The 115,343-nt window shown below is 43.8% G+C and carries 83 protein-coding genes and 4 tRNA genes (1 of these 87 running past the window's edge); 49 read left to right on the top strand and 38 right to left on the bottom strand.

Annotation, left to right across the window (positions count from 1 at the left end):
* Positions 1 to 436, top strand: the 3' portion of a protein-coding gene (locus tag BET10_RS00665; RefSeq protein ID WP_070982892.1) for a hypothetical protein. The gene continues 89 nt to the left of window position 1, outside the view; 436 of the gene's 525 nt are visible here — the last part of the coding sequence; its start codon lies off the left edge, out of view; its stop codon occupies positions 434 to 436.
* Between the two features lie 48 nt (positions 437 to 484).
* On the opposite strand, the gene BET10_RS00660 is transcribed toward BET10_RS00665, so the two are convergent.
* On the bottom strand, positions 485 to 1,756 hold the full coding sequence (locus BET10_RS00660; RefSeq protein ID WP_070982902.1) for a LysM peptidoglycan-binding domain-containing protein: 1,272 nt from the start codon (positions 1,754 to 1,756) through the stop codon (positions 485 to 487).
* 269 nt (positions 1,757 to 2,025) lie between these two features.
* Positions 2,026 to 3,312: a beta-ketoacyl-ACP synthase II gene (locus BET10_RS00655; protein ID WP_205987514.1), complete on the bottom strand. Its 1,287-nt coding sequence runs from the start codon at positions 3,310 to 3,312 to the stop codon at positions 2,026 to 2,028.
* A 180-nt stretch (positions 3,313 to 3,492) separates the two neighbouring features.
* Between BET10_RS00655 and BET10_RS00650 the strand changes: the two genes are divergently transcribed.
* The 15 genes from BET10_RS00650 to BET10_RS00580 all read left to right on the top strand — a co-directional run bounded on the left by BET10_RS00650 (position 3,493) and on the right by BET10_RS00580 (position 22,752).
* Positions 3,493 to 3,789: a DUF6482 family protein gene (locus BET10_RS00650; RefSeq protein ID WP_070982891.1), complete on the top strand. Its 297-nt coding sequence runs from the start codon at positions 3,493 to 3,495 to the stop codon at positions 3,787 to 3,789.
* 236 nt (positions 3,790 to 4,025) lie between these two features.
* Positions 4,026 to 4,793, top strand: a complete 768-nt coding sequence (locus BET10_RS00645) for a DeoR/GlpR family DNA-binding transcription regulator (RefSeq protein ID WP_070982890.1) — start codon at positions 4,026 to 4,028, stop codon at positions 4,791 to 4,793.
* Positions 4,794 to 4,873: 80 nt separating this feature from the next.
* Positions 4,874 to 6,694, top strand: coding sequence for a glutamine--fructose-6-phosphate transaminase (isomerizing) (gene glmS / locus BET10_RS00640; RefSeq protein WP_070982889.1), 1,821 nt, complete (start codon positions 4,874 to 4,876; stop codon positions 6,692 to 6,694).
* A 159-nt stretch (positions 6,695 to 6,853) separates the two neighbouring features.
* Positions 6,854 to 7,807: a hypothetical protein gene (locus BET10_RS00635; RefSeq protein WP_070982888.1), complete on the top strand. Its 954-nt coding sequence runs from the start codon at positions 6,854 to 6,856 to the stop codon at positions 7,805 to 7,807.
* Positions 7,808 to 7,910: 103 nt separating this feature from the next.
* Positions 7,911 to 8,909, top strand: coding sequence for a GAF domain-containing protein (locus tag BET10_RS00630; RefSeq protein ID WP_070982887.1), 999 nt, complete (start codon positions 7,911 to 7,913; stop codon positions 8,907 to 8,909).
* Complete coding sequence (locus BET10_RS00625) at positions 8,893 to 9,087, top strand: hypothetical protein (RefSeq protein WP_070982886.1); 195 nt, start codon at positions 8,893 to 8,895, stop codon at positions 9,085 to 9,087. Before BET10_RS00630 ends, BET10_RS00625 begins: the two co-directional genes overlap by 17 nt.
* Positions 9,088 to 9,160: 73 nt before the next feature.
* Positions 9,161 to 9,988: a heteromeric transposase endonuclease subunit TnsA gene (locus tag BET10_RS00620; RefSeq protein ID WP_070982885.1), complete on the top strand. Its 828-nt coding sequence runs from the start codon at positions 9,161 to 9,163 to the stop codon at positions 9,986 to 9,988.
* A complete protein-coding gene (locus BET10_RS00615) occupies positions 9,972 to 12,059 on the top strand; it encodes a Mu transposase C-terminal domain-containing protein (protein ID WP_070982884.1) in 2,088 nt (695 codons plus the stop codon). Before BET10_RS00620 ends, BET10_RS00615 begins: the two co-directional genes overlap by 17 nt.
* Positions 12,056 to 13,726, top strand: coding sequence for an AAA family ATPase (locus BET10_RS00610; RefSeq protein ID WP_070982883.1), 1,671 nt, complete (start codon positions 12,056 to 12,058; stop codon positions 13,724 to 13,726). Before BET10_RS00615 ends, BET10_RS00610 begins: the two co-directional genes overlap by 4 nt.
* A gap of 1 nt (position 13,727) precedes the next feature.
* On the top strand, positions 13,728 to 15,245 hold the full coding sequence (locus BET10_RS00605; protein ID WP_070982882.1) for a TnsD family Tn7-like transposition protein: 1,518 nt from the start codon (positions 13,728 to 13,730) through the stop codon (positions 15,243 to 15,245).
* A complete protein-coding gene (locus BET10_RS00600; RefSeq protein WP_070982881.1) occupies positions 15,232 to 16,848 on the top strand; it encodes a Tn7-like element transposition protein TnsE in 1,617 nt (538 codons plus the stop codon). Before BET10_RS00605 ends, BET10_RS00600 begins: the two co-directional genes overlap by 14 nt.
* Positions 16,849 to 16,907: 59 nt before the next feature.
* A complete protein-coding gene (locus tag BET10_RS00595) occupies positions 16,908 to 18,437 on the top strand; it encodes a ParB/RepB/Spo0J family partition protein (RefSeq protein ID WP_070982880.1) in 1,530 nt (509 codons plus the stop codon).
* Positions 18,437 to 19,330 carry a DNA adenine methylase gene (locus BET10_RS00590; protein WP_070982879.1) on the top strand — a complete coding sequence of 298 codons (894 nt, stop codon included), beginning with the start codon at positions 18,437 to 18,439 and terminating at the stop codon, positions 19,328 to 19,330. Before BET10_RS00595 ends, BET10_RS00590 begins: the two co-directional genes overlap by 1 nt.
* Before the next feature lie 63 nt (positions 19,331 to 19,393).
* Positions 19,394 to 20,962, top strand: coding sequence for an AAA family ATPase (locus BET10_RS00585; protein ID WP_070982878.1), 1,569 nt, complete (start codon positions 19,394 to 19,396; stop codon positions 20,960 to 20,962).
* 299 nt (positions 20,963 to 21,261) lie between these two features.
* Positions 21,262 to 22,752, top strand: a complete 1,491-nt coding sequence (locus tag BET10_RS00580; RefSeq protein ID WP_070982877.1) for a hypothetical protein — start codon at positions 21,262 to 21,264, stop codon at positions 22,750 to 22,752.
* 404 nt (positions 22,753 to 23,156) lie between these two features.
* On the opposite strand, the gene BET10_RS00575 is transcribed toward BET10_RS00580, so the two are convergent.
* The 4 genes from BET10_RS00575 to BET10_RS00560 all read right to left on the bottom strand — a co-directional run bounded on the left by BET10_RS00575 (position 23,157) and on the right by BET10_RS00560 (position 30,945).
* Positions 23,157 to 24,974 (bottom strand): hypothetical protein, encoded by a 1,818-nt coding sequence (locus tag BET10_RS00575; RefSeq protein ID WP_070982876.1) that lies wholly within the window; start codon positions 24,972 to 24,974, stop codon positions 23,157 to 23,159.
* A 633-nt stretch (positions 24,975 to 25,607) separates the two neighbouring features.
* Positions 25,608 to 26,315 (bottom strand): hypothetical protein, encoded by a 708-nt coding sequence (locus BET10_RS00570; protein ID WP_070982875.1) that lies wholly within the window; start codon positions 26,313 to 26,315, stop codon positions 25,608 to 25,610.
* Between the two features lie 148 nt (positions 26,316 to 26,463).
* Positions 26,464 to 27,819, bottom strand: coding sequence for a hypothetical protein (locus BET10_RS00565; protein ID WP_070982874.1), 1,356 nt, complete (start codon positions 27,817 to 27,819; stop codon positions 26,464 to 26,466).
* 927 nt (positions 27,820 to 28,746) lie between these two features.
* Complete coding sequence (locus BET10_RS00560; RefSeq protein ID WP_070982873.1) at positions 28,747 to 30,945, bottom strand: hypothetical protein; 2,199 nt, start codon at positions 30,943 to 30,945, stop codon at positions 28,747 to 28,749.
* 512 nt (positions 30,946 to 31,457) lie between these two features.
* Here BET10_RS00560 and BET10_RS00555 point away from each other — a divergent pair.
* On the top strand, positions 31,458 to 32,225 hold the full coding sequence (locus BET10_RS00555) for a hypothetical protein (protein ID WP_070982872.1): 768 nt from the start codon (positions 31,458 to 31,460) through the stop codon (positions 32,223 to 32,225).
* A 219-nt stretch (positions 32,226 to 32,444) separates the two neighbouring features.
* Here the strand turns inward: BET10_RS00555 and BET10_RS00550 are convergent, their stop codons facing one another.
* Positions 32,445 to 33,509 (bottom strand): hypothetical protein, encoded by a 1,065-nt coding sequence (locus BET10_RS00550; RefSeq protein ID WP_070982871.1) that lies wholly within the window; start codon positions 33,507 to 33,509, stop codon positions 32,445 to 32,447.
* Positions 33,510 to 33,758: 249 nt separating this feature from the next.
* Between BET10_RS00550 and BET10_RS00545 the strand changes: the two genes are divergently transcribed.
* The 3 genes from BET10_RS00545 (at position 33,759) to BET10_RS00535 (ending at position 38,593) form a co-directional block, all read left to right on the top strand.
* On the top strand, positions 33,759 to 34,748 hold the full coding sequence (locus BET10_RS00545) for a substrate-binding domain-containing protein (protein WP_070982870.1): 990 nt from the start codon (positions 33,759 to 33,761) through the stop codon (positions 34,746 to 34,748).
* A gap of 161 nt (positions 34,749 to 34,909) precedes the next feature.
* Positions 34,910 to 37,618, top strand: coding sequence for a CHASE domain-containing protein (locus tag BET10_RS00540; RefSeq protein ID WP_070982869.1), 2,709 nt, complete (start codon positions 34,910 to 34,912; stop codon positions 37,616 to 37,618).
* A 624-nt stretch (positions 37,619 to 38,242) separates the two neighbouring features.
* On the top strand, positions 38,243 to 38,593 hold the full coding sequence (locus BET10_RS00535; RefSeq protein WP_070982868.1) for a hypothetical protein: 351 nt from the start codon (positions 38,243 to 38,245) through the stop codon (positions 38,591 to 38,593).
* A gap of 24 nt (positions 38,594 to 38,617) precedes the next feature.
* Here BET10_RS00535 and BET10_RS00530 read toward each other — a convergent pair whose 3' ends face one another.
* A complete protein-coding gene (locus tag BET10_RS00530; RefSeq protein ID WP_070982867.1) occupies positions 38,618 to 40,120 on the bottom strand; it encodes a response regulator in 1,503 nt (500 codons plus the stop codon).
* A gap of 205 nt (positions 40,121 to 40,325) precedes the next feature.
* Here BET10_RS00530 and BET10_RS00525 point away from each other — a divergent pair, with 205 nt between their 5' ends.
* Positions 40,326 to 45,896 carry a two-component regulator propeller domain-containing protein gene (locus BET10_RS00525; protein WP_070982866.1) on the top strand — a complete coding sequence of 1,857 codons (5,571 nt, stop codon included), beginning with the start codon at positions 40,326 to 40,328 and terminating at the stop codon, positions 45,894 to 45,896.
* Between the two features lie 39 nt (positions 45,897 to 45,935).
* Here the strand turns inward: BET10_RS00525 and BET10_RS00520 are convergent, their stop codons facing one another.
* Complete coding sequence (locus BET10_RS00520; RefSeq protein WP_070982865.1) at positions 45,936 to 48,359, bottom strand: TonB-dependent receptor; 2,424 nt, start codon at positions 48,357 to 48,359, stop codon at positions 45,936 to 45,938.
* A 300-nt stretch (positions 48,360 to 48,659) separates the two neighbouring features.
* Between BET10_RS00520 and BET10_RS00515 the strand changes: the two genes are divergently transcribed.
* Both BET10_RS00515 and BET10_RS00510 read left to right on the top strand, forming a co-directional pair.
* The gene (locus BET10_RS00515; protein WP_070982864.1) at positions 48,660 to 49,481 is read left to right on the top strand and encodes a 3-deoxy-manno-octulosonate cytidylyltransferase family protein; all 822 of its coding nucleotides are present in this window, start codon (positions 48,660 to 48,662) and stop codon (positions 49,479 to 49,481) included.
* A 68-nt stretch (positions 49,482 to 49,549) separates the two neighbouring features.
* Positions 49,550 to 50,197 (top strand): histidine phosphatase family protein, encoded by a 648-nt coding sequence (locus tag BET10_RS00510; protein ID WP_070982863.1) that lies wholly within the window; start codon positions 49,550 to 49,552, stop codon positions 50,195 to 50,197.
* Positions 50,198 to 50,247: 50 nt separating this feature from the next.
* Here BET10_RS00510 and katG read toward each other — a convergent pair whose 3' ends face one another.
* From katG to BET10_RS00490, 4 genes are all read right to left on the bottom strand, one after another.
* Entirely contained in the window at positions 50,248 to 52,458 is a 2,211-nt protein-coding gene (gene katG, locus BET10_RS00505; protein ID WP_070982862.1) for a catalase/peroxidase HPI, read from the bottom strand.
* Positions 52,459 to 52,613: 155 nt separating this feature from the next.
* The gene (locus BET10_RS00500) at positions 52,614 to 52,994 is read right to left on the bottom strand and encodes a VOC family protein (RefSeq protein WP_070982861.1); all 381 of its coding nucleotides are present in this window, start codon (positions 52,992 to 52,994) and stop codon (positions 52,614 to 52,616) included.
* A 76-nt stretch (positions 52,995 to 53,070) separates the two neighbouring features.
* Complete coding sequence (locus tag BET10_RS00495) at positions 53,071 to 53,478, bottom strand: YbaN family protein (RefSeq protein ID WP_070982860.1); 408 nt, start codon at positions 53,476 to 53,478, stop codon at positions 53,071 to 53,073.
* 130 nt (positions 53,479 to 53,608) lie between these two features.
* On the bottom strand, positions 53,609 to 54,835 hold the full coding sequence (locus BET10_RS00490; RefSeq protein ID WP_070982859.1) for a porin: 1,227 nt from the start codon (positions 54,833 to 54,835) through the stop codon (positions 53,609 to 53,611).
* Between the two features lie 186 nt (positions 54,836 to 55,021).
* On the opposite strand from BET10_RS00490, the gene BET10_RS00485 reads away from it, so the two are divergent.
* The 3 genes from BET10_RS00485 to BET10_RS00475 all read left to right on the top strand — a co-directional run bounded on the left by BET10_RS00485 (position 55,022) and on the right by BET10_RS00475 (position 61,138).
* Positions 55,022 to 56,980, top strand: coding sequence for a methyl-accepting chemotaxis protein (locus BET10_RS00485; protein ID WP_070982858.1), 1,959 nt, complete (start codon positions 55,022 to 55,024; stop codon positions 56,978 to 56,980).
* Between the two features lie 124 nt (positions 56,981 to 57,104).
* Positions 57,105 to 57,956: a D-hexose-6-phosphate mutarotase gene (locus BET10_RS00480; RefSeq protein ID WP_070982857.1), complete on the top strand. Its 852-nt coding sequence runs from the start codon at positions 57,105 to 57,107 to the stop codon at positions 57,954 to 57,956.
* A 284-nt stretch (positions 57,957 to 58,240) separates the two neighbouring features.
* A complete protein-coding gene (locus tag BET10_RS00475) occupies positions 58,241 to 61,138 on the top strand; it encodes a TolB family protein (protein ID WP_240503610.1) in 2,898 nt (965 codons plus the stop codon).
* Between the two features lie 147 nt (positions 61,139 to 61,285).
* Here BET10_RS00475 and BET10_RS00470 read toward each other — a convergent pair whose 3' ends face one another.
* Both BET10_RS00470 and BET10_RS00465 read right to left on the bottom strand, forming a co-directional pair.
* On the bottom strand, positions 61,286 to 63,058 hold the full coding sequence (locus BET10_RS00470) for a PKD domain-containing protein (protein WP_070982856.1): 1,773 nt from the start codon (positions 63,056 to 63,058) through the stop codon (positions 61,286 to 61,288).
* Positions 63,059 to 63,165: 107 nt separating this feature from the next.
* Positions 63,166 to 64,350, bottom strand: a complete 1,185-nt coding sequence (locus tag BET10_RS00465) for a tetratricopeptide repeat protein (RefSeq protein ID WP_070982855.1) — start codon at positions 64,348 to 64,350, stop codon at positions 63,166 to 63,168.
* Positions 64,351 to 64,597: 247 nt separating this feature from the next.
* On the opposite strand from BET10_RS00465, the gene BET10_RS00460 reads away from it, so the two are divergent.
* From BET10_RS00460 to BET10_RS00445, 4 genes are all read left to right on the top strand, one after another.
* On the top strand, positions 64,598 to 65,761 hold the full coding sequence (locus tag BET10_RS00460) for an efflux RND transporter periplasmic adaptor subunit (RefSeq protein ID WP_070982854.1): 1,164 nt from the start codon (positions 64,598 to 64,600) through the stop codon (positions 65,759 to 65,761).
* Positions 65,762 to 65,776: 15 nt separating this feature from the next.
* Positions 65,777 to 68,920 carry an efflux RND transporter permease subunit gene (locus BET10_RS00455; RefSeq protein WP_070982853.1) on the top strand — a complete coding sequence of 1,048 codons (3,144 nt, stop codon included), beginning with the start codon at positions 65,777 to 65,779 and terminating at the stop codon, positions 68,918 to 68,920.
* Between the two features lie 131 nt (positions 68,921 to 69,051).
* Positions 69,052 to 71,097, top strand: coding sequence for a S9 family peptidase (locus BET10_RS00450; RefSeq protein ID WP_070982899.1), 2,046 nt, complete (start codon positions 69,052 to 69,054; stop codon positions 71,095 to 71,097).
* 29 nt (positions 71,098 to 71,126) lie between these two features.
* Positions 71,127 to 71,552 carry a hypothetical protein gene (locus BET10_RS00445; RefSeq protein ID WP_070982852.1) on the top strand — a complete coding sequence of 142 codons (426 nt, stop codon included), beginning with the start codon at positions 71,127 to 71,129 and terminating at the stop codon, positions 71,550 to 71,552.
* Here BET10_RS00445 and BET10_RS00440 read toward each other — a convergent pair.
* Entirely contained in the window at positions 71,520 to 71,993 is a 474-nt protein-coding gene (locus BET10_RS00440; protein WP_070982851.1) for a Dps family protein, read from the bottom strand. The genes BET10_RS00445 and BET10_RS00440 overlap by 33 nt on opposite strands.
* Before the next feature lie 371 nt (positions 71,994 to 72,364).
* Here BET10_RS00440 and BET10_RS00435 point away from each other — a divergent pair, with 371 nt between their 5' ends.
* Positions 72,365 to 72,574 carry a hypothetical protein gene (locus BET10_RS00435; RefSeq protein ID WP_070982850.1) on the top strand — a complete coding sequence of 70 codons (210 nt, stop codon included), beginning with the start codon at positions 72,365 to 72,367 and terminating at the stop codon, positions 72,572 to 72,574.
* Here the strand turns inward: BET10_RS00435 and BET10_RS00430 are convergent.
* Both BET10_RS00430 and BET10_RS00425 read right to left on the bottom strand, forming a co-directional pair.
* Positions 72,571 to 73,191, bottom strand: coding sequence for a PGAP1-like alpha/beta domain-containing protein (locus BET10_RS00430; RefSeq protein ID WP_070982849.1), 621 nt, complete (start codon positions 73,189 to 73,191; stop codon positions 72,571 to 72,573). The genes BET10_RS00435 and BET10_RS00430 overlap by 4 nt on opposite strands.
* Positions 73,192 to 73,199: 8 nt before the next feature.
* A complete protein-coding gene (locus BET10_RS00425) occupies positions 73,200 to 73,736 on the bottom strand; it encodes a YaeQ family protein (protein WP_070982848.1) in 537 nt (178 codons plus the stop codon).
* A gap of 159 nt (positions 73,737 to 73,895) precedes the next feature.
* On the opposite strand from BET10_RS00425, the gene ylqF reads away from it, so the two are divergent.
* A complete protein-coding gene (gene ylqF, locus BET10_RS00420; protein WP_070982847.1) occupies positions 73,896 to 74,840 on the top strand; it encodes a ribosome biogenesis GTPase YlqF in 945 nt (314 codons plus the stop codon).
* A 21-nt stretch (positions 74,841 to 74,861) separates the two neighbouring features.
* Here the strand turns inward: ylqF and BET10_RS00415 are convergent, their stop codons facing one another.
* Complete coding sequence (locus BET10_RS00415; RefSeq protein ID WP_070982846.1) at positions 74,862 to 76,277, bottom strand: sensor domain-containing diguanylate cyclase; 1,416 nt, start codon at positions 76,275 to 76,277, stop codon at positions 74,862 to 74,864.
* A gap of 844 nt (positions 76,278 to 77,121) precedes the next feature.
* Here BET10_RS00415 and BET10_RS00405 point away from each other — a divergent pair.
* From BET10_RS00405 to BET10_RS00395, 3 genes are all read left to right on the top strand, one after another.
* Complete coding sequence (locus BET10_RS00405; protein WP_070982844.1) at positions 77,122 to 78,423, top strand: GntP family permease; 1,302 nt, start codon at positions 77,122 to 77,124, stop codon at positions 78,421 to 78,423.
* 233 nt (positions 78,424 to 78,656) lie between these two features.
* Positions 78,657 to 80,744 carry an elongation factor G gene (gene fusA / locus BET10_RS00400; RefSeq protein WP_070982843.1) on the top strand — a complete coding sequence of 696 codons (2,088 nt, stop codon included), beginning with the start codon at positions 78,657 to 78,659 and terminating at the stop codon, positions 80,742 to 80,744.
* A gap of 177 nt (positions 80,745 to 80,921) precedes the next feature.
* Complete coding sequence (locus tag BET10_RS00395; protein WP_070982842.1) at positions 80,922 to 81,317, top strand: hypothetical protein; 396 nt, start codon at positions 80,922 to 80,924, stop codon at positions 81,315 to 81,317.
* Between the two features lie 51 nt (positions 81,318 to 81,368).
* Here BET10_RS00395 and hemB read toward each other — a convergent pair whose 3' ends face one another.
* The 10 genes from hemB to BET10_RS00345 form a co-directional block, all read right to left on the bottom strand.
* Positions 81,369 to 82,382: a porphobilinogen synthase gene (gene hemB / locus BET10_RS00390; protein ID WP_070982841.1), complete on the bottom strand. Its 1,014-nt coding sequence runs from the start codon at positions 82,380 to 82,382 to the stop codon at positions 81,369 to 81,371.
* Positions 82,383 to 82,396: 14 nt separating this feature from the next.
* Positions 82,397 to 84,229 (bottom strand): sensor domain-containing diguanylate cyclase, encoded by a 1,833-nt coding sequence (locus BET10_RS00385; protein ID WP_070982840.1) that lies wholly within the window; start codon positions 84,227 to 84,229, stop codon positions 82,397 to 82,399.
* Positions 84,226 to 85,017: a TatD family hydrolase gene (locus tag BET10_RS00380; protein ID WP_070982839.1), complete on the bottom strand. Its 792-nt coding sequence runs from the start codon at positions 85,015 to 85,017 to the stop codon at positions 84,226 to 84,228. The genes BET10_RS00385 and BET10_RS00380 overlap by 4 nt, the downstream gene beginning before the upstream one ends.
* 34 nt (positions 85,018 to 85,051) lie before the next feature.
* Complete coding sequence (gene tatC, locus BET10_RS00375) at positions 85,052 to 85,795, bottom strand: twin-arginine translocase subunit TatC (RefSeq protein ID WP_070982838.1); 744 nt, start codon at positions 85,793 to 85,795, stop codon at positions 85,052 to 85,054.
* 25 nt (positions 85,796 to 85,820) lie between these two features.
* Positions 85,821 to 86,135 (bottom strand): Sec-independent protein translocase protein TatB, encoded by a 315-nt coding sequence (gene tatB, locus BET10_RS00370; protein ID WP_070982837.1) that lies wholly within the window; start codon positions 86,133 to 86,135, stop codon positions 85,821 to 85,823.
* Positions 86,136 to 86,138: 3 nt separating this feature from the next.
* Entirely contained in the window at positions 86,139 to 86,366 is a 228-nt protein-coding gene (tatA, locus tag BET10_RS00365) for a Sec-independent protein translocase subunit TatA (protein ID WP_070982836.1), read from the bottom strand.
* 63 nt (positions 86,367 to 86,429) lie between these two features.
* Complete coding sequence (gene ubiB / locus BET10_RS00360; RefSeq protein ID WP_070982835.1) at positions 86,430 to 88,034, bottom strand: ubiquinone biosynthesis regulatory protein kinase UbiB; 1,605 nt, start codon at positions 88,032 to 88,034, stop codon at positions 86,430 to 86,432.
* Positions 88,035 to 88,044: 10 nt separating this feature from the next.
* On the bottom strand, positions 88,045 to 88,647 hold the full coding sequence (locus BET10_RS00355) for a ubiquinone biosynthesis accessory factor UbiJ (RefSeq protein WP_070982834.1): 603 nt from the start codon (positions 88,645 to 88,647) through the stop codon (positions 88,045 to 88,047).
* 8 nt (positions 88,648 to 88,655) lie between these two features.
* Positions 88,656 to 89,411, bottom strand: a complete 756-nt coding sequence (gene ubiE / locus BET10_RS00350) for a bifunctional demethylmenaquinone methyltransferase/2-methoxy-6-polyprenyl-1,4-benzoquinol methylase UbiE (protein WP_070982833.1) — start codon at positions 89,409 to 89,411, stop codon at positions 88,656 to 88,658.
* A gap of 126 nt (positions 89,412 to 89,537) precedes the next feature.
* Positions 89,538 to 90,539: a GGDEF domain-containing protein gene (locus BET10_RS00345; RefSeq protein ID WP_070982832.1), complete on the bottom strand. Its 1,002-nt coding sequence runs from the start codon at positions 90,537 to 90,539 to the stop codon at positions 89,538 to 89,540.
* A gap of 305 nt (positions 90,540 to 90,844) precedes the next feature.
* Here BET10_RS00345 and BET10_RS00340 point away from each other — a divergent pair, with 305 nt between their 5' ends.
* Complete coding sequence (locus BET10_RS00340; RefSeq protein ID WP_070982831.1) at positions 90,845 to 92,620, top strand: DUF885 domain-containing protein; 1,776 nt, start codon at positions 90,845 to 90,847, stop codon at positions 92,618 to 92,620.
* Positions 92,621 to 92,661: 41 nt separating this feature from the next.
* On the opposite strand, the gene mtnK is transcribed toward BET10_RS00340, so the two are convergent.
* The gene (gene mtnK, locus BET10_RS00335; RefSeq protein ID WP_070982830.1) at positions 92,662 to 93,864 is read right to left on the bottom strand and encodes an S-methyl-5-thioribose kinase; all 1,203 of its coding nucleotides are present in this window, start codon (positions 93,862 to 93,864) and stop codon (positions 92,662 to 92,664) included.
* Positions 93,865 to 93,983: 119 nt separating this feature from the next.
* On the opposite strand from mtnK, the gene mtnA reads away from it, so the two are divergent.
* Entirely contained in the window at positions 93,984 to 95,000 is a 1,017-nt protein-coding gene (gene mtnA, locus BET10_RS00330) for an S-methyl-5-thioribose-1-phosphate isomerase (protein WP_070982829.1), read from the top strand.
* Between the two features lie 42 nt (positions 95,001 to 95,042).
* A complete protein-coding gene (locus tag BET10_RS00325) occupies positions 95,043 to 97,001 on the top strand; it encodes a S9 family peptidase (RefSeq protein WP_070982828.1) in 1,959 nt (652 codons plus the stop codon).
* Between the two features lie 39 nt (positions 97,002 to 97,040).
* On the opposite strand, the gene BET10_RS00320 is transcribed toward BET10_RS00325, so the two are convergent.
* From BET10_RS00320 to BET10_RS00310, 3 genes are read right to left on the bottom strand one after another with little or no spacing between them, the layout of a single operon-like run.
* Positions 97,041 to 97,583, bottom strand: coding sequence for a 1,2-dihydroxy-3-keto-5-methylthiopentene dioxygenase (locus BET10_RS00320; RefSeq protein WP_070982827.1), 543 nt, complete (start codon positions 97,581 to 97,583; stop codon positions 97,041 to 97,043).
* Entirely contained in the window at positions 97,580 to 98,263 is a 684-nt protein-coding gene (gene mtnC, locus BET10_RS00315; protein ID WP_070982826.1) for an acireductone synthase, read from the bottom strand. Before mtnC ends, BET10_RS00320 begins: the two co-directional genes overlap by 4 nt.
* Positions 98,260 to 98,874 carry a methylthioribulose 1-phosphate dehydratase gene (locus tag BET10_RS00310; protein WP_070982825.1) on the bottom strand — a complete coding sequence of 205 codons (615 nt, stop codon included), beginning with the start codon at positions 98,872 to 98,874 and terminating at the stop codon, positions 98,260 to 98,262. Before BET10_RS00310 ends, mtnC begins: the two co-directional genes overlap by 4 nt.
* A gap of 114 nt (positions 98,875 to 98,988) precedes the next feature.
* On the opposite strand from BET10_RS00310, the gene BET10_RS00305 reads away from it, so the two are divergent.
* Together BET10_RS00305 and BET10_RS00300 are read left to right on the top strand one after the other, a co-directional pair.
* Positions 98,989 to 100,128 carry a methionine aminotransferase gene (locus BET10_RS00305; RefSeq protein WP_083330375.1) on the top strand — a complete coding sequence of 380 codons (1,140 nt, stop codon included), beginning with the start codon at positions 98,989 to 98,991 and terminating at the stop codon, positions 100,126 to 100,128.
* Positions 100,116 to 100,901 (top strand): amidohydrolase, encoded by a 786-nt coding sequence (locus tag BET10_RS00300; protein WP_070982824.1) that lies wholly within the window; start codon positions 100,116 to 100,118, stop codon positions 100,899 to 100,901. Before BET10_RS00305 ends, BET10_RS00300 begins: the two co-directional genes overlap by 13 nt.
* A 34-nt stretch (positions 100,902 to 100,935) precedes the next feature.
* Here BET10_RS00300 and BET10_RS00295 read toward each other — a convergent pair whose 3' ends face one another.
* From BET10_RS00295 to BET10_RS00280, 4 genes are all read right to left on the bottom strand, one after another.
* Entirely contained in the window at positions 100,936 to 104,226 is a 3,291-nt protein-coding gene (locus BET10_RS00295; RefSeq protein ID WP_070982823.1) for a methyl-accepting chemotaxis protein, read from the bottom strand.
* A 201-nt stretch (positions 104,227 to 104,427) separates the two neighbouring features.
* The gene (locus BET10_RS00290) at positions 104,428 to 106,587 is read right to left on the bottom strand and encodes an ATP-binding protein (RefSeq protein WP_070982822.1); all 2,160 of its coding nucleotides are present in this window, start codon (positions 106,585 to 106,587) and stop codon (positions 104,428 to 104,430) included.
* Between the two features lie 122 nt (positions 106,588 to 106,709).
* Entirely contained in the window at positions 106,710 to 107,366 is a 657-nt protein-coding gene (locus BET10_RS00285) for a helix-turn-helix transcriptional regulator (RefSeq protein WP_070982821.1), read from the bottom strand.
* Positions 107,367 to 107,594: 228 nt separating this feature from the next.
* Positions 107,595 to 107,966 (bottom strand): histidine triad nucleotide-binding protein, encoded by a 372-nt coding sequence (locus BET10_RS00280; protein ID WP_070982820.1) that lies wholly within the window; start codon positions 107,964 to 107,966, stop codon positions 107,595 to 107,597.
* Positions 107,967 to 108,112: 146 nt separating this feature from the next.
* On the opposite strand from BET10_RS00280, the gene BET10_RS00275 reads away from it, so the two are divergent.
* Positions 108,113 to 108,718 (top strand): DUF2057 domain-containing protein, encoded by a 606-nt coding sequence (locus BET10_RS00275; RefSeq protein WP_070982819.1) that lies wholly within the window; start codon positions 108,113 to 108,115, stop codon positions 108,716 to 108,718.
* 34 nt (positions 108,719 to 108,752) lie between these two features.
* Here the strand turns inward: BET10_RS00275 and BET10_RS00270 are convergent, their stop codons facing one another.
* Complete coding sequence (locus tag BET10_RS00270; protein ID WP_070982818.1) at positions 108,753 to 110,597, bottom strand: M1 family metallopeptidase; 1,845 nt, start codon at positions 110,595 to 110,597, stop codon at positions 108,753 to 108,755.
* A 131-nt stretch (positions 110,598 to 110,728) separates the two neighbouring features.
* Here BET10_RS00270 and murB point away from each other — a divergent pair, with 131 nt between their 5' ends.
* The 8 genes from murB (at position 110,729) to tuf (ending at position 115,275) form a co-directional block, all read left to right on the top strand.
* Entirely contained in the window at positions 110,729 to 111,742 is a 1,014-nt protein-coding gene (gene murB, locus BET10_RS00265; protein ID WP_070982817.1) for a UDP-N-acetylmuramate dehydrogenase, read from the top strand.
* Positions 111,735 to 112,724, top strand: coding sequence for a bifunctional biotin--[acetyl-CoA-carboxylase] ligase/biotin operon repressor BirA (gene birA / locus BET10_RS00260; protein WP_070982816.1), 990 nt, complete (start codon positions 111,735 to 111,737; stop codon positions 112,722 to 112,724). The genes murB and birA overlap by 8 nt, the downstream gene beginning before the upstream one ends.
* Positions 112,724 to 113,428, top strand: coding sequence for a type III pantothenate kinase (locus BET10_RS00255; RefSeq protein WP_070982815.1), 705 nt, complete (start codon positions 112,724 to 112,726; stop codon positions 113,426 to 113,428). The genes birA and BET10_RS00255 overlap by 1 nt, the downstream gene beginning before the upstream one ends.
* A 121-nt stretch (positions 113,429 to 113,549) precedes the next feature.
* Positions 113,550 to 113,625: transfer RNA gene (locus tag BET10_RS00250), tRNA-Thr, on the top strand.
* 46 nt (positions 113,626 to 113,671) lie between these two features.
* Positions 113,672 to 113,756, top strand: a tRNA-Tyr gene (locus BET10_RS00245).
* Positions 113,757 to 113,800: 44 nt separating this feature from the next.
* A tRNA-Gly gene (locus tag BET10_RS00240) sits at positions 113,801 to 113,875 on the top strand.
* A 12-nt stretch (positions 113,876 to 113,887) separates the two neighbouring features.
* Positions 113,888 to 113,963: transfer RNA gene (locus tag BET10_RS00235), tRNA-Thr, on the top strand.
* 127 nt (positions 113,964 to 114,090) lie between these two features.
* A complete protein-coding gene (tuf, locus tag BET10_RS00230) occupies positions 114,091 to 115,275 on the top strand; it encodes an elongation factor Tu (protein WP_070982779.1) in 1,185 nt (394 codons plus the stop codon).
* Positions 115,276 to 115,343: the final 68 nt, after the last annotated feature.

The following is a 115,343-nucleotide window of genomic DNA, read 5'->3' as shown; positions in this document are numbered from 1 at the left end:
AATATTCGAACCCTACCTAGGAACGTGGCAGGCTGATTTTCCTGTTGTGGGTGGCAAACCCGCTATGCAGGATGTTAGTCATTGGGAGCGAGCCTTAAATGGTACTGCCGTGCGTACGCTGCATTCTATTAATGAGGGCATGTACGGTGGTGAGTCACTGATTTTTTGGGATAAAACCAAGAAAAAGGTGGTGTTTTTTTATTTCACCACTGCAGGATTTTACACCCAAGGTACTATGGATGTGCTTGATGATGGCAGTTTTGTTGCCTATGAAGATGTTGCGGGCAATCAAGATGGCATTACAAAGGTTAAATCAACCAGCCGTTTTGTGGATGGTGAGATGGAAGTTTCTACGCAGTACTTAAAACACGGCATGTGGACAGAGCCAGAAAAGCGCCGTTATACACGATCAAACAAAGCTGTAAAATTTCATTGATAGCTAGCCGGTTAGCTCACGGCTAGCTTATTTAACCCGATAATATTATTAAGTTTTTGATAAATAAAGCTTGAGCGTATCACCCACTTGTAAAACATCCTTTGATAGCGCATTCCATTTTTTAATTTCATGGACACTGATGTTGAAGTGTTTAGCAATACGCCACAGGCTATCACCTGCACGTACTGTATAATCCATTTGTTTATCTGCCAAAATGGGCAGTAATAGCGTGTCACCAATTTTTATATTGTTACTTTTCAATTGGTTGAATGTTTTAAGTTGAGAGACCGTTAACGTATGGCGTTGCGCAATTACACTTAAACTGTCTCCTTTTTTAATCGTGTAATGTTGCCATTGATCACTGGGCATTGCTGGCAGTTTGGCCACATAGTCTTGCCATTGTTGTGCTTGTAAGGCGGGCACGACGATGTGGTCGGGTCCATCCAACAAAGCAGGAAATCGTGTATAGCCTGGATTGAGCGTTTGTAATTTACGCCAAGCTTTATCAGTGTTGAGGATCACTCCTTGCTCCAACGGTAAGACTGCAATGGCGGTATGATTAGGGATCTTGGGAAACTCCATTTGTTGTTTGCGTAACAGCTGTGCAGCGGCCAGTAACTTAGGCACGTAGTGACGGGTTTGTTTAGGTAGGGGCAAGTCAAAAAAGTGGGTTGATTTACCGCGTTGCTTATTGAATTTAATGGCTTGGGAAACACGTCCTTCGCCGGTGTTGTAAGCCGCAATGGCATGATACCAGTTGCCGTCAAAACGTTTATGTAAATAGCTTAAGAAATCCAATGCTGCATTGGTGGCATCGACAATATCTTGTCGGCCATCATACCAGGGCGTAATTTTTACGCCATAGTGTTTGGCGATAAGCGGCGTGAGTTGCCAAAGGCCTGATGCGTGTTTATGAGAATAGGCGGTGGTGTCAAAATCGCTTTCAATCAATGGCATTAACGCCAGTTCAATGGGGAGCCCTCGACGCTCTACCTGTTCTACCACATACAACAGAAACGGTGCAGCTCTTTCACTGATCACATGCATATAGTTGGGGTGTGACAAATACCAATCAACGCGAGCTTGTACGCTTTCGTGTGCAGATGGGGCAAAGGTTAGTTGCGAGCGAATGCGTTGCCATACATCTTCCGTTTGCTCATCGATGGATGGGCGGCGCTGTGTGGAGACGGTTTTGTCAGGGTTAGCTGTCACGATAGGTTCTGGTGTCTTTGCCTGCGTAGGTGTACTAGACGTTGGAGTTGTTTTGCAGGCGCTCAGCAGCAGCAGTGAGCATAAGAGAGTGAAGCGAAATAAATACATCATGAGATATTCTCTGCGTTGTTTGTACCGATTGTAAACAAGGGGGTCGGTGGCTGTAAAGTGTGCATAATTTAAAATGATGCGATTAATATGGTATGAACAATCTCTTTACTTGCAGTCTATGAATGGTAAGTGAATACTTACTCGCTGGGTTTTGTATGCGATGGTAAATATGTTCTAACGTCGTCGCGATATGCAATTGTAGATGGGCGCCATGCCCACTTAATCAATGAACCAAGGCGCTCTCAATGAGGTGTAAGACGAAGTTACTAGCCAAGCGTCTTAAATGCAATAGATGCGTTCGTTCCTCCAAAGCCAAATGAATTAGAAAGTGCTGCATTAACCTTCATCTTTTGAGGAGTGAGCATGATCAAATCAACACCCAGACAGCTGGGGTCAACATTCTCTGTGGTTAGATTAAGCGTATACGGTAAGGTTTGTTGTTGTAGCGCCAATACCGTAAATACCGCTTCAATGGCTGCTGCTGCACCGAGCAAGTGCCCTGTTTGTGACTTGGTACCAGACACGGCCAGTTTGTTGGCATGATCAGCAAAGGTATTTTTTATTGCCAATACTTCAATGCTATCGGCTGCGGTGCTGGTGCTATGGGTGTTAATGTACTGTACGTCTTGTGTGTTAAGGTTTGCCATATTAAGGGCATTTTGCATTGCTCGTTGCGCCCCAGAGCCTTGCGGATGCGGAGCGCTTAAAGCTTGCCCTGTGTAGCCGTCAGAGGTTCTGCCAAAACCGACAATTTCACAGTAGATTTTTGCACCGCGAGTAATGGCGTGATCGTACTCTTCCAATACCAAACAAGCAGCCCCTTCACCCATAACAAAACCATCTCTGTCTGTGGTAAAAGGGCGAGAAGCAGTCGCTAAATCATGGTTTCTGGTAGACAATGCATTTTGTGCGTTAAACGTGGCGATACCAACCGGCGTGACGGATGCTTCTGCACCCCCTGCGACGATAATTTCTGCTTCACCCCCTTTGATGGCGTTACAGGCGTCAATAATTGAATGAGCACTGGCAGCGCAAGCGGTACAGTGAGCGTTGTTTGGGCCCCCAAAATTCCAATGACTGGCAACATAGCCTGCGGCAAGATTGGGTAAAAACATTAAATTTCCAAATGGAGATTGCTTTTTCCCACTGACTGCTTTGGCCGCGCATACTTCCAAACTATTTAGTCCGCCCACACCCGTTGCGAGGTTGACGCCTATACGTAGCCTGAGTTGTTCATCATCTAGATTATCAAGACCTGCTTCTTGAATTGCTTCAGCGGCCGCTATCATGGCAAACATTTGGTGCCGGTCGATTTTTTTCAGTAGCTTAGTACGGGTGCTATCGTCCATATGTTTAAACGGCGCAAGCGTACTTGCGTCTAATTGTGAACTAACCTGAGCGGCAAATGTTGTTTTGCAAGCAAATTGTGCGGGATCAAAGTGCTCAATTGGACGTATGCCGTGCTTACCTTGTAGTAAGTTATCAAAGCTTGTGTGTGCACTTGTGCCTATTGGCGAGATGGCACCAATTCCTGTAACAACGACTCTTCTCATGTTTATCCTTTTCAATAAAGTTACGCAGCGCTTAAGGCGCGAATATTGCCCAGCAATACTAATCATGTGCCGTTGCAAAATCATGACACATTGATCAATGAATTTTTTATACCAAGGTGAACAAAAATACAACGCCATACGTTTAATTAAATCTATATCCAAAAAATGTGTGGGTGATTTATGTTAGAGAGCGAACTAAAAACTCAGTTAAGCCAGTTTAAATTAGATCCTGTGATTTTGAGCTATGCAGACGCAAACCACTATTTAGCGGGTGGTGTTGATATAAAGGGCAATTACCATTTACTGACAAACAAACATGGTGAGACACAGACGTTTAATTCTTTGCGTGAAGCCGAGGTGGCATTGGCCAGTTTAGGTGTCACGGCCGCCATCTTTGAAATGCAAAGTGCGTATGATGAAATGGTGGCATCGGACACGGCCAGCACCGTAAGAACTAAACTACACCTAGTACATTAAGCGACTGATAACATAGTGTATGTAGGGCATTGCTTAGTGTGATGTCCTACAGGGAGTGTAATCTTATTTGTATATACAACTAGGCTTGAGCTTAGATCCTGCTTTTACGTTGGCCTTGCGTTGCCCGCAGACGTGCGCCACACAAACAAAAGAAAGCATAATTTGTAGTTGTCATAGTTAATAAGTTTCGTTTAAACTACACCTAAATTACGAAACGAAACTTATCTGAACGGTTTATGACTAAACGAAACACACAACAGCGCCGCCATACGATCCTTAGTAGAGTAAATGAACAGGGTGAAGTGAGCGTTGACGCACTGGCCGTTGAATTTGAAACCTCAGAAGTTACGATTCGAAAGGATTTAACCGCGTTAGAAAAAAGCGGCTTGTTGCTACGCCGCTATGGTGGTGCTGTGGCATTGCCACAGGAGATCGTGGGCAGCGCCAATGATGAACAAGATTCACGCCGCAAAACCGCGATTGCTAAGGCTGCTGCCAAGCTGATAAAAGATCATAACCGCATCATCATAGACAGTGGCCGCACCACCGCAGCCATGATCCCTGAGTTATCTAACAAACAAGGGTTAGTGGTGATGACTAACGCCATGAATATTGCCAACCGTTTGCTGTCACTTGAGAACGAGCCAACATTATTGATGACCGGGGGAACATGGGACCCACACTCTGAGTCATTTCAGGGGCAGGTCGCAGAGCAAGTGCTACGCTCTTATGATTTTGATCAGTTATTTATCGGTGCAGATGGCATCGACGTAGCGCGTGGCACCACAACCTTTAATGAGCTGGTGGGCTTGAGCCAATTAATGGCACAGGCGGCCAGAGAAGTGATCGTCATGGTTGAGTCTGACAAGGTAGGCAGAAAAATTCCTAACCTTGAGCTGTCATGGCAGCAAGTAACGACCTTAATCACAGATGAGAATCTAGCCGCTGACAAACGTCAGGCCATTGAACAAAGTGGCGTGACGGTTATTTGCGCGGCTTTGTAAATACTTGCTTGTACAAGTACGACAACACCTTGTACAGCTAACACTAATATGACAACACCAACGTGCAAAATGGAGAAATTATGTGTGGGATTGTAGGGGCAGTTGCAGAGCGCCCAGTAAATAAGATTTTAGTTGAAGGCTTAAAGCGCCTTGAATACCGTGGTTATGACTCGGCGGGCGTGGCATTGAGCTTAGATAGCACGCTTAGCACGGTAAAAGCGGTAGGCAAGGTGGTTAACCTTGAGCAAGCACTTGAAAAAGCCAATGTTAAAGGCACCACAGGTATTGCGCACACACGCTGGGCGACCCACGGCGGTGTGACCGAAAGCAACGCACACCCACACGTTTCAAACAGTGAAATTGCACTGGTACACAACGGCATTATTGAAAACCATGCGCCGCTTCGTGACGCCTTAAAAGGTGATGGTTACGAATTCTTATCTGACACAGATACAGAAGTTATGGTGCATTTAATCCACCAGCTTCGCCAACAGCACAACAGCCTGCTAGATGCGGTAAAAGCGGCAGTTAAACAGCTTGAAGGTGCTTATGGTACGGTGGTATTCGATAAATCCAACGATCAAGAAATGATTGTGGCGCGCTCAGGAAGCCCATTGGTAATAGGCCTAGGGTTAGGTGAAAATTTCATCGCGTCGGATCAGCTTGCGTTATTACCTGTGACACGTAGTTTTATATTCTTAGAAGAAGGTGATGTGGCTCGTATTACTTGTGACAGTGTTGAAATTTTTGACAGCAATGGCGAAGCGGTTGAGCGTGAAGTTGTAGAGTCAAACATCACGCAAGACAATTCAGGTAAAGGTGAATACCGCCACTACATGCTTAAAGAGATTTATGAGCAGCCATTGGCGGTAAGAAATACACTTGAAGGCCGCTTAGACAATGATCGTGTATCGGTGGATGCCTTTGGCGACAGCGCACAGCAAATCTTTAAAGACGTAAAACATGTGCAGATCATCGCGTGTGGTACCTCTTACCACTCAGGCATGGTTGCCCGTTATTGGCTTGAGCAATTTGCTGGCGTAAGCTGTAATGTGGAAATTGCCTCAGAGTTCCGTTACCGTCAATCGTTTGTGCATGAAAACAGCCTGCTAGTAACGATTTCTCAATCTGGTGAAACCGCTGATACGCTCGCTGCACTGCGCCTAGCTAAAGAGCAAGGTTATATGGCATCAATGACCATTTGTAACGTGCCAGGCTCTTCATTGGTGCGTGAATCAGACTTGGCCTTTATGACCAAAGCCGGTGCTGAGATTGGTGTTGCTTCAACCAAAGCATTCACCACACAACTTGTAGGCTTATTGATGCTAACAGCGTCGATTGCGCAAGAAAAGGGCCTAGAACAAAGCGCCATTGTGAACGCCATTAAAACCTTGCCAAACAAACTTGAAGAAGCCCTGTCACTGGCGGGTAGCATTGAAGATTTGGCCGAAGAGTTTGCCGACAAGCACCATTCACTGTTTTTAGGTCGTGGCTCACAATACCCAATTGCAATGGAAGGCGCGTTGAAGTTGAAAGAAATTTCATACATTCACGCCGAAGCCTACGCTGCGGGTGAGTTAAAACACGGACCACTGGCGTTGATTGACGCAGATATGCCAATCATCGTGGTTGCACCAAACAACGAACTACTTGAAAAGCTAAAATCAAATGTTGAAGAAGTACGCGCCCGTGGCGGCATCATCTACGTATTCGCAGATAAAGACTCACACTTTGAGTCTGACGACACCATGCGTGTTATCAACGTAAACCACGTAGAAGACATCCTCGCACCAGTTGTATATACAATCCCGCTACAGCTGCTGTCATACTACGTTGCCGTGATAAAAGGCACCGACGTAGACCAACCAAGAAACTTGGCTAAATCAGTAACGGTTGAATAAGAAAAGGCGCGAAAGCGCTTTTTTTTGTGACTTAGGAATATAGTTTCATCCCAAGTATTAAAGTTTCATACTTAAAATCTCAAAGTTAGAAAAGGCTTTGAGATTTTTCTTTAGGTAGGTATTTTTATAAAACCAACAGAGTGACTTTAAGGAAAAGTATTGGACTCTAATTTTGTTGTCGGCAAACATCTATTAGTAGGAACTAACAGTCATAATCAACAAACTTTGAAACGAGATTTGTTGCTTTTCGATGGTTTTGTAGATTTAGAATATGGCTCCGAATATCCATCCCTATGCAAAGCAGTATTAGGGCAAATGGAATCTCAATTAGGTGAAATAAGAGATACTGTTAAGTACCCATTTTTGACTTCGATGCTTTCGTTCAGTGAACTTTGCTCAATTGGTTTAGTAAAAAGTTTTGAGGAGTTAGGGTTAGAATCCCAAGTATTAAATTTTGAAGCAGCGATCAATATAGCTGATAGACTACCTAGTAAAGGCATTAAAAAATTTAGTTTTTGCGAAGCTTTTGATATCAAAGCTCGTCCAGATAGGGAAGTTGAAAATGAAATGATCTATTTCGCATCTGAAAAATTAAGAGAACAAGGTTCTGTGGCAACACCTAGGCTGAGAGAAATGCCTTGTACAAGCATCAATCACAAATCACTAGTCACTCAAGTGGTTTTAGAAAAATTTCCCCTTCCTGATGAGGGGATTTCAATTAATCGTATTTTGGACTTTAAAGCAGATAATGACTCGGTGAGGAGGCTAGGTTCTTTAAATGTCCTCATCAACCGCCTGGTTAGAGAGCAAGCTAATCCATCTGATGTTCGTCAAGAGATTGAGCAGCTAATACTTGAAGCAAAATCTGTAATGCAGGCAAAGAAATTTGCGTATAAAGAGTCCAAGTTAACGAAGGCTGTTCGAGTCATAGAATCAGTTATTAAGGGCAATCTAGGTGAGCTTTTTAAAATTAGAGATCAAGAAAAGGCAGAGAATGCTATCGCTAAAGAGTTAAACGTAACACATGAGGAAATAGCATTAATGCAATTAGAAACAGCCTCTGAATGGAAGCATGTAGCGTACATATTACATGCTGAATCAATAGTAAAATAAGATTTCATTAAAGCGTTTAGGTCTTTGCTCTCGTGAAGGTTATGTCTTCAAATAGGAATAAATATTAGGGGCTTAATAAGTGAATCTAACTCTGAAAGAATTCATGAAAAAAGCAAAGAGCAATAACGAACAATCTGAAAAGTTGGTTAGCAGTATATTATTTTTTGCCAATGTCTGGACTACGTTGTTTGCTCCGGCGCTGATAGGTGTAGGGGTATCGTATTATTACGGCTTAAAAGAAGATGAACCCCTCTCTATAATATTTTGGGTAGCTTTGGTGATTGTGAGTATCATCCATCTAGCCGTTGCATATATCCAGCATATTAACAACCGCAAATATACTCTTTACTCTGAGGCTGTTTCAATTGAAACTGAGGTTGAAAAATTGAGACATGAATTGGCGACATATAAACATGGGTATAAGGAGTTTTCTTATCTCTGTTCAAATCAAATGACGACAATATTTTGTTTAGCCAATTATATTGATAGTGCTGTTGGAGAATTAAATCATTTTGAAGCAATGGGTCAGTCGTTATCAAAAGATCAATTCGACGCATTACTAAAAGGAAAGTTGGAAGCTATTATTCGATTGATATCTATAGAAAAAGAGGCATTGTTTAGCTATAGCTCAGATAGTCTCTACAATATCGCATTGTATAACTACGATTTTAATTCGAAAAAGCTAAAGGTTTTAGTTAGAGATTGTGATAACAGGTTACAAAAGCGTAATAGAGAGTGGTCTCCAGGGCACGGTCATGTGGGGCTCGCATTTCTGCATAAACGGATTAAAATATGCCCCGATATTACATTGAGTAATGAGTTGATGAATTACTCTGATTCAGACACTGATAACAGTAGATATCGGAGTTTTTTCTCAATCCCTATATTGCGCTGTGATGACGATGGAAAAGCTGAAAATGGTAAATTGCCTTTTGGTGTGTTAGTGTTAACTAGCGCTAAAGCTGAACAGTTTAGGGAAGATAGAGATTTACAATTTTTAAGTACAATAGTTAAATTTTTAGCTATATACTTAGCAGCGGCTGAAGCATTTAAGACACACAATCTAAATGATGTTGGAGAGAAAGATGAACAAGAGCAGTGATAAGGCTACGCCTGAAAGCGAAACACATTTTTCTGTAAAATCATTAAGCGCCTCTGAGGGGTATAAGATTGTTCAAGCTATATCGATAGACTCATATAACCCCCATAAAATAGAACAGCTGTACAAAGAGCAACGAAAAGCCTCACTGGCTTACGCAAAGGAACTCGTGTCAGGCTAAGATGAACAGAAGCGATTGATCGCCCTAAAATTTACCGCTATGCTGAAATTTCAATCAGTTATAGCGGTATATTATGTCTAGGAAGATTGGCCATACTGAGGCGCAATATCTTAAGTGGATTAAAGAGGGGCGCGGTACTGGCGAGTATCAGGATTACAAGCCGTGGTTAACGGTTTATGATGCGCCATCTGATGGTCGTGTACATCGAGTCTTTGGTTATAAGTCTAAGCGAACCCATCATTTATTATCCGATCTTGAACTATCCATGTTCTACTTGCTTGAGTGGCGGCAGGATGTGCTGCAAGTCAAAGAGCAGTTTCCGCTAGAGCGCGAGATAACATTAGAGCTAGCTGAATCTGCTGGCATCAAACACCCAAATGTTGGGGGCGTAGACCAATACCTATCAAGCGACTTTCTCGTTGAAACAACCTCACGAGATCTCCCCTATTTTGCGTTACAAGCCAAATATGTCAGCGCTTTGGAAGAGCAGCGCAAAATAGAGATACTTGAGCTCGAGAAACGCTTTTGGCATGAAAAGCAGATCCCTTGGCAAATAGTCACTGAGCAAGAGATCCCAAAAGTTGTTAAAGCGAATGTTGAGTGGATTTACCCATTGCAAGGTGAACATGAAGAAGCCTCAGACTCCGCCATTGAGCAAGCCAGATTCTATGCCGATTACTTTGCAAAACACCCAACCAAAACCCTCATAAACGTCTGCAAAGAGATAGATACCGCCTATGGGCTAGACTTAGGAGAGTCGTTGTTTGAGATAAGAGCTTTGCTGGCTGACCGTTACTTTACCTTTGATATTTTTACGCCAGTTCAAAAGCTACAAGTTGGTCATCTTAAACTAGGTAACGTTGAGCAAATTCAGGAGGTGTTTCGTGTTTCAAATCAATGAAGTATTGCAATACGAACAAACCTTGTATCGCATTTTAATGGTATTTGATTATTACGCACTTTGGATAAAAGTGCACGATGACAAAGCCTTTCCTGAACTTGTTGAAATAACTGAGTTAGAACAGGGTTTTCAAGATGAAGTGCTCAAACGTGCAGCCGACCCATATAGCGATATTGCTACTGTAATTCCAGAGCCAGGTTCTACCGCTCAGTTAAAACGTGATGAAAACTATGCCGCAATCAAGCCATTGGTAGAGCTTGAGAACTGCTATGAACCGAAAGCGCGTGGCAAAGTGGTTAATCAAATAATGACTGAGGCAGGTAAAACCAAACAGTCTATTTATCGTTTTGCCCGTAGATACTGGCAACGTGGCCAGATCCCCAACGCATTATTACCCGATTATAAAAACTCAGGTGCCAAAGGCCAAAAGCGCCGAGCTACAACAACAAAGTTAGGGCGACCTCGTAAGTATATGCCAGGCACTGGTGCGCTAATTGACGACTTTACTGAAAAGCTATTTCGCATAGCGATTGAGCGACACATATTAACCGACAAAGGTAAAACTTTTCGCTATGCACATAACCGTTTAAAAGATATCTATAGTCAGTACTTTCCAGATCTACCTGAAGAAGAGTTACCTACCTATTGGCAAATGGAGCATTTCTACAAACGTGAATATCGCCAAGTAGACAAAATTGAAGCGCAGGCGGGTGAAATAAAGCGAAAGAAAGATATTCGACCGCTTACAGGTACCGCCGCCGCAGATGTTTTGGGCCCAGGTATGCGGTATGAAATTGACGCTACAATCGCAGATATTTATTTAGTATCTGACTCTCAAAGAGGCAATATCGTCGGTCGCCCAGTGATTTACATGGTTATTGATGTATTTAGCCGCATGGTGGCTGGGTTTTATATTGGTTTTGAAAACCCTTCATATGCCGCTGCTATTCAGGCAATACATATGGCCACGACGGATAAATCAGACTACTGTCGTCAGTTTGGTTTTGACGTTACTCCACAGCAGTGGCCGTGTATTGGCTTACCTTCAGCATTGTTGGCTGACAGAGGCGAGTTAATGGGGCATCAAATTGAATGTCTTGAAAAGGGTTTTGGTGTTCGCGTTGAAAATACACCACCATTTAGAAGCGAGGCCAAAGGGGTTGTCGAACGAGCGTTTCTCGCCTTTCAACAAGCATTCAAACCGTTTGCACCTGGTGTGGTCACTGGTACCAAAATTAAAAAACAAGGCGATAGAGACTACCGCTTGGATGCTAAGCTTACGATCCAAGAGTTTACTCGAATCATCTTAGCTTCAGTACTTTATCACAATCAATATCACGTGATTGAAGACTACGATAAAGCTGCTGATATGCCAACAGACCTACCAAACAACCCACTGGCGATATGGAATTGGGGCTTGCAGCATCGTACTGGTCGGTTGAAAAAGTCAGCAACTGAGCATCTTCGCGTGGCATTGATGCCAAGAACTCGGGCAACAATATCTGATTCGGGTGCCTGTATATTTGGCGTGTATTACACCAGCTCAGAGCTTTTAAAGTTGGGCTGGATGCATCGAGGTAAGGAAGTGAAGCGCCCTAAAAGTGTGGAAGTTGCCTATGACTTAGCAACGGCAGACTACATCTACATTTATCACGGCCCTAACAGCAATGACTATTTTGTGTGCCAGTTAGCAACACGCTCAAGACAGTTTTCAGGTGCGAGTTTTTGGGATGTGTGGCAGCAAAATGATGAGTTAAAACAGACTCATGCTGATGCAAAACTAGTCGCTGATGAGCAAAAGCGTGCCTTGGAGCGACAAGTAATAGAAGTGGTTAATCAGGCTGAAAAGGCCGCGCCAAAACATATTGGCTTGTCAGATGCGGAGCGTATTCGCAATATTCGCGACAACCGCGCAGAAGAAAAAGCCAAAGAGCGTAAAGAGCGCGCCTACAAGCCTGTGGACATCGACACGAGTAAATCAGCGCAAGTACATTATCTCTCACAGCCAGATGACGATTTGGACTTTCCAGACTTTTCAGATCAGTTGTTTAAGGAGGATGACGACGCATGAGTTTACCCTCTAACATCTTTCGCGCGGTGTATCAGGAGTCTGAGATTGAGCGTTACAAAGGTAACCCGTTTATTGAAGCGCTACCAAGAGTAAGCAAAATAGAAGAGCTGAAAACTAAGCTAGAGGGCAAAGTAAAATACAACCCTGCGGCAGGTTATTTAGACGCAAGGCAGCGTGCTCACGAGTTGTGTGGCTTGCTTGATGACTTCTTCCAGCCGCTTTCGATGCATGTGGCGCTTGAGGAAAAAATAGCGCTGATGATACGTGGGGGCTATGTTGCCAGAAATATTGCAACTGGCCAGCTCCAACAGCATCTACAAAATGGCTACGAACGCTTGATGACGGGCGACATTAGCAGTTTTCGTTTTGCCGAAGCGCCCTCTACGGCACGTTGCTTGTCACTTATTGGTTGCTCTGGATGTGGTAAAAGCTCCAGCGTGCTACGAATATTGGCCACCTACCCACAAGCGATTTATCACGAGAAATATAATACATACCAGCTCACTTATTTACGTATAGAGTGCCCAGTGGATGGGTCGTTAAAAAGCCTCTGCTTAAATTTCTTTCAGGAGGTCGATAAACATCTGCACACGGACCTTACTGAAAGGTATGGGCGCAAGCGTTATAGTACTGAGGTACTACTGTCATTTATGGGACAAGTCGCCAACCAATATGCCATTGGTGTGTTAGTAATTGATGAAATACAGCGTTTAGGCCGCAAACAAAAAGAAGGGCAAGAACGCATGCTCGAGTTCTTTGTGGCTTTGGTGAATATTATTGGTGTGCCGGTGATCCTAGTTGGTACCCCCAAAGCAAGGCCCATATTCGAACTAGAGTTGCAATCTGCAAGGCGCAGTACCGGTATTGGCTCTATGGTGTGGGAACCTCTGCCGCAGCACAAGAATCGAATTGATAAAGCAACAGGTAAACCAAAGCCCACAGAGTGGCGGTTGTTGACTGACAAGCTTTGGCAGTATCAGTGGCTTATTCACCGCGATGAACCGCTCACCGAAGAGATCCTAAATACTTGGTTTGAGCTGTCACAAGGTGTATTAGATATTGTGGTTAAGTTATTTGTACTTGCACAACTACGCGCCATTATTACAGGTGTTGAACGGTTATCTTCAAAGCTATTTGTGAAGGTATATGAATCTGAATTACAGCCGATCCATCCCATGATTGAAGCGCTCAAGTCTGGTAAAGCAAAAAGCATCGCCAAGTATTCAGACTTACAATACAAAGAGATTGATAAGCGGTTGTTGGAGCTCAGCCAGCAGATCTCTGAAGTTGCAGCTGTTAAGTCAGACACACTCCCTTTTGCTAGCGACTCAGAGGCCATGAGGCTTTATAACCTTTTGCTCGGCATGGGGTGTGAATCAGAGTTATTGGTACCATTAGTGCAAAAAGCCATTAAAGATCATCCAAACCTACAGGTAAGAGCGCTTATTCCACTCGTTCTTGAATGGTATGAGCAAGCACCAGATGAAGTGGAGGAGCCAAAAGAAAAGCCTGCACTTATCAAGCTTAAGGATTGGCATACATTGCCTAGTGACGATTTACGTTTTGGTTATTCTCAACATAAAAAGCAATCGGATGAGCTTTACCAATACTACAAACAACAAGGAAAGATTTTTGATATGACCGCTTGGCTTAAACAAAGCGTGTAGCATGGCCTGTTTACCCGTACCTTACCCTGATGAGCTGCTGTATAGCGTCATTGCAAGGTACGGTGTGCACGCAGGTATCACGTCACCCAAGCAATTGCTTGATGAGGTATTCCAAAACCGCCAAATAATTGCCTCAGTGGCCTTTCAAGGACATTTATCGCAGATCTCTGCGCACTATCAAGGTAACGCTGATTTAACACCATACAAGCTGTTACAGGGGCATACGCTTTTTCCGTTGTACGCACCTTTTGTGCACCCCGACATTGCTGCTCAAGCTAAATATGAGCTACTGACCGATTGTAGGCACTCGGCAGAAGTACAGCTAGGCAAAGCCGCATCCAAAGTTAAAAGCCCGCACTACCTGCGTTACTGCTCATTTTGCGTAACAAAGCAAATAGAGCAATATGGAGAACCTTTTTGGACGCGGCGCTGGCAACTGCCTGGTTTATCTGTTTGCGCGGAACATGGCATGCAGTTAATCAACAGCCCTGTGTTGATCAGCGAAGCACATAGGCAGCATTTTACTGCACTAAGCCCTCATGTGCTTTTACATTCAACTCCAAGGCTTACAAACTACAAAACCACGCTGCTAGCGGCGTATGCTCAGCAGTTACTGAACTTGTCAGAGCACCTTATATACCCGTTGCAATGGCGTTATTTTTATCATCATTTGGCTTATCAGCTGGGGTTTGTTAGGGGTAAGCAGGTTGAGCACGAACTGATCGCACAATTGGTTTTAGGGTATTGGGGCAGTCATACCCTAGCAAGCTTTGGGCTCGATATAAACAAGGCAGAAGACTCTAATTGGTTGAAGTGTTTATTTAGAAAGCACAGAAAATCATTTAGCTACCTTCAGCACCTATTGGTATGGCAAGCGTGTTATGAACAACAGTTGGATATAGCGAACATACTCAGTACTGCATCAGCATTACCAAACACCCCATACAATGATGTGCCTTCGAGCACTGAACCTGTGGTTGTTGACCAAACTCGTCGCGCAAAGTGGCAACGTGCTGTGGCCAAGTTTGGCGTTAAAGGCGCGAGGCAAAACGGTTTTGCTCACCTCTACACATGGTTGTATCGACATGATAAACAATGGTTGATGCAATTTAATCAAAGCACTGCCACACCCAACATTGCAAAAACAGGTAGAGTTGATTGGTCAAAGCGAGACAAAAAATACGTAAGGCAACTTATTTCATTGATTAATAAAGTAGAAACTCAGCTTGGCTCAAACCGCCACACAGCAACTTGGCTCGTTACCCATGCACACATCCCTTTGTCTCAGATCAAATACTTAGAAAAGTTACCTTTATGTAAATTGTTTTTTAATAAATATTGTGAAACTATAGAGGAATACCAATGCCGTCGTATCGCTGTGGCATGTATTCGTTGTATTGCAAAACATCAAATACTCAGAACTTGGCGAATTGAACGTATGGCAGGGCTAAACGAGAAAAGGACCCGACCACTCGCGTCGCAATTGCTAGGATTTGCAGTAAAGTATGAACCAAGTTGATAGATTTAAAACGCTACCAGACAACGCCAGAATACAGGCGATAGGTAATCTGTTTAAATACAATAACCGCAAAACTTGGGATATTGGTGTTCGTTTTAAGCAATCTACGCGCAAAGCCCTTAAGTTTAGCCAGCTACCCTATTTAAGCCGACAAGTCGTACTAAACCAAACAGTTGATGCCTTGCCCCTAGGTTTCCCGATTGAATTTACTTTACCCGACCGTGCATTTTGGCAAACCGCCACGGTGGGCGACAGCGCTTTAGTGACGTATAAGCTGAGCGAAGAGCAATCGCAAAAATGCTTTGTGTTTGAAAGTGCAGGCAAAACCATTTACTTGCCGCAGTTGGAACTGGCCAGAGCCTTATTTTTTACAAACAACTATCTGGCAAACGCCGCACTCATTAACAGTGCGCTTGACTTAGAGTTTTACGTTGACCACCACCCAAACAACGATGATAGAGAGTTTCCTTTAGATCTCGTGATCAACGCCTTACCAACAACACTATGCCCAAAAGTGCTGTTTGATAATGAAGGGTTTAGACATCAAATTGCTTGGTTATTGTTAAACAGTGACATTAAAAATTCGTTTAAAAGCATTTATCAGTATTTTTCGCAAGAGCGAGTTAGGGCACCTAACGTTGAGCGTTGGACGTTTCGATTCGACCCTCCTCAGCTCAAGGGTGTAAAAGTGGCCGCAAGAGGCTGGAAGTCTCCTGATGAAAGCACTTGGTTTATCAATCGCATAGAATTGTTAGATGGTTTGTTCTTCCCTGATATATCGGATATTGGCTTTTCACATCCAGATTTCACCGAAAACAAACCAGGTTCGGGTAAAGGAAAAGGCGGTACCTACCCACAACTGCCTACACAGCGAGAAATCGATGAAAACAGCGACGGTAGCGAAGATAACGAGTCTGCATTGATATTCTGTGATGCGACACAGCGAATATACAACAGGGTGCCACGCACTCGTAAAGTCAATGCACAGCCTAGAAAAAGCCCTGGTGGTAAAGAAGACGAAGATAAACCCAACAACTTACCACCTGCCGTAAGCACCGACGATCCAAATTCGCGAGGCGACACACCCAGAGCCGCCGTAGATGGTTTAGATGACTTAACCGACAACGCCGATTTATATCTCAACAAATTCGATAGCTTCTTCAAAATGCTGGAGATATTAGAAAAAGAGCACGGTGTTAAACAAAGTAAGCCCATCGTTCGCAAGCTGCCAGAAGTGGGGCGCAGTGAGAGCCACCTTATGGTAGATGGTTCGCCTAGATGTATGGCTATTGTACGGATTGAACATCAAAACGAAGGTTATTTCTTATTAGAGGTGGATACCTCAGATGGCAAAGCTTCCATTGCCACCAAAGTCATCTCAGCGCGAGCATTAGCGCCAAAAGGCAAACTACGAGACTTTATACCGGAGATAGAAAGAAGATTGCTCAGTAACCAATTCTGTTGGCCAAAGAAATACTTTGATGCGCTTGTTGGAGAAGGCAATCACAAAAGTGTGTCGCATCAAAAGTCTAAGAGCGAAGGTCGGCTGAGTGAGGAAGATGTGAATAGGTGGGCTGGGAGAGTTTTTAGGGATATGAATTGATTTACAGAGAATAATTAGATTAGGTAAGTCTACAGTAATGCATTTTGGGAGAAGGAACATTGAGTAATACAGAAGTTGGTGAGAAAAAAAAGTGGTGGGAAAACCGAGTACTAAGATCGGTTGATAATTTGAAACTTTGGCATGATAACCCGCGGCTAGATCCTGCGAATAACCTTATTACAGTCCGGGATTATGTAGAAGAGTTAATCGCAGACCCTACAGATGAAAAGAATTTCATTGCCTTAATTAAATCAATAGCAACGAGAGGTTTTTTGTCATTTGATCCAATCGTAGTATGGCAAAATGAAGATAAGCACTTTGTTGTTGCAGAAGGTAACCGTAGAGTGATGGCACTTAAATTGCTGAGAGCTCCAGAAAAAGCACCGCTCTCAATCCGTAAGACTGTAGTTCATTTATCGAGGGGGATAGATCGAGATGAAATTGAAAAAATTAGAGTCTGCTTAGCTCCCTCCTATGAAGAATCTCGATGGTATATTTTGCAGCGACACTCCCCGTCTGCAAGTAATCAAATTAGATGGCAGAGGCTGCAGCAGCAGCGATTTATAATAAGCGTGTATGATTCTGTTGGTCAGGATGTTGAAGAAACAATTAACATAACTGGTTTTAATCGCTCCGCAATTATTGATGCTTTGAGATATGTGAAGATTAGAGATATTGCTACTCGGCAGGAAATTACAGCTCTTCTGACAGTAGCAGAGCGTGAGCTAGTGTATAGTCACCGTATTAATATGACTGTTTTAGAGCGCTGGTTTGGAAACTCCCAAGTTAGGGAACATTGGCATATAAAATTTGAAGAAGATGGTGTAACTATCAATGCTGACCCCAGTACTTTTTATGTTGCTTATGCTAGACTTCTAAAGTTAATGTTTGATAAAAATAACGAGCTCGGATTTCTTGTAAATACGAGGACGATTGATTCAAAATTTCAGCAAATCTTTGACTACTTACCTGAAGTTAAATCACTAGACGAAGCTCAAAGTGATGCTGCTCAGTCGACACCTCTTTTAGAGTGCTCAGGAGAGGCAGTGCAGGAAAAGCCTGCGGGTAGTGATAAAGATAAAGATGCAGATACAGATGAAGAAATTAAACCTGATAGAATTTCGTCAAAAGGTAACCCAAAGCGTAGGCAACTGACAGATAAGTATCACGCAATTACAGCTAAGAGTTATAAGATAAATGCGTTGTTTGATGAGCTACAAAAGTTACCTGTTTTCAGATATCAAAATGTTTCAGCTGCTTCCATTCGTATTTTTCTGGAATTAGCTGTTGACGAATATATTGAAAGTAGTGAACTAGTGCCAGAAATAACTAGAAGATTAAACAAGGGTTTTCATGAGGTTTCTCTTAGTCAAAAGTTAAGTACTTTGCATGGAGAGTTTATTGATGACCGAGACGCTAACAAAGTGATAAAACAACTATTAACTTTTAACAATGACCATAGTCTTAATACGCTGAATGAATATGTGCACGGTAAAAAGTTGCACAAAGTTGAAGCGCAGTTTCTTAATAGGTTTTGGGATATGCTATCCCCTTTGTTTGGCGTATTGATTGGTTTGAAGGAAGTTTGATGTTTTTTTCACCTTTAAGGTACCCAGGGGGCAAGTCCAAACTTACCGCCTATGTGCTAGAGACTATGAAGCTTAATAATCTCGAAGGGGCCGCTTATGTTGAACCTTTCGCGGGAGGATGTGCAATTGCTTGGTATCTCTTACTCAAGGGTCATGCTAGCAAAGTCTACATAAATGACTTGGATCCGGCAATTCATGCCTTTTGGTATAGTGTTCTCTATAAAACAGACGAGTTATGCCAGTTAATTCAATCTACTCCAATCACAATAGAAGAATGGTACAAGCAACGCGAACTCTACAGAGATAGGCCTAATGATTATTTAATGCTAGGCTTCGCAACTTTTTTTCTCAATAGAACAAACCGCTCGGGGATCATCAAGGCAGGTGTTATTGGGGGGCTCGAACAAAATGGAGCCTATAAACTGGACTGCCGTTTTAATAAAGACCGCCTCATCAAGCAAATAAGAGCAATTGCAGAGCGAAGAGATGATATTAGACTAACCAACTTAGATGCTACGCAGTTTATAGAAGAGTATATTCCAGATATTGATGGCCCTGCGTTTGTTAATATTGACCCCCCATACTACGTAAAAGGGAAAGGACTGTATCAGAACTTTTTCGAACACGAAGATCATTACAGGCTATATGAAAGTATAAAACGGCTTAGGCAGCCTTGGATCGTGACATATGACGATACGCCAGAAATTTGTGGGATATATGCAGAATATTCTCCAGAATCATTTGGCTTAACTTACACTGCACAAACTAAGTGCAAAGGTTCAGAGATTATTATCCATTCTCCAAACATAGAAAAAACGGGCTTCAAACCTGATGTAACTTTTGCTGAAATTAAGAAATACCATAAACTAAGCGAAGCAAAAACAACTGTCTGATAATAAGTTACTTTTTTACTACAGCACGGAGTGAATTATATCAAAACGGAACAATAAGAAAAAATGATTATAAAAAAAGTCAATATAAGTTCATTTAGAGGTTTTAAAAACGTTGAGTTTTCTCTTGGTGATTACATTACTTTAATTGCGGGTCAAAATGGCACTCAAAAAAGTACCTTGCTAGGTATTTTAACTCAGACATTCACTATACCTCATAAAGGTCATCCATTTTCAGATGAGAGACCTCTGACAGGTGGGTCTTTTCGTTCTGCTTTTCAAGATAAATTTAGGTTGTCTCCTACTCTGGATCTACCAGGGTCTCACATGTGGACTCTATATCTTAAAGATAACGGGTTACATCCTGACGCGGATGATGATGGTGGATTTGCAATTGAGAGTATACCCAGAAAGTCAAAAGTGAGTGATGGTATTCGTTTTTGGCAAAAAGGAAAGAGAGATGCGGGCAGTGGCTATGTCCAACTTCCGGTAATATTTTTAAGCTTAAAAAGGCTGATACCAATAGCAGAAGCTGGGAGAGTTGAAGAAAAGAACATTCAGCTGACAGACGAAGAGACTGCTTGGTTTTCGGACAAATATAATGAGATCTTATTAAGCGATGATGACCTAGAAGCATTAGATTACTTAGAGAGCAGTAACAAGAATACGATAGGTGTTACTACAGATCACTATGACTGGAATTCAAATTCAGCAGGCCAAGATAACTTAGGAAGGTTACTACTGGCCATAATTTCTTTTAAAAGACTACTCAAAAACTATCCGGACGAATATAAAGGGGGGATTCTTGCTGTTGATGAGATAGATGCGACACTTTACCCAGCCTCTCAAGTTAAGCTTTTAGATGTATTAGCCTCGATTTGTAACAGGCTCCGTATTCAAGTTATCGCCACAACACACTCACTGCATATGCTTGAAAGGATCTCGGAACTAAAAAATAGAAAAGGCAGAGATAAGCAGTTTAATACGGTTTATCTAAAAAAAGTGGATGGAGAAGTTTGGGCGGAAGAGTCTCCTTGCTTTGAAAAAATAGCCTACAACTTAAACGTGACTATTGGCAAGCAAGTTGCGGTACCAAAAATTCCAGTGTATACCGAAGATCAAGAGTGCATACATTTCTGTAAAGCATTGATTGGGAATAGGTTTAAAAATCTCGTTTTTCCTGATCTAAAGTTGGGCTGCAACAACTATATTCAGTTAGGCAAAGTGAAGGTGGATAGCTTTTCTTTTCCAAACTCTATTGTGGTTTTAGATGGTGACGCGTGTGTAAACGTGCAGAAAGCTAGGTTAAGAAATTATATTTGTTTGCCTGGCGATTTAAATCCAGAGGGAATGTTAGCAACATTTTTGTCCGATTTATCTGACAAAAGCCCTTTTTGGGAAGAAAAGGTTGATGGATACTCTAAACAAGTCTGTTTTAAAGACTACAAACTGAAAGAAATCTTGGGTGATCGGGTAAAAGCTAAATGTTGGTACAATCAACAATTAGATTCGGGAGCGTGGGGAAGGCAAGCTCGTAATGCATATAAATATTTAATAGCGTCAATTCCTACAGAGAAACAGCATTTCATTGACGATTTTGAAAATGTGTATGAGCTGACGATTACAAGTAGATAAGTTTTTATCGGTAGATACAACTACCAGTTTAATAATAGTGAGCCCGCTTTAGCAGGCTCATCGACTGTTAGTAAAGCTAAAATACTACGGATAGAAAGACAATCGCAAACTGACATAATCTTTTGCAAGTATTATCTGATACTTCTATAGAAATACAAATTTTCAATGGAACCCCCTAGTGGCTGATTAGATTATGGCAATCGCTTTAAATATATAGAAGCTAGATTGCCCGTTACGATCAATCTTATTACTAGACGATTTGAAAAAAAGCCGAAAAAATTAATAAGAGGGTATCAATAATGTCGCAGAATGAAGAAAAGCTCAGGATTACGAATAAAGATGAACTCCGTAGAAGACATGCAGGGAACTACGAATCAATTAATAATGGAGAGCGCTATCTTCTTCCATATGAGGTTCAGCTACGGAATCAGCCACCTGAGTTTTTTAAGCAACTTTCTGAGTACGATTTCCTGAAATCTGCAACGTCAGGTATAAAGCTGACCTTATCTGGTTTACTGGATGAGCTAAAATGCCTAGATGATCTTGAGTCAGGGAGAGGCTTTTGGAAAAACTTCAATGAGTCTGCACTGAATAAGCACCTAAATCCTATCATAGGGTGCGACAGCTGGAAAAAGGCGTATCTGAAAATTAATAGAGAAACAGATATAGACAAGCCACATCACAACGATATGTTGAAATGTGTTTATTTGCTTGCCCATCTGCACAAAGCGAGCTCTAGCTACATTCGTCAGTTAGCGAGAGAAAGTGATGTTTGGTCAACCGATCTTAGAGTGTATTATCCGCGAAAAGACTTTGAATTTAGTGAAGAGTACTCAGGTTACCTTTCAGAGCTTTACGCAAACATACTTTTCGACCAACCACCTAAAATTCGAAGATTGGTCAAGTGTCTGGATGTATGTATTGAAAAACTGACTAATCACGCTGATTCTGACTGGATTGCTCCGTTTCTGAAACATCGAACGATAGACTCCGATGCCCCAAGTCTCAAAATTCTTAAGTTCAACCAAATTGCATTGAGCACGCACCATACAGCGTTGAATAGCTATCTACAAGATAAGATTAGTGGCCCATTTGACCTCACCTCATTTGATAAGTTGAAAGCAAATGAAAATGATCAGTCTGTTGTGCTAATTGCTTCAGCACAACAATATGAACTGGTGGCCGCTTTATGTATGAGGGTACTGTTGCAGAACCCACTCCGAGAGGAAAATGGGTGGTGGGTGTCTGAAGGGGCTCCCCCTATTTCACATGAAGACATGAAGCTTTGTATTGATGCTGTAACTAATGCCTTCTCAGCCGATGCCCTAAATCAACTCAAGATAGAGAGCGATGGCACCAAAAATGGGAAACGCGACACTTCTATCCCTGCTGCAGTCAAGAAACTTGCGGAACAGAATCCTGAAACCGTTGAAGAAATTTTTATGATAGGATCTGCCGATTTTGCCAGAGTACCTGAGCTTTATTCCCATTATTTGCGAAAACGATGTGAGTACGCTATTGCAACAATACGTAGCTCTGGAGATTTGGGGAAATCAGTTCTCAGTAACATAGCAGAAACTCCACAGGCTGTAGTTGAATCTATGCAGCCTAACCCAAACCTTAAGGTGGTTTTGGATTATATTCGGGGTAATAACCTGAACCAGATTAGCACTGATATAGAAGACCTAGAGCGAGATCTTATGTTTGCGAGGTTGAGAGAGGGGGAGGATGTAAAAGTAGGGATAATCTATCAATTTATTAACCCATCTTTGCCCCCACGGAGGCTGTAAAATGTCAACAAAATATTGAGATAGTTTACGTTTTTCTCAATGCTAGTCATAAACTATTTCTAGTACTCATTTAGAGCTTGAAATTAAATTGATCGTAATTTACATGAACCTCGCAATCGAGCTCACCATAAATGAAATACAACTTGGGTTTGCATTAGAAGGGTAATATTTAAGTTTCCGTAGGATGAAACTTTATTATTTGGTACTAGCACGAATGTAAGCTGTAATCGGAATACAGTATGAAACTTTATTTCCCAACCTCAAACTTCCAAGCCAAAACACAGACCCTACAGCTCCGCTCAGTATGAAACTATATTGCAGAGCTACATTTTTTGTGGGTGAACAATAAAGTATCATCCCAAACAATAAAGTTTCATACTGAAAGTTATTGGGATGATGACTTTTTATCTTCTATAAAGGCTTAACCATGCAATAAGTTGATTGTCCGAAACTGTTACATTCCCATTAATAATTTCTTTAATTTTTCCTTCTTTTTTCTTGCCGGAGTACAGTTTTGATGGATCCATTTCTATGAAAACTCGATTAGCTGAGTGTTGGTATCTTACAAAAGCCTCTTCGGGAGAAAGAATCGCTTTTGAGCGGATTACGGTATAAACCAAAGCATTTAACGTGCTTCTAAGGTAATGCTCCAGATTCACTACCAAAAGTTGTAATCTTTCATGAGAAGACGCATTGTGCACTATAGCGTTTCTGATTCTGTAAATTCGGTGTATATGAAGTTCAACTTTGTCTCTATGAGCATCAACCTTGTTGGATAATTCATACGGGTTTGAACATAAGTTTATAAATTGCATGAATCTATATTGAGCATAAGGGTGATCTGACAAAGAGCTTTTAATTTGCTCTGCAAAATCTTCAGTTTTTAGTGCTTTATATATAGAGCTAAGATCTGCATCTTGTATCTTAAATGGGGCTCCATCGAAATTAAAGTTATCCCAATTTAAGGTCTTAGCACAACCTTTCAGTGCTGATAGCTGTTTTACAGGATAATCTAGAGCTATACACGGAATGACTGCAGCTATAACATGCTCATCATGGGTTTGCTTACTATTTTCATTGATTAATGTGAGTGATTCCAGTGCTGACCAAAACGCGGTGAATCTACTTTCTAGACTTTTTTCGGTCACGCCGTTTTGAAAAAATTTAAATGTGGAGTGAACTTTGTTTGCAGTCTTTTCAGAGCCCATTTGACGAAAGTGGCCTATGACTTCCATGTAGTCTGAAAGTTCATCATCAGACCAGCGTTCTAGTATGTTGGCCAACTCTTTTTCGAAGCGTGGTAATTGTTTGCTGTCTCCATTTGAACTTGATACTACTTCAGCTTTGCTAAGTATCTTTATTTCACGCTTACCTAAAAAGTATGAAAATAGATCAATTGCTTGAAAGAGGATTTTTTCAGATGCTGCAATAGCGGAGCTAAATGAAATAGCATGGACCTTTATCTTAGCACTTACATAATATCTCCGTTCTTCTTCGGTGCGTGGAACTGTAGAAAAGTGACAGTCCCCCAGAGATTTGACAGACGTCCTGCCAATTAACTCGTAAAGTTTTTTATCATCAAGCTTTAATGTAACTTCATACTGGCCATAGGGTAGCTTTAGCTTAGAAAAAAAGCCTTCAATTGCATCACCAAATGTGACCGTATCTTTTCTCTTCATTAGATAGTTACGGCATAATAAATAACACTCAGATATTGGCATTCCCTGGGTTATTAAAACACTCATTAACGAGTTTGCTGAAATATATATGTCTCTAAGCAAGCTGTCATTGAATTCAGACTCATCAGATAAAAGGGCACTAAGTTCACTTGTTGATTCATTTCTGTAATGAGTATTTATGAGATTTCTAAGCTCTTGCAAAAAGCTTACGATAAGAGACCTTTTATTCTCCAGAGGATTATCATGAGATGTTAATGTTTCAGCTAACTGCTGGGGGATATTATTGAAAACTGATTTCTTTATGATTGGATCATTTTGTAGAAAGCCCTCTAGCTCTCTAGCTACATGCTTCCTCTTGTCTGGCGCTTTATATTTATCACCTAGAGCATATAGGTCCAGCATTTCCTCTATAGAGTTCAATACGTTATTGTAAGAGACTCGGTCACTGTCTAGGGTATTCAAGTTGCTTAGGCTAGCCCAGCACTCGATAAAGAATAGTTGATGCTTTTCTACATCTCGGTTGATACTGTCAAAAATCCTCACTGCTTGCCTTAATTTTTAAGATCCCTTATAATATCGTATCATAGCAAATTTTAAGTAAGGGGCCATATAAGCCACTTACGTTCAGAAAAAAACGGTCTCCGCTTCTGACTGCGGTATCTATCCCGAGAAGTCTCGAGACCTCCCCCTTATAAAAGGTGCCAAAGGCACCTTTTTACTTTTCTATATATCCAAACTTATTGTTTAAGAGAGAACTTCTAGCTATGCTGAAATTTCAATCAGTTATAGCGGTATATTACGTCTAGGAAGATTGGCCATACTGAGGCGCAATATCTTAAGTGGATTAAAGAAGGGCGTGGTACAGGCGAGTATCAGGATTACAAGCCGTGGTTAACGGTTTATGATGCGCCATCCGATGGCCGTGTACATCGAGTTTTTGGCTATAAGTCCAAACGAACCCATCATTTATTATCCGATCTTGAACTATCCATGTTCTACTTGCTTGAGTGGCGGCAGGATGTGCTGCAAGTCAAAGAGCAGTTTCCGCTAGAGCGAGAGATAACCTTAGGACTGCAGGTATCAAGCACCCAAATGCTTGAGGTGTCGACCGATACCTACAAACCAAGATACACACTCACGCTAATATTTAGCATTGCACAGTTGGTGAGTATCAATTTAATAACTAAACTTGACCTCGGCGTTTCTTTTTAATTGACTTGCCACGTTTTCGGCAAATTCAAAGGTGTTAAAGTTGCCTTTGAAGTAGGAAATATCATCTCGTTCGGTGTAAGTGCTCTCTAACACTTCTCTAAAATTCAGAACATCTTTGAGATTTTCAGTGTTTACATCATACTTGCCCCATGCATTGGCCTTACCGTCGGCACCTCTGTCGTAAGCCATGCCTTTCATCAAAACATCGGGAACTTGTTTGGCTAATTGCACAAGCTCTGTGTTTTCATTAAGCTTTTCTTCCAAATAGGCTTTGTCTTCATCACTGATAGAGCCAGTTACAACTAGTTGGCCACTTTCATCAATAGAAAAGCCCCATTCTTGTTGTGCCAACTGTGGATCTGATTTTTCCAGTTCACTCATAAAGTCTTGGTAATGAGATTGCATATCTCTAAATAAACTGGGTAATTCACCAAAATAAAGCGTTTGAGATACTTTCGCAAACCGATCAGGCTCATAAACACTCACAGACGTTACTTCAATGTTGTGTAGATTAGCGTTGTTTGCCAGAGCAGGCTCATCATTTATATTGCTTTGGGCATGTTGCTGTTGGGCAGCAGTGTTAATCTCATCGCTAATGGTTTTTTTGCTGTCAGTTACTTGCTTTGTTGTATTAAGCTGGGCCTGACTAATGGCTGGGTTACCTATCTTCATAACATATTCCTTATACGTGAAGAGGCCTTATTTATCGGTAGGTTCTTTAAATTACTTTAGTAAAATTTAACACTATTTTTTCATTTACTCCAAATACCTGTAAATAAAGCTGAGCAGTGTTTAAACACTGCTCATATAATTCAATAAGTTACGATGGTGTGCTACTTACTAAATCTTGATCGCATAAGTGACCAAACCAAACGTATTCGACGTTGTCGCCGCCAACACCCAGCCCAACAGAATGGGGCACTTCCATTCGCCAAACACCATAAACTAAGTCAGTATCCCATATATTTTTATAGCCAAAGCTGTATTCTGTATGTCTTAGCGTGAGGTCGCTATAGCAAGAGCCTAAGTTCACTGTGCCTGACACCACACCTGCGCTGTTAGAAACCGCCTCATAGTCTGTATACACAATGAGATTCTCTGGCTCTCTGATATCTTGGTCAAACTTCAGCACCGCAGTTGCACCCTCTACCGGTTGGCCTGTTGAGTCTTTAAGTGTGATCCCCCAAGTAAGCTTGCGATAGGCTTGGGTCGTAGCATAAGGTAACCCTGAGATGAATGATGAGTAAGGTACGCGGTTTACATTACTTTCACCGGAAACATAGTGATTTGATGCCGACACCACTTTACTGCCGAGTGTCAGGGTGTATTGATTATTTGGGTTAACAGGCAACGCCAAGTTGGGACGCACTCTGACATAAATTTCTTGGTTGGGTTGTAAGTTGCCCAGTGTATTATCGGCGTTTTTGATAAAAGGTTGCCACCCTGCGCTGTAGTATTCAGCAATCCACTCATCTGAATTGTTATCCGAGAAGTTAAGCAACACATCTTGGCCTCGTACCGATGTGAATTTATAGATATCTATATCAGTCGCAGAGTCCATATTTGCACTGATCTTATGTTGCTTATCGGCTAATACTGTTGCCGTTGCGGCAGTATCATTAAATTCATAGTCATCGAGTGAGGTTGCAACTGCAGCGCCAAAGTTAAAGGCGGCACCGGTGGATTCTTGTGCTTCCATAAACCAGTAGTAGTGGCCCGGCTCGGTCAAAACAACGACTGTTTCATCGGCATTCCCAGTATTATTTGAGGTGCCTAGTGCCGTGTAGGTATTATCTGCGTTGTGTCGTATGATGCTAAGATCAATGTTGTTTCCGGTTTCTTGATTGAGCAACAATGCCGTTGTCTTACTTCGAGCTGTTATTTCAAAATGATAACATGCTGTATCACCCGCATTTAAACCAGATAAAGTATACAAATTGCCCGTTGCAAGTGTTGGGCATTGTGGCGTAATACTGGCTGTAGACACCTCGGTATTTGCCGTACTGTATACCGCTTTTTTATTTAACTTTTTACTGGTGTTAAAGGTGGGAGATTTTTTGGAGAGTTTTACTTCCCCCGCTGGTTTTAAATTAAGATCTTCAGAACTGACTTGAGCGTGTGCACAAAGCGCCGAAGTTAACGCAGCAGTGGATAGTAAAGCCATTGTTTTTTTCATACGTCATTTTCCTTATTATGTAATCAATTCCATATAATCATTATCTTGTTTTTAGCACAACCCACTGTAAATTAAGGGTGTTTTTGTATTGGGCACAATTGTTGAATAATTCGAAAAATAACTGGTTTTTTGGTCTATTTTTAAATTCATCACTTTGTATTTTTGAATAATGACACTTCTAATTTTGACGTTATTTTGGCCATATTTAATGGGCTGTAGATAAAATTAATGTTGTTAAAATTAAAATAAGCAAAAAAGTTTAAAAAATTTAAAAGTTTTCATTTCCCTTTCATCGCAGTTTTTTAAGTTAATGATTGTTTTTTGATAGGTACAGCGAGTGTTGCTTTAATCTTCTCATTAAACGCTTATTCTTTTAACGAATAAGCGTGATAGGAAAGTGCGCACATGCGAAATTGATGTTCAGTTATGCGCTGCAAGGAAGAGTTTTTAGGGTCAAGTCTTGCAAAGTGCAGACATTGTACAATTTGAATTAGCGGAAAATAATTTAGTGTGATTACCAAGGGATACTGACGGTATAAGTACCAAGCGATTTTGACGTAGTCACACCATCAATGTTGCGAGTTTCAGCAAGTTTTGCTAACCGTAACGCAGTAGTATTCATATTTTCCCTTAGCCAAGTATGTCAGCGCTGTTGAACAGCAGCGAACAATAGAAATACTTGAACTTGAGAAACGCTTTTGGCACGAAAAGCAGATCCCTTGGCAAATAGTCACTGAGCTAGAGATCCCAAAAGTCGTTAAAGCGAATGTTGAATGGATTTATGAAGCTCCCAACCTTGAAGTTTTAATATGAACTTTAAGCGCGGTGAGAGTTATTAGTTATCCAAATACACTGTCTTGGCATCCATAAACACCAAATATCAATATGGTGTTTATGGATGGTACAGCGGTTTAACTCGCTAAACCACTACTTGGCTTTTTGCACATGCTCGTCTGCAACAAACCAAGCTTGGTCGGTATTAACGATAGGGAAAGCCTGTTTTCCACTGCATAAAGTACCGTCTTTTTCTTGGCAATTGTTGTTTGCCTTTTCATCCCACTTGGTATTTTGATTCCACGCCCAAGGCTTTAACATGCATGGATCGCTATCAGGCAGACCGTAGTCTGCTAATAAACTGGGGCATTGGGCATTTTGATAGTTTGCTCTACCGACACCTGCTGCATATTCACCTTGATTAGGTGCGGCGTTCACTGCACCTGCTCTGCGGTGGCAATTCTGACAGTTTGTACCAAGTGGATGGATCACCGGTTCTATGTATGGGTTCATTGAAACAGGCAGCATCGTTATTGTGTCACCGTCAGGCCTTTGTGTTGCCCATTTAGGTGGCGTACCCGTAAAATAATTACTGGCAATGACAGGGGCACCATCAATTTCATAGTTGATGCCGTAGCTGTCAGTGAGCAGATAGTTGTTACGCCATGTAGCACCCACTTTTTTGTCCAGTTTCCTGACTAATTTGCGATGGAGGCCGGAGTATTTGAACTCTGTGGCTTTGTAGATATCCGCTTGGCCAAAACAGTGGTTGTACTTTTTCACTGGGCAGTCGTTTGAGCTGTCGTTCATTGGGCTCCACCAAACACTTTGAAATGCCCATGAATCTATCTCTTTGGTATTCACATGCATGGCAACAACCACTAAAAAGTCACCCGCTTCAAAACCATTTGAATCGTCACCATAGGCCCAAATGGTAGCCTGATCTAACAGTGCTCTGTCGGTGGCAGTAAAGGCGTTGTTTAGTGTCTCTTCTGATACTTGTAAGTGCATAAAGTCTTTCACTTTATATACGCTCGGAGATTGCGTCGTGATGGCTGATGCACCTTCAACATGCGCAAGCTCTAACGTCGCGCTAGAGGCCTTTTTACAGTCTTTTCCACAGGTATCAATGGCGACCACTTCACCCCATTTTTCGTAGCCAAGATAGTCGGCATTGGTTGCATAGTTTTTATCTTTGAAATTTTTAGGCACCCAAGGTGGCAATGCGCCATAGCGTACCCGACAGCCAAGCTCGTTTTGTTTCGCGTTCGGATTACAGCCTTTGACCGGCCAGAACATATGTTTAGTCGAAATAAACTCGTTATTAAACCAGCTAGCGACCTTATTGGCGGCCACCTGTTCATCACCTTTAGCATAAAGATCAGCGAGTGTTGATGTGCCTGCATACAGCGCGTTATTTTGAACAGCGTCCCACGCTTGCGTGGTTAATGACTCCGTGGCAATCATTACATCCCCCTGATTAACAAAGGCAGTACCATCACAAATACCACTGGCACTTGGACAAACGATATTTGGGTAGCCGTTTTGAGTACATAGCGTATCCAGTTTGGTCCATGCTTTTAACTGATCTTTATCCGATGTTTTAGGGTCATAGGCGACAGCCAGTTGTGGCTGAACGTCGCTTTTTGGCAGCTTACATTGCTTGGCAATGGCAAGGGCGGGCACTTTGTATGTTGGAATAGGACCAAGGGTATTTACTGTCTGCACTTTGGTTGGGTCGGGGTCTTGTGTGGTGGCAGTGGTTGTCAGTATTGTGTTAGATGCACTTTGCGGCGTGCCTGACTCAGAAAAGTTGCGATTGATTTGAATAAGGCCAGCAACGGCTGGGCCGACGTTATCCACATTGGTTGCTTCTAAAGTGGTATTGGTTTTTGGTGAGTAGGGCAAGCCTGTGTTGGGCCAGCTAAGCCATAATGGAAATACCCCACTGCATGCACTCTGTTTACTGGTATTTTTAGCCCAACAACCTTGAGTGCCAAACATGGTTGATGTATTTGTCTTTTTATCGTAACCCGAGTTATCCAATGGCGCTGTAATTCCCGCCCATAGTTGCCATCCGTGCGCGCGTACGGTTTTTCGGCTCTTGGCACTTTGGTCTTGTACAGCATTACGCAGCGTAGAGGTACACTTGGCTTTATCGCTATTTATTGGGCACCAGTCTGACCAAGTTGGTAAAGGCTGATAGGGCCCAAAGTGTGAAAATGTCGTTTGTTCTTTAGGTGCGGGTTCGGGTGGTGTTTCGGCTGCTTTATCAGAATTAGAACAACTGCTAGATAGCGCAACGGCGAGCGTCACTATACTTATCCGTGACAATAAATTTTTTATTTTCATAGATATATCCTTTTAATCAAAAGTTTTTTGAAAACTTGGCATCATTCCTCTGGGCAGTGTGTTACACCGTCGGTCATTTCGATTTCTTTGCAACTCAATGTAGGCTCACCCTTGCTTTCATGGGCGATACCCGTGACCTTGTATTGTTATAAGAAACTAAAAGTGCGGTCGATGAAGGCTACTCAGACTGGTGTTAAGAATAGGCGGATATTATGTTTTTGCTAGCCGGCTTTTGGTTGTGGATGAACCGCTCACTTAGCGAAGAGGTTGCCAATGTACGCTTTAAGATAAAACAGCGATAAGGCATCCTCTATTTTACCTGTGTTTTGAGTTTGGAAGGCGTTAAAAATAGGGGGGACAAGAATCATTACCACTATTGTGTTTACAATAAAACCGGCCAACAATCACATAAAAGTCAGCCAGAAATCAGCCGCAAGTCATTTGTTTTTACTGCATTTCACTTAAGTTCTCATTACCTACACAGATGTGTTTTATTGATAGTGGAGAGAATAATGAGAGTCAGTGTTACATTAAAAAAAGTGCTTATAGCTGCAGCGACCTTAGTATTGCTGGTCGTTGCGTTTGTTGTTCATGCTTTAGCAGGAGTGAATACCCATCCCGTGGCTTTTTCTGAGCCGCCAGCGTTTGTTGCGCAATATGCCGCTAATATGCAGCATTCAACCCCATCGCCTTTGGCCAAGGTGAATAACACGCACCAGCAAAGCACAAGTAAAGCTGAATACGAACGGTTTATGGTCGGGTTTTCCAATGAAGAGGCTTTGGTGTTTAGGGCTATTATGGCGGGAGAGTCATTGGATGAGCTTTGGGCGTTGTTTGCCCATCCTGATAAAGCCGAGCGCATTAAAATCGCGTCAGCCTTTGCCGCGGTGAATATTACATTTAGCCATCACGACGAAAGTGGTTTTCCACCAAAACGAAACCAGTTTTGGAAAGATTTAGGAGAACAGCTACCCAATGTTAGAAATGCACTATCTGAGGCCCTTATTGCAACCGCAGAAGCTGGCGTGCGAACCCGTATTCCATATACATTGGCCTGGTTGCCAGAGCAAGGGCGTGAAACACTAGAGCTATTTGCTTGGGCGACAGAGCATCATCCGGTTCCCAGTGTCAGGCGGTCGACTATGTATTTCGTGGCTTATTTAGGTCGTGAGGAAGAATTTACCGCACCACTACTGCTTGGTCGAGCATATGACCCCGATTATAGCGTTCGCGAATTAGCCTTGGGTTTGCGCTCTAGAAGGTTGGTCGGAGATTTATGATAAGAAGTAACGTGCTAAGTGTAACGAACGTTGTGGGCTTGACTACGGCCTAAATCTTATAGTGATTTTAATTTAACTTTTTGAAGTTAAAAGTTAAGTTTCTTTTTTGAACCCAGTAAGTGCTCAAAGACAATGGGCTGGTTTTTGATAGCTTTACAGAGACCCCCACCCAGCTGGTTACAGTGGGAGGGGGAGCTGAGCCATCAGCAAGTTGCTAATCTAAAAGTTCAATGCAAACCCTACTCGCAAGTAATGAGCCTTCTCGGAGTACTTGTAGAGCTCTTCGAGGTATCCTGCATGGTATGAGAAGATAATAGGTAACTGAATTTCATGGGTTATATGCAGGTGTGAGGTAAAGCTCACGTCAAACGTATTGTTAGTGCCCACGTCGCCCCCCCAGATTTCACCAGAACGGTATCTGAGCGATAGCGTACTTTGCCCGCCCAGCAGCGTTAAGATCCTGTCTTCAAGCAAAAATTGGCTAACAAAAGTAATATCGGTGCCTTGGTAATCTTCGAGCCTGTCATGCCGCTTAGAGGCGTCCCAAAACACCATATCTTCAGCATCTCCCCATATTTTTCTAAATTTTAGGTGAATGTCGAAGCAGCTGAATATTGAGTGGCAGTCGTTGTAGTCGACATCGTATGGGTTGACGCGGTACACACCGCCCACCGCAACAAAGTCACTGCTGCGACTGACGGTTTCGGTCGCCATGTGTAGGTAATAATTGTTATCTATATCAGGATATTTCTGCGCATATTGGGCTTTGTTATCTCTGGCTAGGCTCAATAATGTTGGTAAAGAGTCAGAGGTTTGCCCATTTGACTCATGCTCCAATGAAAAACGCCACTCAATAAAGTTATCGCGTTTAGCCGTGCCCCAGGCTAATTGGAAGCCGGGGTTATAGCGTCGGCCCACAACAGGGCCTGAATTTCGTGTGCCTAGGTAAAAGTCAAATTCCCCTGAAAAAGAGAAAGCGGCATTCCAATCAAAATCACCTTCTTTTTTGAAGTTCATGTCTCTGCCAAACACATATTTAAAACTGTATTGCACATCCAATGCGCCATCTAAGTCATTGCCCCGAAAGTAGTCTACGTATATTTCTGTGCCTTCATAAGGTTGAATATTTTTGAAAAATGACTCCTGTGCAGGAGATTGAGTGCCTTTTTCAGACCTTTTTTCTTGTTGTTTTTCAGGAAGGCTACCTGACAGCTGGGGAGCGGCGTTAGACACGTTACACAATAGTAGCAAGCAAAACAGCGGGTATAGAAAATAACAGCGCATAATATGCAGTCCTTTGATTGTAGTTTTATATGGTTCATAAAGTCATAGTTAACAATAAGTTAAGCATAAAATTTATTAGCTGCTGATTTTTTTGCTCTACATGGCAGTAAAATTGCGGGTTTTTACAAAAAATACATCCGCTTGGTTGCAACAATCACTTTGTTAACTAGGTGTTTGAGTTATAGTAATGCTTTGTTAACCAGAATGTTGCAGTTGCTTAATTGGCTGTGTGGCAAGTATTAAAAATCCATGAAAATACAAAAACAACTCAAACTGACTGTCGTTGCTATGCTGGGTCTGGCGTTTAACGCTACGGCACAAATAAAAATTGCAGTAGTGGGTAAAACTAAAAACGATACATTTTACGAGCAGTCTTTTCACGGTTGCCAAGCATTTGCCAAGCAACATAAAGACCTAACATGCATTTATGAAGGTGCTGATGATTACCAAGATGTGCGCACTCAGGTTTTAATAGTAAGGGAGTTGGTGCAGCAAGACATTGATGGGTTATTGATCTCTACAACCGACTCACGCTATCTGGTTGAAGGCGCGCTCAAAGAAGCCAAGGAAAAAGGCATTCCGGTGATCACTTTTGACTCTGACTTATTGACTCAGCATCACCAATATCGGCTGGCATACGTTGGCACCAATAACTTTGATTTTGGCAAAGCACTGGGTGAGGTTGCCAAAAAATACAAAACAGAACCATCACAAGCGGTGTGTATTCAGTCGGGTCACCAAACCACACCTAACCTTAATGAACGCATTCGTGGTGTCAGGTACGCGCTATTTGGCAGTGATCAGGTGAGGTTCTCAGCCAGCCATGGCTGGTATGAGTATGAGCGCTGCCCGCTTTATACTATGGGGCGTCGCGAAGATGCGCTGAACCAGTTACTCAATATCATTAAACAGCCAAAGCCCCCTATATTTTTGGCCGTGGCGGGCTTTGCACAGTTTAACGGCGACTATATTGAGGCGCTGACACCATTCAAAGAGCAGATAGCGAATGGTACATTGAGCATAGTGTCTGCTGATACAGAAAATGTGCAATTACAGGCTTTGGCACAAGGGTTATCTACAGAAAATATTGGTCAAAACCCATTTGCAATGGGCAAGCTCGGAGCAAGTTTACTATTTGATGTGATAACTAAAGCAACATTGCCGACTCAATCTCAGTATTTTTTAGATTATCACTATTGTAATAAAGGCAACGCGACAACCTGTACCACAAATCACTGATAGATATATTCATCTCTATTGATACTTAAGTGTGGAACAGCGGCTTGTAAAGCAGTGATTTGGTTTGGCATTGTGATATGTTGAACCTATACTCAAATTAACTTCCACCAGCCCTTACGTTACAGGATTGTCACATAGTGGCTCACAGAGAAATCGTAAACATGGAAAACGCCGTTAATCACTCAGCTGGTGAGCCAATATCACTATTTAAGATAATGTTTTTACCTATCTTGATCATTGTGGCGGGGTTGTTTTACGGCAAAGTTCAATATGAGGAACAACAGCAATTACGTCAGCAACAAATACATCAGGCCTTACGGAGTCGTTTAGAGCGTATTACTGAGGGAGTGCAGCAGCGTGTAGCGTTATATCAATACGGTATCATAGGCCTGCGAGGCGCGGTTTCGGCATCTGGAGAAAACAATTTTGATTACTCAGCCATGCAGCGCTACATGAATGCAAGAGATTTCATCAGAGAGTTTCCAGGGGCTAGAGGGATTGGTGTCATTCGTTTAGTTAAGCCACATGAACAGGCTCAGTTTGTGGAGCAAGCAAAACAACAACGTCCTGATAAATCTTTCCAAATTAAACAGCTTACACCCCATGATAAAAGCCGCTTTATCATTCAGTTTATAGAACCTGAAAGGCGTAATGCCAGTGCGGTGGGATTGGATATTGGCTCGGAATCGATGCGCAGGCGGGCGGCGCTAGAGGCGGCAATGAGTGATGAACCTAGGTTGACTGCCCCGATTACTTTGGTTCAGGCAAATAATAAAGCACAGCAGGGCTTTTTGATTTTAATGGCAATATACCGCTCAGATGCGCCATTTAAACCAAGTGAACGATTGGATAATGTGGTTGGCTGGAGTTATGCACCAATCTTGATTGATGAAATCCTCTCATCAATGCGCTCGCTAAGTGACGATATTGTTATGTCCATTTCAGATGTAACGCCCGATGATGGTATCGTCTTTTTTACTCATGGAGATAAAAGTCATCAGTTAAACGAATATAGCCAGTACCAAAGAATCACGCTCTTTGGCCGTCAGTGGCACATATCTTTAAGTGCTACCTCGGCGTTTATTTACGAGCTTGAGTTAAAACGGCCCATACAATCAGCTATATGGGCGGTTGGATTGTCATTATTGCTGGCCATTTTAGTGTTTAGCATACAGTTGGTATTACTCAAAAAACAACAACTTAAACAACAGCATTTTGAGGCAGAAAAAGTAAAAGGGTTGGCGTTGGAGCAGGCCAATCTTCACCTAGAGCAAGAGGTTGCGCTGCGCACTAAGCAGGCGACTGAAATCAATATGTTACAGCAGAGTATTTTAACCTCTGCAAGCTACGCCATTATTGCCACGGACGAGCAAGGCGTGATCACCTTGTTTAACCCCGCGGCCGAGCGGCTGTTAGGGTATCAGGCGAGTGAACTCGTTGGCAAAGCCAGCCCCGCGATGTTTCATCTAGAAAAAGAAGTGATTGAGCATAGTAAAGCGATGAGCAAAGAGTTGGGTATGGATATAGCGCCCGGCTTTGAATGTTTTGTTGCCAAAGCAAAAACTGGGGTGATTGATACCAACCGTTGGACCTATGTCAACAAAAACGGCAAGCATATACCAGTGCGTTTGAGCATTACCGCACTAACGGATGAGCAGCAGCGGGTGTTTGGATTCTTGGGGATAGCATATGACTTGACTGAGCAACTTAACCGCGAGCGTGCGTTGTCTGAGGCCAAAGAGCAGGCAGAGCTGGCAACGCATGCAAAGTCGGAGTTTTTGGCGAATATGAGTCATGAGATCAGAACGCCCATGAATGGGTTATACGGTACATTACAATTACTGAAAGCGGAGCCTTTGCGAGATCAGGGGCGGGAGTTGTTAGAAAAAGGAATTTATTCAGTTAAAGCGCTGCGGACCATCATTAATGACATTTTAGATTTTTCCAAGATAGAGGCAGGCAAGTTGACGCTTGATGAGCAGCCATTTAGCCTTATGCGGCTTGTTGAAAACCTCAAATCTGAGTTGTCCGTGGTCGCATTTTCAAAGGGCATAGCATTAAGGTTTGATATTGATGTACTTAGCGATTATTGGCTTGGTGATGAAGTGCGTGTGCGTCAGATCCTACTGAATCTTGTGTCTAATGCCATTAAGTTTACCTCCGAAGGGCAAGTCGAAGTGCTGATCCGTGAATTGCCGCAAAGCGAGCATTTGGTGTTTCATGTCATAGACTCGGGCATCGGTATGAACGAAGCACAGATAAGCCGATTGTTTCAACGCTTTGAGCAGGCGGATAAATCAACCACCCGTAAATATGGCGGTACGGGTCTTGGGTTGGCGATCACTCACTCATTGGTCACTATGATGCACGGCAGTATTGATGTACAGAGTGAGCTGAACAAAGGCAGTGTATTTAATGTTACGTTGCCATTGCTAAAGTCGCATCAAAAACCAGTCGCGACACCACAAGAAATTCCAGACTTAGATTTAACCGGAGTTGATATTTTGGTGGCGGAAGACAACGACATTAATCAGGTTGTTGTAAAGGCAATGTTAGCGCCGACCAAAGCGCGCATCACTTTAGTCCAAAATGGTCTTGAGGCCATAGAGGCGGTAAAAGCAAATAGGCCAAGCTTGGTGCTTATGGATATTCAAATGCCGAAGATGGATGGTGTTGAAGCTTGTAAGAAAATAAAGCAATTCGCGCCCACATTACCTATTGTTGCGCTTACCGCCAATGCGTATGAAGAAGATAAACGTCTATATGAGCAGGTGGGCTTTGACGGTTATGTAGCAAAACCAGTAGAACAACATGAGTTGCTGTTTCAGGTAGGGGAGCTGTTAGCAAAAAACAGTGATGAAGTTGGCTGACAATTGGTTATGATATATGTTGGGCAGCTCAGGTTGGTATCGCGTACTTTCCCAAAAAAGACTGGCAGCAATATCAATTCCATCTTGGACGTAAAAAAGAAGCTTGCTTGGTCGCAAAAAACAGCCAAACCAGCTATGTATACTCGATTTTATGTTAATTTACATGCAGATAGCGCTTTTTCTTAATGGCTGAGTATGACCAGAACAGCATCAGTTTATGCATTTTACATTGACATATTTTTATATGTTAATTAACATTTCCGTGATTTATCAATCAGTATTGCGTACTTACAGTACAGAAACAGGGAAAAGTAATAATATTCACCGATGGATACCTTATGGGTATTATCGCCATAGCCTATCAGCCTGAAACATTACTGACACGATAATTAATGCCTGTATTTGACTCAGGGTTAATGCCCATAAGGGCAAACACGTTGGGTATTTACATACATTACAAATACAAATTCACTTGCGTTGCCATTTAGGTTGTGAAGTCAGGCTGATGTTATCACGTGGTAAGCGCGAGTAACCCTACGATAGTGTGAGTGAGAAGGTTTTTAGATACCCCTGCAAAGTTACATACGTAGCGCATCATTTTATCTATATGGAGGAAGCAACAGGATGCAACCCATACTAATTTTTATTGTATTAATGATAATTGCAATGGCGCTAGCTGTAGGCATGATTGTGCAAGGGCATGGCTGTAATCGCGCAGAATGCTGGCTTCGAAGCTTCTTTATTAAAGGGGAGCCTGAGGAGCAAGTGCCCGAAAAAATTCAAAATACCGCTTATTATTTGATGCTTGAGCTGGGTGATTTATTAGAAGGTGAAAAGGACATGGACCAGTATTACGGTGTTAAAACGGTCTTTAATCATGTCAGCGCATTGCGAGCAGAAACCTTGGGTTACAACAATACCAAGGTACCGCTCAGGCCAGATGAAACGCCTAGTTATTTGAAAGTGGTGAAATAGTTCACCACGACGCTTGATAGCCTGTTAGCCCAGCGGTAAGTGAACAAAAACCTCGGTTCCTAGGTTATCATCCGTACGAAAGGCGATAGTGCCATGCTGTGCCTCAACCAGCAATTTTGCGATATAAGTACCCATCCCGAGCCTCCCTGGTTTGCCAAAGCTGACAAACTTCTCAAAAAATTGCTCTGTCAGATGTGTTGGAACTGGATCTGAATTATGTATGGTGATCACAACATGCTCATCACTTTGGCTGGCGTTCACATTGATGCTTGGCCTCGTTCTTGAAGCTTCTAACGCATTTTTAATTAGGTGGCTTAACAAGGTATGGGTGAGCGTCAACTCTCCACGATATTCCAGATCAGCAGCAATTGAGGTATGCACACTGAGTTGCTGTTGTTTGAGCGTGTTGGCTAGGGCAGCTAACACCCCATCCACAACGAATAGCAGGTTATGCGACTGAGGGTTGAGTTGGTAGTCATTGCGCTCAATCTTAGCAAGCGCCGTTACACTATCAAGGTGGAGCTGTAATTGCGCACAGTTGTGCTGAATTTCTTCTAGATAATGTCTGGCTTTTTCACTTTGCTGTACGTGACTCGATAATAATTCGCAGGCATGCTGAATCACAGAAACCGGTTTGGTGAGCTCGTTTTGGTTGAGGTTATCGAACTCGTCTCTTAGTCTTGCGTTTTCGAGCATTGTATCAATCTGAGCGCGCATTAGACGGTGTGATTCGATGCCGCGACAATGGGCCTGCACTCTTGATTTCACAATCGCAGGATTAGCCGGTTTGGTGATGTAGTCCACAGCACCCAAAGATAACCCCTTAATGACATGCTCAGTTTGTTCCAAGGCAGTTAAAAATATGACGGTTATATGCTGGGTATTGGGGTCGGCTTTGAGGCGACGACACACTTCTAGGCCATCCATTTCGGGCATCATGATATCCAGCAAGATAATATCTGGCTGTGGGTCGCCCGCACAGATTTGCAATGCTTTTTTACCGTTGAGTGCAGCACGAACTTTATAGTCTCGGCGTAGGATGTCACTGATGACTTTGATGTTGTCAGCCACATCATCCACAATCAGTAGTTGTATTTGCTCTTCTTGTGCGACAGAGGCTAATTGTGCTGAGTCGCCTTGAAATGCTCTAACGGGCCGATTTAAGGCGCGTTGGATTCGAGCTTTAAGTTGTTTACTTGAAAATGGTTTTACGATGAACTCCGATACACCACATTGAATTGCGCGAACAACATGTGCTTGCTCTATCGTTGAGGACATCATCAAAAAGGGAATTTTCGCGGTGCGTGGCGTGGTGCGAACCTGAGTCAGAAACTCAATGCCAGTAAGCCCAGACAATTGCCATTCACCAATGATCAAACCCACGTCATTGTAGGCGAGTTTTTCAAGCGCATCGTTACTGTTGGAGCTTTGGATAATTTTAATATTACCCATTTCATTCAATACGTTCGTGATCATTGCCCTTACCGCTTCAAACGGCTCTACAATCAATACAGTCAACTGGCTCATGTGGAGTGCCATAAATACTCGCTACATCATTTAGGGTTAGTCTATTAGTAATAGCATACGAATGATCAGATGCATCATGAAGGGTAAATATCCTTAGCTTTATGAAATTACTGTTATAATTTAGCTTTAGCTGCAATAACTTTCATCAGGGCTGACAGCTGAAATATACTTTTAATTCAATGCTGTAGCCAATCTGGAGTGTCGTGTGAAACTGCCTCAACTGTCTTTTATGCCCATCATCTTTGGTGTGCTGTTGTTGTTAGTTGGCTTAAATACTGGCCACGTGAGGGCGAGTGACACGTTAAAAGTTGAGCACATTTCGGCCTATAACGGGCTTTCAAACCCACAAATTTACGCTGTTGCCAGAGACCCGCAAGGGTTTATGTGGTTTGCCAGTGCCGATGGCGTCATGCGTTACGATGGGTATCAATTCATCACCTACAAAAATGATCCCAGTCGAGTGGACTCATTATCGGCGAACAGTGTGGCGACGATTTTGTTTGATAGCCAAGGTCGGTTGTGGGCGGGCACTTGGGGAGGTGGCCTCAACCTGTGGCAAGGTGAGCAATCATTTATGCATTTTCGCCACGATGCCAAACAAGCCGACTCACTGGGATCAGACAAAATACAAACTTTGTTTGAAAGTCAGGATGGAACGCTCTGGGTTGGTACAAATGGGGGTGGCCTAAATCAGCTGGTGGGTGAACAAGGGACGTTCAAACGCTTCTTGTTTGCTAAGCAACCAGCTGATTTGGAAGGTAAGAATCGCGTTTGGAGTATCAGTGAGGATAGCCGTGGTGCTATTTGGTTTGGCACATCTCATGGCTTGCATAAATTGGACAGGCAAACTGATCTGCTAGTGAGTTTTGATATGGACTCCAGTGAGTTAGATCATAATGAAGTTAGGCAAGTCTCTTTTGATGCTCAAGGTAGAATGTGGGTAGCGACACGACGCAGCTTTGGTTTATTCAGTGCAGATACGGGACAGTATCAAACATTTGATTTGCCTGAAGGTGGCTTGCCGAGTGTTTCTAAAATGCTACATCACCAAGGGGAAATTATTCTATCAACCTTTGCTGGTATTTATCGCTTTTCTATTATTAAACAGCGCTTTGTCAACACACCACATGTTTCAAAGCTAGCATTGTTACCCAGTCGTGATGTTCGCCAGGTATTGATCGATGAAACAGGGCTGCTATGGGCGGCGACACGCTATTCGGGGATCATCAAGGTTTATCCAAACCCACCAATGTTTACATCGCATCAAAACTATCTACAAGATTACTTGCTGTCAGGTCTGTTTAGACAAGTGTTGAGTATTGCTCCTGCGCGCCAAGGTGGTGTATGGCTCGGCACTGGCCGTGGTTTAGTTCACTTTGATGGCAAACAGACGTTCACCCCTTTTGCTCATAACAATGTACTAACAGGAGATTACCGTCTTAGGGTTCACAAACTAGCCCGTAATCAATATGGTCAACTTTTTGCTGCTACTAACTTTGGTTTATATCGAGTTGATGAGCAAGCCAAAGAGCTTCATGCTGTGGAGCTGTTTTGGCTTTCCGACCCTCGTCATTCCGTCGAAGATATTAGTTTTGACCAACAAGGCTGGGCATGGCTGGCGCTGGCCGGTCAGAACGCGGTCATTCGTTGGCGCATCGGTAGTGATCAATATAGCGCTCTGTTGCCAAATGTTGATGCAAACTTCGTATTTATTGATAGTGAACAACGGGCTTGGGTAGGCACAGATGGTGAGGGCGTGTTTAGGGTCACTGCCAATGGGCGTGAATCGGTACAGTTTATAGCGCACAGCGATGTGGCGAGTCTGAGTGACAATTACGTCAATCAGGCGATGGAATATGACGAAAAAGTTTGGCTTGCAACGAATAATGGGCTTACCAGCTATGATTTAAAAAGCAGGCAATTTACGCGCTATGCCAATACCGCTTCAGAGACATCGCTTGCCATAAAATCGATGATTGCAGATAAACATGGGTACTTATGGCTGGCTACTTCAAGTGGTATATACAAGTTAGACACGCAGACTCATGTCTTCCATCACTTTAGTGTGCATGATGGTCTGGCCAACAACCACTTTTTAGCGCGCTCACAAGCCGCCAGCCAAGGGCAAATTTTATTCGGCAGGGTTGATGGTATCACGCGCTTTGTGCCTGAGCTGGTTCGAGTCAATCGAGTTGCGCCGAAACTGGTATTTACACAGGCTTGGGTCGATGAAAAAAGCGTACAAGATTTTACTCAGCCGATTGTCATGACGCCTGAAAATCATAGTTTACGCGTACATTTTTCTGCACTGGATTATCAGTCCAATTTAGACAATCGTTATCGCACTTGGTTGGTTGGGCATCACAGTGATTGGGGTGATATTACCGCCGAACACACTGTCACCTACCGAGACTTGCCACCGGGTGAGTACGAGCTGCGTATTCAAGGTAGTAACAATCATGGGGTTTGGAACCGTCAGGGCATTGCAGTCAAGGTAATACGCACGCCGGCTTGGTATCAAACGCTTTGGTTCCAGATTTCTCTGCCAGTGTTTTTACTGCTGTTGATAAGCGGAGCGATTTCATGGCGCTTTAAGCGCTTAAGTAAGGCCAGCTTACGGCTAGAAAAGCGAGTTGAAAGACACACACAGGAAATTTTAGTGCTGGCCGAAGTCGGTAAAGACGCCGCTGCAAGTCACGATATGCGCGCCATCTGCCACACGATATATACACATTTGCGCCAGACTCTGGCATGTAACTTTTTTGCTGTGGGTGTGTACCATGACAAGAGCAAATTAGTCGACTTTATTTTTGCACAGCATAATGACAACCCGTTATCGGTACTGGACGTGTCTGTTAAAAGCGCGCAGACAATAGAAAGCTACTGTATTAAGCACAACACAGAATTGTTATTAGATAGTGAGGCATGCTGGCAGGGGTATGGGTTAAATATCCAAGACAGTTTGAATGGCGAGCAAACACGGACCGCGTTTTGTATGCCCTTAGTTGTGGATGGCAAAATACTAGGTATTTTTACAATTCAGTCCAATAGCGAGCAAGCTTATAACGCTGCGCAGTTGAGCATTTTAAGAGTTGTTGGTAATCATTTGGCGGTGGCACTTGCTAACTCACTGTCTTACAGTGAACTTAAAGATGCTGAACAACGCCTAGAGCTTGCTATGCAGGGAGCGAATGCGGGCATGTGGGAGTGGGATAGCTATAGAGATATTTTGGTGACCAATAGTACTTGGTCATCCATGTTGGGCTATTTGGGTGATGAGCCTGAACAAAAATTCGGTAAAAGTGTTGCCCGTTGGCGAGCCTTGATCCACCCAGATGACTTTGATCACGTACAGGATACGTTGATAGCTTATTTTAAAAAACAAACGTCGATGTTTCGCTGTGAATACCGTATGCGTACCGCTGATGGCACATGGAAATGGATTTTGACAATTGGTCGCAGCATGCAGCACGATGCGAGTGCGCAAAAAAAGAGTATTTTTGGCATCAATATGGATATTTCGGATGCGAAGCATTTAGAAGCCGCATTGAAGCAAGCAAAAGAGACCGCTGAGCGTGCCACTCAGGCCAAATCTGACTTCTTATCTAATATGTCTCATGAAATTCGTACGCCCATGAATGCCATTATAGGGATGAGTTATTTGGTATTGGATACAGAGCTGGATCGCAAGCAGCGAAATTATGTTGAAAAGATTCATCGCAGTGGTGAGTCGTTATTAGGCATTATTAACGATATCTTAGACTTTTCTAAGATTGAAGCCGGTAAGCTGGATATTGAACTTGTGCCCTTTTCGATTGAAGAGGTACTGTCGAATTGCGTTGACGTGCTCAGTATCAAAGCTCAAGAAAAAGGGCTGATGCTCAATATCTCGTTAGACCCACATATTCCTAGACAGCTGCAGGGAGACCCATTACGCATCGGGCAGGTATTGCTTAATCTTGGCTCTAATGCCATCAAGTTTACCGAGCAAGACGGGCAGGTCATGATCAACGTTACACTTGAGCAACAGTTCGATGATAGGGTGACGCTGGCCATCGCTGTGATTGACTCTGGTATAGGCATGACTGATGAACAACAGCAAAGGCTGTTTGAGTCTTTTAGTCAGGCCGATTCATCTATTACTCGTAAATACGGCGGTACGGGGTTGGGTCTGGCGATTAGCCAAAAGTTGGTCACGCTCATGGGTGGAAAAATAGAATGTCAAAGCACGCCAGAGATAGGGAGTACCTTCTCCTTTAACTTGTCAGTGCAATGCCTCACGGATGAGCAGATAACCAAGCCTCAGTTAGCGATTAAACATGCTTTGGTTGTGGATGATGATCAATACGCCAGCCGAGTGCTATCTATGTACTTACAACATGCGGATATACAAACGCATTGCTACAGTGCAAGCCAAATAGAGCTGCTTAATACGCAGTTTGAGCACTCAGATATTCTGTTTGTCGATCAGCAGGCACAACATATTATTGACAAGTTCAAAGAGCAACAACCGACTGGTTTGGTGGTACTCATGGCACCTTACGACACACACCATTTAGAGCACTGTGTAAGTGGCGATGACATCATATTACTAAGCAAGCCTATCTTCCCCACACCACTTTATACACATTTAAAGGAGTTGAGTGGTGAAAAGAGACCCGATAAACAAGTTTATTCTGAGCATGTAACCTGCCAGCCACTTGCTGGGGTAAACTTACTACTCGTTGAAGATAACGAGTTGAATCAAGAGCTAGCAGTTGCATTGTTGACGAAGCAAGGCGCTCAGGTCAGTGTTACTGGCAATGGCAAACAAGCACTCAGTAAACTTCAAACACACACTTTTGATGGTGTGCTGATGGATTGCCAAATGCCGCATATGGATGGCTATGAGACCACTCGACAAATTCGTGCTCAGACAAACTTTGCGCAGTTGCCCATCATCGCGATGACCGCCAGTGTCACCAAAGACAACCAACATGCGGTTAAAGCCTGCGGTATGAACGACATTATTTTTAAGCCCATTGATATTGCCCATATGGTCTCTACCATACAGCAATGGGTTAAGCCTAGCATTGCGATAAACACTGAACCCGTTAAGGTCAGCGAGCAGGATGTGAGCGCATTTGCTGATATTCAGGGTTTAAACCCAAGACAAGGGCTGCACATTGCTGGTGGCGATATCGCATTGTATATACAACTGCTAAAACGCTTTGTAGATAAACAAGGTTCACTCTTAAGTGAGTATGAACACATGATATCTCTACATGATGAAGAGCAGTCAGACACTCAGCCTGCGGCGTCGGCATTAGTGTTAAATTGGGCGCATACCATGAAAGCATTGGCAGGTAACATAGGCGCTTATCAGCTCCAAGGAGCGGCTGGCGAATTAGAACAAGCGTGTATGGTGAATACGCAGCAGCTCAGGCCCTATATTGACCGAGTAGGTCAACAAATTGCGCCCATAATTGATGGCATTAAACACGCCTTGCGGGCATTGAAGCCGCACTATAAAGCGGCAGATAAAACACTTAATAGCGCATTAAATACCGCTCAGGTGAGTAATAAGTTGACCAGTTTGGCGACGATGTTAGAAGACAGTGATACAGATGCAGCGGACGTGGTAGAGGAATTACTTTACATCATGCACGATGAGCGCTGTAAAGGTTACTTGAAAAAGCTCAGCAAAGTTCTGGATGAATATGATTTCGATACAGCCAGTGAGCTCATGCTCAAACTAATGAGCCAATGGCAAGTAACACATCAAGATAGTGAATAAATCTATTTGTGTGGGCCATCTTGGATGGCCCACACACTATTATAGGCTCATGCTGAAACTAAGTTTTACATTACGTTCTTCCCCTGGCATGCCGCCTAGGAACATCGCTTTACTGTAGTACTTTTTGTTAAACAGATTGTTTAGGTTGAGTTGTAGCGTCCAGCTGTCAGTAACGTAGCTTAGGGCTGAATCAAATACGGTATAACTGGGAACATAGCCATCAGGGATCCCAAATGATGTTGAGTGGGTACTGCGTTTATCAACATAGTTTGCACCTAGGCTTAGCTCTATAGGGTGAGCCAGTGCAGCCCAGTGATGAGCGTAGCTTAACCAAGTGCCAGCGCTGATATACGGTACGCCCTTTTGGCGACTGTTGTAAGTCGTTTCATTATTGGGATTGGTTTTATCACGCGCGTCTTGATAAATGGCATTCACATTAAGCTTCCAATTGTCATTCAGGTGCGCGTTCAAATCCAGCTCTACGCCTTTGGTTTGCTCTTTGCCATCATAGAAATAGCGAGGTACATCGGCAGCAGACACGGCCTCATCATACTCTGGGTTATTATATTGTAGATTTGTACGCGCACTTTCAAATATCACGACAGAGGCAAGCAATTGATCGTCAAACGCTTTAAAGCGCAAACCAATATCGTTGCTGAGTGACTCTGAGTCGTCACGATCTTGCTCCGTGCCCGATACGCTATCAAGAATTCCGTAGGCCGTTCGACCTTTTGCATGGTTGATAAAAACAGAGAGGTTATCGGTCGGCATATAGGTTACACCCAGGTTGTAGGTAGCCCCCATATCAGCGGTATTTTGTTCTGGCGTCGGTTGTGCGGCGCTGGCTCGGTAGCGTGCATCAACACCAAAGTGTTCGTAGCTTTGCTTGATTTCATTAAATGCCACACCAACGCGGGTGGTAAAGCCATTATCGAAATAGGCAACATGTTGCACACCTGTGCCCCAAGCACTAACGGTTTTGTTGTAGTTGGCAGTATTGAGTGGATCATAATCCTCGAAACGGCCTTGTGCCCAATTCGGTGAGCGAATGTCGAAGATATAAGGCAGTGTACCGCGATATATCACATCACCTTGTTTGTTCTTGATCACCTTATCCGCGTCGTAGATTGAATACTGTTTGAAGCGAATGTCACGATCTTCATAATTCGCGTTGACCAATAGCTCTTGATTGATATCTGCTAAATTAAAGTCATAACGCAAGTCTGCAAAGTATTGCCATGAACGTTCATCTGCGCTGACTTTACGGTACTCCTGACGTCTGGCTGCAAAAGGGTATAGCTGCCCATCAAGCACCAAAGGCGCGCGAGGGTCAGCATTGATAGTCCCTCTTCGATCCCAATAAACGTAGTTGTAAGCACCGGTTTGACGCGCAAAGCCTGTGTCATAGTCGCGGTATTGCAGCTGCTGGTTTAAGAACAGATTATCAGTTAAATAGAGGGTATGCGTTAACTTAACGCGCAGCTCTTCGCCTTGGTTGTCGCTGGCCATTGGGGAGATAAGCCCTGCATGACCAAATGAGTATGGCGTCAGCCCATCATTGTCTGCCAATGAAGTTGCTAAGCGTTGGCGCTGTTCATCAGTAAGTTGAATGCCCTCGCCGTTTGGGTCGTTGATGAGATCTTGCCACGTGGCTTGTGCTGCTGATTTATTGCCAACAGACTCAGCATTATAGATACGAATGGGGTGGCCTATCGAATCAACAGCAATACTATCTTTGATATAAGCTGTGGCAAGGGTTAGATCTTGGTTATCATCGACCAAGTAGCGAAATGACAAATAAGCTTCATCGCGGTCATTGTTGAGATCGCGAAACCCTTCGCTACGTTCATGTTTTGCGACAAAGCGATAAGCCAGTTGATCCGTTATGGCATTGGTTGAATCTAAGCCCATGGCATAGCTTTGCCACTGACCTAGCTCAATGTGCATGGTGTTGTGTTGCTCAAACTGAGGCTTTTTCTCTATTAAGTTGATGACCCCCCCGGCGCTACCCATGCCATATAGGCCCGTTGCTGGCCCTTTCAATACCTCTACCGACTCTACATTGGTCAACGAGCGCGTTGGGTTAAAGGTATTGCCAAGCCCTGCTCCGCCATACATACCGTCATAGGTGTAGTTTGCGCCTAGGCCTCGCACCACGAGGTTGTCGCCAATACCATAGTTGTTACCCGCCTGTGTAACACCACTAATATTGCGAACCAAGTTCTGTAAGTTATTGACGCCTTGAGCCTTGATCATAGCTTCGTCAATCACAACGACCGCTGCGGGGGTCGCCATTAGTGACATGTTTGATTTTGTTGCCAGTCCAGAATTCATAACCACATCATTTTGTTTACCATAAACGCTGATGCGTTCCACGCTTGGATCATGGCTCTGTTCATTGGCTTGGGCCGTGGTGGCGACTAAGCACGCTAAGGTGACTAATGATAGGTTAAAAGTTTGCATAAAAAATTCCGACTAAAAAATAAGGTTGCGAATATTAATGGTTCTCATTTAGATTGCAATAAAAATTAGTCTGAAGGACATGGCTTTTTGAACGGTTAAAGCTGAGTTAACAGTGCGCTTACCAAAGTGGCGTATTTATTACATGAAGCTGATGTTTTCAAAACAAAACTTGTCGCGCAGTGGTAGAGTTGGGACTAGGCCTTTAAAGCGAACAGCTAGACGTTCTATAATAGAGCCTAATGTCCCGTGTGTATGTTTATTGGACGCGGGTACCAAAGAATTCATTTAAGGACTTATTGCATGCACAAAACGCTCATAGTGATCCCCGCCCGATACGGAAGTACCCGCTTGCCAGGTAAGCCATTGCTGAAAATCGCAGGCCGAGAGATGTTGTTACGTGTTGCCGATATTGCGCGTTATGTGTGCCAAACTCAAAGTGACTGTGATTATGTGGTTGCAACCGATGATGAGCGTATTGTGCAGTTGTGTGAGCAGCATCAGGTCCGATACCTAATGACCTCCGAGCAATGTAATAGTGGCACTGAACGCTGTTTTGATGTGCTTCAACAACTAACTGAAAAGCCAGATTTTATTGTTAATTTGCAGGGAGATAATCCGTTATGCCCACCTTGGTTTATCAGTGCCTTGATAGAGTCATGGAAATCCAGTGACGTTGGTGAGGTGTTTACGCCATACGTTGAGCTGAGTTGGCCCGAGCTGGATAAGCTTAGGGAAGTCAAACAAGTAACGCCGTTCAGTGGCACGACGGTACAAATCAATCGAGAACAATTGGCACTCACTTTTAGCAAGAACATCATTCCGGCTATTCGTAAGGAGGCATCGATGCGCCAAAGTAGCGCGTTGTCACCGGTGAAACGGCATATTGGCTTGTATGGCTATACAGCCAAAGCGCTAGAAGGGTATTTTGCAATGCCAGAGAGCACCTATGAGCAATGCGAAGGGCTGGAGCAAATGCGCTTTTTGGAAAACAGTATCGCAGTTAAAATGGTCAAAGTTGGCTATCAGGGTCGTACTGGTATGAGCGGAGTTGATAGTCCTGAAGATATTCAGCGTGCAGAGGCGATTATTGCCAGCGACGGTGAATATGAGTTAGTGCCTTAATGGCGATCACTTATTTGATATGAAATACACAGCGGATGCTAAGTGTCCGTTCTATAACAGGATACTCCATGACAACACGCTTAATTGTGGTAAGACACGGCAATACTTTTTTACCGACCGATACGCCCACGCGGGTTGGGGCTCGTACCGACCTGGATTTAGTTGAAACAGATAAAGGGACGGCAGTTGGCCAATATCTGTTGGCAAATAATTGGATACCTAGCAACGTGTATGCAGGCCCACTAAAACGCCATCAGCAAACCGCTCAGTTGATATGTGCGGTGTTAGGTTTATCGACTGATGAGATCTTAAGTGATGAGTTCTTAAATGAAATTGACTATGGGCCCGATGAAAACAAGGCAGAAGATGAGGTCATGTTGCGTTTGGGGAAAGGCGATGTAGCAGCAGGTAAAGCGGTAATCGAGCGTTGGAACACGCATGCTCAGGTGCCAAACGGTTGGTTAGTCAACCCAGATGAGTTGCGTCAAGGGTGGTTGTCGTTTGCTAATACTGTGCTTACGCAACAGCGTGACAAAACCACACTAATGGTGAGCAGTAATGGCATAATGCGTTTTAGCCATGTGATTGATAAGCAGTTTAATGAACGCAACCTAAAGGTCCCTACGGGTGGTGTGTGTATCTTTGAGAATGATACCAATCAACCAGATGGTTGGCGCTGTGTTACATGGGGTAAGGTGCCTAAAATTACTGCTTAAAGAATAAGAGCACGACCTATCGTGCTCTTTTTGTTAGTAAAGACGCTCGTTTAGCGAATATCAAAGCGATCAGCGTTCATCACCTTGTTCCAAGCCATGATAAAGTCTTGTATGAACTTTATGTTGTTGTCGTCACAGGCATACACTTCACTGATGGCCCTAAGTTGAGAGTTGGCGCCAAATACAAGGTCGACGCGAGTTGCTTGCCATTTTTGCTGGCCCGTTTTTCTGCAACGTCCCACAAAGGTTTGTGATTTGTCATCATCTGGACTCCACTCGGTGTCCATATCCAGCAAGTTGACAAAAAAGTCATTACTCAAAGCGCCTGGACGAGCGGTCAAAACACCGTGTGGACGTTGTTCAAAGTTAGCATTCAAAACGCGAAGCCCACCAATCAACACGGTCATTTCTGGTGCGGTTAAAGTGAGGAGTTGCGCTTTGTCGAGCAGCAGCTCCTCTGCGCTGACACTGTACTCGCTCTTTTGATAGTTTCTAAAGCCATCAGCAATGGGCTCAAGTAAGCCAAATGATTCAACATCAGTTTGCTCGGCACTGGCATCGCTGCGTCCGGGAGTAAAGGGAACCAAAGCGTCAACCCCCGCGTCTTTGGCCGCCTTTTCGATGGCAGCTGCGCCTGCTAAGACAATCATATCGGCAAGCGAAATCGCTTTGTTACCTGACTGTGAGTCGTTAAAACTCTGTTGGATCTGGCTCAACGTCATCAGCACTTTGTGTAGCTGCTCAGGATGATTCACTAACCACTGGTTTTGAGGTGCTAACCTTAATCTTGCGCCATTGGCACCACCACGGCAATCAGAGCCTCTGAAGGTTGATGCTGATGACCATGCGGTATAAACCAGCTCTGAAACGCTTAGCCCAGATGCAAGGATCTGTATGCTCAGTTGGTCAATATCGCGCTGGTCTACCAGCTCGTGATTGACAGCAGGAATGGGGTCCTGCCAAATTAAATCTTCGTCAGGAACTTCTGGTCCTAAATAGCGTGACTTTGGTCCTAAATCGCGGTGTGTAAGCTTAAACCACGCTCGGGCGAAGGCGTCTGAAAAAGCCTCTGGGTTATCGTGATAGTATTTGGAAATCTCTCGATATTCAGGGTCTTCACGCATCGCCATATCAGCGGTGGTCATCATGATCCCTACACGTTTGTTAGCATCTTCGGCATCGGGGGCATGATGCTCTGGTGCTAAATCCACAGGCACCCATTGGTGTGCACCAGCTGGACTTTTAGATAAAGTCCACTCATAGCCAAATAACACATCAAAGTAGCTGTTATCCCATTGTGTTGGTGTGGGAGTCCAAGCGCCTTCAATACCGCTGGTAATGGTATCTGCGCCTTTACCTGAGCCATATTGGTTGTGCCAGCCAAAGCCCATTTGTTCTAGAGGAGCGGACTCGGGTTCGGGTCCAACGTGAGAGTCGGGTGCAGCCCCATGGCACTTACCGAATGTATGACCGCCTGCGGTTAGCGCAACGGTCTCAGCATCGTCCATTGCCATGCGTTTAAAGGTTTCGCGGATATCTTTACCAGAAGCCACTGGATTTGGGTGGCCATCAGGGCCCTCTGGGTTCACATAAATCAAGCCCATTTGCACTGCCGCTAAAGGGTGCTCAAGATTCCGCTCACCATAGTAGCGATTGTTGTCCAGCCATTCTTTTTCGACGCCCCAGTAAATATCTTCTTCAGGCTCCCAAATATCTTCACGTCCACCTGCAAAACCGAACGTTTTTAAACCCATTGATTCGAGCGCGACATTGCCTGCGAGGATAAAGAGATCGGCCCAAGAAAGATTGTTGCCATATTTTTGCTTAACAGGCCATAGCAAGCGGCGTGCTTTGTCGAGGTTGGCGTTATCTGGCCAGCTATTGAGCGGTGCAAAGCGTTGGTTACCCGTCGCAGCCCCGCCTCGACCATCTGCGGTTCGGTAGGTGCCTGCAGCGTGCCACGCCATACGTATCATCAAAGGGCCGTAATGACCAAAGTCGGCAGGCCACCAAGGTTTTGAGTCAGTCATAATGGCATGTAGGTCTTGTTTTACGGCGGCTAAATCAAGCTGATTAAAGGCTTTTGCGTAGTTAAATCCTTCTCCCAGTGGGTTCGCTTTTTTGTCATTTTGGTGAAGAATTTTTAAGTTTAACTGATTGGGCCACCAATCGGTATTTTTGGTTCTTTGATCCCCAAGGCGCGTGTTACTGCCATGCATAACTGGGCATTTACCGACTGCATTTTCGTTACTCTTATCCATGTTCTTTACCTTATTGACTGAGGTTTAAAAATGACAAAGCACTTAACTTGTGTACTTAGCTAAGTGCTTTGATTACATTTTAGACTATAAAGAGGATCTTCGGCGAAATACAATGGCTTATCTAGATTGCTGTCATCGCTTTTTTTCATCTGTGTTTAGCTATCGCAGCGCTCTACTCGCCATGGGGGATTCAGGCGGTTATTGCCAGCCCAGTAAAGCTTGATGTTGTTGCCGCTGGGGTCATGCAGTTGTGCTTCTCGCCACAAATACCTTTTGTCTTCTGGGAGGCTATCAAAGGTAATATCTTTGCTTTGAAGTTCTGCGACCCACTCGTCTAGTTGTTCATGTTCAAAGTAAATCGTGGTACCGTTTGTTTGCATATTCTTATCGAGTGATAACGAAAAGGTTGCGCCGTTTGGGCATTCAAAGCGTGCATAGTGCGGCGTGTCAACGATCTGCAAAAAGCCGAGTTGACGGTAAAACAATGTGGCTTGATCCATGTTGCGTACGCTCAGGGTGACTTGATTTAAGTTCATAGCATCTCCCTAGTTGATTTTTTGTTTAGCCAGTATAAAAGGGGTGAACAGATAAACAATGGCTATTGCAAGCGCGTTATTTTGAACGAATGGTAGCTGGCGGATGTGATGGTTTAGAGCAAATGTAGGCCATCACCAGTAGCTCACACAGGGCCACACAAATAAGCACCCAAATTGGCGGCGTATTGTAGGCTAAAATAACCAACCCCAGTAGCATACCTAAGCCCGCGTAACACTTACCTTTGGTTGGGATCACTCGATAATCATGCCATTGTTGCAAAGTGGGACCAAACTTTTTGTGATTAAGCAGCCAGTTGGCCAATCGAGGGTTGGAGCGAGTAAAACACGCCAGTGCGAGGATAAAAAATACCGTGGTTGGCATCACCGGCAGCACTATGCCCACAAAGCCTAAAGCAACAAAGCTGATACCTGCAACATGCAGCCAGAAACACCGATTAAAAAGCGCTGTTACTTTGTTTACCATAGCTTTGCTCACTACACATGATGATGCTTAAAGCTTACCACAGCGCAATCAGTTTGCGAGTTTTTATCTCATCAGCAGTGATGTGGGTCACTGCTGATGAGCAAAGGTAGTAGTCTAAAAGCTCGCGTTTTTAGAAGTAATAGCCGATGTTGATATTAAAGCGTTGCTCAGTTTCATCGCTGTCACCAGCAATTGAACCACCGACAAATGGCTGATTTTTCGCGTTTACAAAATCAAAGTAAGTGAAAAAGCCACCCGCTGCAACGGACACACCGGTGACATTCATCCAGGTATCTTCACTGTTGTCTGATTTGTCGTAAATGATTCCAAAGTCATTGTAAAACTGCAGGCCGGTGACTGCGCCCCATTTAACAGGCAAACTGTAGGCCACGTTGAGGTTTGAGGTCATCGCTTCAGCGGCAATACTATCGTAGAAAGCATACGCACCCACGGCCATGCGATCGACATTGGCATCATCTACATCGTAGCTATACTCACCGTGTTGTAACTGAAAGTTCCACGGACCCATATGGCTGTTTACGTGCACGGCCCATGAGTGATAGTCACCCGCGCGTTCTATGCCGTTGTGCAGGCCGCCCGTTTGGCCTGAAAAGCCGACTTCCGTACTACCACCTTTGTGTTTGAAGTGATACGCATAACGGCCAGCAAACGTATTATATTCACCTAGCGGCTGTGTTGGATCATCATACACGCCATCACCTGTGTTACGGTATCCAACAATATCGTATGAGTAGCGGTCACTGCGATCTTCAACATAGCCATCAACACCGCCTAACTCATCATTTTTGAAAAAGCCAATGTCTAGTTGCCAGTTGTCTTTTAGCTTGCGTTTGAACAATACGCCTAAGTCATGGTCGTCTTCTAAGCCGATATAGTAAGTTGTGTTGAAGAAATAGTTGTGTGAGTTATATGGCCAATTACCAAAGGGAACTTTGGTAATACCGGCCTGTACTTGCCAGTCTTTGGCAAAGTCATAGCCCACATACGCATATTTAATCGCGCTCATATAATCGAAAAAACGTACTTCGGCGTTGAGTTGAACATCGCCAATATCGCCGGAAAAGTTGACTCTGAAAATGTCAAAGTCAAAATCACCACCGCGATTTTTGTTGCCATCGTTATACGAGGTGTGACTAAAGTTAGTCCGTACAGCACCACCGACTTTGATACCAGAAGACTTTTTCTCTTCTTTTTGGGTGGACTTGGCTTCAAGCTTTTGGATTTGCTTTTGCAGATCTGCAAGTTGTTGCTTTAGTTTATCTATTTCCGCATCGCTCGCCTGAGAGAAGCTCGGAAACAGGCTCATTGCGAGCGCTAGAGGTGTTAATTTATGCATGGTTACCCACTTTTTAGTTACTGTGATAGTTACTTGTATGTATAGGGTAGACTATTCTAACTGATTACCTCAAATTAGAAACCATATACGATTACAAGTAAATTCAATCTATTACATCTTGTAGCCTTGACCATCAGGTGAGTTGCTGGCTATATTTTTTATACGATAAATGTGGATGGTCGCATTATGAGTATTTCGCAAAAGCTACGTCTGGCTTTTATTTCAGCGATTGTGCTACCCCTTTTGATCATTGCTGGGTTGATGATTTCACAAACCCGACAAGCATCATTGGATAACTTTTCGCAATTGGCAAATCGAGAAGCGCTGCAAATTGATAATGGTATCAGTATGTTTTTTGCTGAAATAGAGAAAAATGTAGATTACCTTGCCAGCCATCCGAAAATTTTAGCAGCACGTACACAGGTCAAAACGTATGTCAATTCAAGTGCCGCAACACAGCTCAACTCCATACAAAACCACGAAGTGGAAAAGGCAGCCTACCAGCAGTTTGAGTTGTTTGGGCAAACGCATCCTGGCATTGCATACATTTATATGGGTAATACCGAAGGTGGATATATTCAATGGCCACAAGGTGAGGTAAATGCTCGATATGACCCTCGCACTCGACCTTGGTACAAAACGGGCGAGCTAGGTGGCGGCAAAACAACTCGTACGGACGCTTATTACTGGGCACCAGATGATATGGTTATAGTCTCAACCGTTAAAGCCATCAAAGATAACGGACGAGTGATGGGTGTGCAGGGTATGGACGTGTCGTTAAGTGGACTAACAGACATCGTTAAGAAGATCCGTTTGGGCGAGACGGGTTATTTAGTGTTGGTTGAAAATACCGGCACCGTGTTAGCAGACGCCAGCAACGCGGAGCATACATTCAAGTCTTTTACTGCCATATCTGATGGTGCATTTACTAAAATCGCGGATTACAACTCGGGAACTTACAGCATACAAGTGAACGGAACAGAGTATTTCGCCAACATTTATACGTCTGAGCGGTTGGAGTGGAAGTTTGTTGGGTTGGTACAAAAAAGTGAGGTGATGGCGTCAGCCAATAATATGACCATCACAATTGTGGCGATTAGCGCAATATTGATAGCGGTATTTGTGGCGTTTTCAACATACATAGCGCGCTTAATATCGGGTCCAATAGTGGAGGTAAGTGATGGCCTTACCGTGATTTCACAAGGTGGTGGAGATTTAACGCAACGCCTCAATATCGTCGCCAAAGATGAAACGGGCAAGTTGGCCAATAGCTTTAATCTGTTTTTGAACCTGATTGCACAGCTGGTCACGCAAATTAATCAGTGTGCGCAACAAGTGACCCATACTGCACAGTCTACCTCAGCTCAAGCCAGTGAATTGACGGAGTCTACGATGCAGCAGCAACAGGCACTGGAAATGGTGGCTACTGCCATAAATCAAATGGCAGCAACGGCCAATGAGGTTGCTGCCAGTTGTGCGAATGCGGCACAGCTTGCCTCTCAAACTCAACATGCATCGCAGTTAGGGCAAGAAGTGATCACGAAAACAGTATCCAGTGTGGCTGATCTCGCATCGGTGATAGCCAGTGCTACATCGGATATCACACAACTGGACAGTGAAAGTGAAAACATCATGTCTATCTTGAGCGTGATACGTGGCATTGCCGAACAGACCAATTTGTTAGCGTTGAATGCGGCTATCGAAGCGGCTCGTGCGGGTGAGCACGGTCGCGGCTTTGCGGTGGTGGCGGACGAAGTACGTGCCCTGTCGCAAAGAACTTCTGAGTCTACCGAAGAAATTGCAGCCCAACTTGATAAGCTGCATAAAATGACGGAACAAGTTTCTCAAGACATGCGTAAAAGCTTAAAAGCGACTGAGCAAACGGTTGAATTGAGTCGCTCTGCCCAGACCCAGTTTTCAGAGATCACTCAATCCATTCAAACCATCAGTGATGTGAATACTCAAATAGCCACAGCTGCGGAGCAGCAACAACATGTGGCTGAGGATATTAGCCGCAATGTAGTCGATATCAAAAATGCCGCAGATAGCGTGACAGAAGTTGCGAATAACACTGCTACAAGTGGTGAAAAAATGAATCAGTTGTCTGGCAAGCTTACGGATTTAGTTGGGCAGTTTAAAGTGTGACAAGATTTACCTCACGATAACGGCCAATGATGAGTATCCTTCATCTTGGCCGTTATTTATTTACTCTCAGGGCACTTATTCGGTAATGTAGCAGTCAGCAAGCAATTTAATAACAAGGTGAGATATGGAGTTATCAGCATCAGTTTCGATTCGACATACTGACAGTGGACTTGAATACATAAATGTTGACAGTCCGTTGTGCACAGGCAAAGTATTTTTACAGGGCGCGCAACTTAGCGAATTTACGCCTAAAGGCAAAGGGAGCCTGATCTGGGTCTCGGCTGATGAAGATTACCAAGAAGGAAAGGCAATCCGTGGTGGTATCCCCATTTGCTGGCCTTGGTTTGGCGTACATGAAAAAATCGATTGGCCAATTCATGGTGTTGCGCGCAAGCTACTGTGGCGTGCTGAAGATGTGCATGAGCATAGTGACCATATAATTGTGCGTTTGTCTCTGCCCATGCGTTTAGTGGATAAAACCTACTGGCCGTATGACTCAAAACTAGAAGTAGAGTTTAAGTTTTCAGAGCAATTGGAAGTACGTTTGACCAACACAAACCTAGGAAAAGAGCCATTTACTTTATCTCAGGCATTACATACTTATTTTCCGACCTCTGCTATTGAGCAAACGCAGGTTGATGGCTTGCAGGGCGCAAGTTACATTGAGTTTGGTGAGGGTCCGTTTATGCAAAATGAGGTGGTCACCTTTGCGCGCGAAACGGACATGGTGTACACACAAGCCCAAGCAGTGCAAACCATTCATACCCCTGAAGGGGTCATTGAAGTGGCCCGAGAAAACTCAACGTCTTGTGTGCTTTGGAACCCATGGATAGAAAAATCCAAACGACTTACCAACTTTCGTGATGATGAATATCACACCATGCTGTGCCTGGAAGCCGCAAACGTTATGGAAGATAGAGCGCGGGTGGAACCCGGTCAAAGTCACACTTTGGCAACGATCATACGTTGGATCTGATTTTGGTAACATATGTGACACGCTCGGTGTACCTTCATTGAGCGTGTTTCATAGCTTGGTAAACGTTTTGTCTGAACATCCGCAGTTATTTTCATGTTTTAAAACAGTTGCGACACGGCTTTTTAATTGTATATACAACTAAAGTGCCGAACGATTGGCTCCCAGTCTGATGGTTGATATGGCCTAACAGTCGTTGTTCGTTACAATTTTTCTAAGTTTTTAAACAAGTTACCCCTGATTATTTGGCATACTGATCACAGTCAAACTTGTGAGGTTTAGAATTTATGCGTTTACAATGGATATGGGTGAGCTTAGTCACCATCGCAGGCCTTTGGATAGTATTGCTATGGCCCGTGCAGGTTTTAGCTGCGCCGACTTGGCACACCATACAAACCGATAACTTCAACATTCATTACACTCAAGGTCATAAGGCGTGGGCTAGCAGTGCTGCCAAAGAGCTAGAAATAGTGCGCGACAAGGTGTGGCAGCAGCAAAATAGGGGGCTGGGCACAAAAGCCGACGTGGTCGTTTTTGATCCCTACCATGCCGCGAATGGATTTGCGCTTCCCAGTACTGATAGTCCACTTATGGCTTTGTTTACGACGCCACCGCAATCAGACACTGTTATTGCCAATCACAACAGTTGGCAGCAACTCCTTATACTGCATGAATACATACACTTAGTACATCTTTCTCAACCCAGTAGACACGTCTGGAAGCAAACATTGCGAGATGTGTGGGACTTGTACGATGTCTCTGAAACAATGATGCCCCGCTGGGTGGCTGAAGGATACGCCACATTGTTGGAGTCCAAAATGACGGGACGTGGCCGATTGTATGATAATTATAGTGAGGCATTGCTGCAGGAATTGGCACAACAAGGTGCCTTGCTTAGCTACCAACAGTTGAATGATGGCAATCATGAATATAAATCTAAGTCGATGGCCTATTTGTTGGGAGCTCGGTTTCTTGCTTGGCTCGAGCAACGCTATTCACAACAGACACTTGATGCGGTATGGATCCGTATGCGAGCGGTAACCGCGCGAGATTTTACCAGTGCTTTTAAGGGGGTATTTGCAGAGCATCCCGCAACCTTATATCGGCGCTTTACCGCGGAATATACCTATCAGGCAATGGCCAAAGAGCAGCAAGAACCTGAACTACCAAGTCGCCTTTGGCAAGAGTATGCCTATGGTGCTCGTAGTCCCGTATTGTCGGAGGATGGTAGTCGATTAGCCATTGTTGAGTACGATAAAAAGGGACGAATTAAGCTTAACGTCTATCAGAGCGAAGATGACCCCGACGCAGAGCAAAAGTTTGAGGAAAAGCAGCGCAAGCTCTTAGAGAAAGATCCGCTGGATGTGGTCGAGGTTCGCCCTAAAGTATTCGCGAAAAAGCGGCTCTTTTCACTCGAACCTTTCAATTTCTCTGGTATTCGCTATCCTCACTGGCTAGATAATAATACGTTGTATTTCATTGCCTCTACGGTAGATAACGCAAATTCAAACCAGCGTCGAGGAGAGCTGTTTCGTTGGTCACTGACCTCAAACAAAGTTGAACAACTAACTCAAAACCAAGCAATACGTCGCTTTACCTTAGCCGATGATGGGCAGAGCATTTATGCCGAACAGGTTGCTTATGGTTATTCTGAGCTGGTAAAAATTCATTTACCCAGTGCGCAGGTTACACCATTATTTGGTAAACAGTTGAGCACGTTATATGACTTTCCCGTATTTAACGCCACACAGCAAAAACTGGCATTTTTGAAGCATACAATCAATGGAAATTGGCAGTTGTATATACAAGATGTCGATACCAATAAGACCATACCTGTTCCCCTACCGAAAGGGTATCAGTATTTAACACAGCCAAGTTGGGCTTCTGACGGCAGCGCGCTGCACTTTGTTGCGGGCAAAAACGGTGCTTTGGATATTTACCGATATGAGCTGGTTACGGGGGCGCTGTATAAACTGACACAAGGGCAGGCACTGTTTCAGTTTCCCACTGCTTATGAACACGGTTCGCTACTCTATTTATCGAGTGGCTTTGAAGGCGTGGACATGTATCTGTTACCAGTTTTGCAAGGAGAGTTGGTGAATGAGCTCGAATCTAGGCATCAATCAGGTAATGAGAACGCGCTAGCCGATGAACAAATGCGCAATGTTTATAGTGTTCAATTGCCACCAGCACAGATATATGAAGATGAGATACCGTCGCAACAATATAATATCTGGCGTCAGAATGCTTCACTGGCTTTGGGCGCACAATATGCCTCAACAAGCACCACGTTATTTGATGTTGGTTTAAAAGGGTCAGATTTTCTGGAGCAATTAAGTTGGCATATAGGGCATACCCATGATGTCTCGCACGGGGTGTTAAAAGGTAGTTTCGCAAAGCTGCGTTATCAATACAATCAGCTACAGCTGGATGTGCATGGCTTTGATTTTGAAATAGACAGCACAGCGGAAACCTCATCAACTCCGATTAATGATAAACAGCACGGAGTGTTTGCACAGTTAAGCCAGCAATACCAATGGGGACAGTTCAAGTTACGGGCTCAGTTTGCGGGTTTGGTTGGCAAACAAGCACAACAACAACAGTCAGCTTCTGTGCATTGGCTACGCGCAGGTATACAGCAATCATGGCTGTACGACCAGCAATCCTTTGCCATTGGTCAAAAGGTGTCTGGCTATCGGGTGAAAGGTCAAACTTCTGAACAAGATTGGCAGGGGCAAGGTTTTTCAGCGAGTCTATATGGAAAAGCGTTTTACATTCCGATGAACGTGTCTTACCAGTACGCCAAGCGACAAGATCAGGCTCTTCAGCTTGGAGGGTTTAGCTCTTCATTGCTCAGTGAAATGCGCATGGTCAATGTCATAATGGCGCCAGAGTTGCCTTTTTATTCGGCTCAAGGGAGTAAATATGAGGGTCTTAGTGGTGCCATAACACTCAAAGAGAGCTACCCATGGTTGTACTACCAACAGCACCAACTTGATGAACAGTCATATGCACAAAGTTATGGTATCAAATGGTCAACGCAGTTAAATGGGCGGACATGGTTAGGTAAGTTTGCACCAGCAGGCTTGAGTGATTTTAAAATTGATATGGGTATGAGCCGCGTTGAAGGCGAGCGATTTGAAGATGAGAATAGAGCTTGGTTTGGTCTATGGTACGACTTATAGATTATCCTGAACAGGCCATGAAATAAGGCGACACATTGTGTCGCCTTGAGTATAAAACAGATATGGAGAATGAAGTGCATGTCAGGGTGTACACCTGTTTGGGTGGAACTAAAACGCACTGTTCTACCCATTCACTCCCGATATGCCTTAGTTAGTATAGTCGGCTGTTAGCTGTACGCCATTAAATGCAGAAAATGCTCTGATCATGACATGATATCTGCCAGCACCATCGTTTTGTGTACAGGTTTCACCATTACCCCAACGGTAAGGGCGGCAGTCATATGTAGACGTTGTAGGCTTTTCATCTTTACGCACGTACAAGTCTGCATCCCCCGTGCCTCCGGCCATTTTAAAGGTGATATTGGTTGCACCCATTGGGACATCAAAGTAGAAGAACTGTTCTGAGTACTTTTCACCTGATAGGTCTTTTCTTGTCACACCTTTTTCAAGTTGTGCAGGGTCGGTCGCATCAGAAACAGAAATTGTTTTGCTTAAAGAAGCCGTTTGACCTTGGTCATCTGTAACGGTCAGAGTTACAGAGTAATCACCACCATTGGCATAGGTATGCGCAACATTACTGCCAAAGCCATTGCTGCTATTGTCGCCAAATTGCCATTCATGCTGGTTAATTGAACCGCCAGGTACACTAGAGCCTGAGCCATCGAATTGGCAAGCTAACTTGTCACAGCTATAGGTGAAGTGAGCCACAGGTACTGGGTCGCTGCCAGGTTGATCGCCAACCGGGATTTGATTGTTAAACTCGCCGGCAACTTGTGGCCAAATCTTACTGATTTTAGCCCCTTTGTTTGTGCAGCCACCCAAGTGGTGTAACGCGATAACATTGTTGGTTGCCGCAGCAAGTACAGGGGAGCCTGAAGAGCCACCAATTGTATCGCAATAGTAACCAAGGTCTGTGCCCGTACCACGGCCATTTGCATTGGCTTCATTCACCTGACATAAGCCGTTGCTGTCTTGATCTGATTCAATCGATAGTTCTTTTGGATTACCAGAACCGTGCTGTGGAATATAGATACGTTCGCCTTGCGTTGCATCGCGTACATCTAGGCCAAAATAACCAAAAGGTTCCGTTAGTTCGAAGTTATTAACGGTAAATAGTGTGTAATCCAGAGTGTAATCTGTTTTAAGGAAATCTTTACCTGTTACCTTGACCACTGTTTCTTTAGTGCTGCCGTTACAGGTGGTATGCTGGTAGTTAAACCACACTTCGGTTGATGTCAGTTCTGACGCTGTTTCTACACAGTGGTTGTTGGTAAACATGTGGTTGTCGGCACCAACGCGCCAACCGGTACACAAGCTGCGACCACCAATAACCAAGCGAGCCACTGGGCGACTACGTTCAAACTCAGTAGGGTGAGATTGTGCCCAACACTGAACGTCTCTGCGTTCATTAACACCACAGGTAGATGAAGTATCAACGTCTGTAATACTTAGCTGGTCTTCGGTGCCAAAGTGATAATAGTCGATGATAGGCGTGCCTAAGTTAGCATTGTTCGCCTGACCTGGTGTGTACTCAACGATTACCGTGTCGCTTGATACTGACATGGCCGCAAAGTCACTGGCACCGTTGTCACCTTTTTCTAAAGTTGCTTTACGCATGTCAGAAGCGGTGTACTCATAACGTTCGCTATTGTCCGTTGCTCTAACAACCAGTTTACCACCACCATTTAAGTTAATGTTTTTAAAGTGTAGTTTTATATAACTGGCGTTTGGGTGCGAAATGGTTTGTGAAATTGTATTGGCTTTGCCACTGAGGGCTAAGTTCAATGTTTCAGTTTTACCTATGATGGTCTCGGTGGTCTTGCTTGTGTAGTTTAACATTTGCTCTTCAGTTAATGGCGCTTGTGCAAAAGCACTCATCGAAACGATACTAAGAGCTGGGAGAAAATAGCGTTTTTTCATTGTTGATCCTTACATGTTTTGTATTTTGTCTAAAAGTTAGACACATCTAAGGTAGAACGAAAAAACGCACAGGTAAACAGGTTGTTAATAATAAATTAACATTGAGTTTAATTTTGTTCTTTGTTTTGGTTATAACTACGACCAACATACTCGAGGGTATTTAGCTTAGCCTGATAGACCCCTTGCTTTTCTCTATCTTCCGATTTGTCGATCGCATATTGTAAATACATTGCAGCTTTTGCTTTTTTATCCTGCAGGTAGTAAATCTTTGCCAATGCGAAGTAAGGTTCAGGAATGTAGGGGGTGCTTGCGATGAGCTCTTTAAGCAGCGCTTCGGCGCTAGAATAGCGTTCTTTGGCAATATCTTGTTCGGCAAGTTGTAGAAAATCAAACGGAGTTTTTGCGTTGTTCAACAATTGCTCTTCTAGTTTCTCTTGAAGTGGTGTATCAGCGAGTTGCTGTGCAAGATAGCTGTAACTATATAGTAAGTTGTTGCTTACTAGTTGATTGTTTAGCGCAAACTCAAACAGCTTCTTTGCGGTGTCTGTGTCACCGACTCTGCGATGTAAAATAGCGGCTAAGTTGATAAGTTCTGGATCATATGGGACGTATTCAAGGGCTTGAGAAACGAGGGAGTAGCTCATATCGAACTGTTCTGCCAGTAAAGCTTCAGTGGCTAAATTTGCATAATATTTTGCCACTAAATCAGCGTATGTTGCGCTACCGATAAATACTAAATCTCTTGCTGGGAAGTAATCAATGACGGTACCTGGACGAATTGCATATAGCCACTTCTCATCCTCTTGCTCTCTAGGTGCGTATAGCTTGGTTTTAAAATGGTTAGAGACCAAAATGGTTTGGTTCTGCTTTTTGTAAACAGGCATTGTCGCAACTTCTTTGAAGCTGGTTTCAATACCTAGCATATTTGCATAGGCTTGCGTCAAAATAGCGAGACTGATGCAATTGCCTTCATTCATCGCCAGCGTAGCGGTGGCATTAAGCGTAGCACCATCATAAGTGAACTTGTCGAGATTACTATCTAAATAGTTGGCAATGATTGTATCGGCTCGGATATTTTGTAGCTTTTGCTCTTGAGCATAACTTAAAAATTTGTGTCGTTCGGCTTCGGGCAGCGCAAAAATACTCTCTTCACTCTCAATATTCAAACGCGTAAAAAGGCTATGGTTAAGTAGCGTTGATGGTTTTTTAAGTGGTTCTTTTACATCAATTTTCTGAGTGTGATTGCAAGCTGTTAAGAACAGAATTAAAGACAGCGCAAAGAGTTGTTTCATGGTGAGATACTTCCTTATTTGTTACTCAAAAATGTAATCTTTTGGGGCGGATTCACAACTTCAAATCAGGTGCATGTTTAAGCTACCTGAGAGGCGTATTTTTGCGATATAAATTATGTCGACCCCTGAGCTATTCAATGCTTTTGGAGCTGGCCCCAAAATATGTAATAGAAACTTACAAATGTCACGTTTTTCTCAGCCATAAAGTTGTTATGATAGATGTAGGAAAATTACACAAGGTGCAGTCATGAAAACGAACATAGTAAGGTGGATTTTGCCTTTTGCCGTATTAACGCTCGGCGGTTTAGGTGCGTTGGGTATTAATGTAATGGCAGCAGATCCCAAAGAAAAGGAACCCGTTGACAGCAGACCCGTGGTCGAAGTGGAGTCGATATCAGCGTTAGACCATCAGGTTGTCATCAACAGCTACGGTGAAGTAAAACCCTATGAACAGACCAATCTGTCCGTTCAGGTATCAGGTGAGGTAACGTATTGGCATCCGAGCTTTATTCCAGGTGGTGTAATCGCTCGTGGTGACGTATTAATGCGGGTAGAAAAAGATAACTATGAAGCCGCATTGCTACAAGCTGAAGCTGAGTTATCTCGTGCTAGGGCTGCATTGATAGAAGAGCAAGCACTGGCAGATGTGGCTGCCGATGAAGCGAAACGCTTTCCGAACAAAAAGCACACCGATTTATTTTTACGTAAGCCTCAACTAATGAGTGCCAAAGCAGCGGTTAAATCTGCAGAGGCTGGGCTAAAAAGAGCGCAGCGAGATCTAGACAATTGCGAGGTTGTGGCGCCTTATGATGCATTGGTTGTTTCTCGTAGTATTGGTTTAGGTCAGTTTGTGAGTGTTGGCACACCGGTTGCGCAGCTCAATAATATTGAAGCAGCCGAGGTTGTGATCCCTATTGCTGGGTTCGACAGTGCTTTCTTACCTGAGCGTATAGAAGGCATACCTGCTACCGTGACGCAAAGTGGTTTAAACGGGTTTACACGTCAAGCTGTGATCGATCGAGATTTAGGGGTTGTGGATACCCAAACCCGAATGGTGAATTTAGTGGTCAGAATTGACGACCCCTATGGCATTGAGTCTAAACAACCTGCTCTGAAATTTGGTGCTTTTGTGCAAGTGGACTTTGCGGGTAAAACGCTAAGTCGTATATACAAGCTTCCTCAGGACTTAGTGAATAACCAAACGGTTTGGTTGCTAACGGATGAAAACAAATTAGAACCGCGTAAGGTTCAGGTCATTCGTGAAGAGGGTGAGTACTTCTATGTAAACGTCGGCCTGAAAGGTAATGAGCGCATTGTAACGACGGTACCTGAGTACCCGCAGAAGGGGATGGCTGTTAAAGTCGCTGGCGCTGATTCATCTGATGCAAAAGCGTCAAAGCAAACCTTGTAAAGGCTGGGATCAGGAATGAGTACACAACAGCATGAAAAACAAACGGGCATAATTGCCTATTTTGCAAACAATACTGTCGCAGCCAACTTATTGATGTGGTTTATCATTATTGTTGGTATCGCCTCTTATTTTTCAATTCAGAGGCAAATGTTTCCGAACGTAGAATTTAATTACATCAATATAGAGGCAAGCTATCCTGGGGCATCTCCACAGGAAATAGAAGAAAGTATTCTGGTCAAAATAGAAGAAGCACTTAAAGATATCACCGAAATAGAAGAAGGGGTGTATCGAGCGTTTCGTAATGGCGGCAGTGCAACATTAGAGATTGACCCTGATGTAGAACTGGCCGACGTAATGGACAAAGTCAAGCTTCGCGTGGATGGCATAGCAACGTTTCCAGCGGCCATGGAGCCGCTCACGGTCAGTCAGCGGGAGTTTCGCCAAGACGTGATTGGGATGACGGTCTCAGCCGACTTACCACTGACAGACTTAAAACCCATCGCTAAGAATATAGAAGATGAATTGCTACAACTCAGTAGTGTCTCTTTGGTTGAGGTGAGTGTCCCATTGGATGAAATCGCTATCGAGATTGACCCAGATATGCTGCGCCAATACGATCTCACCATCAACGATGTGACACAGGCTATTCGTGGTTATTCTACCAATCTATCGGCTGGGCAAATACGCACCGGTGCGGGAGTCATTTCTGTGCGTGTTGAAAACCAGTCTTACAATGGCGATCAGTTTCGACAATTGCCAGTGAAGATTGGCGACAATGGCGCCAAGTTGTTACTCAAAGATGTTGCGGTAATAAAAGACGCGTTTACTGAGGGAGAGCGCTACTTCAAACTCAATGGTAACAATGCTGTTTATATTGCGGTCAAGGCCACTAAAGACCAAAACATGATCCCCATTGCTGAGACGGTTAAAGACTACATTGCCCATAAAAATGAACAACTACCAGCGGGGGTACAAATTGACCCATTAGTTGACATGACGTACTACCTCAATGGCCGTCTCGATATGATGAAGAGCAACCTTTTTCAAGGGGCGATTTTGGTGGCCATCATGCTTTCCATCTTCTTACGCTTTAAGCTTGCGTTATGGGTGATGGTTGGCCTGCCGATTTGTTTCTTAGGCGCGATCATGACGATGCCTTTACTAGATATTACCGTCAATGTGGTGTCGCTTTTCTCGTTTATCATGGTACTGGGGATAGTCGTTGATGACGCGATTGTGATAGGTGAAAGTGCCTATACCGAAATAGAAAAGAAAGGGCCAGGTGTTGAAAGTGTTGTGCGTGGCGCTAAACGTGTAGCGACACCCGCAACATTTGGGGTGTTAACCACGATGGCCGTGTTTGTGCCACTCATGTTTTCAAGTGGTCCAGATAGCTCCAATTTTGTGTCTATTGCGGGGGTTGTTCTACTGTGCCTTGCCTTTAGCCTAATCGAATCAAAGCTGATCCTACCTGCGCATATTGCCCATACTAAATTTGAACCAATGCCAGAAAACAGTTGGCGCGTTCGTTTTAACAAGCGCTTTTTTGGTTTTGTGAATGGGCCTTATAAACGATTTGTAACCCTGTGTGTGCAGTGGCGTTGGACGGTACTTTTTGCATTTGTTGGCATGTTCATTATGAGTATTGCGCTCATCTCAAGCGGAGCGGTACGTACGCTGTTTGTGCCTAAAATACCGCATGATTTCCCAGCAATAAACCTAACCATGAACGACAATGCATCGGACGAGCAAACGATTTCGGCCATTCGTCAATTAGAAGCGCTGATTGTTTCGGTGGATAAAGAAGTCGAGCAAGAGTACGGGCAAAAAATGGTGCGAGATATCATGGTTATGAACGAGGGGCGTACTGAAGGGCGAGTGTTAGCGCCTTTAGTGGATGAGCCACTTAGACCATTTAATACCTTTGAACTAACCCGTCGTTGGCGTGAGAATATGCCAGAAATAGCCGGTGTAAAATCGATCCTTATTGAAGAGGAGGTGATTAATATTGGCGGAGATGGTGACTTTGGCTATTTGCTGTATGGCTCGGACATTGACACCTTGAACGCTGCGGGCAGGCAGCTAATTCGCATGCTACAAGATGAAAAAGGCCTGTTTGATATCAGCTCGACCATTGACCCCGCCAGCAAGGAAATTCAACTGATACTTAAACCTGTTGCCTATGATTTAGGGTTGAACCTACAAAACATTGGGTCACAAGTGGGGGCGAGCTTTTACGGTGGCGAAGCACAGCGTGTCATACGAAACGGTGAAGAGGTGAGAGTCATGGTGCGCTATCCAAAGCTAACACGTGAAGCCTTCTCATCGCTCAAGCATACTGTGATCACCACGCCACAAGGCAAAGATGTGATGTTAGGTGATGTCGTTGAACTCATCGAAAAGCCGGGGATCAGCTATATTCGCCGTGAAGAAGGTTATCGCACCGTTTATGTTTACGGCAACATTGACGAGGAAGTGGTTGAGCCCAATGCTGTAACCAAACGCATTGATGATGACATTTTGCCTGAGTTGTTAAAAACCTTCCCTTCGGTAAAAACGAAACTGGGTGGATCGGTTGAAGAGCAGCAGGCTCAGGCCAATGAACAATTTGTATTTTTCATTGTTGGTATGTTGATTGTTTATATTCTCTTGGCGATACCACTTAAGAGCTATGCACAACCTTTGATAGTAATGTCAGTGATCCCTTTCAGCCTTGTAGGCGCTATTTGGGGGCACCTATTCTTTGGGCTGGACCTGAGTATGATGTCAACCTATGGGATCATTGCGGCGGCCGGTGTAGTAATCAATGACTCGCTGGTCATGACTGATTTTGTAAATCAGGCCCGCAAAGAAGGTATGCCATTAAAAGAAGCGGTGATTAGCGCAGGCTGTACGCGCTTTAGGGCGATCACCTTAACTTCTATTACGACTTTTGCTGGTGTTTTACCCATCATGTTTGAAACCAGCTTACAGGCAATGTTTGTGATCCCAATGGCGGTGTCACTTGGCTTTGCGGTTATTTTTGCAACCTTGATCACCTTATTGTTGGTGCCTTGTTTGTACATTATTATGACGGATATCAGGGCGTTTTTTATCGCTTTGTTTCAATCATTGAAACGCGTTGTCACAGCGCGAAAAAGCCAACAAATGCCTAGTTGAGCACCGTAATATAATCAAGGGCTAATTGTAATTATTGGCCCTTTTTTACGTGTTTACTCCCCCGCCCAGCTGGTAAAAGTTATGTTAGACTGCACAAAAAAGAAAATAGGAACAGCGTAGTGACTGAGAAAATGTCTGCACCCATTGCAAAAAAAATTCCACACAGTATGACGCATCATGGACATACTCGTATCGATAATTACTATTGGATGAGAGATGACGACAGGCAAGATGACGAAATTATTGCCCACCTTAAACAAGAGAATGTCTTTACCGATCATCATATGTCTGCCCATCAGTCACTGCAGGATACCTTGTTCGAAGAACTTAAAGGGCGGATTGTTAAAGATGACAGTTCGGTGCCTGTGAAAGATGGCGCTTACTGGTATGTAAGCGATGTGCAAGGGGATGACGAATATGCCAGTCACTTTCGTGCGACAGATGAACAGCTCTCTAATAAAACCTTACTGCTGGATGTCAATGAACTGGCAAGTAACTACGAATATTATGATATTGGAGAGATAAACGTTAGTCCAAATGACGACCTGCTAGCATACAGTGAAGACACAGACGGGCGACGCATCTACACAATTCGTTTCAAAGACCTGACGAGCAATCAATATTTAGCAGATGTATTGGAAAATACCGAAGGGCAGCTAGTTTGGGCAAACGATAACAAAACGGTTTTTTACGTAAAAAAAGACCTGCAAACTTTGCTGGGCTACCAGGTTTATCGCCATGTGCTGGGCACACCACAAAGCGATGATACTCTAGTGTATGAAGAGCAAGATCGACAGTTCTACATGGAACTGGGCAAAAGTCGTGATGAAAGTGAAATCTATATCCATCTTGCTGCGACGCAAACCAGTGATGTTATGGTACTAGATGCAAATGCGCCACTGGGTGAGTTTAACAGATTGTTCCCGCGTACTGAGGGCCATGAGTTTGGAATAGATAAACACGCAGGAAGTTACTACATCTTGTCCAATCATCAAGCTAAGAACTTTCGTCTGTTAAAAGCAAGTGAGACAACGATTGCAGACTTATCGCAGTGGCAGGAACTGATCGCCCATCGCGAACACATTTTGATAGAAGGCATGGAGTTATTTGATAGCCACTTTGTCATAACCGAAAGAGAACTCGGACAGATCCGCTTTGTGGTACACAACTATGAGGGTGAGAGTTATCATCTTAGCTTTGATGACGAGTGTTTTTATGCGGGGATTGGGTACAACCCTGAGTCGAGCGCCAACTCCGTTAGAATTCACTACTCCAGCCTCACCACACCAAACACAGTGTATGATTGTGATTTAAAAACTGGGCGTAAAACTCTGCGTAAGCAACAACAAGTGTTGGGCGGTTTTGATGCCAGCAACTATGCCTCTAAAAGACTTTTTGTGACAGCCAGAGATGGTGCGCAAGTGCCCGTCTCTTTGGTCTATCACAAAGACAAGTTCCGCAAAGATGGTACTAACCCAATGTTGCAATATGGCTATGGCGCTTATGGTATTACTATCGATCCGAGCTTCGCCAGCTCAACATTGTCGTTACTCGATAGAGGCTTTGTGTATGTGATTGCACATATTCGTGGTTCTGAAATGTTAGGGCGTCCTTGGTATGAACAGGGTAAAAAAGAGCACAAGCAAAATACCTTTAATGATTTTATCGACGTGACAAAGAGCCTAGTTGAGCAAGGTTATGCGGATAAAAACAAGGTATTTGCATCCGGTGGCAGTGCTGGTGGCTTGTTAATGGGAGCCATAGTTAATCAGGCACCACAACTGTATTTGGGAGTGGGTTGTCACGTGCCATTTCTCGATGTGTTGACCACCATGCTAGATGAATCTATTCCACTGACTACCAATGAATATGACGAATGGGGTAATCCAAACGATGAAGCGGCTTATCAAACTATTTTGAGCTATTCACCGTATGATAATTTGACACAACAAGATTATCCTCACATTTTGGTGACAACGGGTTTATATGACTCGCAAGTACAATACTGGGAGCCGATGAAGTGGGTTGCCAAATTGCGAGAAGTAAAAACCGATGATAATTTGTTACTGTTCAAAACGGATATGGATGCGGGTCATGGTGGAGCATCTGGACGCTTCAAAAGTTTGCAGGATAAAGCACTGGAAATGACTTTTTTCTTGGCCTTGCTGTCTTCTTGACAGCATTACTAATGAGTAAGGTGTTTTAGATGTTTTTAGCTCATGGTCTGTGGCGTGTTTATATGCAGCCTCCTTATGCTTATATGAGCCTCAAGGGTGCATTCAATAAAGAAGGTGTGTTGGCCTTTCAAGATGATTTGCGTGCTTATGCAGGTAAATTCCCCGCTCATAGCATAACTTATGGCGTGGTGGATCTGAGTGAGTTTGAAATGAGTACCGCTGATAGCATTGAAGATACGAGGCAGTATTTTACTGGTGTGACGCAACGTGGTCTAAAGCATGTAGATTACGTGGGGGCAAATGTACTTGCCCGCCACGTTTTGACTCAGCTGTGGCAAGGTACTGCAACCAGTATTACCTTTTATGCCAACATGGCAGAGTTGGTTAGCCAACAGCCTCAGCATGAAGGCAACATCAAGCGCTTAGTTGAGATAAGCTTTAAGCATCCAGACTAGCTTTTCTTGCTCTTTAATGTAATCGCTCATCAGCGCTGCGGTGCCTTCATCCTGTGCATCGCCAGCTTGCTCTAAAATATCACGTTGCATGGCTATCAAGACTTTGTAACCCGCTAACAGGTTGTTTAACGCGTCAGCGCCGTCACTGATATTTTTCGCTTCGGTTATCTTGCTGGTTTCCAAGTAGTCAGAAAAAGCATGTAACGGCTTACCTTCTATGGTGAGGATGCGTTCAGCAATTTCATCGACTTTTTCCAACAGTAAGTTGTAAATCTCTTCAAACTTAAGGTGTAGCTCAAAGAAGTTACGACCTTTGATGTTCCAGTGAAAGCCACGCGCATTCATATATTGGATCTGATAACTACTTAGTAATGTGTTGAGTGATGTCACCAGTGACTGGCTTTTTTGATTGTCTAAACCAATTGAGTTCGTTGTATTCATAATAAGCTCCTTGTTTTGATGTTCACTAGTATGGGTGAAAGTCGCTTAAATTCCCATCGACTATAATCTATGCATCTCATCGAAAAAATCAATTGAATAGGAAATTTCGTTCCAATAATATTTAATATGAGGGTTATACGCGATTTTTCTACCCAAAGATCAAAAACTCATGATTTGGTATTGCGATGGGAATAAAGCTTGCCAACTTTTTACTACCCTAAAGCTATTTCGTTGAAAAATTGATCTGAAACATATCCATCGCGAAGATGAAAGCAGCGCTTGCCATGGTTTGATGTAGGTCAAAAATTACGCTTTCTCTAGGCGCATAATGAACCTGTAGTACACAAGGTCATTATTGAAGGAGAGTAATCATGCAAGGTAAAACCAAATCACAACACAAGTCAGAGATCATTGTGGTTGTCATCGCTTTAGTTGCATTTTTGATAGGTTTGATTGGTCATCTAGCAGGAGCGAGCTTTGCTAACTCCGATGCATTTGGCTACATCGCAGCACCTATTCCGCTTATCACTGGAATAATTGCTTGGGTTGCATACAAAATTGCGCAAAGTGGAGACCACTAGTTGAGTTGAGCGTGACGGTCTTGATTAAGCAATTGTAGGATATACTCGGTTACCTGACGTGAGTAAATCATACTGGTATGGCTTAGGTGAAATACTTTATGTTCCGCCATACCTTTGAGTTTGGTTTCTTCTAACAGTACCGTGCCATCTGAGCGACTGCCCTTTTTTAGCAATGGCATTAGGCCTATGGGTAAGTCGCCAGCGATGCTGTACAACTTCGCTTTAAACGGCCAGTCGTGATTGTCACTTAATAAAAACTCTATGCTATCTTTGAGCAGCATGTTCAGGCCTTTATCATGCATGTGTTTGGCAATGGCGCTGCCTTTATGTGGTGTGCCCAGTGTGATCACTTTGTCCACACATTGACTAGGTTGAGAGTTATTCTCTAAGTAGGCTCGGGCGACCAAGCCGCCCATAGAGTGGCAGACTAACGCTGTGGGTTGGTCTGCAATAAACTGATCAATGGCAGTAAAGATAGAAGCTTTGTTTGGCGTTAGTGTGTTGTAACTGAGATTGAGTATTTCAAATCCCTGATTGGTTAATCTAGAACACAGTGGCTGCATTACAAAGCCTGACATGTACAAACCGTGTAATACCACAACACGTTTTATCGCCATTTTAACTCCTACTTTAATTGCTCCGGTATCAGATGTACGCTGCGCTGTTCGTCGCTTATCCATATCTCTTTATCTTGAACCGTGATGGTTAAAGACATTGAACGAGCTGCCATTTCTGCTAGCTGTTGTGTTGCGCTATAAGGCAGGCTTACAACGGATAAATTGCCAAAACTATTGAGCTTAGCCTGATTTTTTTGCCACCATAAGGTTTGAGTGTTTTCGCCATAGGTGTACAACACAACGTGTTTAGCGCGATTACAGGCTTTCTTTACACGTTTATCATCAGGTAAACCTAAATCAACCCATAACTCAATTTCGTCGCTGTAGTTTTTAACCCAAATTTCAGGTTCATCATCGGCACATAGGCCTTTGGTAAACTCGAGTTGCTCTTGGTATTGCAACGCATACGCAAGCAACCTTACCATCAACCGCTGTTCGTTCTCTGATGGATGCTGTGCAAGGGTCAAAGAACAGGTGTGATAAACGTGCCTATCCATATCACTAAGTGATAGCTGTGTTTTTATAATAGTTGACTTTAATGCCATATGAATATGTACCCGATAAAATGATGCGCGCAGTATACTGGAGTTAAGCGGGTATGCGGTGTTATTGACGACAAAAAGATAAAATTTTACCTAGATTAAGGTAATTTTGTGATTACCTAGGTAAAATGGCGTTTTGATTTTTACCTGTAGGAGAAAGCGATGGCCATCCAGTGGTTCCCTGGGCATATGAATAAAGCTCGTAATGAGATTAAAGAAATCATGCCGCAGATGGATGTAATTATTGAAGTGTTGGACGCACGCATTCCTTACAGCAGTGAAAACCCCATGGTATCAGCACTTCGTGGTGACAAGCCGGTCATCAAAATATTAAATAAAGCCGATTTAGCCGATCCTGCGTTAACTGAACGATGGATGGCATATTTTGAGCAAGAAAGTGGTGTGAAAGCCATTGCCTTTGGTCACGATAAAGCAGCTGAAGTACACAAAATAAATGAATTGTGTAAGAGGTTAGCACCATACAAGGTGGGGGCCGACAAGCAACTTAAGGCCATGATCATGGGGATCCCCAACGTTGGAAAATCAACACTTATCAATATTTTGGCAGGTAGGATCGTTGCTAAAACAGGCAATGAGCCTGCGGTCACAAAGGCACAACAGCGTATTAAGTTGGAAGATGGCATTATGTTGTACGATACGCCGGGTATGCTGTGGCCAAAAGTTGAAAATGAAAACTCGGGTTATCGCTTAGCGGCAACTGGGGCCATCAGAGATACCGCTATAGATTATGAAGAAGTGGCCAGTTATACCGCTGAATATTTACTACAAGCTTATCCCGAGTTACTCAAATCGCGTTACAAGCTCGACGAGCTGCCAGAACAAGATTGGGAGTTTATTGAAGTTGCAGGTAAAAAGCGTGGTTGTATCCGTGGTGGCAATCAAATAGATACATACAAGATGTCAGAAATCTTAATCAATGAACTGCGCGATGCAATCATTGGCCGCATTACAATGGAAACACCACAAATGCGTGAAGCAGAAGAAGTGATGGTGGCACAGCTAAGGGCCGAAGCCGAGGCGAAAAAAGCTGCCAAAGAGGAAGAAAAGAAACAAAGGCGTGCTCGCGCGCGGAAAAACCGTCGTTAAATGTTGAGGGTGGCTGCTCAGTTACGCGGCCAACTCGACTCTATCTCGTCCGCGATTTTTGGCACGATATAACGCATCATCGGCACGTTTAAGAAACTCATCCTCACTCTCTTGAGGCTGATATTGGGCGATGCCGACGCTTATCGTAATGGGTACTTCACACTCACATGCTGCCAGTCTTTCTCGAAGCTTTTCACTGAGTTGTTGAGCATGGCTCAAATATGTATTGGGCATCAAGATCATAAACTCTTCGCCTCCCCAACGACAGATGATATCACTATGATTTGCCACAGACTGGCACAGCTGTGCAAAGTGTTTTAACACTCTATCACCCGCCAAATGACCATGTCGGTCATTGACTTGTTTAAAGTGATCAATATCCAGCAACAGTAAGCTCAAAGGCACTCGGCCCATTCTGGCTCGCGCGATATGCTTTTGTAGCTGAGGCTCAAAAGCTTGGCGGTTTAATACATTACAAAGTTTGTCAGTCAGCGCGATGGCCTCCAGACGAGATTGGTATTGATTAAAGGTTAACTGTGCTATTGCTAAAATGCACAATGTGATTACCACACCAAGTAACAAGTTGGCGATCAGCGCATCTGTTAACTTTGTTTGAGTTGTGAACTCTTGCTCTACTAACAGATACCAGCCTAATTCTGGGATGTAACGGCTGTTTATCAGGCGTTCAACGCCATTGTGTTTAACTGAGAATTTATAGTTTTTCTGCTCGATTATTGCGCTTTGGTGCGCGCCAAACTCAGAATGTAAAGTACGGTTGGGCAGCAAAGATTGATTGTAGAACAGTAGCCGCCCTTGGTGATCAGCGAAATAGACTTTGCGTTGATATAGGGTCTGGTATTGTTTGATGAGTGCTCGTAAATCGGAGAGCTGAATGCCAACACCTGCGACCCCAAGTAGTTCACCATTGAGTACAATTTTATGGTTCACATATACGATGGCTCTAAAGTTATCCTGCGGTGTAACATCAACGTTGAGTATATAGTCTCTGTGTGAAGATGTAATAGCTTGTTGGTACCAAAGCGATTCTTGTGCATTTAAATCTAGCCTATGAGTGCGGCCATCGTAATGGTAATAGGTGAGTGTTTTATGGTTGACCAAAAAACTGGTTTGGCTTTGAAATAACTTTCTGGTTTTATCTAAAAAAACAAATAGCTGATCGGTACTGGGGTCGCTGTCGTTGAGCCACAAATGGACAAAGTGATTTTGTGCCATGCTTTGTGCAACATAAATTGGTGCCTGTAACTGTTTTTGTAGATCGGTGCTGATCAAGTGACTTGTCAGTGGTAATGCATCGTCCACAATGCCCTCGCTGAGCGAATTGTGGGCCATATGAAAGCTAAACCAACTGGTAAAGGTAAATCCTGCCAGCAACAACAGGGTTAGAATAAGGTTGCAGCGGCGTCGAGCATGGGTCATTAGAGTAATTTTTATTCACGCTTCAAGTACCTTTTATGATACAGAGTGTTGATTTTATAGTCGATTACAGCTCATTACAGCCAGTTTTCTTAGCCTAAAAATAAAAAAAGCCCGCAAGGGGCTTTTTAGTTTTCATATCTACCGTCACCGATATGAGCAATGTAGCAAGTAAAATTGTGAATGTATGGACGAACAAGTATTGTGCTTGTTCTCGATACTGAGCAGTTTACGTATGCCAAACGAATTCAGGGCCTTCAAAGAAGTTTAGAGTAACAAAGTAACAATGTCTTTGTTGATATTAATTATCATTTAGATCTACTGTTTGGTCAAGGTCTTTTTGAAAATAATTTTCATTTAGATTACGTGTCAGGGTATTTTCGAGTGCAGAAATAAAAAAAGCCCACAAGGGGCTTTTTAGTGTCATATCTACCGTCACCGATATGAGCAATGTAGCAAGTAAAATAGTGAGTCGGTTGAAAGTGTTTGCTTCAAGGGGCGTTGTTACAAACACACTCAACCTATGGCTGTTAGCGTGCGCCACACGTCTGTTTCAGGGTCGAGAAACAATTTGAGTTACCTAACAAGATGAGCCGTCAATCTCACCTTGTTGAGATTGATTATCAATTAGATTTAGGTGGGTGTCAACACCTTGTTGAGATTAATTTTCATTTTTATTTGAGGGGCTTTAGACGGTCTTAATGTAATTTAAAAGTAAGCATTTGGTTTTTACAGTGTTACGATTGGGTGTGAAAGCCCTGTTTATTTATCCTAGAGCATTCGATCTGAAGTGGATTTTACAGTATAACAAATACGCAAATACAAATAATAACTATAAGGTAATTGTATGCTTAGCATGGTTGGTCTTATTGGCGCATTAGCATTATTGATTGTTCTTACACTCAGAGGTGTTAACTTATTTATATCCGCCCCACTGTGCGCGTTATTAGTCGCACTGAGCAGCCAAATAGCGGTTTTTCCAGTGGCGGATCAGCCTGCATTTATCAGCAGTTATATGGCGGGCTTCAGTGGATTTGTTCAGGCTTGGTTCTTTATGTTTCTACTGGGGTCATTGTTTGGCAAATTTATGGAAGATACCGGCTCTGCGGATGCCATCGCTCACTATATAGTCTCTAAATTGGGCATGAAGTATGCCGTGCTTGCAGTCGTTTTGGCCTGTGCTTTGCTCACCTATGGGGGTGTTAGCGTGTTTATTGTGGCGTTTTCTGTATTTCCGATGGCGCTGAGCTTATTTAAGGACGCAAATCTTCCTCGACGATTTATTCCTGCGACTTTGGCCTTTGGTTCGGTGACCTTTACCATGACCTCAGCAGGTTCACCAGAAATTCAAAACTGGATCCCAATAAAGTATTTGGGCACATCACCTTATGCTGCATGGCAAGAAAGCTTAGTGGTGGCCATATTTATGGCGGTATTGGGCTATTTCTTACTGATGCGCATGATCCGAAAAGCACAGCAAAATGGAGAAGTGTTCGAAGCACGTGATGATGATCCTGTGGAATCTAAGCGACGTTTACCGCACCCTGTTACGGGGCTTATTCCGCTTATTGTGGTGTTAACGTTGTCATTTACGCTGCACGAAGCACTACAACAAAGTGCACTAATTGTCGCGTTATTGGGTGGGGTGCTGAGTATCTTGGTGTGTAACTTTAAGCACTTTGTCAATTTACAACAAGCTATCAACTTAGGGACAACGGGCGCATTGGTGGCCATCGGTAATACCGCAGCGGTCGTCGGGTTTGGCGCGGTAGCAAAAGTGACCCCAGCTTTTGGTGAAGCGGTAGCCCTGATGACGCAAATTCCCGGCAATGAATTACTCGGTGCCGCCATTGCGGTCAGTGTGATCGCAGGATTAACAGGCTCGGCATCAGGTGGGCAGGCTATTGCATTGCCTTTGGTTGCGCCGCACTATATGGACTTGGGTGTCAACAATTCAGAATTACACCGTGTTGTGGCGATAAGCTCTGGTGCGATTGATACCTTGCCCCATAATGGTTACGTGGTCACAACCGTCAGAGCGATATGTAAAGAAACACATCAGGCGGCATATTGGCCACTTGCTATGTTGACTGTGGTTGTTCCTTTATTAGGGTTGGGGGTTGTTCTGGGTTTATTTATCTTGTTTTAGCGGCATAATTGCGGTGAACGGGGCGTAAAAGGCTGGAGTTTACTCAACTTTCAGCATCGTTGTTGATTTTATCTAGATAACCTAATAGTGGCTGTGTTTATTATTACTTATCGCCACGAATAAAAACTTTTTCACAAATTGTGCGCATTTTAAGCGATATCAAGGATGATGTTCGCAATAAGAGGTGATATACTCCCGCCGAATAATTTTTCTACTTTAAATAGAGCAAAACAATGGCAGATTTATCGAAGTACAGAAACATTGGTATTTTCGCGCACGTTGATGCGGGTAAAACTACCACCACTGAGCGTATCCTAAAGCTTACAGGTAAGATTCACAAAACTGGTGAGGTACACGACGGTGAGTCTACTACTGACTTCATGGAACAAGAAGCTGAGCGTGGTATCACAATCCAGTCAGCTGCTGTAACGTGTGAGTGGAAAGGTCACCGTTTAAACGTTATCGACACTCCAGGACACGTTGACTTCACAGTTGAAGTATACCGTTCATTAAAAGTTCTTGACGGTGGTATCGGTGTATTCTGTGGTTCAGGTGGTGTTGAGCCACAATCAGAAACTAACTGGCGTTATGCGAACGAATCAGAAGTTGCACGTGTTATCTTCGTAAACAAACTAGACCGTATGGGTGCTGACTTTTACCGCGTAGTAGGTCAAGTTAAAAACGTACTTGCAGCAAACCCACTAGTGATGACTTTACCAATCGGTATCGAAGACGAGTTCTGTGGTGTTGTAGACGTACTTGAAAAGAAAGCATACGTTTGGGATGACACAGGTCTTCCTGAAAACTACGAAGTACAAGACGTTCCAGCAGACATGGTAGACAAAGTTGAAGAATACCATGAGATGCTTATCGAGTCTGCGGTAGAGCAAGACGACGATCTAATGGAAGCATACATGGAAGGTGAAGTACCTTCTCTAGAAGATATCAAGCGTTGTATCCGTAAAGGTACACGTGACCTTGCTTTCTTCCCAACTTTCTGTGGTTCAGCGTTCAAGAACAAAGGTGTTCAACTAGTACTTGACGCAGTTGTAGATTACCTACCTGCACCAACAGAAGTTGATCCTCAGCCGCTAACTGATCCTGAAACTGGTGAGCCTACTGGTGAAGTAGCAACAGTTTCTGCTGATGAGCCACTTAAAGCGCTTGCGTTTAAGATCATGGATGACCGTTTCGGTGCACTTACCTTCATCCGTATCTACTCTGGTCGCATGAAAAAAGGTGACACAGTACTTAACTCTGCAACAGGTAAAACTGAGCGTATCGGCCGTATGGTTGAGATGCAAGCGGACGAGCGTAATGAACTAACTGAAGCACAAGCGGGTGACATCATCGCGGTTGTGGGTATGAAGAACGTTCAAACAGGTCACACTCTATGTGATCCTAAGCACGAATGTACACTTGAAGCGATGATCTTCCCTGAGCCGGTAATCTCTATCGCGGTACAGCCTAAAGATAAAGGCGGTAACGAGAAGATGGGTATCGCAATTGGTAAGATGGTTGCAGAAGATCCATCATTCCAGGTTGAGACTGATGAAGATTCAGGTGAAACTATCCTTAAAGGTATGGGTGAATTACACCTAGACATCAAGGTAGACATCCTTAAGCGTACTTACGGCGTAGACCTAATCGTTGGTCAACCTCAGGTTGCATACCGTGAAACTATCACACAAGAAGTTGAAGATAGCTACACGCACAAGAAGCAATCAGGTGGTTCTGGTCAGTTCGGTAAGATTGACTACCGCATCAAGCCAGGCGAAGTTGGTTCAGGCTTCACGTTCTCTTCAACTGTTGTTGGTGGTAACGTACCTAAAGAATTCTGGCCTGCAGTTGAGAAAGGCTTCAAGTCAATGATGGAAGAAGGTGTTCTAGCTGGCTTCCCTGTATTAGACGTTGAAGTTGAGCTATTCGACGGTGGTTTCCACGCAGTTGACTCATCAGCAATCGCATTCGAAATCGCAGCGAAAGGCGCATTCCGTCAGTCTATCCCTAAAGCGGGTGCACAACTTCTTGAGCCAATCATGAAAGTTGACGTGTTCACGCCAGAAGACAACGTGGGTGACGTAATCGGTGACCTTAACCGTCGTCGTGGTATGATCAAAGACCAAGAAGCTGGCCTAACTGGCGTTCGCATCAAGGGTGATGTACCACTTTCTGAAATGTTCGGTTACATCGGCCACCTACGTACAATTACTTCAGGTCGTGGTCAGTTCTCTATGGAGTTCTCACACTACGCACCATGTCCGCAAAACGTTGCTGACACTGTAATTGCTGCAGAAAAAGAGAAAAAAGCGGCTAAGTAATTCTTAACCACTTTTAAAAATTTAAAAACCGCTTGATTCTCAAGCGGTTTTTTTATGCCTAATAAAAAAGCATGAAAAATTCATATTCCACGTATTGATTTGGGTACATCAGCTGTTATTATTGCTCCCATATTAATAGTTAACTTAAATAAACGCTGTGTGATATGGAGGCTTGTAGTGAGAACGGTGGACTTGGCAGTGAATTGGCGGTTGTATGGCGTGTTCTTGGTGCTATCTCTAGGCCTTTTTACCCTTTCTTCTATACCGGTTGCTGGGACAATCACTCTATCCGTACTGTGTTATGGATTATTGGGTGCAAGTCTCGTTTCACTGATACTAGCATTGAGTGACAAACGTTTTGTACACATCGATAAAGCGGGCGTGAGTTACTCTTTCGGGTTTGGAACGCATTATATTCATAGTGAAGATATTATTAGCATCAAACGCAAGCGGGCGTATCTACTGACGGTTGTACAAATTCAAATTAAAGCGGGTGTAATGAAGTCATTTTATTGCTGGGACCTGAGCGATTCAGACTTCAGCAGAGCTGAACAGCTTTTAGCAAGCAAATAAAAAATGCGCCTTAGGGCGCATTTTTTTTATCACTGTAAATTAAGTCGTTTACTATGACTTCTCATTAAGCCAGATAGCAGCCTGTTTAGCAAAGTAAGTCAGAATACCATCGGCTCCCGCACGCTTAAATGCTAACAATGACTCCATGATGCACGGCTTTTCCGCAAGCCAGCCATTATCAATAGCTGCGCGGTGCATGGCATACTCGCCACTAACCTGGTAGGCAAAAGTCGGAACTTGAAACTCATCTTTTACGCGGCGTACGATGTCAAGATAAGGCATCCCAGGTTTAACCATCACCATATCTGCACCTTCTTGCAGGTCTAGGGCAACTTCCCTCAATGCTTCATCGGAGTTAGCTGGGTCCATTTGATAAGTCTTTTTATCAGCACCTTTTAAGTTACCAGCTGAGCCTACAGCATCTCTAAACGGGCCATAATAGCTAGATGCATATTTGGCCGAATAAGCCATAATGCGCGTATGAATATGGCCCTCTGCTTCAAGCGCCTCACGAATGGCGCCAATACGGCCATCCATCATATCTGAAGGCGCGACAACATCGGCACCGGCTTCGGCATGAGACAGAGCTTGCTTGATTAAAACTTCAGTTGTTACGTCGTTGATCACATAGCCTGCTTCATCAATAATGCCGTCCTGTCCATGTATGGTAAATGGGTCGAGTGCCACATCGGTGATGACCCCTAACTGCGGATGCGCTTCTTTTAGCGCTCTAACGGTACGCTGTGCAAGTCCCTCAGGATTATACGCCTCTTCAGCCTCTAGAGACTTTTTGTCGGCAGGGGTAACAGGAAATATGGCTATTGCAGGCACGCCCAAGGCCACAAGTTGTGCGGCTTCTTCAAGTAACAAGTCAATTGATAAACGTTCAATACCAGGCATTGACTCAATGGCTTCACGTCGATTTTTACCTTCTAACACAAAAACGGGGAAAATAAGGTCGTTGACAGTGAGTTGGTTTTCACTCATCAGGCGTCTTGAAAAGTCGTCGCGACGCATTCGGCGCATTCGCGTGTAAGGGAATAAATCTAATCCAGATTGAGCCACAATGTTCTCCTAAATTATTTATAGGCAATTACCCGATTTCGCCCTTGTTGTTTCGCTTGATACAAGGCTTTATCGGCTAAATCGGTAAAGATGGTTGGGTTTTTACTATCGTTGGCAATAGCGCAGTAGATGCCCGCACTGAGTGTCATGGTCAGTTGAGCGGTGCCAAAATCAAATTGAGCTTGGCTCAAACTTTTACGGATCTCTTCAGCAAGCGCTACGGCTCCTTGCTCTTGAGTATTAGGTAGCAGCAACACAAACTCCTCGCCACCATATCTGAATACATCATCAGAGGGGCGCTTGAGATGTTGCTCTATCATTTTTGCCACCGCACAAATAGCCTGATCGCCGACTACGTGACCATAGTTGTCGTTGATTTGTTTGAAATGGTCAATATCCAGCATCACTACACTGAGGGTGGTTTGTTCACGGCGGGAACGTCTCACCTCCATCAAAACTCGTTTGTCAAAGTAGCGACGGTTTTTGACTTTAGTCAGGGCATCTTCCATATTCAGCTTTTCTAACTCGCGATTTTTCTCTTCGAGCTCTCGTAAGGTGACTTCAAGTTCGAAGGTACGTTCATCTATACTGCTCTCCAATGCTTCTTGAGCTTGTGCTTGAAGGTGAATTCGCTCTTTTAGCAAAGCATCTTCTGCTCGAGTTTGTGCCAGCCGCTCTTGTTGTTGCTTGATTTTATCATCACGGTCTTGGATATAACGTCTGGCCAGTGCGTAGCTGATAGCAAGGCTGATAAGCAGGTAACAGACATAGGTTAATGGCCTATCGAGTACGGCACCAGAAAGTAGGCTGAGCTCGAAGGCACATTGGTAGCTCAATACCATGAATAGCAAAAAGAACAGTAACAAATGGGTTTTGTGAGAGAAGGCATCACGTTGCCAAGCTGAGACTGCTATCCAAATATAGGTGATTGCCAATGCAAAACAGTAAGCAAATGCAATGGGTAAAGCAATACGGTGCGGGAAGAACGATAATCCGGCTGCGATGATGATGCTCAGTTGAAACAAAATATTCAGTGCTCGCTGGAGTCGTACAGCAGATTTAGGCACGAGCGTGGTTTTTAACAACGGGATAAAAAGCCAAGTGGACAGCAACATAAATAAAGTCTGGCCATATTGTTGTAGCCAGAGCCACTGGCCATAAATATAACGATGACTAAATCCATACAAGTGTACGTTGAGCAACCAAATCGCGGCAATGGTTAACCCGCCATACAAGAAGTAGCGCTTGCGGGTAAACGAGTACATCGCTGCATTGGTGAGTACCATGGCGAGTATCAAACCCGCCAAAATGCCGTATAGCAAATTGAACTTACTGGTGTATTTTAGGTATTCAATCGGATGCCACAGGCTCAGCGGTAAATACGTTTGCTCACTGTTTTTAATGCGTATGTATATCACAGTATGCTGCTGGGGCGGTATTTTCAAAGGCACAAGTTGGGCCTCGTGTAAGATAGGGCGCTGCTCGTTAGCAAATTGATTAGGTGATGCAGGCACTAAAATCGAGCGGTTTTGTTGTGGTACAAATGCACTTACCTCATCCAGCTGATTGTTATGGATGCTCAGTAACAGAGGGAGTTCCAAATCTGAAGTGTTACTTAGGGGAACTCTAAGCCAGATAGTTTGCATGGTGTGGCTTAACTGTAAAAAGCCACTGGGAACGGGCTGCCATAATGGTGTGCTTTGTTGTAACTCTGCTAGATTTTCACTGTCGTTTTGTGTGTACGCAAATGGTAATGAGAGATGTTTATTAAAGTTCTCAGGTACTTCAAACGCAGTGCCTGATAAGGTTATAAACAGGCAAAATAGCAGAGTAATAAAGCGGATCATGGCAACTTATCCTCGATTGCAAACAAACGTGCAAAGTTAGCCTGACTACAGGCGGCGACATGTGCTGCGCTCTGTCCTCTTAGCTGTGCGATGTGTTGTACAACAGCACTAATAAATGCAGGTTCATTACGCCTTGATTTAGGCTTAGGTTGTAATGTTCGAGGAATTAGATAAGGAGCATCTGTTTCAACTAGCAAGCGATCATCTGGGATATGCGGTACCAAAGCTTGTAGTTGCGCACCTCGGCGCTCATCACACACCCAGCCTGTTACACCAATCATCAAACCATAATTAAGGTAAAAAGAGAGCGCTTGGGCATCTCCGGTGAAACAGTGTAATACGCCTTTTACGGTAACACGTTCAAGTTGTGCTTGCATGGCACTGAAGGCATCTCGTTCGTGTAGATACACAGGTTTGTTTAATTGCTGTGCCAGGTTAAGTTGTTCATTCAAAACAGCTTGTTGCTGTGGACGAGGAGAGAAATCGCGGTTGAAATCAAGTCCGCATTCCCCAACGGCAACAACCTCGGGCTCACAGAGTAGTGTACTTAATTGTTGTAAGTAATCATCACCAACGCTTTTGGCGTCATGAGGGTGGACACCTGCCGTACTGACAAACCCATAACGCTTGGCAAGTTCTAGGCTTTGTTTTGACTGTGCAACATCAGCTCCTATGAGTAACATATCGGTCACGCCAGCGAGCTTTGCGCGTGCAACGATGTCGTCACAATCTTGTTCGAACTGATGACTGGTTAAGTTCACGCCCGCATCGGTGTATTGTATCGTCATCTATTAGTTCACCAGTATGTGTTCCATTGGCTTATCACTCATTCGCTTCTTTTTCACTTGGCGCTTTGGTATACAACTTGGCTAAGAGTAACCCTAGTTCAAATAACATTAGCATAGGGATGGCCAATAAGGTTTGTGATAACACGTCCGGCGGGGTGAGAAACATAGCCACAACAAATGCACCCACGACCATATAAGGGCGCTTTTCTTTCAAGCTTTGTGTAGATGTTGCACCACTCCAACACAACAACATAATGGCAACCGGTATCTCAAAGGCAACGCCGAATGCAAAAAATAGTTTGAGAGCAAAGCTGAGGTAACTGCTTATATCCGGTGACAGGGTCATCATATCTGGCCCTACACTGGTGAAAAACCCCAATACAATTGGTAGTACTACGAAGTAGCAAAAAGCGATACCAGCATAAAACAGTACAATGCTGGAGAACAAAACAGGGATGAGCATTCGCTTTTCATGTTGGTATAGGCCAGGCGCAATAAAACTCCAGACCTGATGCAAAATCATGGGGATTGCAGCAAATAATGCAACAAAGAGTGTTAGCTTAAAAGGCGCAAAAAACGGTGCGGTGACATCTGTTGCGATCATCGTGCTGTTTTCGGGTAAGCTAGACACCAAAGGTGAGGCAACAAAGCTATAAATGTCGTTGGCAAAATACACTAAAGCGATAAAGATGAGTAAAATACTCAACAGCGCTTTCATGACACGGTTTCTAAGCTCAATTAAATGGCTAATAAAACCGCTTTGATGGGCTTGTGACATTGGTTACTCTTTTACTTCTTGCACGTTAATCGGTTTTGTTTGACGGTTCAGATACATTTTTGTAGCTGTGTTTCACTGACTCGGCCGCTTTTTTTAACTCATCGACAGAGTGTTTTACGTCGTCGGGTAAATCCTGCATATTTTGTTGCTCGGCCTTTTTTAAGTTGTTGTGCAACTCATGTACACGTAACTCTTCATTGACCTCGGCCTTCACCGAGTTAGCAACCGATTTTATGGTGTTGATCCAACGACTGACAGTGCGAATGGCGACGGGCAGGCGCTCAGGACCTAAAACAATTAGGCCGACGACCAGTACGACCACAAGCTCCCACATGCCCATTTGTTACGCCTTATCTTTCTTATCTTGTTCAGCTGGGCTATTCGCGTCTTGCTTCTTTTGCTCGGTTAACTGGGCTGCTGACTTATCTTCGTCAGACATTGCCTTCTTAAAACCTTTCACGGCACCACCTAAGTCACTGCCAATACCACGCAATTTCTTTGTTCCAAACAGTAGAACAATGATGGCTAGGATTATTAATAGCTGCCAAATACTGATCCCACCTAAACCCATGATGACTCCATTTATAGTAGATAAGTTGAATGATTAGTGATTATACGCCCAGTGTGTAAAATATCACCCTATTTTGCGCCATGCGCCGACAAATAAGGCAAAGCTTGAGGATAGAGTGAGTCCGCTTAGCAACCAATCCTCAGCGAGATAGGTCAGGCTGGCACAAATGAGTAAGGTGCATGCCAACATACCTAGCAGTATTGATTTGCTGTTATCTTTTGTTGTAGGCGTGTTTAATTGACGATTGTTTTGTTTAAGGTTGTGATAAATCAAATCAGGTATTTCAGGCATTTTTTCAGCCCAAAAAGGGAGATTAGCGTACATTTTCTTAAGTACAGATAATGGCCCTACCTGCTCTTTAACCCAGTGTTCTAAAAAGGGCTTAGCTGTTTGCCATAAATCTAATTGTGGGTAGAGCTGGCGGCCTAGGCCTTCAACATACAACAAGGTTTTTTGCAACAATACCAGCTGTGGTTGCACTTCCATGTTAAAACGCCGAGCTGTGTTAAACAGGTTCACCAACACATGACCAAATGAAATTTCGGCAAGTGGCTTGTTAAAAATGGGTTCACACACTGTGCGGATGGCAAACTCAAACTCTTCAACGCAGGTGTCAGGTGGCACCCAACCAGAGTCCACATGTAGCTGTGCCACTTGGCGGTAATCACGATTAAAAAAGGCAATAAAGTTCTCAGCAAGGTAGCGCTTGTCATCTTTATTGAGTGTACCTACAATGCCGCAGTCGATACCGATATATTGAGGGTTGTGCGGATTATTACGAGATACAAAAATATTTCCAGGGTGCATGTCCGCATGGAAAAAGCTGTCTCTGAACACTTGCGTAAAGAATACTTCTACACCACGCTCGGCCAATAACTTCATGTTAGTGCCTTGCTTTAACAAGGCTTCTGTGTCAGACACAGGTATCCCATAAATGCGTTCCATCACGAGTACATTGGTACGTGAATGGTCGCTGTAAACTTCTGGAATATATAAGGATTCAGAGTCAGTGAAATTGCGTTTGAGCTGAATCGCATTGGCGGCCTCACGCATGAGATCTAGTTCATCAAGCAGGGTTTTTTTGTATTCTTTTACCACTTCAACAGGGCGTAAGCGTCGGCTGGGTTTAAACAGCTTCACCAGTAAGCGGGCAAATTGTGCCATCAAGGCTAAATCGGCTTGAATTTGTTGTTCAATCCCAGGTCGTATGACTTTAATTACCACTTCTTTTTCTTGTTCATTATCCAGCAGTGTGGCGGTATGAACTTGCGCGATTGAGGCTGAGGCAAGTGGTATTTGTTCGAACTGAGAAAACTGCTCACTGATGTCACCTAGTTGCAATGCTTGTTCTATCAGTCGTTGTGCTTGGGCTCCGTCGAACGGTGCGACCTTATCTTGTAACAGCGCCAACTCTTCAGCCACATCAAGCGGTAACAGATCTCGGCGGGTTGACAGCATCTGTCCAAATTTAACCCACACTGGGCCAAGGGTCTGCAATGCAAGTCTCAGTCGCTCGCCAATACTTTTATCTTGATGTTTATTACGGATCCAAAACAAACTGCCTCGTGCGATACGGGCAAACCACGGACGTTTATTCTCTGGGATAAAGTCATCAAGCCCGTAGCTGAGTAATGTATGTGTGATTTGGTATAAACGAGCGATGGCCAAACTGGTTTCCTTAGCGAGCTAGCAGTTGGTTAATACGCTGCTCAAGCACAGCAGCATGTTGTTTGAGTTCGCGGGTATGTGCTTTAAATTGTGCCATTTCCAGCGGGTGAATGGCGACTTTCAGCTCATCTTGAAATAGCCCAGCGGTGGTCGTTTTAAGTACCCCATCTAGTTGTTTAGTGCGCTGTTTTGCTTGGCGTAGCTGTTGCACCAATAGCTGTGCAGGTCCGTCCCCTACATATTTTGACAAGTGCTCTGCCCAGTCGATGTCGAGTTCACTGAATATTTGGCTATAAGCTTGAGCTAAGTGCAAATTGCCTTCTAGATCAAGTTCACCCTGTCTTATCAAACGGGTGAGCTGGCTTGGGTCTTTCAGTTGTGACAACGTGTCAATACTGGCGCTGATGTGGCAGTCAATGTGCTCTTGGTAATTGTTAAACACCATAAAGCTGTGACCTGTGAAGGTGACTGCAATGGTTTGTTGCCAGTCACGAACTTCAACAGCCAACACCTGATGCTGTACCTTGCTCAGTGAAGCCTGCACGCTAGGCTCCAAACTCAAAATGGTGTTGAGTATGTGTTCGGCAGTCGCCGTCAACAGCGTGTTGATCATGCCACCCTCTAGTATTTAAAACCGCGATGAAGTGCTACAATACCGCCGGTCATATTCTGATAGCTGGTTTGTTCAAAGCCTGCTGTTTCCATCATGCCTTTCAACGTTTCTTGATCTGGGTGCATACGGATTGACTCCGCTAGATAGCGGTATGATTCACTATCGTTGGCTACCAATTTGCCCATAGTCGGTAGTAGGTTAAATGAGTAGAAATCATAGATCTTTGACAGGGCTTCACTGTCAGTTTTTGAGAACTCTAGTATCAGTAAGCGACCGCCTGGTTTCAATATGCGATACATTGACCTGAGCGCGGCGTCTTTATCAGTGACGTTACGTAGTCCAAATGCAATGGTGATTACGTCAATGCTATTATCTGGAAAAGGCAAAGCTTCCGCGTTCATTTGTACATATTCGATGTTGCTTACCAGCCCAAGATCACGCAATTTATCGCGGCCAACTTTTAGCATGGAGTCATTAATATCACCCAGAATTACGCGGCCGGTATCTCCCACAAGTTGGCTAAACTTAGCGGTTAAATCACCCGTACCACCGGCAAGATCTAATACTGTATGCCCTTTTCGAACGCCAGAACAAGCGATGGCTTGACGTTTCCACAGGCGATGAATGCCGAACGACATCAGGTCATTCATAATGTCGTACTTGGCAGCTACGGAATGAAATACATCCGCCACCATTGAAGCTTTTTCTTCTCGGGCGACCGTTTTATAACCGAAATCTGTGGTGTTTTGTTGCGACTCTTTCATGGTGCATCTCTGAATGGGCGGTTAAGCAAAGTTATGCCCTAGTGTACTTGATTGCGTGACTCAGGTGCAATTTATACGCAGTAGAATTTGGCTGATTTATCCAACAAAATCGTGATGATGCTTGGATTAAGGGGCAATGAAGCTTGTTTGTCCACAAAGATGTGCTTTGTGTGCCGCTAAATGCGCTTTGTGTGCTAGTTCGTCGAAATTTTGCTCTTGATATCGTTTGGTTATACCCAACGCAAGCTCAATCTTTGGCAACTCTTTATTGCCTTTTGTGCTGACAAACTTGAGTCTGTCGACTCCTTTTTTGATTTTTTCAGCGATCACATTAGCCGTACTTGGCTCAATATCGGCCAATAGAACGGTAAATTCCTGTTTGCGGGTACGTCCGGGCAGTCCACTTTCAAACACATATTTTTGTACTTTTTTGGCGACTCGATTTAGGACCACATCGCCAACAAGGTCCCCGTATTGCTGAGTAAAGTCATCAAGGTTTGTGATTTGAATGGCAATCGCACAAATTGATTTGTCTTTTGCCATCCAAGCTTGCGTTTGCTGGTTTAAATAGTGACGCTTATAAAGCCCTGTTTGAGGGTCAATAATATGCTGCCTACGCAGTTGCTGTAGCTGTTGTTGAGATTTTACGTACATTAAACGGGCTTTTTTCATCTGTGCTTTAAACACTTGATGTTGTTGCAGTAGATCTTCTGTGGTCTGGCTGAGTTGTACTATCGCTTTGCGACTCTTTGCAACATTACCTTCATCGAGGGTTTGTATACAGGTACTGATAGATTGCGCAAAACTGGAAATTTGTTTATGTGACTCGTGTGTTGTTTTTGATAGGTTGGTGAGAATACCATCGACACTTTGTAATAACTCGGTTTCGGTTTTGTGGCCTGGGTTTAAGTATTCAAAGTACAAGTTTTCGATATAAATGCTATCTATGGTTTTCTTGCTGTTGATTGCATCGTCAAGCGCTTTATTGAGTGCTGTATCACACTTACTGATATAGGTGTATGCGACGTGATAGTTCATAGGCGTAGGTGGCAAATGATACTGCTCTAAAAACAGGCAAACCTGTGTCATCTTTTCTTGTGCATTAGCCATGGAGTCATGGAATATCATTTCATTTACCGCAATAATAGAACTATCTGTTGAGTTGAACGACTACCCCCTATCAGGCTGGGTTATGTCTCACCGCTATAATACTAATCAAAGCACTGGGTGCAACGGGTATTAAAAAGCAAAAAGCGCATATTTGAAATAGAAAAGTTAAAATTATGCGACTGTTTGATTTTTTTATCAGCAATTTTTCTTAGTTTGCCTGCTATTTCTCCATATTGCAATTTAAGGGATTGAACTCTTTTATTTGCAGTGAGTGTATAGGCTCGGTTAGAGTCGTTAGAAATGCCCCAGAGTAGGAAAAGAAAGTGGTTAAAAACTTTGCGTTATTGTTAAGCTCAGTATTGCTAAGTGCTTTGTTAGTTGGTTGTAAACTCACACCAAAATCTGCGGATAGTGAATTTACAAAGCTTGCACAAGAGGTGGAATTATATACCAAGCAAATAGAGCCGTATAAAAATCAATCATTGGATATGGCTTATTATCTACCTAATTTGAGCGAGGATGCTTTAGCGGATCAGTATCGTCGCCGTCAGGCGTTTTTGTCACGCTTAGACAACATACCTGAATCACAGCTCAACGACGAGAATCAGATCAACCTGACGATTTTACGCGCACAAATACAAAATAAAGTCGATGAGTATCGCTTTAAAAAGCACTATATGCCGCTGACCTCAGAAGGTGGCTTCCATTCTAGAGTTGCCATAGAGGCAATTGGATCAAATGATTTTAGTCATGCCAGTGGCTTCGAATTGTATTTGTCTCGGTTGGATGATATTCCACGCTTTTTTGAACAAAACATAGCCTGGATGCGAAAGGGCATAGCAACGGGACGTGTATTACCCAAAGTGGTTCTTCAAGGCTATGAAAGCTCAATTAGTGGGTTTATTTTTGATGATGTGACTCAGTCGGCATTTTATTCACCTTTTAAAACAAATAGTGCCAGGCTCTCTGAAACACAATTTGCCAAGCTACAAGCCAGAGCTAAGACTGTGATAAAAGAGAAGGTAATGCCTGCCTACCAAAGCTATCTTAAGTTTTTCACCGAACAGTACCTCCCTGCTGCACGCGATACCATTGCGGTTAAAGATTTACCAGACGGTCAAGCGTACTATGAGAACCGTGCTGCACATTACACCACAACAGATATGACTGTAGAGCAGATCCACCAACTTGGTTTGCAAGAAGTAGCTAGAATTCGCGGCGAAATGGAAGCGATCATTAAAGAAGTCGGTTTTAAAGGTACGTTCGCCGAATTTACACAGTTTCTTAGAACGGATCCCCAGTTTTATGCCACCACACCAGAGCAGTTGTTAAAAGAAGCAACCTTTATCTCAAAGCGTATTGATGCCCAATTACCTAAGCTCTTCCACACCTTACCAAGACGCCCGTATGGCGTCGCTCCGGTACCTGCGAGTATTGCACCAAAATACACAACTGGGCGCTATTACCCAGCCAGCAACGATTTAGAAGCGGGTTATTATTGGGTAAATACTTATGCCCTAGATAAGCGTCCATTGTACGTGCTCGAAGCGCTTACGCTACATGAGGCTGTACCCGGTCATCATTTGCAAATTGCTTTAAATGAAGAAATGGACCATTTACCGAGATATCGACGCAATGAATATATTTCTGCATTCGGTGAGGGATGGGGACTTTACTCAGAGTACCTAGGGTTAGAGGTTGGGTTTTATCAAGACCCATACAGTAACTTTGGCCGTTTGACCTATGAAATGTGGCGTGCTGCGCGTTTGGTTGTTGATACAGGTATGCACATGTACGGTTGGAGCCGTGAAAAGGCAATGAACTTTATGCGTGATAACACCGCGCTGTCTTTGCACAATGTGAAAACCGAAACTGACCGCTACATTTCTTGGCCAGCTCAGGCTTTATCATACAAAATTGGTGAGCTGACGATTAAACGATTACGTGCAGATGCCGAGCAAAAGCTAGGTGAGCACTTCGATTTGAGAGAGTTTCATTACCAGGTGCTACGCCACGGCTCAATTCCACTGTATGTTTTGGAAGAACAAATTAACCGATATATTGAGCGTACACTGACACAGCTCGGCACGAACAATTAAAAAGCAGCCTTCGGGCTGCTTTTTTACACAGAGTTTGAAGCTTATAACAATAAGCTAATCAATAGCTGCGACAAGTCCTCCTTGGTGTTGCAATGTGGCGCTTGTAAGATTAATTGTTCACCCAACAAGAGTGCTTGTTTTTGCACCTCCAGTCTCGCAACTGGATTTTCAATATCCTCAATATCAGCAACATGTGCCAAACCTATGGTACGGCGGATCAATTCCGTACCGCAAAAACCATAGGCATCGCGTAACACCTGATTGATAAAGCGTTCTGCGTAGCCTTCGGCTTGCAATGATAGATCTTGGCTTTGAGTTTTTGCAAGGTGCAACCAAGTCTGCTCAAACTGGGCAACACAGGTTTGGATGGTGTTTAGCAGATATGCATGAAGATCTCTTCGCTTTGGTAACTCTGTAATTCGTTTGTGCTGAGCACAATAATTGAGCAGCAGGTTGCCAATAAATGAACCCAAGTCAAACCCAATGGGCCCAAAAAAACCGAACTCAGGGTCAATCAGCTTGGTGTTGGTTTGATCGACAAAAATACTGCCAGTGTGCACATCTCCATGGAGCAAACTTTGTGCACAGCTGAGAAACTTGGCTTTAAGTTCAGCTACGGCCAGTTTCACAGCCTGATTGTTTTGTAACGCAGTGACTTGCGGTTGTAGCTCATCTGGATAGTTGTTGCGTTCGCTGTAGCGATAGGGATCGTCAAAAAACAAATCTTCCGTAATTGCACAAAGCTCAGGGTTTGTGAACTCTGTCACTAGGGCCTTCTTTTGTGCTGGGGGCAGATAGAAGTCACTGTGATAAAAACTAGTCTTTGCTAAGTAATCGGCAACATCAGTGGCCAAATTTGTATAGGTGTGGCCTTCACATAGCTGTGCACGCAAAATTTGCATGTGTCCTAAATCTTCTAGCACAGTGATAGCGAGTGCATCATTTCGATGTAGCACTTTGACTGTAGTTTGCGGACATACTTCGCCATGCCTGACAAGCACGCTGGCTTCAATACGAGCACGCTCTAACGTCAGTGGCCATGATTCGCCAACACAGCGCGCATATGGCAGTGCTTGCTTTAAGATCACGCTATTGCTCTGCTCATCGTGAACTCTGAATACGAGATTCAGGTTGCCATCACCAAACTCGTAACATGTAAGTTCAGCCTCTGGTGCGAAAAAGTTGGTCTGGTTTTTTACATATTCAAGTGCCTGAGCGCTATCGAAAGCGGTGTAGTCAACCATGATATGCGGCCTTTAATAGAAATACACTTCCAGCATTCTATGCTTTTATCTGTTTAGATGTCTATACTTCTCAATCTAAAAGCGTAAAATAGTCACACTTGTTTTGTCCGAGAATAGTTATGCAGACCTTACTTGCGCGCAGTTTAAAATACACAAACAACGAGTTATCGGTGTTAGATCAATACTTGCTTCCACATCAAGAGCATTGGCACGTTTGTACCAGTGTTAAGCAAATGCAATCACTTATTTTGTCTCTTAAAGTGCGCGGCGCACCGTTAATTGGCTTGGCGGCGACTTTATTGGTGGCGCATTTAGCCGAGCAGGGCGATAGCAAAGAATGCTTAGCCAAGGCTATTGATGACTTAGAAGCGACCCGACCGACCGCGGTTAATCTGATGTATTGCATGGCTAAAATGCGTATCGCGTTAGTGCAAGAAGACTATGTAAGTGCACTCGTTGGTATGGCAGAGCAGTTATTCAATGAGGACGTGGCGCTGTGTGAGGCGATGGCAACCCTTGGGGCCGATTTGGTGAATCCAGGAGATAATATTCTCACCCATTGTAACACCGGAGCGCTTGCCACCGCGGGAATTGGCACCGCTTTGGGGGCGATCTACAAGGCACATCAACAGCAAAAGCACATTCACGTCTGGGTTGATGAGACTCGACCTTTATTACAAGGAGGCCGATTGACTGCGTATGAGCTGGCGCAATGGGAGATACCTTACACACTGATTTGCGACAACATGGCGGCCAGCTTGATGCGCGCTAGACAAGTAAACAAGATTTTTGTTGGCGCAGACCGCATCGCAGCCAACGGTGATTTTGCCAATAAAGTGGGAACCTATAACTTGGCGGTGTTAGCAAAATATCATCAGATCCCATTTTATGTAGTTGCGCCCGAGACAACCTTAGATAGGACTTGCCCACATGGCGAAGCCATTCCAATTGAGCAACGAGACTCGCAAGAAGTTATCGGCGTAAGTGGCAGTTTTGGTGCGTGTCAGTGGGCACCGAGTAAAGCGAAGGTGTACAACCCCGCGTTTGATGTGACGCCTGCCAATCTTGTAACAGGTTGGGTGTTAAATAGTGGGGTATATTCGCAGCAAGATGTGCTGGCTGGTATTTTCAAATAAAGGTACAATCACCAAAAATTAACAATTACTGAAAGGGATGACATGAATAAAATTTTTAAACTGTGTTTGTGCTTAATGATCTGGAGTGGGCTAAGTGTGGCACAAGCATCACCGGTTATCCCCATTGAGCACTTCAGTAAAGACTTTGCCTACCGGAATGTAAAAATATCACCTGATGGAAAATATTTGGCTTTTATCTCAAAAGTAGACGGCAAGAATAATCTGTATGTATTGGATATTAAAAAGAGCAAAATTATCAGCGGCGTCAACTTTAGTGAAAATGCGCAAGTGGGCCGCTATGAATGGTCTGGCGATGATCGTTTAGTTATGGAAAAGCAGTATCTCAGGGGGTGGCAGTCTTTTCCTAAATACTATGGTGAGCTATTCGCGATGAACGCTGATGGTAGTAGAAAACGCTATCTTGTTGGCTACAAAGGAGAAATGCAAACCGGATCGGCGGTGCGTAAGGCTACTCCTTTGTACGGAACTTCTTTTATTCTAGACCCTTTGGAGCATGATGAGGATCACATCCTGATTGTGACCCGCCCATGGAATAATGTTAAAGAACCAAAAACCGTTGTCTATGAGGTGAATGTTAATACTGGATATAGAAAGCGAGTTGCAGGTTCACCACATAAAAGCGGCTGGTTTTTAACGGATAGACAGGGCAATGTACGAGTTGTCTCTTCTACTGAAAACTACGTGGACTTTGAATTCTTTGTACGCGCTCCAGAGGGCGGAGAGTGGCAACCTTTAAAACTTAAAAACAACGCGTTACGTAACATTATACCTGTAGCGTTTAGTGCGTCAGGAAAAGACGTATTTCTTAGCGCTAGCGAAAATGGTCAACCAGAAGGCTTGTATAAACTTGATTTAGCGACAGGCAAAACCAGCTTAATATTTCAAGATGATGTGGTATCGCCAACCTCTGTTTGGGTCGACCCTACTAGTAAAGAGGTTTACGCCGTTGAGCTAGAAGCTGGGTATCCCAGCTACGCGTTTATTGATGGTGATTCAAAAAGCAGTATTAAACTCAAGTCGTTATTGGCCGCTTTACCGAATTCACAAGTGCATATCTTCAGCTCTAGTAGAGATGGCAAACACAGTGTGGTGTATGCATACAGTGATACCGATCCGGGACAATACTATTTGTATAGTGAGAAAGAGAAAAGTCTAAAGTTCCTATTCTCAGAGCGAGGGTGGATCAAACCGCAAGAGATGTCAGCAACGAAACCAATTGCATTCAAGGCTCGTGATGGTATGACAATTCATGGCTATTTAACCTCGCCAAAGGGTAAAGCTGCGAAAAATTTACCGCTCGTGGTGATGCCTCACGGTGGTCCACATGGTCCGCGTGATTTTTGGGGCTTTAACGCGGATACACAACTGCTGGCCAGCCGAGGCATAGCCGTATTGACGGTAAACTTTAGAGGCTCGGGTGGCTATGGTAAATCGTTTGAACGAGCCGGACATCAAAAATGGGGTCGCGAAATTCAGTTTGATATCATCGATGGAACTAAGTACGTCGTTGAACAAGGCTACGTCAATCCAGAGAATATGTGTATTATGGGCGCCAGCTTTGGTGGTTATTCTGCGTTACAAAGCTCTATTTTGGCACCAGAGTTATTTAAATGTGCGATAGGTGTTGTTGGCGTATATGACCTACCACTGATGTTTGAAGAAGGTGATATTTCAGAGCATGAAACGGGACGCACTTATTTGACGCAAGTGCTTGGCAGCGATCCTAAGGTACATAAAGCGTTTTCACCTAGCTACAATGCCGATAAGCTCAAGGCCAAGGTATTGATTGTGCATGGTGGTGAGGATAGACGAGCGCCAATCGAACAAGCTGAATCTTTGATAGAAGCATTGAAAGAGGCAGATCATCCCTACGAATACATGTTGTTAGAAAGTGAAGGGCATGGATTTTATAAAGCCCAGCATCGTCAAGAATATTACGACACAGTGCTGACTTTCTTAAATAAAAATCTAAAACTTTAATAGCAAAAAGGCGACCATGAGTCGCCTTTTTTAAGACTGTTAATCTAAGGTGGGAAAGTGCTTGGCAATGTTAGATTCTGTGCTTTGTGCGATCCATCCCGCTTCATTGTTGAAAAAGCGAATGGCAGTAAACTCAGGGTCACTGCCCATATCAAACCAGTGTGCAGTGTTGGCGGGCACAGAGATCAAGTCACCTTGTTGACACAGTACCTGATAAACTTTATCCGCTATATGCAGACAAAATAAGCCTTGCCCCTTAACGAAAAACCTTACTTCATCTTCGCTGTGGGTGTGTTCAAATAAAAACTTTTCTCTGAGTTGTGCTGCATTCGGATTGCCTTTGGCAAGCGATATAACGTCGACAGTTTGGTAGCCACCACCCGCTTGCACGCGCGTAATGTCCTGCTGGTAAGCTTGCTTGATATCCGCTTCACTCATATCGTCGACAATAGCCTGTGAGGCTTGCCACTGCTCAAAGCTCACACCTACCGCTTCTAGGTGTTGTTGAATGAGTGTGGCATCCGCGGTACTGAGCTGTGCTGTATCAGGTTGCTTGTCTAAAAAAACCTTGAGATGGCTCATAGTTTGCTCGCCTCAAATTGATTAAAGTTTTCAATGACAGGGTGATGCTCGCTTTGTGGCTGAGCATCGCGCCAAAGTTGTAGTGTTTTCATACCCGCCGCTTTAGCTGCATCCAGCTCCGCAACAACATCGCTCAAGAATAAGATCTTCTCAGGTGGATAAGGAAGCTGAGCTAATATGGCTTGATAAGATAGTGGTTGTTGCTTTGCGCCAACTCTGGTGTCGAAATAGTCGCTAAACAAATGGCGTATATCGCCAAAGTCAGAGTGGGCAAACAGCAGCTGTTGTGCTTTCACCGAGCCAGAAGAATAAACGTACAAAGCAACGTCATTGGCCTTTTGTGCGCACAGAAACTCGTAAGCATCAGGGTAGAGGTGGCCAGTAAAGTCGCCTTCTTCATAACCTGATTGCCAAATATAACCCTGTAATTGCTTCAATGGTGTCACTTTTTTATCTGCTTTTATCCACCCTAGCAATGCGGCTATAACTTCATCAATGCTGGCATCAGGGTTATCTAATTCGTTGCGAACCGCATGAATTTGTGCACGTACATCTTCGCGTTGCTGATGTGTTCTTACAAAGTGTTCGAGGTGCTTTACAGCGTATGGAAACAATATCTCCTTGACGAATGAAATGCGTGTAATCGTTCCCTCAATATCCGTCACAATGGCCTTTATCATTTTGTTGACTCCAACTTAATTCTTTCCAGTTCACAGGCGAACAAAAACTCTAGCCCTTCGATATGGCGGCGTGTTTCGTTTACGCTGCTACCCAGAGCATATAATCCATGCCCTCGGATCAGCACTGCGTGGTGAATAGGGCTGTGCTGATGATACTCGGCAACACACCCGGCAAGTCTTGCAATGTCTTGGTCGTTATCGAATATCGCAACTTTCAACGGTGTGTGATGGCTGTGTATTCCCGACAAAGACTTTTGCATTTCGTAGCCGTTGATGGTCAGTACCTGACCTGTTTCAAATCGAGATAGCACAGTTGCAGCGACAGAGTGGGTATGTAATACGCACTCAGTTTTAGGTACGAGTTGATATAGCTTCAAATGTAGGGCGGTTTCAGCGGAAGGTTTTCCCTGACCTGATATGACTTTTCCATCCGTATCTAGCTCCAAGAAATGTTCACACGTTAGATGGCCTTTGTCATAGCCACTGGCGGTGACGACAAATCCGTGTTGCGTTTTGATAGAAAAGTTACCACCGGTTGCGGGCACCCATCCGCGTTGACTTACCCATTTACCCGTTTCAATTAGTGCTGATTTAGCAGCATCATTGTTCATCCTGTGTTACCTTGTTCTGGCGAAGAAATAAAAAATATTTAGACGGCTATACATCTATTCGTGTAATGATAACATCGCTTTTAGTTTTGCACCATCATCAAAGAGAGAAGGACATTGGAAAGTAAATTACCACATCTAGGCACCAGTATTTTTAGTCAAATGAGTGCACTGGCAAACCAGTATCAGGCGATTAATTTATCTCAAGGTTTTCCTGAGTTTGATGCGCCAGACTTTCTTAAAAAACAGTTAGCGCATTATGCTGCTTCTGGCTTGAATCAATACGCACCTTCATCTGGTATTGCAGGTCTACAAGCGCAGATTGCCAGTTTAGTACAGCGACGTTACGCGCACACTCTCGACCCAGATACCATGGTGACAGTGACCAGTGGCGCGACTGAAGCGCTGTTTGTGGCAATACAGGCAATAACGCATCAGGGAGATGAAATCATTATTTTTGACCCTGCATATGACAGCTATGCACCAGCGATAGAATTAGCTGGTGGCAAAGCGGTGCATATTGCGCTTCGCTCGCCAGATTACCGTATCGATTGGCAGCTTGTAGCGAGTAAGGTGACTAATAAAACGCGCGCCATTATTATCAATACACCGCACAATCCCAGCGCGAAGATCTTGACTAATAAAGATATCACCGCGTTGAAGTCGTTGCTGATTGAGCACGATTTATTGCTTATCAGTGATGAAGTGTATGAACACATCACGTTTGATGGCCAGCCACATTTAAGTGCATTGGCGGATAAAGAATTGTTTGAACGTAGTTTTGTGATCTCCAGTTTCGGTAAGACTTTTCATTGTACTGGTTGGAAAATGGGCTATTGTGTTGCACCAGCCAAGCTAAGCGAAGAATTTCGTAAGGTTCACCAGTACGTGACATTTTCAAGTTTTACGCCAGCGCAGTTTGCACTGACCGATATGCTGCGTGAACATGGCGAACATGTTGATGAACTTGCTATGTTTTATCAACAAAAACGTGATGTATTGGTTGAGGCACTTCAGGGCAGTCGTTTTAAAGTGTTAGCCAGTGAAGGAACGTACTTCTTATTATTGGACTATTCAGCGATTTCACAGCTTGATGATGTGGCATTTTGTGAATACTTGATCAAAGAGATGGGGGTTGCAGCCATTCCGTTAAGTGTTTTCTATGAGACCCCACCGGGTGATAAAATTATCCGTTTATGTTTTGCCAAGCATACTGAAACGTTATTGAAAGCCGCGGAGAAGTTATGTCAGTTATAGCAAGTAGCTTAAAAGTTGCATTGGTTCAAAGCGATATACACTGGTGCCACGTGACACAAAACCTAGTTAATCTTGATGCGCTTTTGACGTTGGATGAGTCAATCGATTTGCTGGTCTTGCCGGAGACGTTTGCTACAGGGTTCGCGATAAACCTTGATGTGGCTGAGCCAGAAGAAGGGCCGATCTTTACATGGATGAAATGCACCGCTGCACGCTTAAATGCAGTGGTTGCAGGTTCGGTGTTGGTACAACAAGCGGATAAAAAAGCAAACCGCTTTTATTGGGTCTGGCCGAATGGACATTATGAGTTTTACGATAAGCGCCACCTTTTTTGCTTAGGGAACGAAGGAGCACACGTAGTCGCTGGCACACAAAGAAAAATATTCACAGTCAACGGCTTTAAGATCCTACCTCAGGTCTGTTATGACCTGCGTTTTCCTGTATTTCAGCGCAGTTTAAATGATTATGATGTGATGATAAACGTCGCGAACTGGCCTGCAGCTAGGCGTTATGCGTGGGATCAGCTATTAATCGCTCGGGCGATAGAAAACCAATGCTATGTGTTAGCATGTAATCGTATTGGTGACGACGGTAACGGCGTGGCACATTCAGGCGGTACAGCAGCGTATGATTACCTTGGGCAGCCAATCTGTCAGGTTAAAGATGACAACCAAGGTGTATGTGTTGTCACTCTAAAGCATGACAAGTTAGCCCAATTTAGAGAGCGATTTCCTGCACACTTAGATGCAGACGCATTCACACTCAACATCTAGTTGCATCCCTCACTTATAAAAAGTGAGGGCATGGTTAAGAGGCGTTGTACTGGTGTACCAATAAAGTCGCTTGGGGCGTGTCTTTGGCTAAATTAAAATATTCCAACAGACGACGCATTTCGTGAGATTGTTCAGCCATTTGTTTGGCGGCAGCCATTGTCTCTTCGGTAATTGCTGAATTTTCTTGGATTAAATCAGTGAGCCGCTGTACCACTTGGTCAACTTCTTTAATCGCGTGTTGTTGACTGGTGGTGGAGTGATTGATTTTCACGATGGTTTCACTGACTTCTAAGACTGCCGAGACGATTTGCTCAAGCTTCAGCCCTGAGCTATTGGCCATTTCAATTCCTTGGCCTACTTTTTCATTGCTATTAGCGATAATTTCTTTGATTTGTTTAGCGGATGCAGCACTACGCCCTGCCAGTTCTCTGACTTCATTGGCAACCACAGCAAAACCTTTTCCGTTTTCTCCCGCTCTTGCGGCTTCAACAGCGGCATTGAGTGCGAGTAAGTTGGTTTGAAACGCTAACCCATCAATAACAGAGACAATCTCATTAATACTCTTGCTCGCCTTGTCCACTTCGTGGATAGCATCAACGGTCTCGTTTGACAGCTCACCACCTTCTTTGGCCGTTTCTTCTGCATGGTGGGCAAGTTTTACGGCGGTACCAGATTGGGTCGAGACTTGGGTTAATGCATCCAGCATTTGACTGGTACTGGCACTGGCTTCTTCTAAGTTAGCAGCCTGCTCCTCTGTGCGAGCACTGATCTCGGTGTTACTGTCAGCAATTTCGGAAGCGCTTTGTGATACGTTACTCGCAGTTTGTTGAATACTTTCAATCACCTCAGTGAGTTTAGCGATTGTGGCGTTCACATCGCTTTTCAAAGTACTGAATACGCCTTCATAATCGCCATTGATGGTATGGGTTAAGTCACCTTTTGCTAAGGCACTCAATACTTGCGTTACTTCACTAATCGCGTCGTTGATCACAGCCGTGGAGCCGTTCACATCCTCTTTCAGTTGCAGTAATTCGCCCTGTAAATCGGAATGAATTTGGAGGCTGAAGTTCCCCTCACACATTGCTGCCATCACACTGCCGAGCTCGGCAATGACCTGACTGAGGTTGTTAACCGAACGATTGATATCCGTTTTGAGTGAATGTAGCTGGCCTTTCATTGAGGATTCGATGGTTCGGTCAAAACGACCATAGCTGATGGCTGTCATTACCGATGAAATCTCGCTGACGGCCACATCAAGAGACTCGATTGACAGGTTGATGTCTTTTTTAAGTTTGCCGAGTTGACCATGAGCTTCGCACTCTACGACATGCTTGAAATCTCCTTGACTGACCGAAGCCATGACACTACAAATATCTTCTATCACTTCGGCGAGGTTGGTGACGCTGAAGTTGATGTCATCTTTTAAGGTTTCTAATTGTCCTTGTAGTGGCAAACTAATACGCTTGGTGAGATCACCATTGCGGATAGCGCTCATTACTTTGCTTACATCATCAACCGCGCCAGATAGGCTCTGCACCGAATTATTCACACAGTTTTTCAACTGCTCTAACTTGCCACCTGCTTCTATATTTATTTGTTCCTTGAAGTTACCTTGTTCAACGTTCTTCATAACATGAACTATGGCGTTCATGGTGTTATCCAGCGAATAGAGTGAGTAGTTCACGTTGTCTTTGAGTTTTGCGAGATCTCCAGACATGGTTGCATGGATTTGGCCATCAAACTGCCCCTCAGACATTGATTTGATGATGTTATTAATTTCGCCAATCGCACTTTCTAAAGTGCTAGCACAGTGGTTAGTGGCCTGTTTTAGTACGTCAAGCTCGCCTTTACATTCAACTTTTATGCGGTCTGAAAAACAACCATCAGCCATTTTATTCATAACGCGATTAGTCGCAGTTAATGAAACTTGTAGCGCGTCTAGCATAGAATTGAATGCCTGAGCTGACTCGCCAATTTCATCGCTGGTAGAGACGGGCGCCCGCAAAGAGAAATCCCCTTCATGCTCAACTCGGCGCATGGTAGAAACCAGTGCATGAACAGGTTTAGTGAGCGTTTTAGCAAACCACATGGCGGCAACGATGATGACCACGATACAGACTAGCAGCATGATGGCGAGCACCTGAGTCAGCTGAGTGATGGCGGCAAACGCCTCGGTTTCGTCTATCTCTGACAGTAATGCCCATTGTACGCCCATAATGTTGATTGGGGTATAAGCTGAAAGCACACTTTGACCGTTGTAATCGGTGACTAACTTTTGACCTTCTTGGCCTGCAATAGCCAAGTGATAAGACTCAGTATCAATTCTGCCTTTTTCAGGGTGTTTAAAAGAATTAACCACTGAATGATCGAGGGGATCTAAATAAGAGTCAGAACGCATCAAGCCATCGGGTCCAACTAAATAGGTTTCGCCGCTTTTTCCAAGTCCTTCTCGTTCAGTCATAATACTATTGAGCGCTTCTACAGAAAGCTGAAACACCAAAGTTGCCCCTGCCGTGCCTGCAATATCAATGGGAGCGGCAATAAAACTCGCTGGCGCATTGTAGGAGGGGAGGTATTGTTCGTAGTCTGCAAAAGCATATGTTTGTTCGCCTTTTAGCGCTTTGGCGGCGCTAAATACTTTGGCTAAATTACTCTCGGCATAAGGGCCATTAAGCAAAGATGTGGCGAAATCTAATTCTTTGAAAACTGAATAGACTATGATGCCCGTATGGTTGTCGATGATAAATAAATCGTATAGCTCAAACACATTAGAAACTTCATTGAAGTACTGATGAAACTCACGGTGAGCGAGATCATAATTGTCTAAATGGCCCGTGCTGACTAATCGCGATTTTTCGCCTAGTGGGTAGGTATTGTTTGCTATATATCGTGTTTGCAGCTCAATTCCCTCGGGTGAGAGCGTATCTAGTAGTCCCTCAGGTGGCATCTTCTCTGGGTTTTGTTCGATAAACTTATCCGTGAACTGGGTTTGATAAAAGCTACGTAGGTTTTGCGGAATATGGGTTGGTGCGTCTAAATTGGCGATAGCATAGGTAAAAGATTCGGCGGCTTTGGCTGTGTGTGGGTTGATGGCTAACATTTGTAGTTTATCGCGTACTCCATCAAAGTACCTAAGTACCGCATTCTTTTTAACTTCGCTGACTGCGCCAAGTTGTGCGTATGACTGCTCTTGGAGTGCTGAAGAAGAGTGATACAGCGCGATGGCAATAATGCCTGCAGTGGGGAAAAGTGCAACCAATAAAAACGCAATAGTAAGCTTTTTTGTTAAGTTAAGCGTGGTGAAATGCTTGATTAAGTTGCGCATAACATATTCCTTGTTACCAATTTTTAGAAGTATCAACTAAACAACTGACTGATAGAAAGTGTAGAACAATTCTTGTTTGCGTCGAGAAAATAGTGTCTAAAAAATAGGCAAATAAGCTGGGGGATAAGTCGTTTGCTAGCCAAAAAGTATGAAATGCTGTGTGAGGTGAGTGATAAATCTACACCTCACGTCCGCTCGAAATTAGCCTAAGGTATTCTTTCTTATAAAGCTTAAATAGGCTTCCAAACTTTGCTGCCATAAATTCATAGCCTGGGTGAGCTCTCCATCACTGGATTTACCATCAAGCAAGCGGCGCTCAACTTTTTTTAGTGCTAGGCCATAGCGGTTAAAGCCTAGTTGCAAAGCGGTGCCCGCTTGACGGTGTAGCAGTTTAATGCACTGGTCGTTGTTGACCCCTTCTAACTGCTGAATGTGGATTAGTTTATTGCGGGCCGACAAAACAAATTCATTATACACCGAGGAGATTTCATCTTCACTAAAACCACTTTTCAGCGAATTAACGGCCGTGTCATCATACAGCGTATCAGTCAGCTCTATGCTGATGTTGGGTTTCTGTGCGCTTTGTGAGTCACTTAGTGCCTGTCGGAGCTTTTCTTGTTTAATGGGCTTGCCAACGATATCTTTGATCCCCAGTGCTAAATATTCTTTGATTTCATCTGGGCTGAGGCTGGCGGTGAACGCTAAAAATGGTGTGCGTTTGTTTTTATGTTCAATATTTTTCAGCTTACGCATGACCTCTTGACCTGTCAGATCTGGCAGGTTCATATCCAAAAGTACCACATCAAATTGGTGTTGCTGCAACAGTGTCATGGCGCTTTGACCATCGGTGGCAAGTTTAACTTTATGTTCGTCGGCGGCCATAAACTCAATGGCAATCTTTTGGTTTAAATCTAAATCTTCTACCAATAGCACATTGAGGCCAATAATACAGTCTGGGTTATGATGACGCTGCTCTACGAGGCTTAGCTCGCCTAATGTCAGGGTCACATCAAAGCTAAATACGCTGCCTTGGCCCACCGCACTTTTAATGTTTAATTTTGAACCCAAACGCTCTAGCAAACGGCTGGTAATTGCCAGCCCAAGCCCTGTGCCACCTTTAATTTTTCCAGCGCTGCTTTGCACATACGGCTCGGTTAACTTATCGATATCTTCTTTGTCGATACCTGGGCCTGAGTCAATGACGCTAAAGCGAACGGTATGATCCATATTGGTTTCTTTGACCAACTCAACACGGATTTTAACGCTTCCTTTATCAGTAAACTTGATGGCATTGCCGACTAGGTTGATCACAATTTGCCTAAGTTTTTGTTGGTCGCAGTAGTAGCAGGCTTGCTCAGGTAGATCATAAATCAGCTCAAACGATAGCTTTTTCTGTTCTGCAAGTGGACTAAGTAGCAAGCACAAATTGTTTAGCCAACTTTTTAATTCGACATCTTCTTCATATAAGGCCTCGTCACTCTGATCTAAGCTTGCGTAGTCTAGAACTTTATCTATCAGTAAATTAAGCGATTCAGCGGAATTAATAATGGCTTCACAGTAAGCCTTATTACGGTGATTGGTGGTACGGTTAAGTACCAACTGCGCACTGCCTAAAATACCATTTAACGGGGTGCGGATCTCATGGCTGATGGTAGACAAAAACAATCCTCTGATCTCCAAATCTTTTTGCGCTTTTTCTGTGAGTTGATTAAGGTTTAATTCACGTTTCTCATTACATAGCAGTGCCATACCTGTGGCGTAAAATATGGGCGCTAACACGCCGTTAATAAATAATGTGGTGACAAACCAGTTGTCATCCAGCAGGCTGAATTGGGTGACGTCTCCCATTAAGAAGGTACGCGCCGTAAACGCGCTCATTACCAGCAACAAAATAATGGTATAAACGATCGTGCCATTTGGATACAAAGGACGAGCAAAGCGTAAAAACAAGTAAAGCAAAAAAATGGTTTCAGCGATATGCTGTAGATCTGAGACCAAAATGCGGTAACGCAAATTGTCATCAAACGCACTAAAGTAAACTAACCCGACAAATAGTATGGCGGTGATGCCTAGAAATAGCTTAAGTTCTACGCCCTTGTAATTCAGAAACTGTGAAATTGAAAAGCCGTGAATAATTGAGGCAGTAAATAATAACGCGTTTGCAAAGCCAATGCTTTGCCATAGGTGCAGCTGGCTGTGTACAGAAAACCCGATCACCGCAGCAAATAGAACAAGCGGGTAAAATATATAGAGCAAGGTGCCCGGTGTATCTTTGTTCGTTCGCCAAGTGAGAAAGTTAAGCAATACCATCATTGCCATCATCGCTGCGCTGGTGATGTACAGAGTTTTCGGATCAAACATATTTTTTTATTTATTATGTTAGGTACTTAATTGGTTAGCATAGAGACTTGTGGTGGGGGAGTAAAGAAGCAAAACAGCCGCCAAAGCGACTGTTTTAATAACACAATTGATAAAATTGCTGCTTAGCGAATTTCATCAGGAATATTTTGCTGAGCCCAAGACAGCAACTCGATTCGGTTACGGCATTTGGTTTTTCTAAAAGCACTATATAAGTGAGTTTTAACGGTATGCGGGCTGATATTTAGATCTTCGGCAATTTCTTTGTTCTTAGCACCTTTACTCATCAAAGAGATTATTGCCTTTTCTCGTTTAGTGAGTTTTACTGGTTCGATGTCACCTTCTGTAAGTTTATGCAGTGCATCTTTATTAAATTGCAACATACGATTTAGCGCATTACACATGATCTCTCGGCGATACCAAAGCTGGTTTTCCATCAGCAGGCGGATACCTTTCATCAATACATCTGCGTTGTCGGTGGTATAAAAAACACCACGGATACCACTTAGCAGCGCTCTGTTAGCCAGCTCAGGGTTTTCATCAAGGTTGAAAAGAACGATGTCACAATTGACTTGTAGCCTAGAGAGCTGCTCTTTGAGCGTATTCCATGCATCTTTGGGTGATGTTTCGATAAATAGGATTCTTGTTCCTTCCGGTACATCTTCGATGTTGGTACTGGTAATAACTTCTAGCCCTTGCGTTTTGAGCAATGGCTGAAGCACGTTTATACCTATGGTATTAATTGGATTTTTATCTAATAACAAAAAGGCAGAACTGCTCATTGATACTAACACTCTCATTCAAACTGATACTTCAATGCTAACATGAGGTTCCGCCCTTTTGTATTAGTATTTTCATCAAAGCATAGAAGTATTTGCTATATGTTACTGCTAGGTAAGATCATGAGCAGTAACATATTATCAAATTAAAATGTTAACCTTTTGATATGAATACAGTTTTGTTTTCCCGTATAATAACTTAACTGTTTACTTTATTTAACAAAGAATAGTTTAGAATAGTTCTTTTTTCTTATTTTGATACGGAGGCCACCCCATTGCCTGCCCAGCCAGCATGTGTAAGTGAATATGATACACCGTTTGTCCGCCATGCTCATTGCAATTCATCACCACACGGTAGCCATCTTCGGCAAAGCCGTGTTGCTTGGCAAGTTTTGCCGCAACAACATATAAGTTGCCAACAAGGTGGGCGTTTTCTTCATTTACATCGTTAATGGTCGCAATACGCTGTTTGGGGATCACCAACACATGGAACGGAGCCTGAGGATTAATGTCTTTAAAGGCGAGAGTGTGCTCGTCTTCATAAACAACATCGGCTGGAATTTCTTTGTTGATAATTTTGTCGAAAATTGTGCTATCTGTCATGTTAGATCCTACTAAATACATGCTCGATTTCAATCATTGAACGGCATGGTGGGTATACTAAGGTTGAATGGTTACACTAATGACAAAGTTTACACTGCCTGTCAAACTGCAAATGTACACATCGCCATAAAATTGAAGGATATAACATGACTGTTAAGATATATGGTTTATTCATTACGCTACTTACATTACTCAACTTTGCCTATGCAGGCAGTACAACGGTCAATTTTTCGTCTGAACTGTACCCTTTGCAAGTGAATGAACAAGAAGTCGAACATTCGCTATTTAGCAAAGTTACTGAGCTAGAACTTGCGCCGGGTCGTCACATCTTAAAATTAAAATACAACGACTTATATGAGTTAAACTATGATGAGCATGAGGTGATTGAGTCTAACCCGTTTTGGGTGATTGTGGAGCTGACAGAAGAGGGCGATTATCAGGTGTTGTTTCAACGCCCTGAGAGTGTCGACTTGGCTAAGCAATTTGCGAAACATCCCAGTGCTTCGTTGCAAACTCCGAGTGGACAAGCTGTCGAGCTTGAGACATTAAAGTTTCGTCCAAACCTTTCCCAAGAACGACCGGTGACGGCGAGAGAACTTGCTCCTACGGCCTCAACACCCGTTGCGCCACCTAATGATAGACCTGCAAAAGGCATATCTCATCCCGATGCGTACTCTATGTTGGAATTTTGGTGGCAACAAGCAAACGATGCACAAAGAGCCGCATTTCTAGAAAAAATAAAGGGCCAATAGTGGCCCTTCTAATCTATAATTTTCGCGTCGTTTACTACTCAAAAATCGCGTCAATTGTGCCTTGTGCTAATGGGTGATAACCCGGACGTGCATTCTGGTACACCTTGTAAGCCCAGTCACGCTTACCATGCTTAACCAGTGCTTTGTATAGAGGAACAATCAACTTACGACGACCAATACCCGTTAGATGTTTGTCCAAAGCAGGATAAATGGCTTCATAACCATTGCCTACAGCCAGCATGTACCAAGCAAATGCGCGTTCCGCATTGGTAGATTGGGTTAGGTTAAATGCCTTATCCAACTCAGTCATTTTGGCTGGCGCAAGATCTCGAGGTAAGTTGTTGATAAAGTGCAACCACTCGTGAACCGTCCAACTGTCGGTTGGGAGGCTGCTTAAATCTTGTTTTCCTGTTAACCAAGCCTGTGTGTGAGCATCGACTTTTTCAAATGCGTCGGATGTGGGGTTAGGGGCATCACTGGGTAGTCCAGGTTCAAAGATCCACTCTTTGGCCTTGTCCAAACTAACAACACCTGGGTATTTCTCAAGTAGATTTACTTTTAAGTATTCAACAAACTCTGCAGTAGTTAACGATTTAAACGCGTAAGTTTTAAAATATTCTTTGACGAACACATCAAACTTTTCACGACCAAACTGTTCTTCTAGGTAAATTAAGAACAGTTGACCTTTGGTATAAGGTACCGAGCTAAAGGCATCATCAGGATCGCGACCATTAAGCTTTAGGTTCAAGCGTGTGTCGGGTGCTGCGATCGTTTTGAGTAGTGCGCGTAAACCCGCTGCATCTAGTGCTTGCTCCATGACCGCACGTTCTCGACCAAATACTTCTTCCATGATGCGGTTTTCAACATACGACGTAAAACCTTCGTTCAACCACAAGTCTTCCCATGTCGCGTTGGTAACCAAGTTACCAGACCAAGAATGAGCCAGTTCATGGGCGATTAGATTCACCAAACTCTTATCACCGGCGACAACCGTTGGTGTGATAAAGGATAAACGTGGATTTTCCATGCCGCCAAATGGAAAGCTTGGTGGTAGCATTAACAAGTCGTAACGACCCCATGCATACTCGCCGTACATAGCATTGGTTTTGTTGATCATGGTTTGCGTGTCATTAAACTCCGCAACCGAGGCATCCAAGATTTGCGGCTCAGCAAAAATTGCCGTTTGGTGAGACATTTCTTTATATTCAAGGTTGCCCGCACCGATAGCGATTAAATACGGCGGGATAGCTTGAGGCATATCAAACCAATAATCGCCGTCTTTGATAAGTGCGCCCGAGTTATCTGCACTCATAACCGCTCGCACGTCTTTCGGAGTGTTGATGCGAGCTGAGTAAGTGACACGCATGGCTGGCGTATCCTGCACAGGGATCCAGCTGCGGGCATGAATAGCCTGAGACTGACTGTACATGAACGGGTGTGTTTTGCTGGCTGTTTGGATGGGTGTTAGCCACTGTAGGCCAGATGCTTGTGGCAGGCTGTTATAATAAACGCGCGCTTTTTTTGCTTGTTCTTTGAAACGTATTGTCAGCTTAGCGCCTTTTACATCATCACGTTTGGCAAGTGTGAAGCTGGCCTTATGCCATTTGCCATCACGACCTTGATACATCACTTTATCGACTTCTAAATCACGGGTATCAAGTACCAAAGTGCGAGCTTTGCTATTTTTCCACTCCAAAGTGTGCTCAACAAAGCCTTCTAGTTGTTTGTCGGCAAAGTCTACGTCCAAATCTAGGTGCAGATGAGTTGAGATTACATCATTGAGATTGGCGTAGGTGTGTTGGTCTACTGCTTGAGTTGCTGTGACAGAGTGTGAGAGTCCCGCCAGCGCAAGGCTGGTCGCGAAGGCTGTTAATTTCATAAAATCCTTGCTCGTTATGGAGTGTTTGTGGTCATGTTATAACACGCTTGTGGTTAAGATCACACATGGATGCGCCCAGTTAAGTGATCGGGTAAACTAGCGCTATTGAAATTATTTGTTAAGGCCATGCAGTGCACGCTTTACAGTCTCTACATACATTTGCCCTACCCAGTCAATGCCATCAGCTAGTGACTATTAGTGATTGGCACCAACTTGAAGGTATTGATTTCTCAAAGCCATTTTGTTTGCTTGGAGAAGGGAGTAATACCATTTTTGTCGATGATTTTGCCGGCACCGTACTGAAGATTGCGCTTCGAGGCATCACAATTGAAGAACGCGGTGACAACTGGTTGGTAGAAGTGGCCGCAGGAGAAAATTGGCACGCGCTGGTCATCTATTTGCTAGAGCAAAATATTGCTGGGTTAGAAAACTTAGCGTTAATCCCTGGCACCGTAGGAGCGGCCCCCGTGCAGAATATTGGCGCTTATGGCGTTGAATTAGCACAATTTGTTGAGTACGTTGAGGGCTTTGATATTGCAACAAAGCAATGTGTCAAGCTGAGTAATGAGCAATGTGAATTTGGCTATCGTGATTCTGTGTTTAAACATGCACGCAAAGGATGCTTTGTGATCACGCGTGTGGGACTTAGATTGAATAAGCAATGGCGGCCGCAGCTAAGTTATGGTCCATTACAAGCTCTTCATGAGCAACAACCAACAGCCAAGCAAGTGTGTGACACGGTCATCAATGTCCGACAAAGTAAGCTACCAGATCCACAGCTACTGGCCAATGCGGGCAGCTTTTTTAAAAACCCTATTGTCAGCAATGAGATGGTAGCTGTGCTCAAACAGCGCTTTGCAAATATGCCTGTTTATTATGTTGACCCGCAGCAGCAAAAAATTGCTGCGGGGTGGTTAATAGAACAACTTGGCCTCAAGGGCCACCAAATTGGCGATATTGTTGTTTATCAGCAGCAGGCTCTGGTGTTGGTGAACCAAGGTAAAGGCAGCGCAGAAGATTTGATAGCCATGATAGAATATATTCAGCAACAGGTTTGGGGTCAGTTCCGTGTCCGTTTGGAGCATGAAGTACGTCTGATGGGCCAATATGACGAAATACACATTCAGGGAGTCATGAATGACTAAAGCGCTTCAAGGTAACAAGCTTGCGGTTTTGAATGCACTCAACCAAGGTGGGTTTGTGTCTGGCCAATTGTTGGGAGAACAGTTAGGCATTAGCCGAGCGGCGGTGTCAAAACATATTGCTTCGTTGCAAGAGATGGGAATTGATATATTTACCGTCAGTGGCAAGGGCTACAGCCTTAACCACAGTTTACCTTTGTTGGATAAAGCGCAGATAAGTCAGCACCTCACTCAGTTACAGTGCCATAATCCAATAGAAGTGGCTGCGGTGATTGATTCAACCAACAGTGAGTTAATGCGCCGTGTGCAAGCAAAGCGACCGATGGCTTCGGGGCAGATCTTAGCGGCGGAAATGCAACAAGCCGGTCGAGGTAGGCGCGGTCGTACATGGCAATCCCCCTTTGGCGCAAACCTTTATTACAGTTACTACTGGCGATTAGATGATGGTTTGCAAGCTGCCATGGGGGTATCTATTGCGGTGGGGTTAGCGGTATATGATGCTTTGAAGTCTTTGTATCAACTCGATGTATCACTCAAATGGCCAAACGACATTTACCTAAATGGCAAGAAACTCGCTGGGGTGCTAGTGGAGTTAGATGGTCAAGTAGAAGGCCCTTGTCACCTAGTGATTGGTATAGGTATTAATTTGCTCATGCCAGATGGCGCCTCATCTCATATCGACCAACCTTGGACAGACTTGTCGAGTCATATCGGAACACTGGATAAAAATCAACTGGTTGCTGTGCTCACCCAGTGCTTGACTGCGCGTTTGGCGCAATACCAGAAAACAGGTTTGGCTGAGATGAAAGTGCAGTGGAACGCGCTCAATGCTTTTGCAGGAGAAGTTGTTACACTTAGTACTGGTCAACGCCAGTGGCGTGGAGTGTGTGAAGGTATCGATGAACAAGGCGGGATTGTATTACGTCAGGATGGTGAATTAAAAAGCTATTTTGGTGGTGAAATATCATTGCGTAAGGGCGACTAATGCGTTTGTTAATAGATGTGGGCAATACCGCGGTCAAGTTAGCCTTGGCTGAGCAACAAACTATAAAGGTGATAGCGCAAAGCGATATTCCGTGGGGGAAACTCAGCGAGGTGCTGGTGGCACAAGTCGGAAAGTCAGATGAATTAACTCCCTACACCGTCAAAGCGCAGCAGTTGAACATTCCAATTATTCACGCTTATGTAACACCTGTGTTAGGCCAATTACACTGTGCGTATACACAATATCAAAACCTTGGGATCGATCGCTGGTTAACTGTGGTGGCATGTCATTATTTATATCCTAACAAGCATTGTGTCATTGTTGATTCGGGCACCGCCACCAAAGTAGATGTGCTTAGCGCCCGTGGCCAGCATTTGGGTGGCTGGATACTGCCGGGGTTGGATATGATGGTCAGCAGTGTGGTGAGTAATACGCAAAAAGTATTCAGTGATGAGCAAAGCTTATATACCCAGGAACTGGGTAAGAATACGCCTAATGCGGTCAAAAATGGCGCTTTGGTGGCAACATTGGGGGCTGTGTATGCGGGAATAGCAAGCTTAGAGTGTGATAAACATGACCTTAACGTGATTTGTGCAGGCGGATACGGTGAATTTATATCTCAGCAGCTTGAATGTGAGACTTTGTTTCATGACTTTTTGGTCTTTCAGGGACTACAGTTTTGGCGTAAAAACATTCAACTTTGAATGTTTTAGCGCGTTTTTGCCGTAAATCTGAGCACTTAAGCATTATTTTCACATTTTTTTGCAGATTGTTGTTGCATCGCCCGAAACCTTGCTCTAGAATCTCGCCCCGTACTAAAGCAGTGCCGACTTAGCTCAGTTGGTAGAGCAACTGACTTGTAATCAGTAGGTCATCCGTTCGACTCGGATAGTCGGCACCATTTTTTACACTGCAATCTGCAGATGCTTTAGGAAAGAATTTTTCGTGGAGGGGTTCCCGAGCGGCCAAAGGGATCAGACTGTAAATCTGACGGCACTGCCTTCGCTGGTTCGAATCCAGCCCCCTCCACCACTTTATTCTTGACGGTTCGAGGTAGTTAAGAACAGGTTCCTAAAGCGGGCATCGTATAATGGCTATTACCTCAGCCTTCCAAGCTGATGATGCGGGTTCGATTCCCGCTGCCCGCTCCAGTATTCTGGTGTGCTGATATAGCTCAGTTGGTAGAGCGCACCCTTGGTAAGGGTGAGGTCGGCAGTTCAAATCTGCCTATCAGCACCAGTCTTAAGAATCTTCTCAAATACTTCCTTTGATTTGTCATTAAATAACTGAAAGAATAATCTTAGCTCGCATATGGCGGGTTATTTTTATATGTAATCTAGATACACAAAAACTGATAGGTTCCGTCATGGCAAAAGAAAAGTTTGAACGCGTAAAACCGCACGTAAACGTAGGTACAATCGGCCACGTTGACCACGGTAAAACAACTCTAACAGCAGCAATCACTAACGTACTTGCAAAAGTATACGGTGGTGAAGCAAAAGACTTCGCATCAATCGATAACGCTCCAGAAGAGCGTGAGCGTGGTATCACAATCTCAACTTCACACGTTGAGTACGATACACCGACTCGTCACTACGCACACGTAGACTGTCCAGGACACGCTGACTATGTTAAAAACATGATCACTGGTGCTGCACAGATGGACGGCGCGATCCTAGTAGTTGCTGCTACTGACGGTCCTATGCCTCAAACACGTGAGCACATCCTACTTTCTCGTCAGGTTGGTGTACCTTACATCATCGTATTCATGAACAAATGTGACATGGTTGACGACGAAGAGCTTCTAGAGCTAGTAGAGATGGAAGTACGTGAACTACTTTCAGAGTATGACTTCCCAGGTGATGACCTACCACTAATCCAAGGTTCAGCGCTTAAAGCACTAGAAGGTGAGAAAGAGTGGGAAGACAAGATCGTTGAGCTTGCAGAAGCACTAGATTCTTACATCCCAGAGCCAGAGCGTGATATCGATAAGCCATTCATCATGCCTATCGAAGACGTATTCTCAATCCAGGGTCGTGGTACAGTAGTAACAGGCCGTGTTGAAGCTGGTATCATCAACGTGAACGACGAAGTTGAAATCGTAGGTATCAAAGAAACTACGAAGACAACTTGTACGGGTGTTGAGATGTTCCGTAAGCTTCTAGACGAAGGTCGTGCGGGTGAGAACATTGGTGCACTACTACGTGGTACTAAGCGTGATGATGTTGAGCGTGGTCAAGTACTAGCGAAGCCTGGTTCAATCACACCTCACACGAAGTTCACTTCAGAAGTATACGTACTTTCTAAAGATGAAGGTGGTCGTCACACGCCATTCTTCAAAGGCTACCGTCCACAGTTCTACTTCCGTACAACTGACGTAACAGGTAACGTTGAGCTACCAGAAGGCGTAGAAATGGTAATGCCTGGTGACAACATCAAGATGACTGTAGAGCTAATCTGCCCAATCGCGATGGACGAAGGTTTACGCTTCGCTATCCGTGAAGGTGGCCGTACAGTTGGTGCTGGTGTTGTAGCAACTATCGTTGAGTAATATCGACTTTAGTTAATGCCACAAAGCATTAGAAGAACCCGAGCTTAGGCTCGGGTTTTTTTATGTCT

The organism is Pseudoalteromonas amylolytica, from assembly GCF_001854605.1.
In the GTDB taxonomy this organism is placed as follows: Bacteria; Pseudomonadota; Gammaproteobacteria; order Enterobacterales; family Alteromonadaceae; genus Pseudoalteromonas; species Pseudoalteromonas amylolytica.
This window is presented reverse-complemented; position numbering and strand designations above follow the sequence as displayed.

Excerpts from the sequence above, each read along its gene's own strand:
- BET10_RS00660 (WP_070982902.1), bottom strand. The coding sequence starts at position 1,756 with ATGTATTTATTTCGCTTCACTCTCTTATGCTCACTGCTGCTGCTGAGC.
- BET10_RS00655 (WP_205987514.1), bottom strand. The coding sequence starts at position 3,312 with ATGAGAAGAGTCGTTGTTACAGGAATTGGTGCCATCTCGCCAATAGGC.
- BET10_RS00650 (WP_070982891.1), top strand. The coding sequence starts at position 3,493 with ATGTTAGAGAGCGAACTAAAAACTCAGTTAAGCCAGTTTAAATTAGAT.
- BET10_RS00645 (WP_070982890.1), top strand. The coding sequence starts at position 4,026 with ATGACTAAACGAAACACACAACAGCGCCGCCATACGATCCTTAGTAGA.
- glmS (WP_070982889.1), top strand. The coding sequence starts at position 4,874 with ATGTGTGGGATTGTAGGGGCAGTTGCAGAGCGCCCAGTAAATAAGATT.
- BET10_RS00630 (WP_070982887.1), top strand. The coding sequence starts at position 7,911 with ATGAAAAAAGCAAAGAGCAATAACGAACAATCTGAAAAGTTGGTTAGC.
- BET10_RS00625 (WP_070982886.1), top strand. The coding sequence starts at position 8,893 with ATGAACAAGAGCAGTGATAAGGCTACGCCTGAAAGCGAAACACATTTT.
- BET10_RS00620 (WP_070982885.1), top strand. The coding sequence starts at position 9,161 with ATGTCTAGGAAGATTGGCCATACTGAGGCGCAATATCTTAAGTGGATT.
- BET10_RS00610 (WP_070982883.1), top strand. The coding sequence starts at position 12,056 with ATGAGTTTACCCTCTAACATCTTTCGCGCGGTGTATCAGGAGTCTGAG.
- BET10_RS00605 (WP_070982882.1), top strand. The coding sequence starts at position 13,728 with ATGGCCTGTTTACCCGTACCTTACCCTGATGAGCTGCTGTATAGCGTC.
- BET10_RS00600 (WP_070982881.1), top strand. The coding sequence starts at position 15,232 with ATGAACCAAGTTGATAGATTTAAAACGCTACCAGACAACGCCAGAATA.
- BET10_RS00590 (WP_070982879.1), top strand. The coding sequence starts at position 18,437 with ATGTTTTTTTCACCTTTAAGGTACCCAGGGGGCAAGTCCAAACTTACC.
- BET10_RS00585 (WP_070982878.1), top strand. The coding sequence starts at position 19,394 with ATGATTATAAAAAAAGTCAATATAAGTTCATTTAGAGGTTTTAAAAAC.
- BET10_RS00580 (WP_070982877.1), top strand. The coding sequence starts at position 21,262 with ATGTCGCAGAATGAAGAAAAGCTCAGGATTACGAATAAAGATGAACTC.
- BET10_RS00570 (WP_070982875.1), bottom strand. The coding sequence starts at position 26,315 with ATGAAGATAGGTAACCCAGCCATTAGTCAGGCCCAGCTTAATACAACA.
- BET10_RS00565 (WP_070982874.1), bottom strand. The coding sequence starts at position 27,819 with ATGAAAAAAACAATGGCTTTACTATCCACTGCTGCGTTAACTTCGGCG.
- BET10_RS00560 (WP_070982873.1), bottom strand. The coding sequence starts at position 30,945 with ATGAAAATAAAAAATTTATTGTCACGGATAAGTATAGTGACGCTCGCC.
- BET10_RS00555 (WP_070982872.1), top strand. The coding sequence starts at position 31,458 with ATGAGAGTCAGTGTTACATTAAAAAAAGTGCTTATAGCTGCAGCGACC.
- BET10_RS00550 (WP_070982871.1), bottom strand. The coding sequence starts at position 33,509 with ATGCGCTGTTATTTTCTATACCCGCTGTTTTGCTTGCTACTATTGTGT.
- BET10_RS00545 (WP_070982870.1), top strand. The coding sequence starts at position 33,759 with ATGAAAATACAAAAACAACTCAAACTGACTGTCGTTGCTATGCTGGGT.
- BET10_RS00540 (WP_070982869.1), top strand. The coding sequence starts at position 34,910 with ATGGAAAACGCCGTTAATCACTCAGCTGGTGAGCCAATATCACTATTT.
- BET10_RS00535 (WP_070982868.1), top strand. The coding sequence starts at position 38,243 with ATGCAACCCATACTAATTTTTATTGTATTAATGATAATTGCAATGGCG.
- BET10_RS00530 (WP_070982867.1), bottom strand. The coding sequence starts at position 40,120 with ATGAGCCAGTTGACTGTATTGATTGTAGAGCCGTTTGAAGCGGTAAGG.
- BET10_RS00520 (WP_070982865.1), bottom strand. The coding sequence starts at position 48,359 with ATGCAAACTTTTAACCTATCATTAGTCACCTTAGCGTGCTTAGTCGCC.
- BET10_RS00515 (WP_070982864.1), top strand. The coding sequence starts at position 48,660 with ATGCACAAAACGCTCATAGTGATCCCCGCCCGATACGGAAGTACCCGC.
- BET10_RS00510 (WP_070982863.1), top strand. The coding sequence starts at position 49,550 with ATGACAACACGCTTAATTGTGGTAAGACACGGCAATACTTTTTTACCG.
- katG (WP_070982862.1), bottom strand. The coding sequence starts at position 52,458 with ATGGATAAGAGTAACGAAAATGCAGTCGGTAAATGCCCAGTTATGCAT.
- BET10_RS00500 (WP_070982861.1), bottom strand. The coding sequence starts at position 52,994 with ATGAACTTAAATCAAGTCACCCTGAGCGTACGCAACATGGATCAAGCC.
- BET10_RS00495 (WP_070982860.1), bottom strand. The coding sequence starts at position 53,478 with ATGGTAAACAAAGTAACAGCGCTTTTTAATCGGTGTTTCTGGCTGCAT.
- BET10_RS00490 (WP_070982859.1), bottom strand. The coding sequence starts at position 54,835 with ATGCATAAATTAACACCTCTAGCGCTCGCAATGAGCCTGTTTCCGAGC.
- BET10_RS00485 (WP_070982858.1), top strand. The coding sequence starts at position 55,022 with ATGAGTATTTCGCAAAAGCTACGTCTGGCTTTTATTTCAGCGATTGTG.
- BET10_RS00480 (WP_070982857.1), top strand. The coding sequence starts at position 57,105 with ATGGAGTTATCAGCATCAGTTTCGATTCGACATACTGACAGTGGACTT.
- BET10_RS00475 (WP_240503610.1), top strand. The coding sequence starts at position 58,241 with ATGCGTTTACAATGGATATGGGTGAGCTTAGTCACCATCGCAGGCCTT.
- BET10_RS00470 (WP_070982856.1), bottom strand. The coding sequence starts at position 63,058 with ATGAAAAAACGCTATTTTCTCCCAGCTCTTAGTATCGTTTCGATGAGT.
- BET10_RS00465 (WP_070982855.1), bottom strand. The coding sequence starts at position 64,350 with ATGAAACAACTCTTTGCGCTGTCTTTAATTCTGTTCTTAACAGCTTGC.
- BET10_RS00460 (WP_070982854.1), top strand. The coding sequence starts at position 64,598 with ATGAAAACGAACATAGTAAGGTGGATTTTGCCTTTTGCCGTATTAACG.
- BET10_RS00455 (WP_070982853.1), top strand. The coding sequence starts at position 65,777 with ATGAGTACACAACAGCATGAAAAACAAACGGGCATAATTGCCTATTTT.
- BET10_RS00450 (WP_070982899.1), top strand. The coding sequence starts at position 69,052 with ATGTCTGCACCCATTGCAAAAAAAATTCCACACAGTATGACGCATCAT.
- BET10_RS00445 (WP_070982852.1), top strand. The coding sequence starts at position 71,127 with ATGTTTTTAGCTCATGGTCTGTGGCGTGTTTATATGCAGCCTCCTTAT.
- BET10_RS00440 (WP_070982851.1), bottom strand. The coding sequence starts at position 71,993 with ATGAATACAACGAACTCAATTGGTTTAGACAATCAAAAAAGCCAGTCA.
- BET10_RS00435 (WP_070982850.1), top strand. The coding sequence starts at position 72,365 with ATGCAAGGTAAAACCAAATCACAACACAAGTCAGAGATCATTGTGGTT.
- BET10_RS00430 (WP_070982849.1), bottom strand. The coding sequence starts at position 73,191 with ATGGCGATAAAACGTGTTGTGGTATTACACGGTTTGTACATGTCAGGC.
- BET10_RS00425 (WP_070982848.1), bottom strand. The coding sequence starts at position 73,736 with ATGGCATTAAAGTCAACTATTATAAAAACACAGCTATCACTTAGTGAT.
- ylqF (WP_070982847.1), top strand. The coding sequence starts at position 73,896 with ATGGCCATCCAGTGGTTCCCTGGGCATATGAATAAAGCTCGTAATGAG.
- BET10_RS00415 (WP_070982846.1), bottom strand. The coding sequence starts at position 76,277 with ATGACCCATGCTCGACGCCGCTGCAACCTTATTCTAACCCTGTTGTTG.
- BET10_RS00405 (WP_070982844.1), top strand. The coding sequence starts at position 77,122 with ATGCTTAGCATGGTTGGTCTTATTGGCGCATTAGCATTATTGATTGTT.
- fusA (WP_070982843.1), top strand. The coding sequence starts at position 78,657 with ATGGCAGATTTATCGAAGTACAGAAACATTGGTATTTTCGCGCACGTT.
- BET10_RS00385 (WP_070982840.1), bottom strand. The coding sequence starts at position 84,229 with ATGATCCGCTTTATTACTCTGCTATTTTGCCTGTTTATAACCTTATCA.
- BET10_RS00380 (WP_070982839.1), bottom strand. The coding sequence starts at position 85,017 with ATGACGATACAATACACCGATGCGGGCGTGAACTTAACCAGTCATCAG.
- tatC (WP_070982838.1), bottom strand. The coding sequence starts at position 85,795 with ATGTCACAAGCCCATCAAAGCGGTTTTATTAGCCATTTAATTGAGCTT.
- tatB (WP_070982837.1), bottom strand. The coding sequence starts at position 86,135 with ATGGGCATGTGGGAGCTTGTGGTCGTACTGGTCGTCGGCCTAATTGTT.
- tatA (WP_070982836.1), bottom strand. The coding sequence starts at position 86,366 with ATGGGTTTAGGTGGGATCAGTATTTGGCAGCTATTAATAATCCTAGCC.
- BET10_RS00355 (WP_070982834.1), bottom strand. The coding sequence starts at position 88,647 with ATGATCAACACGCTGTTGACGGCGACTGCCGAACACATACTCAACACC.
- ubiE (WP_070982833.1), bottom strand. The coding sequence starts at position 89,411 with ATGAAAGAGTCGCAACAAAACACCACAGATTTCGGTTATAAAACGGTC.
- BET10_RS00345 (WP_070982832.1), bottom strand. The coding sequence starts at position 90,539 with ATGATATTCCATGACTCCATGGCTAATGCACAAGAAAAGATGACACAG.
- mtnK (WP_070982830.1), bottom strand. The coding sequence starts at position 93,864 with ATGGTTGACTACACCGCTTTCGATAGCGCTCAGGCACTTGAATATGTA.
- mtnA (WP_070982829.1), top strand. The coding sequence starts at position 93,984 with ATGCAGACCTTACTTGCGCGCAGTTTAAAATACACAAACAACGAGTTA.
- BET10_RS00325 (WP_070982828.1), top strand. The coding sequence starts at position 95,043 with ATGAATAAAATTTTTAAACTGTGTTTGTGCTTAATGATCTGGAGTGGG.
- BET10_RS00320 (WP_070982827.1), bottom strand. The coding sequence starts at position 97,583 with ATGAGCCATCTCAAGGTTTTTTTAGACAAGCAACCTGATACAGCACAG.
- mtnC (WP_070982826.1), bottom strand. The coding sequence starts at position 98,263 with ATGATAAAGGCCATTGTGACGGATATTGAGGGAACGATTACACGCATT.
- BET10_RS00310 (WP_070982825.1), bottom strand. The coding sequence starts at position 98,874 with ATGAACAATGATGCTGCTAAATCAGCACTAATTGAAACGGGTAAATGG.
- BET10_RS00300 (WP_070982824.1), top strand. The coding sequence starts at position 100,116 with ATGTCAGTTATAGCAAGTAGCTTAAAAGTTGCATTGGTTCAAAGCGAT.
- BET10_RS00295 (WP_070982823.1), bottom strand. The coding sequence starts at position 104,226 with ATGCGCAACTTAATCAAGCATTTCACCACGCTTAACTTAACAAAAAAG.
- BET10_RS00290 (WP_070982822.1), bottom strand. The coding sequence starts at position 106,587 with ATGTTTGATCCGAAAACTCTGTACATCACCAGCGCAGCGATGATGGCA.
- BET10_RS00285 (WP_070982821.1), bottom strand. The coding sequence starts at position 107,366 with ATGAGCAGTTCTGCCTTTTTGTTATTAGATAAAAATCCAATTAATACC.
- BET10_RS00280 (WP_070982820.1), bottom strand. The coding sequence starts at position 107,966 with ATGACAGATAGCACAATTTTCGACAAAATTATCAACAAAGAAATTCCA.
- BET10_RS00275 (WP_070982819.1), top strand. The coding sequence starts at position 108,113 with ATGACTGTTAAGATATATGGTTTATTCATTACGCTACTTACATTACTC.
- BET10_RS00270 (WP_070982818.1), bottom strand. The coding sequence starts at position 110,597 with ATGAAATTAACAGCCTTCGCGACCAGCCTTGCGCTGGCGGGACTCTCA.
- birA (WP_070982816.1), top strand. The coding sequence starts at position 111,735 with ATGACTAAAGCGCTTCAAGGTAACAAGCTTGCGGTTTTGAATGCACTC.
- BET10_RS00255 (WP_070982815.1), top strand. The coding sequence starts at position 112,724 with ATGCGTTTGTTAATAGATGTGGGCAATACCGCGGTCAAGTTAGCCTTG.
- tuf (WP_070982779.1), top strand. The coding sequence starts at position 114,091 with ATGGCAAAAGAAAAGTTTGAACGCGTAAAACCGCACGTAAACGTAGGT.